Below are 115,343 nucleotides of genomic sequence, written 5' to 3'. Positions count from 1 at the left end.
TAATAGGGTTAATAATCCCAGAGGAATGATTAAAGAACTGCCAGCATTATTAATCAGTTGTTCTCCCATCAGGATAATTTCTGACGTTTGAGAATATCCAATAATTCCAGAAAGGGTGAGAAATAGAATTAACAATATTGTAAAGAATTGGCTCCAAATCCAACGAATTTTATCAATCTTTTGAGTTAACCAAAAATCAGGATTAAACAAAGGAATCCTAAAATAAAGCAACTGCATCGGATTAAATTTGCGTTTCGGAGGTGGCGGGGGTGTAGTTCCCTCTAACATTCCCGTTACAGTTAACAGTTGTAATAATTGTCTGATATAGCTTTGAGAAATACAAAATTCTGCTGCAATGATCTCAGGAGAATTATATTCTAATTGATCAATAATGGTTTTATCTTGTTGACTCACTTGAATAAATTTCACGTCTTCAGGATTTCGCAGTATCCAATAACCATCAGGATGTTCAATCCAATGAACACAGGTTTTAAGTTGTATCCCTGTTTGTTGATGCTCCGGGGATAAAATATTGAGATCAATGAGTTTTTGTAATAAATGAATAACAAAATTAGGGTCTAAGGGATTTTCAACTTCTTTTTGACAGAACTTTTGAACCTTAGAAACGGTAAATTGTCCTGTAAAATAACGTAAGGCAAACCCTTCTAAAGCAGAAAAGGTATGAACAACAGAACCATTTTTAGCCTTCAGAATAATCCGATCTGAATTAGGAGATTTGGCTAATTTCCAATAGGGGGTTAAGTCAGGACAAATCCAATCTAATAGGGGTATAGCTTCAAGGTAATTCTCAGCATTCATGGTTATAAAAAGATAGAAACTTGTTGATTGATCTTAGACTTAATTTTTAGTGATCACGATGAATAAGATCAACCCATCGATAGTTGTTTATATTACTGATGGGTCTGGGGGATTGAGGCGGGGGAGAGCTAGAAACTCGAACTAAATTGAGAATAATGACAGCCAATAGAATCGAGGTTAAAAATACAATATCTCTAAAGTAATTAGCTTCTTGAAATCGCTGTCCACAGGTGGAACAAAATTTATCTTGAGGGTGGTCAGGATGGGCGGTAATATGACATTTAGGTTGACCATGACGATTGCGAGGGCAAGACATAGATTCCTCCACCGTTCTAAAAATATTGAGATTAATCTGCATCGATAGCAACTTCAATGCAGATCTAAAACTACTATCAATTCAATTCAGTTGCAGGTTTAAAAATTAATTGACCATCGGGAGTTCGGAGAACATAACCTTGAGAATCTCGTTCAACATCACAAAACCGATAACGACCAAAATCATCGCGTTTTAAACGAATTACTCCCTCTACAAATTCATAGGCTGGTAAATGAAATTGAGGAATTCCTTGATACTCAACAACTTTCCCCAATTCATCATAAACGGGAGGACAAACCACTAAATAACCATTTTGATCAAACACCCATTGATTTGTGCCTGGATCTCTTAAGGGAGTAGGATAAATGGGAGAACCTGTTGTGGTTTTGATTATTTGTTTTTGGTCATTTGTTAGAGGCATTAAAAACACGATTTCACCCTGAGAATTACGAATTAATTCTTGGGTTTCAGGGTCGCGTAAAGGAATGGCTCCGGGTGTGGGTAATTCTACGTCTAAAAGTTCAGGAGTGGGGGGATGTAAACTCGGTAATTCTTGATCAGGAGCGAGATCATAATGGCGGGTATATTGGACAGCCGATTTAGTAAATCCTGCCCGTTGTAACAGCGCTTGCACTCCCGTTTGATCGGCGGCTATCATTAAATCTATATCCGTTACTTTCAATTCTTCTGCTTGAGCGATCGCAGCTTCTGCTAACAGTTGAATACCTTGGGCTTGACGGTGTTCCGGTTGCACATATAACCCCAAAACTGACCCCACTCGACGGGGAACAAAGGGATGATCTAAATTGTATTCTTCCTGCATCGTTTGAGGCAGGATTTGAGGCGGTTTTTCGTTATAAAAATAAGTGAATAAACAGCCAACAAGGGTTTGATCATGTTCTAATACCCAACAAAAAGATAAGGGTTTTTCTAGTAAGCGTGTGATATAATGTTCAAAGTTAAAATTCGGTTGAATTAACATTGAGGGGTCAATCGATTCTCGTTCCTCGGCAAATGCTTTCCAAAGCGGAGCGATCGCACTAGCATCTTCAACCGTCGCTAAACGGCAGGTATAGGACTGGGTTTGGGAATGGTTAGAAGTCGTCGTAATCATCGTTTTCGCCCTTTTTGGTTTGGTTCTAATTATTTAAACGGCGATCGCACTTCTTTTATTCCATTCCCCGGTAAAATTTTTTTCCAGTTATCTGTTAAGCCTACTCACTCTCTCGATCAAGCCTTGAAGTCCGGGGTGAGAGTGAGGGAAAATTAATCTGACGACAAAGTGTTAAATTAATCCTAGAAAATTTTGGGCGCTCGCGTAGATTAAGAAACCGGGTTTCTTCCTAAATATTTCGGGCGGGGGGATAAAGAAACCGAGGATTCTTAACAATCTCGGTTACTTTCGAGAAAAGTCTAAAAAATTTAGTAAAATAGAATGATCCAGGTGAGTGAATTTCATACAGCTTTAGGACAAACGCTTAACTATAGCAGTCCTAAATAGGTCGTAATATTTTATCGTAGGGGTTGGGTCTCCAAACCCTCTTTTCGCCTGGGTTTGGAGACCAAACCCCTACAAAACTTTTTCACAAATCATTTAGGATTGCTATATCGTTCAGCACTGAGAAAAAAACAACCCGATCGCCTTCTGTATTTAGCTGTTCCTTCTGAAGTTTATCGGGAATTTTTTTTGATCCAATTTATTCAGGAAGTTATTGCCGAACATCGCTTAAAGTTACTTGTTTTTGAGCCAAGCCAACAGGAGATTGTTTTATGGAAGGAATAAATTATTCAGAGTTAGTTCAGACTGTCTTAAAAAGACATACAGCCAATCATTTATCTGAAGATACAGAAAAAGAGTTAATTCTTGATAAAGAGAGCGATCACTATCTTTTAGTTCATGTAGGTTGGGAAAATCAAGAGCGAGTTTATGGTTGTGTGGTTCATGTAGATATCAAAGATGGGAAAATTTGGATTCAGCGCGATTTAACAGAATCAGGAATTGCTAACGAATTGGTAGAATTAGGTGTACCGAAAACGGATATTGTTTTGGGATTTCGAGCGCCTTATGTGCGACAGTTTACAGGGTTTGCAGTGGCTTAAATGTTGATTCTGAAAAGGCGATCGCGTGGATTAAGAAACCGGGTTTCTTCCTAAATATCTCGGTGGGGATGCCAAAGTTATCGTAGAAACCCGGTTTCTGAGAGAGGGGTGATCACGGCTTTATGCTAATAGAGGGATTCTGGTAAAAACTCCTTGTTTCAAAGATATCTGCACCCACAGTAGCCAATCTGAATGAGATATATTATAAACTCTAGGATTGTAGTAGCATTTTAAGTCGGACTCTAGGAAATTTTTTAATTTCTCTGTTTCGAGATTAAGTGAAAGTAACTGCTCGATTTCTTTGATAGTTTGTTGCACTTGGGAAATTGATTCGTCTTTGAGATAATTGCGGATAATTCCCAGAGCATCCGGTGCTTCTAAATCCCAATCTTGATGGAAGTAAGCACTGCAAAATTGAGCGAGGGCGGGAAATTGTTGTTCGGTCATGGTTCTGGGTATGCTGTTAGAATATAGTATCCTAATCGTAATGTAGAATCTCTTCTGAAAAGGATTTGTAGGTTGTGATCGGGTACGGTACTAGGGGCACCACGAGTTAGAGTAACGCCGATGGGATTAGTAGCAGTATGGTTGATTTGTAACCGTGAGGAATTACCACTAAGCCAGTTGGTAATTTGAGTTTGGTTAGCATTGATCGCGTCTGATATGGCTTGTTCGGCAATTTCTCGATTCAGGAAGGATGATGCTCTGGGGAGAGTTATTTGAGTCGCGAGTCGATTAGCGAGTTCGGTTTCTGTTAAATCAACGTGCCGTGCTAATGTATGTCCTCCGGCTGATTCATGGGCTGTTAGACCTCCACCTGGAGTTATATTAGTAAAATCGGTCACAGGTAAGTTTTTGATGAGATTTTCGGAGTTGGGGAAGCGCGATCGCTTGTTATTTTTGGCGGATAATAGTCAATATGCGATCGTCACTAAGACAAGACTCCTTTTTTACAGCTACCACAGCCCTTAGAAACCCGGTTTCTTAGAGAAAGTCTTTTTACTGAGCTACTCAGCAAACATTTCGGCTAAAATCTTTAAAACAGCTTGCTGTTCATCTAGGCTAATTTGTCCTAGCTGTTTGACTAATCTAGTTCGATCGACCGTTCTAATTTGGTCGAGAACTATTTGTCCTTCTTTCCCTTGAAACTGACAAGTAACTCTGGTTGGGTAAGGTTGACCTTTAGTGGTCATCGGTGCCACGATAACTGTAGCAATATGATGATTCATCTCATCAGGAGAAATTACTACACAAGGTCGAGTTTTCTGAATTTCACTACCAACAGTGGGATCGAGATTAACTAAAAAAACGTCGAACCGATTCACTACCATTGCCATTCTTCAATTTCCCAATTGGTAGTGCTAACATCATCAAGTAGCTGGTCATCTTTTTTTTGTGCCATGATCGCAAGTTTTTCATCCCAACCAATACGCCGAGGGACTGTTGTTATATAAGATGATTGGATTAATAATTCCACTTCTGTACCTTCAGTCAGATCGCAGGGATTATTTAAGATGAATGTGCCATTACGGTATGTGGCTCTGAAAATCTGGGGCATGAGCTATTACCCTAAATTTAGTTAGCCTTTATCCTACTACAATTGATCTAGTTTTGTCAAAGTGGGAAAGGAGCGATCGCACTCCGTTTAACTTACAGAAACAGAGGGAGCGCGTGGTTTTGGGAAAGGGCGATCGCACAGGTTTCTGTTTGTTGAATTTTTGGGTAAGGGCGATCGCACCTATTAGGCAGTTAACAGTATTGGCAATTCGCTAACTTGCTGAAACTGCTGTCGAATTTGAGCAAGGATATTTTCATCTAAGCTTTCAATATCATAAGCGCTACTATCTACTGCGGTGATAGTTAACCAAGGCTGATTTTCATTTAAACGGTTGCCTTGAAATTTGCCGTCAATTACTTGGGTAATTCCTGCTGCTAATTCTAGCAATAATGTACCGGAGATCCATTGCTGATTATCGGCAATTTGATGGAGTCGTTCGGCTGTTGTTCCAAGACATTCTAGGTGGGAAATTTGCCACTGGCTGGTTAAAACTGTGGGTGCGATCGCTTGTAAAATATCTATCAGATTTATAGCTAAGAAACCATCAGTAGTTTCGTCGGTAATAGTAATGCCTTGCATGGTTTTAACTCCGATTTTTAGGGTAAATCTAGGGGAGAACCGCCGCCACCTTGTCTCTTAAAACCCGATCGCGGGCCGATTTGAGGATCGTTGAGTTGCCACAGATGTTGATGAGGGGGTGGCGCATGATTGGGACGTGGATTGCCGTTTCTATAGGTGGGACTGGTGAAGTCAATGTCGCGGATTGGATAGCCGTTAGCATCAAATTCACGAGCCTGATAGATTCTATTGTTAATTATGTCCCATCGCAGTTGTGAATGTGGGCCAGTAGCGTTGGTATCGGGTAGGGGTTTGTTACCACTGGGTAAGCGATTTGGCTCTTGTTCCTCAAATACTGGTGTACCATCGGCATAGCGTGAGTGGATTATTCGATCAGAGGTGGACATGGCTCTATTTTATGGTTGGAGCTTGTCCTATAGTAAGGGGTTCTGAGGGCGATCGATCTTCTAATTATAGCATCGCAAAGGTTTCTGTTTGTTGAATTTTTGGGTAAGGGCGATCGCTTGAGTTTAGCATCAGGCAATTGTTGTTTTGATCGTTAATATTTTTTGCGTCTAGCTAGACCAAAAATACTAAACAGTAGTAACCCTATTCCTGCCCAAACAGAATATTTACTTTTTATTGTTTGCCTCCTGATTTATTTTTTCAGTTTGGAATGTTTGGTGTTAGCGATCGCCTAGGCTGCAAAGGCGGCTCACGACTCGCTGGTGGGAGTGGGAGTTTTTGAGTTGTTGCAGGATGTTTTGAGAAGACATAATTACCTCTGAGTTAAAGCATTTTATGGAGTAGCGGGTACAGGAATTGGCGCGGGTTGATTCCAAGGTACTAAACTATCCAAAAACTCATCGATCGTATTGCCTATAGCTTTCAAGGTATCATCACTGAAGAGCGATTTTACAGCATTTTTTAAAGCTTCAAACTTATCTTTCAAACTACTTCCAGCTTTGACATTAGTATTAAATTTGCTTAACAGTCCATCAAGGTATTGGTGTAACTCTGACTTTTGATATTCATCAGACCATGCCTTTTTCAGATAGTCAGCAGCTTCTGGCAAACTCTTGAGCAATTCTTTGAAGCCATCTTTTGCACCATCAATAACAGTAGCTAAAGCAATGCCCGTATAGCCGATGTTTGATACTGCATTGACATAAGGTGCTGCTTTTGTTTCATCAGCATAAGTTTTGGCAGAAGAGAGGACGGTATCGAGTAAAGTACCTATGCCCTTAACATACTCTTTATCTTTGATGTAATTGATACCTTGGCTGATTTTTTGCGGTGCTTCTGACAGAACTTGTAAAGTGTCACTAGCGAAATTTTTGACACCTGCTGAAAGGTTACTGTTTTGAATCAAATTTCCTAAATCAGCCTTCCAGATATTTGCTAAGTCACCAATTCCCGTAAGCCAGCCATTGACACCACCTTCACCGATGAATTTGTTGACAACAACACTTGCACTACTGTTAATATTACCCAAGGTACTAAATAGTTTGTAGGCAAATGATGCAGAGTCTTCTTCGCCATCACAATTACAGTCTGGGCCCGTTCCTTCTGTGAGGTTTTTGCCCGTTGATAAAACAGCACCTAAAATACTACTAATACCATTGAAAGTATCGCCACTTTGAATAGTACGAATTCCATTAAGAATAGCGATTGGTGTTTTTTCAAGTTCTTTAATAACTTTGAAAATCATATCGCCACCTGGCAAGCTCTTAATCGCGTCACCTAAGCCTGTAGTTGCAGCACCAGCTAAACCACCGAGAATTTGTAATGCACCTAAAATCTTATCGCCTGACATGATAGATTTTGCACCATTATAGGCTCCAGTGGCTAGGTTCTTGAGAGCATCGATACCGTTTTTAATGTTTTGGAGAGTTGATTTCGCAATGGATGTGCCAAATACACATATACAGTTACCTGCTTTATTAATGATATTTCCTAAAGCGCCACTAACAAAGCTGGCTGCTGTCATTACACCACTGAAAATAGCTCCCATCCAGTCGCCGTTGATAGCTGCCATCACTGTACTAATCACACCCTTAACTAGGTTTAAACCTAGTGCTACTATTGGTGCGAATGGGGCAACAATCAAACTGATAATACTTAGCACATTCATCCCAATATTGAGAATCATCTGCCAAAATGCTTTTTTGCGCTGTTCGCGTTCTTTCTTACGGTAGTCTAGTATTTCTTCAAGAATGTTTTTTGCTTCTTGGGCAAGCTCTTTAGAAATACTTACTGCTTGATTAGCATAAGCTACTTTAGCTATGGATTCAATCGCTAATGGGGTCAGAATTTTCTTTTCTTCATCAAGCAATTTTGATTCATCAATTTCTTCTAAAAACTGCTTACTAGCAAATTGGATGTCATCTTGAGCATCTTGTAGAAGTTGAAAATCCGCTTCCTCTTCTTGGATAATCTGATCGAGTTGAGATCTGTATAGATTACCTTGGATGATTAATGCCTCTAACGCTGATGTCAAGTTTGCTTTGCTAACTTCCTGAACTTTCCCTTGTAAGGCTAGATTAATATCACCCCGCGCTTCTGCTAATAATGCCTTCACATCATCAGGTAAATCCGGTTGCTGAGTTTCCAAATCTTTGAGCGAAGTAAGTAACCCCGCCAATTGAGTTTGTAACTGCATTGGATCTTCCGTTGGATCTAGGGTTTCTAACCCCAAATCGCCGCGAACATTATTCAAAGATTGCCGCAAATCATCCTCAGCTTGCAGTTGCTTCAGTTGCTCAATTTTAGCGGTAGTTTCTAACCATTTACGTTCCAACTCTAAGCGATCGCGCTCCAGACGATTTTGCACCGCTTGGTCGATATCTACTTGTCGATTTTGAGCAATTTCCTGTTCTAATTGTGCTTGGGCAAGGTTCAATTTTTCCAGGGTTACTAACTGGATAAAAGTTTGCTCTGTTTGTTCGCGGATGCGAGTAATCCCATCTAAACGGGCTTGGGCGATCGCTAATTCTTGAGTTTTATTCTCCCGTTCCTCCTGAGTTTCTGCAACCTTCGCATTCAAATCATTTAACAACTGTTGTGCCGTTTCTTGTTGTGTTTGCAGTGTTTTCATCTGCGCTTCTGCGGTTCTTCTCGCCGCACCAAAGGCATCTGCTTGAGCTTGGGCGCGACGTTGTAATTCTCGCTGTTGCAGCATTTGTTGATAATATTGATCGGCTAATATTTGATCGTTCGCATTACCAGCACCGCCAGCACAACCACCGCGATCGCTCGCTAAATCTTTATAATCTCGGTAATAAATCTCCGCCGCCGTCGCCATATCATTGCGCTGTGCAACATCCAATAAAGCCTTAGCTTCTTGATAGCCCGCCGCCGTTGCTGTCTGCAATCGTTGGAGAATTTGGAACTCTAAAGTATTGACTTCTTGCTGTTTTTGTGCAGCTTGTAAAGTGTAATTAGCATTCGATTGGGTAGCCTCAACCAAATCTTTCAAAATTGTTTGATGTTCTCTAGCAGCCTTCAAATGTTGATCATTTTGCGCCAACAAATCGGTTTTCAACTGTTGCAAAGAAGCCGTAAGAGCCTGACTAGCGGCTTCTGCTTGTTCCGCCAATCGTTGCGCTTCCGCCAAAGCTGCACGCGCATCATCTAATTGTTGTTGCAAATTGCTGTAATCGGCATCCGGGTCATTAATATAAGCATCTAGCAATCGTTGTTCTGCTAAAATCACCTCATTTTGTGCCGTCAACATTGTGCGTTTTTGAGTCAGAGCAGTTTGCTCTGCTGTGAGAACTGCTGCTTTATTATTCAGCAATTTCAAGGATTGATTAATTTGAACTAAATTAGTATTAAAATTATCCAATTCTTCCCCAGTTACACCTTGATTTTGCAAAGTAATAATCTGATTTTCAATCGCCTGACGTTGCTGTTCAAGGTTCGTAGTAAGCACTTTAGTGCTTTGCAATTCGTCACTTAAAGCCACAGTTTGACGTTCAACAGTAGCTTCAGCATCCGCTAATTGTTGCTGTGTTTCAATGGCTTTTGTATTCAATTCGCCACGCCGTTGCAAAATGTCTGCGATCGCAGCGCGATACTCCTCAGAATTAGTATCGTATTCTGCCCATTCTTGCTGCACTTTTGCATTTTGGGCGGTGGCTTCAGCTTCAGCTTCTTCTAACAGTTGCTGAATAGTAGGTAGTAGGTTTTCTAAAGTTGTAAGTTGAATTTGATCGCCAGGAATTGACTCTCGTGCTGCTTCTAATTCGGCAAATAAATTCCGGGCTTCATCAATAGGAGATTCGGCAGTATTCGCCGCATCATTAGCAGCAACCCACTGATTTTTTAAAGGTTCAAGACGTTCTATTTCCTGACGCCATTTGTCAGCTTCCACTAAATGTGCAGACCCCTGCGCCCGTAATTGAGGAAAGAGTTGTGAATATTGTTGCCAGAGAATCCAGTTATAGTCAACGTGGGTAACTGTTTCCCAATGACCTTTTCCAGACCGACCTTTCACCCAACGCTGCTCTGTCCAAGTAGGGCCATTTTTACGACTCACAGCCCAATGATAAGCAGCCCGTTGTTCATACCAATTAGCTTGGGCTAAAAGTGCATAACCTTGAGCTTCATGAGAGGCTTTTTCAGCTTTGGCTTTATCAAATAATGCTTGTAGAGGGTTACGACCATCTACGGAATCAGCACTGAGTAAAACAGCCGCTTGAGTTGTGTTTAATAAAGCAGTAATTGTCTCATTAGAATTTTGCCCCTCTAATGTCGCTGCTTTTAATAGGTCAATTGCTGTACCATTATCAGGATGTTCTTGAAGAAATTGCGCTCTGAGTGCTTTAATTTTTATCTCTATTTGTGAATTTGTCTGAGATGTTTCCGCGTAAATTGCCTCTACCTGTGCTTGATATTCTTTTAATTCCTCAGACTCAACCCCATAACGAATCGCAATTGGCTCAATTTCTTCCCATAATTCCGCATCTTGTTGAATCCGAAGTTTGAGTCTTTCAATCGCTTGTTCTGTGGAAATAACTGCATTATCCAGTTGATCTGAACGAATTTCAACGACACCTAGGGTGGTAATGGCATCTTCTAAATTAGCTTCCGTGCGATTATATTGTCCATAGGGTTCTGCCAAATTATCATTAATATAAGTAATCAAATCATCAACGGAATTAGACAGGGTTTGCTGTTGATTAATTAGAGATTTCGTTTGTTGATTTCCCTCTACAAATTGTTCTGTCCAATCGCTAACTCCTAAGCGCAAATCTTGGTTAATTTGTTGAGTCAGTTGCACATAATCCAATACCGTACCGGATTGAATTGCTGCATCTGCGGCTTCTTCAGAATTGAGTTGAGATTGCAAGGCTTCCAATTTTTGATCATTATTGATCAGTTTTTGCCGAATTTCTAACTCTTGTTTTTGACGTAACGGCGTTAAGGCTGCAACGGCTTGATTAAGTAATCCTTGTAATTCATCAGTATTGGTTTGATTTGCTGTTTTTAACCCTTCTAAATCTTGCAAGTTTTTCTGATAGTTCTCAATCAATTTATTCAGAGCAGCTTGACTCACTAAATCCGTTGTATTAGCTAATTTTTCTTGAGAACTAGCGATTAATTGATTGAGATTATCCGTTTGGGTTTGTAAGTCGTTTGCAACATTTTGCAACTGTTCTAAATGAGTCTTAACCTGGGGTTCAACTTGGGTAGCAAAGAAGTCAACATCCGATTCAGAAGCCAGCATTCCCAAGCCAATTAATTGACGTAAGGCTGTTGCGTGTAATTGACTGGTTTGTGTTAATTCTGTTGCTAAGGTTTGGGATGTCGTTATAGCATTTTCGATGAGGGTTGCTTGTTCATTCTCCTGGTTTACCAGAGGTTCTAACTGTTGGTTAACTGTATTAATTGCAGTCCCTAATTGAGCAATTTGTACCTGTAATTGAGGAATACTTTGCCCTAACTGAGTTAATTCAGTTTGTTTGTTAATCAGGTCTGTATTTTTTGTAGATAGCTGTTGATTTAATGTGTTAAGAGTTGTCTGGCTTTGTTGTAATTGTTGCCATGAACGATTACGCTGATCTGCAATAAATGAAGCCTGTTGTAAATTAGCTCGATATGCAGCCGCTTCCGCCGCATTATAAGCCCATTGAGCACCATTCCAATACCAAATTTTTTGTTGATGATTTGCAGCTTGATTCAGATAAGCTCGTTCTGTTGCTGCCAAAGTTCCAAGGTGGTCATTTAAGCTTTGTTGGAGTAAGGCTTGGTTGCCAATTTGCAGGTTAATAAATGCAATCGATTGCTGAATTTCTGCAATGCCTTGTTGCAGCGAATTTGCTTGATTTAGCTTCCCTTGTGCATCTGTTAATTCCGCTCCTAAACTCGCCAGTTGTTGACGATAAGGTTCCCCATTTTGACGAATTTCTAATAATTTTTCGGTCGCCGTTGCTTGGGTTTGGTTTGCTTGCTGCCATTGTTGCCAATTTTGCTGATATTTCTCTTCTAAAATACCCGCTTGATTCAGCAAATCTAAACGACTTTGCAAACGATTTGCTTCCCCATTGACTTGTTCTAAATATTGTTCTGTTAGTTCAATCTCCCGATATTTTTCAATCAGTTTTTGCTCAAAATCGGCTTTTTGTTGATACAGTTGAGCGAGTTCTAAAATTAAAGTATCGAGTTGCTGTTCTTGAGTTACTAATTGAGTATTGAAACTGTCTAACTGCGCCTGAGTTGCATTAATTTGCTCTTGCAAATCATTAATTTGATTCGTAATGGCTTGCAATTCTCCCTGTAGAGATGTAAGAGCTTGTATCTCTACATTCAATTGATTATTTAAGGTTGATTGCTGTTGAATTAGAGCTTGTTTCTCTTGTCCTAAAGTGGCAATTTGCTGTTGAGTTTCTGCAATTTTTGGTTGTAAAGTTGCAGTTAATTGTTGGGCGTTTGCTTGTGCGGTATTTCGTTGTTGTGCGTAGGAATTAGCAGCCGCTTGTGAAGCATTTCGATTAGCTTCTGCTTGAGGATTATAGATCCAACCATATTGAGGTCTACCTTTTGAATCATAGCCCGTAATTCCCCAAGTTTGGATTTGTCCATTCCAATAATTTGCTGCATTTTGATGAGCTAGACGTTGCTGTTCTAAGGAATTAACAACAGCATTCGCTTGGTTAATTTGATTTTGATATCCCTGTAAAACAGATTGTAGTTCTTGAACCTGATTATTATTAGCCGTAATCTGATTTTGAGTATCCGTAATTTGGGTTTGAATATCAGCGATCGCTTCTTCTTGTAGAGACGTTGCATGCAACGTCTCTACAAGGGATACTTGTAATGCAGGTAACTGATCTTCTAGGGTTTCTAAGGTATTTTCTGTTTGGGAAATAGTGGCTTTTGTCTCTATAATATCCTGCTCTTTTGCCCCGATTTCTTGTTCCTTAGCGGGAATTTTAACATCTTCTAAATCCGCTTTTTGTAACCCTAAATTGCGATACTCCTCTTGAAGTAATTTTAACTCTGTTTCGGTTGCAGTTTGTTCGGCTTTAGCTGAAGTTAGGCGATCGCTTAAATGATCAAATCCCGCTAAGAAATTAGCCCCCCCACTTTCATAGGATTTCAAGGTTGCAATTTTCCCTTGAGGATCAATCGAATTCGGTGCAGTTTCCAAGTCTTTAATTAACTGAGAAATCGCTAACCGTTCAGGAGAATCTGCCACTGCTAACGCTAACTGATCTTGCTGTAATTTTGCCCACTCTAACTCTTGATTAAGGGTTTCTAAATGATTTGTCCAGTATTCAATTTGCTGACTTAAATTCTGACTAGGAGTTTGGGCATTTTCCTGATTTAACTGTTGAATTCTTAAAGCAACTTCGAGTTGTTCAGCTTCCAACTGTTGCACCGTTTTACCCATAGCGGTGAGTCGTTCCCGATAGGGTAAAAGGAAACCCGAAAGTTCTAAGATTTTTTGCAAATTCTGTTGATCTTCTGCCCGTTTTGTTTGAATATTAGTAACTTCTTGTAAGGTGTCCTGAAGACGAGTTTCAGTCTGATTTGTTAACTGTTCTTGGGGAGGAATCTTCTGATTTTCTAGAGTTTGTAATTCCGTTTCGGCTTGAGAAATTAACAAATTAAGGGTTTCTAACTTCTGTTCTTGCACAGGTTCGTGCAGGGCTAATAAGTCTTGATTCGCTTGTAAGCGCAATTCATCGGCTGCAATTTCATACTCAATTCCCTGTTTCAAAACAGGCCAATCTCGGATTTGTAGGGTTAGTTTTTGTACCTGTTGGCGGAGAAGATTAACCTGTTGTTCAGATTGGGAAGCTAACTGTTGATAAATATTCCGTTCATTCGCGGCTAAATTAGCTTGATGTTGCGCTTGTTGATAGGGGGCAATATGTTGAGGATAATGTACCCAACCATATACAGGTTCAGTCTTGCGTCCACTTTTTCCAGTGCGTTTTGTTCCGACTTGTTCCCAACGGTTAATCTGACTTTGATGCCAGTTTGCAGTATTTTGATTTTGTGCCTGTCGTCCACCCGCTAAACCCGCCAAATTGTTATAATTAAGATTCAGTTTTTCCTGTTCTGCTAACTGTTGTTGCAGCAGTTCTAATACAATTTTAGCATCATTAATCTCACCTGTTTCGGCATTGATACTTTGTTGTTTTAGGAATTCTGCATATTGATTTAAAGCCGTGCTTTGTTGTTGCGCTTGTTGGGCTAACTGCAAGTAATTTTGAGCATTTTGAGCCGCAATTTGTGCTTGCCATTGATTTTGTTGTTTTTGTTTCAGTAAGTTGGGATCTGTTCCATATCCCCAAATTTCTTGTGTCCCCCCGCAACGACGTTTTTCAGTTCCAACAACTTGCCAACGAGTGGGATTAATGTGATTTGCGATCGCATTATAACGTTGTGCTTCTGTATTTTGAACAGTTGCTGCTTGATTAAACTTATCAGCAGATATTTGTTGAGTATTAGCAGCAGTTTCCCAAACTTGAGGATCAATTTGTAATTGATTATCAACATCAGCAAAGGGATTAATTAATTTCGCTTTTGCCTTCGCTAAATCTTCTTCTGCTTTCTGAATATTTTCTTGAATTGTTGCTAATAGTTGTTGAGTTTCGGCTTCTAAAGTCGTTTTTTGTTCCCCTAAACTAGCTAACTGTTCCTGCAATTGTTGTTGCTGAATTAACAAGTTTTGCAGTCGAGTGGCTTCAATTTGATAATGTTGGGTTGCTAAAGCTAAAGCTTCTGTCCATTGTTGGGCTTGGGCGGTAGAAATAGCAGCATCGGTATTAACTTGTTGATACTGTTCAAAGGCGGCGGTAATTTTGGCTTTAACTTCTGCATCTAATTCAGTTAAAGTTAGTTCGGGGTTGCCTAAATCCAATAAAGTTTGCCACTGGTTGACCAGGGTTTCTTGAAGGGTTTCTAAATCAGAAATAGCTTGTTCTGTATTATCTCCGGCGGCTCTAGCGAGGGTTTGAACTCGTCCTTCACCACTAAAAGGAATCAGCGTAATTTGGTCTTGAGTTTCGGCTGTTTTGGGTTCTGTAATTAGCGATCGGCGAATCGCTTCCTTAATATCAATAATCCCATATCCGGTTTGTTTATCCCACCCTTCGGTATTAATATCTCGGCTGGTTTCAATTAGTAATTCTTTTACTTGTTGCCAATTTAAAGCGGGATTTGCAGCCCAAATTAAAGACACAGCAGCAGTCACATAAGCGGTAGAACGGGATGTTCCCACAAAAGCAGTTTGATCATCCTGCCACTCTCCGCCAGGGGCAACAACGGTTAACCCATCTCCATAGGCAGAATAGTCTGTTTTCCCTTCAAACTGATTAATTGCTCCCACAGTAATAATATTATCAAAAGTCTGACTAGCTTGCCCTAATGCTGACATCACATCCCCGGTATTTCCTGATGCCACTATCAGTAAAACATTGTTATCGCGGGCGTATTGAATAGCCTGTTGTTCTTGAGGAGTTAATTCATAGCGAGTCGTCACACCAACATCATCTAATTGAGACAGATCTAAACTGAGGTTAACCACTCCATTTTGTTGACCCGATGCCCGCAAATTATTGACAAATTGAGTTAATTTTTCTGCCCAATTTCCATCTGTTACAGTGAAGGTATCATAGTCTGCTTCTGGGTTAATAGAAGTAAAAATAGAGGTGACATTTTTGACGTGGTTATTCGCTTTGAAATCAATAAATCCGACCTGGGGTTGTTGAGTATTTTCGGGTAGGAGATAAACCGCTTCATCGGCATTCAATAACCCTTGATCAAATAAAGTCGAATCCGGTTGACTTAAAGCCTCGCGTAAAGAAACAGATAAGCCAAATTCTTCAGCAAGTTCAGGACTATTTAATAGGCTGTTAATTGTGGAAACTTGGTTGGTATCAAAACCCATTAAAGGAAGTAAATCTGGTTGCGTTAAAAGCCGAATTAAGTCAGAATTCTCTTCTAAAGTTTGCATCAGTTGGTCTAAAATAACCGTTGCCTCATCCGTTGATAAACCCTCTAGGAAATCCGGTGTAGAATTCATCAGGGTTTCTAGCTGATTTAGGTTCTCTTTAACGCTATTAATCACAACTGGATTTGTGGCATTTGTTGTGACGTTAAACGTGAGTTCTTTAGTGATGCCTGCGTTGTTAATAGCCTGAACGGTGACGGCTGTATTCCCCGTTTGAGATAAGCTTTCTAATTTTAATTGATTACCTTCTAACTGAACCGTCAAACTGTTAGAATTACCACTCATCACTTCATATTTTATTTCTCCTTTTTTAGAAGTTGTAAATACTTGGCTAAGATCAATTGTTTGGCTGGTTTGGGCAGGTAGGGCTATATCAGCAACAGGATTAGAAATTGTCGGAACAAAATATTCCGGTGTTGTGGCTTTTGCTAAATGAACGGCTGCGTCTAAATTTAACAATCCATTTCCGGTTTGATTATCCCATCCAGGGGTTTTTAAATCCGTTGCAGTGGACTCAATAATGTTAATCACTTGACGATAACTTAAGTCAGGATTTGCAGCCCAAACTTGAGACATTGCTCCCGTGACTTTAGCTGTTGCGACACTAGAATCCGTCGTATTTCCTATCCGAGAATCTGCAACAATATTTAATCCTTCTCCTGTACCAGAATTAGGCGTATTTTCATAAGCTTTGGAAAAGGCAATAGCATTGTTAACTCGTTCTGCTGAACCGACAGTAATAATATTATCAAATTCCTGAGATAATTCACCTAAAGCCGCAACAGTTCCCGGCTGTTCTCCGGCGGAAACGACAACAATAATATTATGGGTTTGGGCATATTGAATAGCGTTAATTTCTGGGGACGTAAGTTGATAGCTACCGTCAGAATTAACGGGAGATAATTCTAAGTTTAAATTAACAACAGCATTCACTTGTTCTGAAGCTTTTGCTACATCGACAAATTCCACTAAAGAATCAGCCCAATAATTAGAACTATCAGCCCGTCCAGCCCAAATTGAGACATTATCATTAATGCCATTAATGCCGATATTATTATTCTGTTTAGCAGCAATAATTTCTAAGGTTAATGTGCCATTATCGCTGCTATTTTCAGTGGTTACGGTGGGGTCGTTATCACCCTCAATGCGATCGCTTCCCCAGGTAATTTTAGAATAGTCTAAATCAGGATTATGGCTACTAAATCCTGTATCAATTACCCCCACTAAGGGTTGATTTTCGGTTGGAAATTCAAAAGATTCAGAAGCTAGAATGGGTTGAAGGTTAAATTGAGTTTCTAACTGTTCAATCAATTGAACAGTTTGGGAAGTAACCGTTAAATCATTTTGAGTTTTTAGTTGATCTGTTAAGTGTTCTAATTGCTGAATTAATGTTGAATTGACTGAAATTTTTTCAGAGGTTGGATGTTTCAACTGTTGAGTAATATTTTCCAACCGAGAAACCCATGTTGACTCAACCGGAGTCGGAGGTTGAATCACTTGATTGTCAGAAGTTATTACCTGTTTTTCAGATTCGGTTAGATTTTGAGTGGTATTATCTACCGTTTCTGATGAACTTTCGTTAGCAGGAACTATGGGAGTTTCTGCTAAATCTTCTGATGCTGGGGTTTCTACTGAATTAGGTTGTGTTAATTCATCCGTCTGCTCACCGCCAATTTCTGAGTCGCTATTTTCGCGGTTAGAAATAGAGTCTGATTCAGAAATAGGGTTTTCTATTTCAGTATTTTCAGGTTCAGAATTAACGTCTAAATCCTCAGAATTAATCGGTGCTGGCTGTTCTATATTTTCGGGTTCGATTAAAGATTCAGCTTCTTGTTCGGGTTTTTCTACAATTGTTGAATCTAAGTTAACCTCTGTGTCTAGTTCTCTGATATCTTGATTATCCTGAATTAAATCATCTAAGTTATTAATTAAATCCCCAACAATATCCTCAAATTCATTGATGATTTCAGGTTCCTCTGTATTAATATAAGGTTCAGCATAATCAATTAATGCTTGTCCTAAATCCGAAGAACGCCAATCTTTTTGGGGATTTATAACTTCATCTAAATGTACGGCTTCCCCCTTCGCACCCCGGACTTGAAAAATAATATCGTTATAGTCTTTATCGGTGTGTTGATCAATTCTTAAATCTTCCATAGCGAAAGTATTTCCTTCGCCATTAATATCAGCAATTTGTCCTACTTGTAAGCCATCATCAGGGTTAGCTGTTGCTAAAGAAAATAGAGGTTTAGTTGCGCCATCAATATCAGGATTATTCAAGACTTGCTGTACTTTTCCATTGGGAACTAACATAATCCCAAAGGTATCTCCGGGTCGCATTTCAACAGTTTTTAATCCTACATATTCACCGCTATTCCAATTGGTTTCACCGGATAAATTACCACTAAATTTCGCCCCTTGTGTAATATCAGAAATGACAATATGTCCGAATTCAGAATCACTTAAAGCTCGACTTGCAGCTTCTTTAATAAAGTCGGATGAACCGGGTTCAAACTGTTCCATTCCCTCTAAACTAAAGATGGCTAATTCCCCTTTATATTTGCCACCATCAAATAGATAATCAATCGTTACTTCTCCCGTTTCCCCAACGGTAAATACACCGGAATCAAATTGAAAGTCGGGTTGAGAGTTGGCGATCGCATCAATCACTTGAGACTCACTATTTGTTTCTAAAAGATGATTTTCAGCCGGGGTTTCTAGTAACGCTTCAGTTACCGATTCAACGGTTTGATCAGGGTCAGATTTTAGATCTTCAGTTAAAGGATGATCCAGATTGGGTTCAGATTCAATCGGTTGATCAATGGCTAATTCTATTTGAACAGAATCAGTTTTTTCCGGTGAATCTATTAAGGGTTTAATCTCGGAATCCGATATTGTTTCCGTTGTTTCAAGGGGGTGATTTTCTGTTACCAATTCCTCGGTTTCGACAGGTTCAGCGTCAGTTAAACTATCTTGATGATCTTCTAGGGATAAATCCGTTTCAAGTCCTATAGAAGCATCAGCAATCTGATGTTCTGGTGATTCTAATTCCTGACTATCCGGTTGATTAGAATCATCAAGGGTTAATACGGGAGTTTCAATCTCTTCAATATTTTGATGATCACTCGAATTTTCGGATAAATCCAATAAGAGATCAGGGTTATTTTCTACTTTTAAATCAGTTTCAGTTGATGTTTCTGATAATCCTAAATCTACTGTGGGTTCTTCTATAGAAGGCTCTGCTAAAACTTCAGAATGATCAATATTTTCTGGATTTTGATCAAGAGTTAAATCATTATGAGTTATTTCTATTGATTCTGGAGAACTGAATTCGTGATCAATGGTAATAAAGGGAATTTCTTCTAAATCAGTATCTAAATTTAAAGGATCTTGATCAGGTAAATCTGCAATAGAATGATCAATCGAATCTAATAAATTTTCTGGCTGATCAATATCTATTTGTAAATCTATATTTTCAAAGGTAACAGGATCAGGTTGATCATCTCCAGTATCCACAAAACCACTAGGGGTTAAAATCGGTTCTAAAATGAAGGTTTCTTGAGAATTAAAGGTCTGAGATTTTTTATTTTTGCGGTTGGATTTGCGAAATAACATGATGGGATGAACTCCTGAAGAATAAAAATAAACAGTGTTGGAGGTTTAATTAAATAGTGAGAGAAATATGACTCATGGCGTGTCAATTTCATCTCTCAAAGTCGTCTAGGAAACTGAAAATATGACTGACCCCTAATTCATCCCCCTAACCAAGGGAGGAACCGGACTCCTTCAAAGTCCCCCTTTTTAAAGGGGATTTAGGGGGATCTAATCTAGGATGTTATCGGGGATTTTCGGCTTAAGTTGATCCCCTTTTGGAGTAACTTTACCCCGACGCATCTTATTGTTATTAACGTTATCGGGAAAGAAGTTATTCCATTTTTGATGAAATTTTTGGGAAGTTCTAAAGGAGTGAGGCTGAGAATACTTCGCTCCTAAGCGTCTTATTCTTATTAACGTTGTGGGGAAATAAATTATTCCATTTTCGAGAAGAAGTTAAATAATAAGCTATTACGCATTTAAACTCTATGATTAACAATTGCCCGGAGAACTCCCCCCTAACCCCTTGGTAAGGGGGAGGACAGGAGTTGAATGGTTGTTTTGAATGAGGATAACCTTCTCTTCAAAGCCCTGGCTTGAGAAGGGGGGGACAGGAGTTGAATTGTTGTTTTGAATGGGGATAACCTTCTCTTCAAAGCCCCCCTTAAAAAGGGGGGTTGGGGGGGGATCTATAGGGGTATGCGATCGCATTTCTCATACATTAATCATTGACAACTGAATTCAAAACTTTCTATTGCTGTTTACGTTTTAATAGAGAAGCGATACCGAAAGTTCCAAATGCTAATAAACCTAACATTGAAGAAGGTTCAGGAACAGAAGTTTTGGAACCTGTTGAGGGTAAGGATGCGGCTCCCGAAATTAGACCGTTAACACCTGTGACGTTTTTATCTAAAGTACCTACTCCCGTTTCAGAATTAATAATTAACTGTTTTCTATCGAGTGTGTAAGCGAAAAGAGTTTCATTATCAAAGAATAAGCCAATGACATTATTAAAGCCAATATCCCCAATTTTCTTGCCACTACCCGTTAAATCAATAGAAAACAAGCTGTTACTTCCTGAATTTACCGATGTCGATGAAGCTAAAAATTGATTATTCTTAGGATCAAATACGATATCGCCAACGCTATTAAAGCCGGGAATACTTGATACTAATGATGCGGCACCAGTCATTATGTCAACGGTGTAGAAGCCAGAACCAGAAGCACCGTAAAGGACGTTGTTGGAAGAAAATCCTAGAGAACTAAACCTTACACCAAGATTGCCAATTAGTGAGGATACACCGGAGCTTTGATCAATACTATAAAGTTGACTATTCGTCGATACGCCAAAAAGTTTGCCGTTTTCAGATAATGCTATATCATGAAACCGAGGGGTATCAGCAATTTTTGTAAAAACTCCAGTTGACAGATCAATGGTTCCAACTTGTCGATTATGGGTAGACAAAAAAGATAGTGATTTTTTTTCAGAAGGGGTTTTGATTGGTGTTGGTTGATAAGCATTCAGACTGTCCAAAAAATTCTCTGAACTGAGAATATCTCCAGGTAATACTTTGAGAAAATCTAAAGTGATTTGACCATTCCCTTTTTCCCCCATTAATGTTAAGGCAGCTTTGCGTTCTTCCTCTGTACCCGTTGGCATTAAACCATCCATAAAATCTTGTTCTTTAGAATTAAGCTCTGAGTTAGGATCGATGCTAATTGGTCTTTGTAACTGTTCTTTCAATTGTTCTACATTTTTTGTGAAAAGCGGACTAGAAAATTCTAGGGGTAAGCCAGAAGTATCTCCGGTTTTAACAAAGTTTTCAAGTGCAGTAATGGAAATGGTTCGTTCTAAATCGCCGATTTTTACAATCATTTGATTGGCAGCTAAAACGGGGCAACCGATATTAAGAGTTGCGATCGCTCCAACTACAGGTATAGCCATTAAAAACTTTTTCAGAGTTGACATATTATTGATTCCTCAAACAGGGTAGATGTTGATTGTGAAAATTGTGACAAGTGAGAGAGAGCTTTCGTTAATAGAATAGGGGAAGTCGATTTTTTTAATCTTGCTCCCTCAGTTTTTCAAAGCTGACTAATTGATATAACGTTAGGGTTGGGAAAAATATTCCAAAGACAACCCTTTAATTTTTTGAGATGGAATTAAATTGTGATCTCGATACCCCACAAGTGCCGTCAGCCAAGAGAAATCAAACTTAAATTTCTGGATTAAGTGACTCTAAAAGTTCACGGGACTCTTGGCGAATCAGACCTTGTATTCCTGCGTATTGTAAATCAGCAAAAGTATTTAATTCAGAAACCCCATACTTTGTAGTTTGTAACAGTCTTCTTAATTCTTGTTCGGCTTCTAAAGTTAAGTAACCCGTTTTTAAACTATTTTGAACAAGTTCACAAATTTTACTCATTTTCCCCAAAAATATTGTAAGTTATAGTTAATCTAACGTCAGTTCTGTTGAGAATATTCCAACTAACCCAAAATTTCTTGAGAAATTTCCTTCAATAGTTTTTGACCCTCTTGTTTTAAGATAGAAGTAGCGGGTAAATCAGCAATTGTCCCCTTAATCACCATTAAAGCTTGACTTCCTAAACGTTGTTTAAGCTCCGAGGGAGGCATGGGCACTATTTGAAATAAAGCTTGCAATTGCTCTAAAATATTCGCTTGTTCTAAAGGGGATAAATCAAAATTTTGTTCAAATAGTTCTCGTAATTTTGCTAAAGCTTCTAAATAGGTTTTACCATCCGTGATTGTGGAAGATAAACCCCGCAAATCATCCCAAATCAAAGGCATTTCTGCCGGATTTTGAAAAATAATGGGCAACCAACTGGCACAGGGATATTGATCTTCTTTGGCGTGGAGTTTTTCTCTGGCTTCGCGCACGGCTGTATATAAGGTTTTTCCCTTAGAAAATGCTAGGAGAAAATACTTTAAAAATTCCGTCGCAATAGTATCAGGAACAGGTTCTCGCATGACAATAATTTGAGGTATTTGTAAATCCGCTAAATCCCGCGCTAACCCCAAGCCATCACAGGAGTTAAAAATCGCTAATTTTAGTCCTCGATTGACCGCAAATCGTAGGGAATATTTTAAATCAGAAATGGTTAAATAATCCGTCGAATTAATATGAATAATCCCCGATTCTTCCTCGGTTAAACTATGTCCAGCGAAGAACAGAATATCCCAGCCAATTTCATCGCGGAGATGAACATCCACCTCTAACCGTTGGGGTTGATCTAAAACTGTCACATCCGCACCAATAATCTGTTGTAAAATCGCTCGATCTTTATGAACATTAATATCTTGATTATTTCCTAAAATCGCTAAAATTCTAACTCGTGTTCGGGGTAGGTTTAAATGAACAGATTCCGCTTGGTCGTATTGGGGTAAACTCAAGGCAATTTCCGCTTTTGGGTAATGTTCAAAAACCTCCCAAACTTGCCAAGGAAGTCGTAAGAGGGTGGAATGTTCTGTTTGCAAAATGAATCGAATTTCATCTGTGGAATTCAGTTTTTGTTGTAACCGATCTTTGAGGGGATAAAATTCTTCTGATTTCAGCCAGGTTTTGAGGTGTTTTTCTAACAGTTTTGCGGACTCTTTACATACATCTTCAGAGGAAAAAAGATTGACTTTTCTACCACTAATCCGCACAGGAAGTTGAAGTTTATGATAAAGGATTTTCCACTGTTGATAGGTGGCTTCTAGTTCAGGAAAGGCGGGTAAGGAACCCGTAATTTCTGTACTAGGTAACATTCCATCTTGTCCTAATTGTAACATGACTGTAAACCCGGTTTTAAAGTCTCCTTTAATAATTTTTAAAATGACTAATTTACCTGCAACTTGGGGAGATTTTTTGATAAATTTACGGTCTTGAGTAATTTCTCGACTGGCTAATAGCCGAATGACTTCACTCATATTAGAACTGCGTTCACGATAGTTAGCAATTTCTGAATCTTTGATTTTTAATTTTTCTTGATATTCGGCTTCTAAGATTTGTAAGGTTTCCTGATAGGTTTGAGTAAAGTTTTGATGAATTTTGGCTTTATCCGTTTCGGGGGGAACCTGCACCCGGACAATAAACACGCCATCGCCTTTATTTTCAATTCTTTGGATGGTTAATTCGGTTTCTGAGTTTTCAACTTGAACTTTTTTGAAGGAATAAATAAACGCCCGCCAATCAATTCCTTCTCGAAAGATTAAATCAACGGTATCGATGGCTTCTTGAAACAATTTAGTAAATTCATCCGGCCCAAATTCTCCGCTACTGGGGCGACGTTCGCGGTCATCAGTTCCCGGTTTGGGATATTCTAATAGATAAATAAACTTACAATTTACCCATAATAAATTAGTGCTGCTATCAATATTCCAAGTGCTTAAACCATAAGACCCAGTTAAACGTGCTTCTTTAAAATTAGTCCCGATGGCTTGGGTTTGGGTGAGGTTTGCCCATTCTAAATTTGCCGTTTCTAAGGTGGCTTCAGTCAGATCGGCTTCTCTTAAATTAGCATATTCTAGGTTCGCATTCATTAAGTTTGCTCCCCTTAAATTCACTCCAACAAAATTCTTTCTATACCCATCTAAACTAACAATTAATTCTCGGACTTGGGCATTTTCTAAAATCGTGTTTCCGACTTTTGCCCATTCTAATTTTTCGGCTTGATACCAGCGTGTATGTTTGAGGTTCGCATCGGTAAAATTGGTACTTTTTAATAAAGCTTGATTAAAATAAGCTTGGGTTAAGTTGGCTTTGACAAAGGAAGTCCCGCCCCAGGCAGAAATAGCGATCGCAAATTGTCGAATAATTGAATATTTTTCTTCTTCTTTTAAAACTCGTTTCCCAATATTACTACTTAATAATATTAGAATAGTTGCTAAAGTTATTGATAATATCACTAAGGCAATTAGGATGATAATTGCAGATAAGGGGGCTGGCTCTCTATTAACTACCGAAAACACTTCAAAAACTCTATCATCGGCATTTCTAGTCACAATAGCACTGGCAATAATTCCAATGGCTAATACTTCGACAATGACTAATAATTTGAAGATTTTGTTTAAAGTAATAGTTGCGATCGCAATCGCTAAAGCTAAGGTAAAAATAACGGTTAGCGTGGCTCCCATTGAAGCCGTCAGGGTGACAATCAGAGCCGGAATTGGGTTTGCGATTTGGTTTGCTCCAATTAAATAGCTGATTCTAAAAACTCGTAACTCTGATAAAATTGGAGTTTTGGCATTTCCTAATGCAGCTAAAATTCCCCCGACAGGAATCAGAATTGCAATTGTAATTCCTAGATTTTGAATTGTTTTTTCTAGTCCATTTTTGAGGCTTGATATTAATAAAATTGCATTCACACCAATTAAAATCAAGCCCATGATAAAATTGACCGTAAAAGGCAGGACTGGATTAGGTTTAGGCGTCATCAATGCAATCGGTTGACCAACGGCTAGTGTAGCAGCGGCTCCTGCTAATCCTGATAGGGCTGCTGCTATCAATAAACTGCGGTAAATCCCCTGTTGTGATAATCCCGCTTTAGCCCCTCGAAAGTTAGCTCCGGTGAGGTTGGCTTCACTAAAATCACAACCCCGAATATCGGCATTAGAAAAGTCTTCCAGGGTTAAATCTTTTCCTTTAAAAGAACGACCCTGAAAGTTTTTTTCCGCTTGAGGTTGGGAAGAATTCGAGAGCATATTATTTGAGGATTAAGGACAGAATTGTTTAGGATTTGCCACCGCCTGGACGATCACCCCTGCTGGAAAACTCAAATCAACTGAAACAGGGGAGCACTTTTGAAGTTGATTATTTTTCCAATACATAATTTGAAGATAAGACTCAACAAACTTTTGCTTAGACTTAGCAATATGAATAGCCCCATTAAAAGTGTCATTATCTACAAATACATAAAACGAATAATTTTCAGTTTCGGTTTTAATATCAGCCCCTAAATCAGGGAATGAACTTGTAAATTCGTTATGTTCAGTATGAAAAGCCTCCTGCTTTTTACTAACTGAACTAATGGTTGTCTTTCCTTCTGTGCTTTTAGCCAGATTAATTAATCGCAGAAAGGAAGGCAGGGAAATTGAAGATAAAATTCCGATAATAATAATAACAACTAATAACTCAATTAAGGTAAATCCTTGTTCAGAGAATTTAGAGTGACGCCGAAATGCACCGAGACAGAATAGGGTTTTCATAGGTTTGGTTTGGATAAGTCTGGTTGAACAATGTTTCAAGCACAATCTAACTATCCTATCTCCCAACTCTCATTTTCTGGTTTTCGCAAAAAAGAGAAGGGGAAGCGGAAGTTATAACAGAGATATCTCTCTAGGAGAAATCAGGAAAAAATTTGATTTAACTGAATTACAGCCCTTAAATAGACTTTAAATGTTAAAATCTTCAAGGATGAAATCGTCTTGGGTTATCATTTTTACACTAAATTTTTCTCCTTGCAAGCCTTGTAACGCAATTGATACAATTTTATTCTCGGCTGTATCCTCCAATACAATTTCTTTGTTTTCATCTAAAATCATCACTTTTAAATCTTTAGGGACAGGGGAATGGTCTGGGGAATTGACTTCCAATAAAATTCGCACTTCTTCCTTAACTCTGGAAATCAAGTTTAGGGTTAAAACTAAGGCTGTTTCCTGAATATTAATGGACTTAACCCGTCTCACCCCTAAAGCAGAATGGTGGGGTTGCAATTGTCGTAAAGTTGCTACAGTATTCCAAAGAATGTCATCATCTTCGGTGGTTTGAATCTGTTGAACTAAGGTTTCAATCTGGCTTATTTCTGCTTCACCTCCTGGGAAATTAGTGGTAGATGCACCCCTCCATACTTCTAACGCAGGAGTTGCAGAAAATATTCCAAAAACCTCCTCAAAAGTTTGCCATCCCGTCTGAACAATTCCCTCAAACCATTGACTTAAGGGAACAGGTTGTATCCGTATTTCTGCCTTAAGTTGTTCTAATAATAAGGTTTCATCTAAGGTTAATACCGCTTTTACATAGAGATAATAAGCCGCCACAGGAACTTCTAATACCGTTTTCCAGTCTAATTCCTGTTGATTAAATTCGGGATGATTTATCGTTCCTTGTTTCAAACCTAAAGCTAAGATTTTTTCGGGGGTAGGAGGTTTTTCAATAAATCCTTGTTCAAAGTCCCCCACATCTAATAAAAGGTCATAAATTTTCCGAGATAATCGTTTTCCCACAGGTCTTAATAAATTACAAGTTAGCATCGAAATTACAGTCGATGTTTCGGCGATTAAATCCTGTTCTAAACCGGAAATTGCTGTCGGAATTAAGAGATTAGTTGAACTCAGATAATCAGTTTTTACAGACAGTAACATCACCGAAATAACTTGCCATTCCGGTGTTTCGTCGATTTCTAGTTGCGGTTCCGTGACAATTATCACATAGCGAGGCGGTGCATTCCCGTTGAGAAAATCAAAAATAGCAGAGGAATAAAAATGCTGTTGTTCTTCTGGTGTCAATTCCAGAGGACTGAAGACTTGACGACGGACTTCCCAAATTTGTCCCGCTTTAATCGGTTCAGGATGGATAATTGGGAATTCTGGGCTGATTTCTATTAATTTCATGGTGGTTTCTCCTGTTTTAGTCATAGAGGCTATTCTAGTTGTCCCAATCTTCTTGGGAACGTTTCGGTTTTCGACCCTGACGAATTGTTTTCAACATCTCCTCTACTTGTTTAACGTTTAACCAGCCTAATTCTTTCCCAACTAAAGCGGATAATTCCCGAAAACGCTTAGAAACCTCAGCTTGCTTTAAACCTAAATCCTGAGCAATTTCCGTTTGTTTTTTACCCGATTTTAATCCTTGCCAAATTTGCAGAAACTGTTTATTCGGATTTTGCAGGTCTATAGAAATAATAGCTTTTTGAATCTGAGTATTTGTGTTTAGTGTTTCTAAATCTTCTCGGATATCAGGAACATTATCATTAATCTGTGAGCTTTGATTTTTAAAAAATTCACTTTCTATTTTAAGTTTGCGGAGGGAATCTCGAATAGCATTCAAGGCTACTGTAGAACACCACCGATTAAATTTTTCTAAATTTCCTTCCTTAAATTTACCGTTTAAAGCTTCGATTAAAATTTTTTCAAATGCGACTTGAGCCGCATCCTCCCAGTCCTTAGACTTTCCTAAAAATCTTTTCTTGGCTATAATTTTACAAATTAGATAATATTCAGGACGTTTCAAAAGTTCTCGACAAGCTTCCCGATCTCCTTGAAGATAGCGCTTGATCAATTCTTCTGGTGGTTCTGGTAATAACATAGCAAAACCTGGTTAGGTGGAAAGTTTATAATTTGAGAAGGGATGTATTTTTCTGAAGTCCGTTATAGCCGGGACTCCCTAAAAATAATGACACTTACCGAAAATTTTGACACAGATCGGCACGAAGCCCACTAAACTGTCATAATATAAAAACAGATGTAACACTTCTTAAATACAATGGCAAGAGACTTAAGGGGATTCTTAAAACTGTTAGAAGAACGGGGACAATTACGGCGGATTAAAACCTTAGTTGATCCTGACTTAGAAATTGCTGAAATTTCTAACCGAATGTTGCAATATGGGGGCCCTGGATTATTATTTGAAAATGTCAAAGGTTCACCCTATCCCGTTGCGATCAATTTATTAGGGACAGAACAACGGGTGTGTTGGTCAATGAATATGGAAACCCCCCAAGAGTTAGAGGAATTGGGGAAAAAATTGGGAATGTTACAACAACCGAAACCCCCTAAAAAAATCTCCCAAGCGATTGATTTTGGAAAAATTTTGTTTGATGTTGTTAAAGCCAAACCAGGGCGCAACTTTTTTCCACCTTGTCAACAGAATATAATTCAAGGAGATGACGTTGATTTAAACCAAATTCCCATGATTCGTCCCTATCCTAAAGATGCAGGGAAAATTATTACTTTGGGATTAGTAATTACAAAAGATTGTGAAACCGGAACCCCCAATGTGGGAGTTTATCGCTTACAATTGCAATCTAAAAATACTATGACTGTGCATTGGTTATCAGTGCGAGGAGGCGCTAGACATTTACGCAAAGCGGCAGAGAAGGGGAAAAAATTAGAAATTGCGATCGCATTAGGGGTTGATCCGTTAATTATTATGGCGGCGGCGACTCCCATTCCCGTTGATTTATCCGAATGGTTATTTGCAGGATTATATGGGGGTTCTGGGGTACAATTAGCCAAGTGTAAAACGGTAGATTTAGAAGTTCCTGCGGACTCAGAATTTGTATTAGAAGGAACCATAACTCCTGGGGAAATGCTACCCGATGGGCCCTTTGGCGATCATATAGGATATTATGGTGGCGTTGAAGATTCTCCTTTGATTAAATTTCAATGTATTACCCATCGTCAAGATCCGATTTATTTAACAACATTTAGTGGTCGTCCACCTAAAGAAGAAGCGATGATGGCGATCGCATTAAACCGGATTTATACCCCGATTTTAAGACAGCAAGTGTCGGAAATTGTAGACTTTTTCCTACCCATGGAAGCCTTAAGTTATAAAGCCGCTATTATCTCCATTGATAAAGCCTATCCCGGTCAAGCGAGACGGGCTGCTTTAGCGTTTTGGAGTGCCTTACCTCAGTTTACTTATACCAAATTTGTGATAGTTGTGGATAAGGATATTAATATTCGAGATCCGCGACAAGTGGTATGGGCAATTAGTTCAAAAGTTGACCCGTCCAGGGATGTTTTTATTCTTCCTGATACGCCCTTTGATACCTTAGATTTTGCCAGTCAAAAAATTGGATTAGGGGGAAGAATGGGGATAGATGCAACCACAAAAATCCCTCCTGAAACGAATCACGAATGGGGAGAACCTTTAGAATCAGATGTTGATATCGCCGAAATGGTAACCAAACGGTGGGCAGAATATGGATTAAATGATCTGAATTTAACCGAAGTCGATCCCAATTTGTTCGGCTACGATATCAAATAAATGTAGGGTGCGTAAGCTCCGCGCACGCACCATCTAATACTAACCCAAAATTCTAACTTTTTCGACTAGAAACCTGATGACTCAATTGTTCATAATCTGACCGAAACCACTGCGGTAAACGGGAAAGATCGTGTATTTGTAATTGTTCAGGGCGACAATATAATAACACTGATAACAGACATTTTATCCGATCTATTTCATTTGATCCTTGATTCATTTGAGAAGCTAACATTTTAATAAATTGTTGTTCTGTGGAAGTCAAAGGTTGTTGAGAAAACGCACTTTGTAATAAAGTTCGATAGCCTTGACCTACTGAACTTTGATAAACGGATTCTAATTGTGTTGGTTCCAAACCTAACCAAAAATCCGCCAATTGTTGACGAATTTGACGCAATTCCTCAATTATAGCAGTATTAGAAGGATCAATTCGATATAAATTCACACACCCTACTAAACGATTTTGGAAGAATTCTGTTTCAGCGACTACTTGATTTTCCGTGACCGCAGCCGGAGTTTTGGACTCGATTGAGGGTTCAACTTTTTCCAAAACTGACGAATTTTCAAACACCCGTTTGTAATCTTTTAGTAACCACTGAGGTAAACGAGTATCTGCATTAGCAACTAATATTTTTCCAGGGGGATAATATAACATTAAAACCATCAGAGCATTAATAGAATCTGACTGTTTGAGTCCAATAGCGTGTTGTGTAACCTGGTTAATAAACTGTTGTTCTTCTGGGGTTAAAGGTTCCTTTTGAATCCCTCGATTTAAAAGAATTTGATATCCTTTTCCTAAATCATTTTTATACATTTGTTCTAACTGTTCTGGCGAAACCTGTAACCAATTTTCCGCCATAATTTTTCGGATAGATCGCAACTCATTAATTACAGTTTGATTCGTTTTTTCTAAGTCATAACGATTGACATGAGTAACCAATCTCGATAAATAATGTTGGATTGTTTCTCGATTATTCACGGGAACAGATTTCTGGTTTTGCTGCCAATTTTTAAATAACTGTTGAAAGATTACCCCCATTTTAGCGGAGTAGGTTCGACTATCCAAAAATTCAGGATTCTGCTGCATTTTTTGTTGAATTTCTTGGCGTTTTTGTTGTCGGAATTGAGGCGTATTCGCTAGGGTAATGGCTAAATTAATATAGGCTTCTTCACTATTAGCAATTAAATCAGGAATAGAGAGCGATCGCAACAAAGATGCAGCCATCAAGGAACGAAATGAGCCGCCCTCTCCCACGACAAAAACTTCTCCCGCTTGGGATGTTGTCGGGGAAAAAGAAGGAATTCCATCCCCATCTCGCACCACAGGAACTAAACCCACTTCTAAAGGATCAACTAAAGAATTTACCCCAGAAAAGGGATAGGAATCTAAATAAACATCCGCTAACTTCAAACATTCTTTAATATCGCTGCGACTTCCTTGGGGTTTGAGAATAATTAAACGACTCGGATCAACACCATATTTAGCTAAAATTTCTTTAAAATTATTCAGCCAGGGAAATGCAGCATATTGAGAAGCCCAATTAGGATTAAACGGATATAAAACCAACACAGAATTTGGAACTTTTGCTAATATTTTTGCCCAAGTTTCTCGTAATTCAGGAATAATTTTATAGAAATTAGCTCCCGAAATAAAGACAACGGCTTGATCAGGAATTCCTAAACGGGAACGAGTGGGAATAAATTGCGGTTGTTCGGGGGGAGTAGCATAATAACTAAAACAATGGGCTGTACCTTTTAGGAGAATTAATTGTTCTCGATATTGGTCTTGAGGATTCTGTTTTGATTCTGTTAAAGTCCCCGAAATATAGTAATCAATCTGTTGCATTCCTGTTGTCACACAGGATGATGTTGAGGTAACTTGAATTCGAGCTAACCGATGTAATGCTAATAACGTTATCCCATGATTAACCGCCGTTACATTCGTTCCAATTAACAGAATATCTAAATCATCATTGCGAATTAATTGCACCTGATCTGTTATATTTTTGGGCAGTTGTACCCAGCGTTCAACTCGACTTTTACAGTATTTTTCCAGGGGATGATCATTAGATTGCATTGCATATAAAGTTACATCAAATTGGGTCTGATCTAAATACTCAAAAACAGGTAGGGTTGAGTAGGTTTCTGTTTGAGGAAGAAAATGATTGCTGAGAATTCCCAAACGAATTTTCTGGCGAGTTGTTGAACGTTCAGGAAACTGATATTCTAAGGAATGACCTAAATTTTTTAGGGCAAATTCCATAATTTCTGCCCGTTTAATATAAATTTCTTTGAGATTAGCGGTATTAAAATATAAGGGAATAAAGTTAGCGGTTTGGGTAAATTTCCAAGCTAATTCTTTCCAAATGGGGAACTCAGGATCACTCATGAACCGCCCATGAATATAGTTAATCCAACTCTCGATATAACGGTAATAGCGGTTGGCTTCTCCTACTTCCTGAAAAAACTGAGGAACAGATAACATAAACTGAAAATAATCGTCTAAAAACCATTTCGGAATCGGAGCTTGAATATACCAATTTGGTGAGATATTGTAAGGATAGCTATATAATGTAATTGCTAATAAATGTTGTAGCCCTTGAGGTTGATTTAATCCGGTTTCTAGGTAAGCATACCAATCTTGAATTTGAGCTTTTTCTTGAGAGGTTAAGGCTTGATTTTTTAAACCACTATTCAACAGAATTTTATGGGCTTGACCAATTTCTGCTAAATAAGTTTTTTCTAATTTTTCTTTGTCTAAACCTAACCAATATTGAGCCACAATCTGCCGAATTTGACGCAAGGAATTCAGAATTTCAGTGGGGTTATTTGTTTTTTTGTATTCTTCCGTCAACCGCGAAACTTCTGCTAAAATTTGAGCCGGAGTTAAGGCTTTTAGTTGAACTTTGGGTTGTTGTTGAGGACTGAATAACGCAATAATGGCTTGTTTAATCCCATCAGATTGACTACATTTTAAAGCGGCTTGAATTTGAGCAATAACCGCTTTAGCGTCTCCCTGAATTAACAGTTGTTTAGCGGTATTAATGGCATAAAAAGCATAGTGTTCTCTAGCTTTATTCGATAGCTCCATTGCTTGATCTTCAGGAAGATAAGATTGAGATAGTTCAATGGATTTTAAAGTATCTGAAATATTAATACCCATTGCAATTAATCGAGAACTTTCTGAGGTTGAATGTAAACGATAACAAGCTAAAGCTTGAGGTTCATAAGCAATAGGATAGTAAGCCGAAATGCGTTTCCACATTTCCCAGTCGGCGGCGGAACCTGCTGCTTCCGAAAACCCTCCCAATATTTCATAAACACTGCGTTTAACCACCATAGAAGCAAATTGAATTCTCTGCATCACAGCAATGCGTTCTAACCAATTAGAAATAATCCCGCTTGTTTCCTGTTCTAAAGCCGAAAGTGAGTGCTGTTTTCCCTGTTCATCGATATAATAATGGCGACAAAATGCAGCACCTGCGGTGGGTTGTTTTTCTAATAAATTTCGCATTTGACTATAAAATTCAGGGAGAACTAAATCATCCTGATGCAAAATATGAATCCATTCTCCCTTCGCTCGTTTAATACAATCATTCCAGTTAGGAATTAACCCTAAATTTTGCGGTTGTCGATAAAATTGAACCCGATTTTGACCGACTCGTTTGACTAGAGATTCAATCTCTGGATGCGTTGAACAATCATCAACAACAATAATTTCCATTTCTTCTGAACTCGGTGCTTGACTCAGAACACTATTTAATACTTGTTCTAAATATTTTTCGCCGTTATAAGTCGGAATCATCACTGACCAAAAGGGTCGAATTTGAGAGATCAAAACCGGAGAAATTGAGGGTGCATTCACGGTATTGAGTTTAGAAAGATCAATATAAAGTTGAGACGGATCAATTTTTTCCATTCCCTCTCCTTTCAGTTGAATTTGCTGATCACAAGTTTCTATAACTTCTGCTGATAAGGTTTTCATGAATTGAAATCGTGTGGCGGGGTCAGCAAATCGGTTCCAAATTCTTAATAGATTGGTTTGAACTGTTTGTTGATAGGTTCCTAGTTCAGCAACAGAGTTTAATAATTCTGTGATCAACTTGATATAAAAGGGAAGATGGAACTGAGATAAAGCTTGATTCGCCAAATCACAGCAGAAATTATTGACTAAAATTTGATAATTTTGATCCGTTAATTTAATGGAATTTAGATTTAAAAATTGAGCTAATTTTTCGCGTGAGGAGGTATATCGTTTAAAAATTAAAACTTCTTCTTCCCGACTTAAATCTTGTTGATGACTTAAAGAGTTTTCAGATAAGTTCAAAGTCCCTAATATTTCAGGAATAAAATGGAACTCTCCCGCATTAGCAATTCTAATATAAAAATCTTGATCTCCTCGAACTTTTAAGGTTTGATCAAATAATCCATAGTCATTATGTAGAGATTTTCGCCACATGGGTTGAGAACCAACCTGTGCTAAAAATAATAATTTTAAGCGGGAAAATCCTGACCAGTTCCAGTGCGGTTTACCCTTTAAATCTTCAAGATTAATTCTTTCTCCCGGTGATACAGGTTGTTGATCACCATGTACTAATATGACTTCTGGATGTTCATCTAAATAGGTTGCTAACTGTTCTAAAGCGTTTAATTTTAGTCGATCATCAGTATTTTGATTGGTAATATATTCACCCCGTGCGATCGCAATTCCTCGATTCCAAGCTTGATAAATCGGTTCTCGTTCTTCAGTTCTAATATAAATAATAGAGTCAGGATATTGCTGTTTAAACGCTAAAACAATATCACCTTCATTTTCCTCAGAACCCGAATCAACAACAATAATTTCTAATTCCCCAGTTTTAAATAGGGTTTGATTCACTAAATTTTCTAACCGTCCCCCAATAATTGCTGCTGAATTATAGGTAGAAACAATCGCAGAAACTTTGATTTTATTTTCAGTTAATCCTTGTTCTTTTAAAGCTAAAACATGAGTTTCATCTAAAGTTATCGCTGGAGGAGATAGTTGTTCGGAGGAGGATTGATCAACCAGAATTTGTTCTAATTCCTCTTGGATAATTTGTTCAACTTCTTGAAAATATTGTTGTCGATAAGTTTGGGATCGTTGACCTTCATACGTCCGAAATCCGCCTATAAATGTTTTGACTAAATGTAATTGTGCATAGCGAGAAAATCTTAACCAGAGTTCAAAATCTGCGGCTAATTGCCAATTTTTTTGTAAATAAGAACCTGCTTTTTCCCAAAGCGATCGCGTCCAAAATGTACTTTCCTGTTGAATCCAAAGATACTGTAATTCTTGATTTTGTATAACTCCCTGTTTTTCTAATAATAATTTTCTTGTCCATTTTGGAATCGGAACTTGACGAGGAATGCGTTTACCTTTTCGATCCCATTCCGTCGGAATTCCCATTAGCCATTCCACCTGTTTATGGTGTTGAAATGTCGCCGCAATTTTATAAAAAGCGTCAGGATGATATTGATCATCTGAATTTAACCATCCCATAATCTCACCTGTTGTTTTTTGAAATCCCGCATTTACCCCCGCATAATGACCGCCATCGGGTTGACTTTGCCAATAAGTTAAATACTTTTCATATTTTTTGATAATATTAACTGAATTATCGGTACTTCCCCCATCCATAATTATGTATTCTAAGTTGGGATAATTTTGATTTAAAATCGAATCAATACAAGCTTCTAAAAATTCAGCTTGGTTGAAGGAAGGGGTAATAATAGAAATTTTGGGTAAACATGAAGAAACTAAAAGTTGAGGGGATACAGATGTGATCTTAACGGGTGATTTTTGCCAGAGAATATTATAGGAAATTGGTAGACCAAATTCTTGATAGGATTTTTGGGTAATGGGTTGCCAAAATTGACGATAAGCTGTTTCTGACATTCCATATAAATCAGGATCAAATTTAATCTCTGAAAGTGGAATCATTGAATTTAAGGTTTTTTGGTGTTTAAATAAATAGGGTAAAAATTGATTTGTCCAAACTTCTGCTTCTTTCACTAAAACATCAAAACAATGCAAAGAAAAGCCATCAGGTTTTAAAAGCCGATCAATATCTTGAGTAATTTGCTCAAAGGTTGTTTCATTTTCAGCAATATGTTCTAGGGTGGAAATACTAAAAACACAATCAAAATATTGAGTAGGAAGTTCCGAGTTAAAGTTGCCAATATAGTCTAAAATAATTCGGTAATTCTCCGCATTTCTAATTTGATTCGGGCCATTACCGATGCCTTCAAATTTGTCTAAATTCCAACATTCATAATCCTGTTTTAAAGCCTGCAATACTCTGGAATTCCCCCCGCCAATTTCCAACAGTTTTGCACCCTTGGGTAAATTTTTCGTAATAAAATTATAGACTAATAAATCTTGATAAACTTTCAGGTCACAGGCATCAGGATGAATTTTGGTATAAGATCCAAAGGGTTGAAACTGATTAAAATGGCTACGTTTAGAATAGGTAAAATCTTGAAAATCAAGCTGTTGTTTTTGTGTTTTTAAGTTTTGCACGGTTTGGATTAAAGTATTTTGAACAATTGCAGCCATTTTTGACCAAGAATATTGAGAAGCTTGTGCTAAACCCGCTTGAATTAAAGGTTGACGAACTTCTGTTTTTTGAATTTGTTCTAAAGCTTGAAGCATTGCTAAAACCTGCTCGTCATCCACATAATAGGCTGCTGTTTCTGCAATTTCTGGAATTGAACCTTTGCGACAGGTAATTACCGGACAACCGCAAGCCATTGCTTCAATAATAGGCATTCCAAATCCTTCATATTTAGAAGGATACACTAAGGCTGTTGCACCCGAATAACCTTGTCTTAATTCTTGATCACTCAATTCCAATAAATGAATTTTCAACCCTTGAATATAGGGATAAAATTCTGCTTCTAAAGTTGGTTCTCCCCCCACACAAATAATTTCAAAATCTCGGTTATTTTTGAGTTCAGCTAAGGCTTTAAAGAATAATAAATTATTTTTATAACCTCCTGCACCTAAGCGTTGACCGACTAAAATAAAATAGGGTTTATTGATGCCATATTTTTCTTTAAACTGTTGAATTTCTTCTATTTTTGCGGGTGAAAATCCTGAAGGAACTCCACAATGAGCGACCGTTATTTTATCGGGTTGAATCTTCGGGAAAAACTGAACTAAATCCTGAGCCGTATTTTTAGAAATTGTGATATAAGCGGATGCGTGTTCAATTCCATAATGTTTTTCTCTCCACATGGGAGTTTTTAAATCCAGTCCTAATTGTTCGGGTATCATGTCATATCCCATAAAAACGGAAGGTGTTGTTAGGGAAGTTGTATAATAAGTAGAAATAAAGATATCTGCATTTTCTTGATCACAAATTGTTTGCAAGAGTTGACGATCTTGATCAACTTTATTATAATCATAAACAGGAGTTTTGTGATATTGAATTCCGGCAATTTTCGGGGCTGTTCCGGCTCGATCTAACACAATAATCTGTTGAGCAAAATCCCCTTTAGACCATTCTTCTAGTAAGGATTTCCAAACTCTAGCAATTCCGGTGTTTTGAATTTGGAAAAATACGCCATCAATGACAACTTTAATTAACTTTTGATTAGACATTATTTTTGTTTCTACAGGTTGGTGATCACTGTTTTTTCGAGTTGCTATTGCTCTTAAAAAATCCTGCTCAATTAATGAGGGTAGAGGATGAGGAGGAGATTCTATAGACACTACTTTTTTCCAAGCAGATTCTGATAGTTTTATTTCCGTTAATAGATGTAAATTACTGCCATCGGAATATAAATTCAACTTAAACTTTTCAGCAATTTTTACTAAAGATTGATAGGTATAGAGCGAAATATGTTGACCTTCATGGAGGGCATAATACCACCATTCATCGGGTTTCGGATGATTAGCCGGAAGCAGTTGGGTACTGAATAACAAATTTTTAGAGAACTTTAATAAGCTTTGAATTTCCTCCAGGGGATTAACAAAGTGTTCAAAAACCTCAAAAGCCGTGACTAAATCATAAGTTTCTTGTTCATTTCCTTCAAATCCCTGATAAAATATATTTTGACAATATTTATCATAGCCATAAAAATTTAGCCCCGAATCTCGCATCAGACGCACAAATAAACCATAACCACAACCATAGTCTAAAAATTTTCCTTGGGGATGAAAACCCGATAAAATTAACTGTTGAGTAATTTGAGAAAATTTAAAATTCCGGGCTACTAATCCCACATCACTGATGGCAATAGGATTAGAATAAGCTATATCTAACCAATAAGGATCTTCAGTTTGCACAAATCCACAAACCGAACATTTAAAATAATCAATAGAATAGGCATTTAAAATTGTAGCTTCAGCAAAATAGGGAGATAAGGAACTACAAATTTTACACAGGGAATTTTGCTTAACTTTCGGTTGACGTTCAACTTGCACAACAATTTGACCTTAAACAGAACGGAGTGAAAAATCTTTTACTATATTACTGTGCGCGAGTGCCGGGGCGATCATTCGTGTCAACTTCAGGCTAAAAGTAGCGTAGAAAACTGAAATCTTCTCTAAGGGTCGATCCCCCCTAACCCCCCTTAAAAAGGGGGGAACTATCCCGCCTACCTGGCTTAAAAAGGGGGATAGGCGGGATCAAAGTCCCCCTTGTTAAGGGGGATTTAGGGGGATCTAATCTAGGATACAACAGGGGTTTTCGGCGGTCGTTGACACCGATGCGGGGAGATCAATCGCTTTATCCTTAACCAATTTAGATGATCAACGACACCCTACCCAGTCTTGATGAAAAATACGTTAAGATTAGTAACAATAACAGAACGATACCAGAGTCCTGTGGACTCGCAGCAACAGTAGGAGGATAGACCTCGGTGAATAAACGCTGGAGAAATGCGGGGTTATACGCCCTGCTTGCCATTGTAGTCTTAGCATTAGCAACCGCCTTTTTTGACAAACAGCCCCAAACGCGGGAAAGCTGGAAGTATAGTACCTTTATTCAAGAAGTCAAGAATAATAAAGTTGAACGGGTCAGCCTCAGTTCCGATCGCTCCAGAGCCTTAGTTACGGCTCAAGATGGGAGTAAAGTCTTAGTCAACCTCCCCAACGATCCGGCGCTGATCGATATCCTGACTCAAAATAATGTTGATATTTCGGTTTTACCCCAAAATGATGAGGGTTTTTGGTTCAAAGCCCTCAGCAGCCTATTTTTCCCCGTTTTACTCTTAGTTGGCTTATTCTTCTTACTGCGCCGCGCTCAGAATGGCCCTGGTAGTCAAGCGATGAACTTTGGCAAGTCCAAAGCTAGAGTCCAGATGGAGCCGCAAACCCAAGTTACTTTCGGGGATGTGGCGGGTATTGAACAAGCCAAACTGGAACTCAGCGAAGTGGTAGACTTCCTGAAAAATGCCGACCGCTTCACCGCCGTCGGTGCGAAAATTCCCAAAGGGGTGTTATTAGTTGGCCCCCCAGGAACAGGGAAAACCCTATTAGCCAAAGCGGTTGCGGGTGAAGCCGGAGTTCCTTTCTTCAGTATTTCCGGTTCAGAATTTGTGGAAATGTTCGTCGGGGTCGGTGCATCCCGGGTTCGTGACCTGTTTGAACAAGCGAAAGCCAATGCACCTTGTATCGTATTTATCGATGAAATTGACGCGGTAGGACGTCAACGGGGGGCTGGTTTAGGAGGCGGTAACGATGAACGCGAACAAACCCTCAACCAGTTATTAACGGAAATGGACGGGTTTGAAGGCAATACAGGCATTATTATTATTGCTGCGACCAACCGCCCCGATGTCTTAGACTCCGCCTTAATGCGTCCGGGTCGGTTTGACCGTCAAGTGGTTGTTGACCGTCCCGACTATAACGGCCGTTCAGAAATTCTCCGAGTTCATGCACGGGGTAAAACCTTGGCTAAAGATGTGGACTTGGACAAAATTGCCCGTCGGACGCCTGGGTTTACCGGAGCGGACTTGTCCAACTTGTTGAACGAAGCCGCTATTTTAGCCGCCCGTCGCAACTTGACAGAAATTTCAATGGATGAAGTTAATGATGCCATTGACCGGGTATTAGCTGGCCCTGAGAAGAAAGATCGGGTGATGAGCGAAAAACGCAAAACCCTGGTGGCTTATCACGAAGCGGGTCACGCTTTAGTTGGGGCGTTAATGCCAGACTATGACCCCGTACAGAAAATTAGCATTATTCCTCGCGGTCGGGCTGGGGGTTTAACCTGGTTCATGCCCAGTGAAGAACGCATGGACTCCGGTTTATTCAGCCGTTCTTATTTGCAAAATCAAATGGCCGTCGCCTTGGGCGGTCGGGTGGCTGAAGAGATTATCTTCGGGGAAGAAGAAGTTACAACAGGCGCTTCTAATGATTTACAACAGGTAACTCGTGTGGCCCGTCAAATGATTACTCGTTATGGGATGAGCGATCGCCTTGGCCCAGTAGCGTTAGGTCGTCAGCAGGGGAATATTTTCCTGGGACGGGATATTATGTCAGAACGGGATTTTTCTGAAGAAACTGCTTCTACTATTGATGGAGAAGTCCGTCAACTGGTGGATGAAGCCTATAAACGGGCAAAACAAGTGTTAGTTGAAAACCGCCATGTTTTGAATCAATTAGCGGATTTGTTAATTGATAAAGAGACGGTAGATGCGGATGAACTGCAAGAATTGTTAGCCAATAATGATGTTAAAATGGCTGCGATCGCTTAATTCAAGGTTCAAAAATTGCAGGGTTTTATAACAGTTACCAGAACAGTTAGAACCTAGACTGATTCAGCCAACCTATAAGCTTAAGTCTTGTTCTTCCTATTCCCTATTCCCTATTCCCTATTCCCTGTTCCCTGTTCCCTGTTCCCTGTTCCCTCTTATAAAAAATAGGGCTATTTCAAAACATAGAAATAGCCCTATTTTTTATAGAAATTAGCAGTGGGATTTGATCAGAATTTAACCTCGTTTGAATTAACGTAGAAAGCAACTCACGATCCACAAAACAGTAAAAGTGATTAAAGAAATAAACCGTTCAACAGCAAAAGCTGTTCCAGCAATTGGACTTAGTAAACTCCCTAACAATAATCCCGTAATTAAACCCACCACCGTGAGTAAAACGGCTCGACCAAATTTATTTTCTTTCCGGTTTAGAAAATACAAGCAAGAGCCAACTCCCAAGGCGAGAGTCAGGGTTAAAATGGATTCCGGTGAACCCGGATATAGACTTAAACCCCCTAACGTCGCATAGATTCCCGATGGCCACAAAAGATCAGCACGGCTGGGAGTATCCAGCAGTTGTTGTAACCAATTGGGCTTTTGGTTGACTGGAGGTTGAACACCAGGCGGGGGGGTTGGGGTCGCTCGTTCAGGAAAACGAATCCTTTCCGGGACTTTAATTTTGCCCTCTTGCCGCAGTTTTAGCCGATCCATCAAAATGGCATCATAAGCTGCTTCAATCGATTCCAGCAGCTTACGCTCACCACTATATTGTTGTTTTAGGCGATCCCGGGCTTCCTGAATTTCATCAAAGGAAGCATCAACGGTAACCCCAAGCTGTTCATAGGGACTTTGCTCGCTCATCGGACTTTATATTTACACCGTTTTATTAACTGTAAGCTTAACTCAATCTCTATCCAAAGCGTTGCTCTGTTCAGAGACTTCCCCTCATATCTCTAATATTAACCACTGATTTGCTAGTGGACAAGGGGAGTAGGAGAGCGGGGGAGACAGGGGAAGTAGGGGCTTGTGTCCCTCCTCCAAGGAGTGTCAACTTAAGGCTAAAAGTAGGCGCTCAAACCCGAATTCACGCGCTATCTGATTCCCAGTCAATGATCCCCCCTAACCCCCCTTAACAAGCGGGGGAACAGGAGATCAAAGTCCCCCTTTTTAAGGGGGATTTAGGGGGATCTAATCTCGGCTGTAATCACGGGTTTTCGGCTTAAGTTGACACGCTTTGGGTCTCCTCGCCCGTCAACAGTCAACAGTCAACAGTTAACACCCTAATTACTAACAATTCCTGACCATTGAACTTTTTTCAAGTTGTCTCGACGGTAGGAGAAAAAGGCGTTGGGGTCTTGATAGGTACAATAGGGTGCGATCGCTACTTGGTCGGGTATAATGCCTAATTGTTCGAGTTGTAAACTATTGAAGCGACGCACATCTAAACGGACTTTGTTAGGTTCAGAATCAGGAAATAACGGGGAATTTGGCAGTTGATAAATTTGTTCTAATATCTCTGTTGATGTTTCGGTTTCAGTGTTAGAAATCAAGCTTTGGGCTAACTGTGTGGCGACATCTAAGGACACTTGATAAACTTGTCCTGAAATAGCTGGGCCTAATGCTACTCGCAGATCTTCGAGTTGACTACCGACCGCTTGGAAATGTGCGATCGCTTCAGGAACAATTTTAGCAGCCGTTCCTCGCCATCCCGCATGAACCGCCGCTACTTTCCCCGTTTGAGCATCCGCAATTAATACCGGAACACAATCAGCCGTAGCGACCCAAACCGCTTCTGAAGAATTTTCTGCAAATAAACCATCCGCTTCTATTAAAGGTATTTCTTCAGATGTTAAATGATCTATAGGATTTACAGTTCCCGTTTTTAACACTACATTTCCATGCACTTGTTTAACTCGATATACGGGAATTGCAGGTTGTAAAACATTGACTAAATCTGTTGGAGTTCGAGGACTAAAGGAACGAGTAAAAAAGCCATGTTGCCAATCTTTAAGCAAACTACAGGTTAAATACGGTAATCCATCCCAACTTTGCCAGTACCAAGTGTGCATAAAATTATAATTAGGAACTGTTGCAACTAAAAACTTTCTTGATTTTAACTGATTTCTTAGTGTCTTGATGACGAGTGTGTTTCCTGCAAAAATTCCCCCTAGCTGACAAAACCAAAAACTGCTATAGCAGTCCTAAATAGGTTGTAATATTTTATCGTAGGGGTTGGGAGACCCAACCCCTACGAATTACGAATTACGAATTACGAATTACGAATTACGAATTACGAATTACGAATTACGAATATAGCAATCCTAAATAGGTTGTAACATTTTATCGTAGGGGTTGGGAGACCCAACCCAGGCGCAAAGAGGGTTGGGAGGGACGCCACCCCTACAGAATTTTTTCATAAATCATATAGGATTGCTATAGCAATCCCAAATAGGTTGTAATAATTCACAACTGATATGAAACAGCCAGAAGTATTATCCCTGTTCCCTGTTCCCTGTTCCCTGTTCCCTGTTCCCTGTTCCCTTTTAATCAAGAATTTTCAACACAACTCAAATAGGATTGCTATATAGATTAAACAATTTGTTGTGACCCTAAATTTATCCCGTTTACAATCATCCTTACAAACCCTCATGGAGACGCGCCAGGAAACGTCTCTACTCCCAACTATTCATTATTTTGATACTTTAATTTCTACGAATCAAACTGCTTGGGAATTGTTAGAACAAGGTGAACCTTCAGGAACCGTTGTGATTGCTGGACAACAAACAGCCGGACGGGGACAATGGGGGCGACAATGGCAGTCGAATCAGGGGGGGTTATTTTTATCAAAAATTGTCGATCTCAATCTTTGCGTGAGTCAACAAGCCCAATTAAGCTTATGTTCTGCCTGGGGTATAGCGACAATATTAAGCGATCGCGGTTGTCCAGTTCAACTCAAATGGCCGAATGATTTAATCTTAAATCAGCGCAAACTGGGGGGAATTCTCACCGAAACCAAAATTTCTCAACATCATATTACTCAAGCCGTGATCGGTGTTGGTTTAAATTGGAGTAATCCCGTTCCTGAAATCGGGATTAATTTACAAACCTTTTTTGCTAATTCTGTGACACCGCCGCCGATTCAATCCCTAGAATTTTTAGCAGCATTAGTCTTGCAGGGATTAGACTTAGGCATTCAACAATTATCTAGTGCTAATATTAACAAAGTTTTAACGGACTATACCCAACTATTAACTTGTATGGGGAAACCGATCTCCATAGCCGAGCAAAAAGGTGTAATTATAGGAATTTCGGAACAGGGAAACCTGCGAGTCGGTCTGTACCCTAAGACTGAAATCGGGTTTTCTCAAGAAATTGACCTCAAGCCCGGTACAATAAGTGTCGGCTACAGTTGAACTGTTAGATCATCATTGGTTGTGTGAGGAACATGACGGAACCCAGTTACCCCCCTAAAAAATATTCATCCCCCAAAACCCGACCAGGGCATTTGCACTCCTGGTCAGGACGGTATACTCTCTTGGGTTTAGGTTGTCTGACCGGTTTGGTGCTATTGACTAGCCGTGTAATTGCTACAGACGAATTTTCGATACCTGTCGAGGGTGAACCTGTGGAAGCGGTTGATTCTTCCCTACCCAGTGACCCAGAAGAGGCTTATTCCACTCAAACCCCTACAGAATATAGTGATCCTGTTATTATTCCTGATCCTGAACCCCAGGTTGAACCTGAAACCTACTATAGCGACCCTGCACCTGTTACAGATAACTTTATAGAACCTGAGCCCAGTTATTCTGAACCCGCCTATAATCCTGAAACGGAATATTATCCTGAACCCTCGGAGTCAGAAATTCCGAATATTGTTCCACCACCTGAACAAGAAATCGTTTTACCGGACATCCCCCCCGCAGCAGATTCTCCGGCGAATGCTTATATTGATCCAACGGATTACCAAGTTGGCGCAACAGAAGGGTATGAAGCTCCCTCGACGGTGGTGTTTTCAGAACGTTCAACCGGATGTGAAGCGGCTTTACAGTTAGGACAAGCAGCCGGAGATTTATGCTCCCCTGTCTATCCTTCTGAAATCTATCAAGCCGAAGGTAATCAAGTTCCCTATATTGGCAATACTCCCTATATTGGTAATACTCCCTATATTGGTAATAGTAATAACTCGATTCCTAACCCCTTAATCAATCCAGGAACGATCGCCTCTGACTCTAATGGGTTTGTTGCCAATTCTGAACCAGCCTTTGGGGGGAGTTCAGAAGAAAGTTATACCTCTTCTTGGCAACCTGAACCCGTTGATTATGGTTATGGCGGGTCATACGCTGGAGAAGTGGCCGTTAGCGGGTTTAGTCCGATTCAAGTTGGCCCGATTGCGGTCAGCAGTATGAGCAATTCCGGTCTAGCCTATTATAATCGCACCCAACGCCCAGCATCTGTGCGCGGAAATGGCGATACTAGCGTTCTGTTCCCCTTGAGTATTCCCGCGCCGATAACTTCGTTGTTTGGTTGGCGACAGCATCCCGTTCTCGGTTATGGCCGTTTTCACACGGGGATTGATTTAGGTGCGGATGAAGGGACTCCTGTTGTGGCGTCCTATTCGGGTCAAGTGTCCATTGCGGATTGGTTAGGGGGTTATGGGATGGCCGTTGTGCTCAATCACTCGGAAAAATCCCAAGAAACTCTCTATGGTCACTTATCCGAACTGTTTGTGAAACCGGGAGAAACCGTTAAACAGGGCGATGTGATTGGACGGGTCGGGAGTACGGGGGTGTCAACGGGGCCCCATTTACACTTTGAACTACGGAAGTTAACCAGTCAAGGTTGGGTGGCGATTGACCCCGGAAATGATATTCAAGTGGGGCTGGCTCAATTATTAAATACGATGAAGGTGGCAGAAGTTCCCTCATCGGAGTTTATTGCTAAATTAGCAGAAAAAACCACAGATGCAGAAACGGGAATTCCCAAATTACCGCCTCTACCCCCTGGGATTGATGTGATGATTCCTAATTTAGAACCGCCGACTCTTAACTTTGGATTTGCAGAAAATATTAAAACTCCAGGGTAGAGAAATCATAAACCGGGTTTTTGAGTCAAATTTTGTTTTGATATTCAATCTTTATTCTGCTTAAATTTATGTTGACACTCCCACGGGTGAACCGCGTGGGATTCTCCTGTCTAGCCCCGATTGCTCGGTAATCAGGTCGTTACCCCCTACTGTTTCCAGAATCATCTCACGATGATATATGTTAAGAAGTGGTCAAATGATTGGGAATTGGGAGTTGAAAATACATCTCAAGACCCAATTGATTGTAAACGGTATCATCCATTTAGGTTAGACTATGGATTTTTCGACTCTTGTAGCTCAGTTGAATGCTGGGATAATTTGGCCAGAGGGGATCGTAATTATCACCCTCCTGGTGGTGTTAGTGGGTGATTTGATTGTCGGGAGGAGTCAATCTTCCCAATGGACGCCTTATGCTGCGATCGCAGGTTTACTCATCTCGATCGGGGTGTTGTACACTCAATGGGATACGACCAATACCATCGCCTTTTTAGGCAGTTTCAATGGCGATGATCTCAGTATCGTGTTTCGGGGAATTATTGCCCTGTCTTCGGCCGTGACAATTTTAATGTCTATTCGCTACGTTGAACAGACAGGAACGGCCTTAGCAGAATTTATCGCCATTTTATTAACCGCAACATTAGGGGCAATGTTCCTATCTGGGGCGAATGAATTAGTCACAATTTTTGTTGCTTTGGAAACCCTAAGTATCTCCTCTTATCTATTAACAGGATATACCAAACGTGACCCCCGTTCTAATGAAGCCGCGTTGAAATATCTATTAATTGGAGCCGCCAGTTCTGCCGTATTTCTCTATGGTTTATCCTTATTATATGGACTGTCGGGTGGCAAAACCAATTTAACAGAAATTGCCAACGTTTTAGCCACATCCAATGGTGAATCATTAGGCGTTATCATTGCCTTAGTTTTCGTAATTGCTGGAATTTCTTTTAAAATTTCTGCTGTTCCTTTTCACCAATGGACACCGGACGTTTACGAAGGTTCACCGACTCCCGTTGTAGCATTTTTGTCCGTTGGTTCCAAAACCGCCGGATTTGCCCTAGCCATTCGTTTACTGATTAACGCTTTTCCCTCCGTTGCTGATGAATGGCGGTTTGTGTTCATGGCTTTAGCGCTCCTAAGTATGATTTTAGGGAACGTGGTAGCTCTAGCTCAAACCAGCATGAAACGGATGTTAGCCTATTCATCCATTGCCCAAGCCGGGTTTGTGATGATTGGGTTAATTGCCGGAACAGAAGCGGGATATTCCAGCATGGTTTTTTACCTGTTGATTTATCTATTTATGAACTTGGGCGGGTTCATTTGTGTGATTCTATTCTCCCTCAGAACGGGAACGGATCAAATTAGTGAATATAGCGGATTGTATCAAAAAGATCCCCTATTAACCCTGTGTTTAAGTATTTGTCTATTATCCTTGGGCGGTATTCCTCCGTTAGCCGGATTTTTTGGCAAAATTTACCTATTTTGGGCAGGTTGGCAAGCGGGTTTATACGCCTTAGTTTTATTGGGTTTAGTCACCAGTGTGATCTCGATTTATTACTACATTCGGGTCGTGAAAATGATGGTGGTAAAAGAACCTCAAGAAATGTCTGATGTGGTAAAAAATTATCCGGCAATTCAATGGAATTTACCCGGAATGCGCCCTCTACAAGTCGGGTTAGTCTTAACATTGGTGGCGACTTCGTTATCGGGTATTTTATCGAATCCGTTATTTACCTTATCAAGTGATGCAATTACCCATACTGCGATGTTTAAAAACGTATTGGTGAAAACCAAAACCGTTGCTCATCTGACAACCTCTCCTTTAATTGCCAAACGGGATTAGTCCTCCTAAATCCCCATCCCTCCTGCCCCCCGCGCGCGGGCAGGGCTGTTTCATTTGACAAAATTGAGGTAAAAAAACCGAGTAATATCAAGTAGGAAACCGGGANGTCGATTCGGATTTGAAATATTCGAGTTTATGGCAGAACAAAACGGTGGAAGCATCGTGGTTCTCGAAAATTCTGTACACTGTCGAGAAGCCGAACTCACAGCCGTTAGTATTGCCAGAAATTAGAGACTAGACTTAATCTCTAATTTTATCCTGTTGTATTGATTAGTCTTAACTTGACTTTAAATAGAAGGAGTATAACCAATGCTAGAAAATCGTGAAGGTCAACGGGTTCCTCAAGTAACATTTAGAACTCGGAAAAATAATGAATGGGTTGATGTCACAACTAATGATTTATTTTCAGGAAAAACAGTAATTGTCTTTGAGTTACCAGGTGCATTTACCCCCACCTGTTCTAGTAGTCATGTTCCGGGTTATAACGATTTAGCGAAAGTATTTAAAGAAAATGGAGTCGATGAGATTATTTGTATTTCTGTGAATGATGCTTTTGTGATGAATGAATGGGCAAAAGATCAAGAAGCTGAAAATATCACTCTGATTCCTGATGGAAATGGAGAATTTACTGAACAGATGGGAATGTTAGTAGATAAAGCCGATTTAGGATTTGGCAAACGGTCATGGCGTTATTCGATGTTAGTCAAAGATGGCGTGATTGAAAAAATGTTTATTGAACCGGATGTTCCGGGTGATCCTTTTGAAGTTTCTGATGCAGAAACGATGCTCAAATATATTAATCCTAGTGCGGTTAAATCCTCTTTTGTCTCCCTATTTACCAAAGTAGGTTGTCCCTATTGTGCCCGTGCCAAAGCTTTATTAAAAGAGCGAGAAATTGATTTTGAGGAGATTGTTTTAGGAAAAGGAATTACAACTAAAACGTTACAAGCGGTGGCGGGAGCCACAACCGTTCCTCAAGTTTTTATTGATGGGAAATTAATCGGAGGTTCTGAAGATTTAGAGCAATATTTGGGAGCCTAATTATTCTTTTTGATCTCAAGTTCAGGCTCAAACTTCTATTTTGATCTCTCTAAATCCCCTTAAAAAAGGAGGGTTAGGGGAGATCAAACCGGATTTTTCGGTTGTTTTCGGTAAACTTTAATTAATTCTGCACCAATACTAATGGCAATTTCTTCGGGAGTTAATGCCCCAATTTCTAATCCGATGGGAGCTTGAATTTGTTCGAGTTGATACAGAGAAACACCAGATTCTTGTAAGTGTTGGTAAACCAATTTTATCCGCTTTTTACTACCAATCATCCCAATGTATTGATAAGCTAAATTCCAATTTAAAATACATTTTAACGCTTCAATATCATAAATATGTCCCCGTGTTACTAAGGCAATATATAAGTTATTATGACAGGTTAATTGTTCTAAAACAGTTGTAATACTTTGATTGAAAATGATAGAATTGGGGGGAAATCGTTCGGGCTGAGTGAGTTCAGGACGAGAATCTTGAATCACAATTTTAAAACCCATAAAATCAGCAATTTTAGCTAATTTTTCTCCGATATGACCCGCCCCAATAATTAATAGAGTGGGTGGGGGTTGTAAGGTTTCGATAAACGTTTGATCAGAGGTGGAAATGGGATGCTCATAAGCCAGTAAATAAGGAGAAGTTGTATCAAAAGAAGTCACTAAGATCATCGATTTTCCAGCTTGCAAATAATTTAAAATTTGGTCAGTAAGGGCGATCGCTTTTTCCCCAGACCATCGTTCTAATAAAACCTGCATTAAACCCCCACAAACTCCCTGAGTTTCGCGTTCAGGTGTACCCGATAAATCAATTTCAACACATTGTTTTTGTCCAGTTTCTAAAACTTCTATTGCTTGCTGAATAACTTGCGCTTCTCCTAACCCTCCTCCAATGGTATCAAAAGTTCGACCCTCGGCACAAATAATCATTTTTGCACCGATTTCTCTCGGAACTGAACCTCTAACACGGGTGACGGTTGCAACTACCGCATCCCCTTCCTTTAAAACTTGAAGAAGTTGTTGATAAAATTGAATAATCATGGAGTTAGAAAGGCGAGTGATGAACAGGATATCTGATCGAAAACCGAGAGGGATAACCTGCTAAACAGGTAAATGTTCCCAGGGGTTAACAGACTTTAATTGTACCTGTTCAATGGCGTTTAAAATTGCTTCTGGTGTGGCTGGAGAGGCTAAGAAAATAGAATCCGTTTTACCAAAGGCTGCGATCGCTTCTTTAATCGCTTCTCGCACTGATATTGCTAACATAAAAGGAGGTTCTCCTACGGCTTTACTCCCATAAATCACCCCATCCTGTGCCGCTTTTTGTAATAAATGAACATTAAAATTTTTAGGGATTTCTTTAATCGTTGGAATTTTATAGGTACTAGGTGCAAAAGTTTTCAATCTTCCTTGTTCATCCCAGACTAATTCTTCCATTGTTAACCATCCCATTCCCTGTACAAAACCTCCTTGTATTTGTCCGATATCAATTAACGGATTTAAGGATTCTCCTACATCATGAACAATATCCACTTGACGCAGTTTAAATGTTCCTGTAAATCCATCTATTTCGACTTCACTCACAGCCGCCCCGTAAGCATAATAATAAAAAGGTCTACCCTTACCTATTTTCGGATCATAATAAATATTAGGAGTCCGATAATAGCCCGTTGTGGATAAACTTACTCGTTGATTATAAGCTTGTTTAACCACTTCATTAAAAGCTATTTTATGACTTGGGTAATTTTTACAATAAATCCAATCTTCCTCAAAGACTAACTCTTCCGGTTCATACAAATTTAACAATTTTGCAGCGACTTCTGCTAATCGTTTTTTCAAGATTTCACAGGCATTTTTAACCGCTTGACCATTCAAATCTGAACCACTAGAAGCCGCCGTGGCTGAAGTATTAGGAACTTTATCGGTACTGGTAGGCATGATTCTAAATCGTTCAATATTAACTCCTAATGCTTGTGAAGCAACTTGTAATATTTTGGTTTGTAAACCTTGACCCATTTCTGTCCCGCCATGATTGAGTTGAATACTGCCATCGAGGTAGATTAAAATTAAAGCACCCGCTTGATTATATTCAGTTTTAGTAAAGGAAATGCCAAACTTAACGGGAGTGATTGCTAACCCTCGTTTTTGATAATTATGATTTTGATTAAATTGTTCAATTTCTAGTTTTCGCTGTTCAAAATTAGATTTTATTTTAACTTCTTCCCAAACTTGAAATATGCGATGATCAAAAATTTCTTGACCATAATGGGTGGTATTAGTTTCTCCTTCTCCGTGATAAAAATTCCGTTCTCGAACAACTTCAGCAGGTAAACCTAATTTTCGGGCAATTCTATCTATAATTTCTTCTATTATTACCATTCCTTGTGGCCCCCCAAACCCCCGAAAAGCCGTATTAGAAACTTTATTCGTTTTGACGACTTGACCCCGAACTTCTAAATTAGGAATATAATAACAATTATCAATATGAAACATGGCTCGTTGTAGAATGGGGAAGGATAAATCCGCACTCCAACCCCCATCGGAATATAAATCAATATCTAAGGCTAAAAGTTGACCATTTTGGTTAAATCCGACTTGATATTGACCTAAAAAAGGATGTCGTTTTCCCGTTATAATCATATCTTGATCTCGTTTGAGTCGAATTCTAGTCGGATATCCGGTTTTTTGAGCGGCTAAAGCGGCAATAGCTGCGGTGGGGTTAGCTTGGGTTTCTTTCCCTCCAAACCCGCCTCCCATTCTTAAACAAGTGACAACAATTTGATTTCTGGGAATTGCTAAAACTTCGGAAATAATTGCTTGAGTTTCGCTCGGATGTTGAGTAGAAGAATAGACTTGATAATTGCCTTCAACATTAGGAATAACCCAAGTAACTTGAGTTTCTAAATAAAAATGATCTTGACCTTGAATTTTAATATTTCCTGTTAAAATAAAGTCAGATTTTTGTAAAGCAGTTGTGGGGTTTCCCCGACGCATAATATTTTTATCGCCGTGAACACTATTATTTTTAATCGCATCTTGAATGGTTAAAATAGGCGTTAAGGGTTCGTAGTCAATTTTGATCATTTTTGCCCCATTTTCGGCAGCTATTTCTGTTTCTGCAACGACCCAAACCACAGGTTGACCCCAATAGTTAATTTCATCAATGGGTAATAAAACCTCATCATGTTTAATTGTTCCCGTGTTATTAATTCCAGGGATATCATCAGCCGTTAATAGAGTAACAACCCCTGGAATATTATTTAGATTTGAATAATCAATTTTTAATATTCTTGCCTTCCCATAGGGAGATAAAACGGGCCATAAATATAATATTCCACTTGGGAGTCTTTGGTCATCGGTATAAATCGCTTTTCCAGTGACATGACCAACGGCACTTTCATGAGGTTTAGATTTAGAATTATTGTTCATATATTTATCCTTAATTTTAACTCTTGTTCCCAGGCTCCCGCCTGGGAATACTTGATTAGAGGCTCCGCCTCTACAGGTGGCAGAGCCACCTTTTAGTATTTCTAGGTAAAACCTAGAAACGAGGGGAGACGAGGGGAAAGAGAAAATTCAATGAAGAATTTCTCAAATAAATTAGCAACTAATCGTTTGCGATAATCTGCACTTCCTCTTAAATCACTTAAGGGGTTAAAGGTTTCTTTTAATATCAATTTTGCCTGTTGAATTGTCTCTATATTCCAAGGTTTTCCGATTAACATTGTTTCAATATTAATCGCTCGAATTGGAATTGCTGCTACTCCACCATAGGCGAGTCTAGCATGAATAATGGTATTATTTGTATCTAAATCAAGGGTAAAAGCTGCGGACACAATACTAATATCATCAGTTCCCCGTTTTCCGACTTTATAAGATTGGCTAAAACGACGGATAGCATTAACAGTAATAGTTTTAGGAATAATAATAGAAACAATCAATTCCTGGGGTTGCAATTCCGTTTGACGATAGCCTTTAAAAAAATCAGCAATAGAAATAATGCGTTCTCCGGCTAAACTTACTAACCGTAGTTGAGCATCTAAAGCTAATAAAACAGGTGCTAAATCTCCAATGGGAGACGCTGTGGCAATATTACCTCCAATGGTAGCCCGGTTGCGAATTTGTCGCGCCGCAAACAGAGATAACATTTCATCTAAACTGGGGAATATTCCCTTTAATTGTTCTTCAATATAACTCAAGGAAATTGCCGCCCCAATTTCTACATCATTTGAAGTTTGTTTAAGTTCTTGAAGTTCGGTAACAGATTCTAAAGAAATTAAAATCGGAAATTCTTGACGATGATGACTCATTTCTAAGCCTAAATCCGTAGCACCTGCTACTAATTTAGCTTGAGGATACTGTTGTAAAAGTTCTAAAACCTCAGAAAGTTGAAGCGGACGATAAAACTGTTGACAAGGGGTAATATAATGAATAGAATTAAGTTGTAGATTAATTTGTTGTAAACGCTGACTAAATTGATCAGAAGCATGAGCATGATTAACAGTTTCTGCAACACGACAAAGCGGTAAATAACCCGTACATCGACATAAATTCCCTTCTATTGATTCATCATCAACTTGATTGTTGTAGTACGCAGTAAATAAACTCATAATAAAGCCGGGAGTGCAATAGCCACATTGAGAACCGCCCAAACTCACCATCGCCGCCTGTACTGGGTGCAGAGTCTCTTTCCCAACCCCTTCAACGGTGAGCATCTCCCGTCCCGCCATCGTCGCTAAGGGAATTAAACAACTGTTCATCGCCAGATATTGGGGTTTTCCGTCCGCCCCCTGACCCACAACCGCCACTGTACAAGCTCCACAGTCCCCATCCCCACAACCCTCCTTCGTCCCGACCCGTCCACTCCGTCGCAAATATTCCAATAACGTCAGGGTAGGGGAAAGGTCTTGAATCACAACCGTTTCACCATTAATTGTTAGGCTGAAAGTGTTATATTGCATAGGCTTTAAAGGTTGGGATTTGCTATTAATCCCATCTCTGCACAATTATAGAGATTTGTCAAGCTATTCTCAGAAATGACTGGAGCAAAAATTTTTTCCATCCCCCTTGACAACTATGTATTATTTATGTAGTATATTAATCAGAAATAAAAAATATTAAATTGCAGGCGGGATGGAGGTGATGTTGTTTGAAATTAGCTGAAGCCTTAATTTTACGAGCGGATTGTCAGAAAAAAATAGCCCAATTAAGACAACGTTTGTCGAGAGTTGTTAAAGTGCAGGAAGGGGAAGAACCTGCGGAAAATCCGGCAGACTTATTAGCTGAATTAGAATCAGTTACGGCTGAATTGGTAATCTTGATTAAACGAATTAATCGCACTAACTCAACAACTCCCTTTCAAGGAGAAACTTTAGCAGATGCCTTAGCAGAACGAGATGTATTAATATTGAAGCGGAACACCACTGCAAATTTAGTGGAAGAAGCAGCCATTCGACAAGATCGATATAGTCGTTCTGAGGTGCGATTTGTCAGTACCATTGATATTGCAGCAATTCAGCGACAAGTTGATAATTTATCGAGAAATTATCGAGAACTGGATGCTCAAATTCAAGCCTTGAATTGGCAAACTGATTTAATAGAAAACTGAACACTAGCAGGTAGCTAAAACAACAGAAGCGAGTATAACCCGTCCACTGGGTTAAGTTGGAAACACTTCGCCTGAACGCGAATTATGGTGACAAGGGGCAATGTCAATGGGTTCGACGCCCTAACAAGTTACGCCCAGTATTGTTACAAGAGTAACGGGTAATGTTAATGCTTATTACCATGTACTGATCTGTTGTTGAAGTGAGGGTGGGTTTGGGGTTTTTAGTGTTAAGATTTTCGATAATTGTAGGGTGGACTATGCCCACCTTATTGATTTTTTTTGTAGTTTCTCGGAGGTGCTGGTGGGGGTCAGAAACCGGGTTTCTTATCCCATCTTTCTGTTAATAGCAAAGGTTAAGGCAGAAACCCGGTTTCTCGGAGGTGTGTACAAGCTGAACGATTTACTGCTATGATTCAGTTAACATCTCATAATTCCCAGGCTAAACTATGAGTCAATGTGTTAACCCTGATTGCCTCCATCCTAACCCGAAAACCACAAATTTTTGTCAAAAATGTGGATCTAAGTTATTGTTACGGGAACGATATCGAGGGTTAAAAATATTAGGACAAGGGGGGTTTGGCAGAACGTTTCAAGCAGTTGATGAAGATAAACCCTCTCAACCCTATTGTGTGATTAAACAGTTTTTTCCCCAAGCGCAAGGGACGAATAATCAACAAAAAGCTGAGGAACTATTTAAACGAGAAGCGATACAATTAGAACAGTTAGGCAAACATCAACAAATTCCTGAATTATTCGCCTATTTTAGTCAAGATAACCGTCAATATCTCGTTCAAGAATATATTGAAGGACAAAACTTAAACCAAGAATTGTCTCAAACGGGGGCATTTTCAGAAGATAAAATTATTAAATTATTAGATAATTTATTACCTGTTTTAACGTTTATCCATCAACAACAGGTTGGGGGGTTTTGAACCCCCATTTGGCGTTTCGTGTTGGTGGTGGTGGTCATTTATCGTTACCTGTTAGGGGGGATACACTCTGGGGGGTCAGAAACCGGGTTTCTTAAGTTATTTTTCTGTTAGTAGCAAAGGTTAACGCAGAAACCCGGTTTCTCGCAGGGCTGTTTCATTTTCAAAAATTGGGGAGTCAAATTGACTCCCCAATTTTTAGGAATGAGGCGAAAAAACTGAGCAATTCTAACTGAATTGTCTGGAGTTTTGCTCAGGGGATAATTTTTCTGATTTGTGAATAACAAAAACTTCTCTAAAGCTTTCGTATAGAGAACTTACATCTATTTATTTAGGGCTTGCTGAAAAAAGTTGCTATCCACTTGATAAATTGAAACTTTTCGAGTCACTTTTCTGCCATGGCTGTGTTCATGAGTCACATCTACACTCAAAGGATTTTCACATTTTATTACCGCTTCAACTTGCTCATATAACTTTTTTTGATTTTTCTTTAAAGCCATTATATAATCATTCCCGCTCTCAATGACTAGGGCAGCAGTTTTTTGATTACAGTGCAACGCATCAAAGGTTATTACCTTTCCTTTTAACTGGCAATCCCTTACTATCTTTTGGGCTTGGCTGATTTCTGATTCTTTTTTGTTCTCCAACTTTTTCAGGTTTAATACACATCCTGTTCTTTGACTAATATGATGGTAGTTTTTCTAGCTTGATTTTTAAAACTTGACTCAGTTCTTGTTGATTGATTTTCGCAAAATTTTCCAGTTCTCTGTACCCTAATTTTTTCGACATTAGCCCCAAAATGACTATTAATAATACTAGCCATATCGGATGCCTTGTTCCCTGGGCTTTCCGGTAATCCTTGACTTTTTTCAGTTTTTCTATTAAAGTTTTTAGCATCTTTATTTTTTACAAAAATAAGCGACCGCTCTTGATTTTATCAGGTAGCGATCGCTCTTTCTTTACTCTTTTCCCCCCGACTTTGAAACAGCCCTGCTTGTTAAGGGGGGTTAGGGGGGATCATTGACTGGGAATCAGATAGCGCCTGAATTCGGGTTTGAGCGCCTACTTCTAGCGTTAAGTTGACACTAATTGGGGTTACCCCGCCCCTACCATTTGTTGTTGAGTTCAGTAGAATTGAGCCGTGAAATCAATTTGCGGCTCAAAGCATAAATCTGTTAAAACAGGTTAAATTAATAGCTAAATCCTGAGTGGAGACGCTAAATTTTCCGTCTCAGCCAGAAATTGATTTCAACACGGTTTATCAATATCTAACTTCACCCTAAACTAAAACTATGCCTGAATATCCTGAAGCCTTTAAAACTGCGTTAAAATTTACCTTAAAATGGGAAGCTGGCGTTGGCGACCCCAGAGATTTAGCGGGGACAGTGAATTATGGTATTTCTCAACCCACCTATGATACCTATTTGCTGCGGAAAAAATTAGCTTCTAAGTCGGTCTTACAAATTACCCAACCGGAAGTAGAAGAGGTTTATTATGAACAATTTTGGAAACCTTGTTTAGCAGATTCGATGGTGTTACCCTTAGCAGTAGCGCATTTTGATACGGCTGTTAATTTTAGTGTTAAAGGTAGTTTGGAATTTTTACAAGAAGCCATTGGCGGGTTAACCGTTGATGGAAATTTCGGCCCGAAATCAAAAATCGCTTTAGAAAAAGCTAATAATTTACAAACCGCCCAACGCTATTGTCAAGGTCGAATTGACTATCGTTATCAACGGGTAAAATCTAACCCCAGTCAAGATATTTTCTTAGATGGATGGTTACGACGAGATCAAGATTTATTGCGGTATGTCAATGAATTAGGAGGTGTAACTACACCCAAACCAACACCAACACCAACACCCAAACCTGTTAGCCAAGCAGAAATATTGACTAAAATAGAACAGGCTATCCGGTTATTACAAGAAGCGGTTGATTTGCTCAAAAAACAATAATTTGAGAGTTAATAGACAAAAGGTTTGTTATTTTAAACAAAAAAATGTGATCGCTTTACAGTTGTAGAGACGCGCCATGGCTCGTCTCTACAAAATTCTGAAACTCATTCCCTATTCCCTGCTATATTTCTCCTGTTTTTGCTCAAATTCATGAACAAACCTTTAAAATTATTATTAGTATCTACTCCCGTTGGGCCTTTGGGATCTGGGTTAGGAGGAGGTGTAGAATTAACAGTATTGAATATTGCAACGATTTTGCGACAAAGAGGTTATAAAATTACAATTGTTGCTCCTGAAACCTCGGAATTAGAATCTTTTTCAATAGTAGAAATTCCGGGGATATTACAAACCTTAGCCCAAACCCAAAACCGTGATGATCCAGTAATTTTATCGAATAATTCTGTCTTGACAAATCTATGGAATTATGCTATAAAAGTTGCTGATCAATATGATATTATTGTCAATTTTGCTTATGATTGGTTGCCTTTATTTTTAACCCCTTTTTTTAAAGGTAAATTAATCCATTTAGTCAGTATGAGTTCTTTAACTGATGTGATGGATCAGGCTGTTCAAAATACGATCAAACAGTGTCCGGGTTCTATTGCTTTTTATACGCAAACTCAAGCGGAAACTTTTGGTTTGAAAGGAGGTTATTTTTGTTTAAGTAGTGCCCTTAAATTATCTGAATATCATTTCTGTAAACAACCGAAAAATCAATTGGCTTGGGTGGGTAGAATTTCCCCAGAAAAAGGGTTAGAAGATGCTGTTATTGCTTCAGCTAGAACGGGAATTCCATTATTGATTATGGGTAAAATTCAAGATCAAGACTACTGGCAAAAAATTATTCAAAATAATTCCCAAGCTCCTATTGAATATTTAGGCTTTTTATCAACGGATAAACTTCAAGAACAGTTGCGTCAATGTCGGGCTTTAGTGATGACTCATCGCTGGATAGAAGCCTTTGGAAATGTGGCTATTGAAGCTTTAGCTTGTGGTGTTCCGGTGATTTCCTATCGTCGAGGAGGGCCGACAGAAATTATTCGAGATGGGGTAACAGGTTGGTTAGTGGAACCTGATAATATTAATCAGTTAGTGAATGCGATTCAAAAGATCGATCAAATTGACCGTTTAGCGTGTCGTCAACAGGCGGAAAGGGAATATTCTTTAGAGGCTTTAGGCGATCGCATTGAACAATGGTTCTTTCAAGTTATTTCGTAGTAAGCCCTTCAGGGCTATTATCTTCACAAAAAGCGAATCAATGATGATCAATTTTCAAGGATTAAAACCAGGGGATAAATTAAGAGTTATCGCACCCAGTGGAGCATTAAGAGAATGGGAGCGGTTTGAAGCTGGGGTTAAAATTTGGCGATCGCACGGTTATAATCTTGAATTCACATCGGGTTTTGATCAAGTTAATGGATATCTAGCGGGAAGCGATGAAAACCGACGACAACAATTAATAGAAGCGCTAACAGATGAAACTTGTCGCGGGATTTTATGCGCCAGAGGAGGGTTTGGATCAACTCGATTATTAGAAGGTTGGAAGTGGAAAAATATCGCTCAAATTTCTCCAGTTCCTAAATTTTTAATCGGATTTTCTGATATTACTGGATTATTATGGGCTTTTTCTAATTCCCCGCAAATTATCGGCATCCACGGCCCGGTTGTAACCACCTTAGCCAGTGAACCAGATTGGTCAATTCAACGGTTATTTGATGGAATAGAAACGGGGTTTTTTGAAGAATTACAAGGGGAAGGTTGGGGCGGAGGTTCTGTTTTGGGTCGATTATTTCCTGCTAATTTAACCGTTGCAACTCATTTATTAGGAACAGCTTATCAGCCTGATTTAACGGATTCTATAATCGCCTTAGAAGATGTTAATGAAGAACCCTATCGTTTAGATCGAATGTTAACCCACTGGCGCATGGTGGGTGCATTCAAAGGGGTTCGAGGAATTGCATTAGGACGATTTAGTCGGTGTGAAGCGGAAGGGAATTCTAACAGTTTTACCCTAGAAGAAGTGTTACGCGATCGCTTAGGAGATTTAGGAATTCCTATTGTGTCTAATTTGCCCTTTGGTCATGAGGGATCTAATGCGATTTTACCCGTTGGAAGGGTTGTTCATCTCGATGGAAAACAGGGAATTTTAAGTTTTTCTGAATAGGAATGTGACACACTTCAACATTTATGATTACAATTGCGATTCAGTCTCAGTCCTCTGTTTCGCTCAACCCTGGTTTAGGTTTTATCCCCTGTTCTTAACTGAAATCGATAGAATTGTTTAACGCTTGGGCGATCGCTCAGTTCTACGATTTCGATTTTGATTTGAACGATGATCTCCTAAAGAAATCACCTCCGCTTGATTTTCTTCTCTGGCTACTCGAATTAATAACCCAGCTAAAGCTAAACTGGCAATCATTGAACTTCCCCCATAACTAAATAAGGGTAAAGGTAAACCTGTGGTGGGTAAAGCACCCGTTGCTACCCCAATATTTAATAGAGATTGTCCTACCATGACGACCATCACCCCAATAGCAACTAATTGATGTTCAATTTGTCGTGCGTTGAGGGCGACTCGTAGAGCTAGAGTTCCATAAATCGTTAATAATAATAATAATAATATCCCTCCAATAAAGCCAAATTCTTCTGCATAAACCGAGAAAATAAAATCACTGTATTGAATAGGTAAATAATATAATTTTTGGTGAGATAATCCTAACCCCGTTCCCCAAAAACCCCCCGAACCCACTGCTAAAAGACTTTGCACTAACTGATATCCATCTCCCATCGGATCAGACCAAGGATTTAAAAAGGATAAAATTCTTCGTCTTTGATATTCTTTAATCGTAATACTTAAGGTGGCTAAAAGTATCCCTCCTAAAGCGGTTCCTCCTAAATAAGAAAAAGGCAGTCCTGCGGCTAACGCGACTAACCAAAGAGTCATGCCACAGAGAGCAGTGGTACTTAAGTTGGGTTGCAATAAAATAGATAACAATATGGTTGTAAAAATTCCCAACCAAATAAACCGAATTTGCAAATTTAAACGATACCAATTGCCAAAAAAACGTGCACTTTGTAAGACTAAAAAAGGCTTCATTAATTCTGAAGGCTGAATGGGAATTGGCCCGATAGAAATCCAGCGCGTTGCGCCATTAATCGTTGTTCCTAACCCTGGAACTAAGGTGAGAAATAATAATCCTAGAATAATTAAAACCCCCCATTGGGCAATTTTTAACCAAAATTTTAGTGAAGATTGAACAATAAAACTAAATCCGACTAATCCTACGACTGTCCAAATTAATTGACGTTTAAAATAATATAATCCATCTCCCTGTTCTGCATAAGCAATGGGATAGGAAGCCGAGAACATGACAATTAAACCCACAAATAACCAGAGAAACGTTATCCAGTGTAACCATCGAGCTTCCGTTGACCAATGAGTCACAGGGGGTGTAAAAAAGGGGAAAATTTGTCTTAAGTTCATCCAAAAAATACAACCGTAAACGGGAGCAGGAGAAAATATGATTCTCTAGTATACCAAGTTTAGTATAGGATTTAATCAAAAGAGAGGGGATATCCAAAAAGTTTAAATATTTCTAATCCTTGATGTTCAATAAAGTCAATTTCATCCGCATTGAGTACCTGCTGATATTTTTGAATTCGGGTCTGGGAAATGGGTTGACCATAGAGGTCGGAGTAAAAGGGTTGGGCAGCATCTTGGAGTTGGGAATGTTCTACTAAATTCCGCTTCCAAACTTTCTCAACATCCGATGGGGTTAGATTTAGTCCTGTGAAATTTCTTAGATCTTGTAAGGCAGAATTGGGATCACAAACCAGATATTCATATTTAATATAACAGGTTTTGCTTTGAAAATCATCAGATTTAAAATTCCAGGCTGGCGCATAAATCGATTGATAAAATTTGAGATATTCAGCCATATTTCTTTGAGTAAATAAGGAGGTTAAATGGCGTTTATTGCCTTGTTGCTTCATTCGTTCTCCCACTTGAATCAGTGAAGAAATTGTATCTCGTGGATCACGAATAACAACAATAAATTTAACATTTTCTTCTAATAATTCATAAACATCGGGGAAAAACCGACTCAGAACGGGGTGTTTAAGTACGAGATCAGTGGCATCAGTATAGTGCTTTTGAAGTTGATTTAAAAAAGATTGAACTAAGGAGGTACTGAATTGTTTTAAGTCAATGAAGTCATTGAAAAAATAGCGTCCTTGGCTTTCAAAATCAAGTTTTGCTGAATGATAAGCTTCAACTAAATGATAAAGATATCCGACTTCACCAATTAAAGGATTGGTAGCCGGATCAGAACATAAAATACTTTGGACTAGCGTTGTTCCTGAACGAGGACAACCCCCAATAAAAAAATAAGTCATTGTTGGTCAATCAAAATTTAATCTATTTTATGATTAGTTAGGCTTATTGTTATTGGACAGCACAGTTTGTGATAAAATGATATAGGGATTTTGACTGATTTTTTCAGTTCAGCGGCAGAACTCGCCGTTTTTTTTATCTCTATTCCCCTAAAAATTCCCCCCGCTTTGGTGTAATGGGGGTTGTAACCCCTTCTCCATCTTGATGTAAGTCTAATTTCCTCCCTATGACATTTCAACGCCAAACACCTATAGCATTAATCTCGATTCATGGCGATCCCGACATTGCCATCGGACAGGAGGAAGCCGGAGGACAAAATGTTTATGTCCGTCAGGTGGGGAAAGCCTTAGCCGATTTGGGATGGCCAGTGGATATGTTCACTCGCAGAAGTCATCCTGATCAACCCCTGATTGTTCACCATAGCCCTAATTGTCGCACAATTCGGTTAATTGCTGGCCCAGAAGAATTTGTTCCTAGAGATCAAGGGTTTCCCTATTTAGTGGAGTTTGTGGAAAAATTCCAACAATTTCAAGCAGAAACCGGGATACAATATGAGTTAATTCATACCAATTATTGGTTATCGGGTTGGGTGGGATTGGAATTAAAAAAACGTCAACTTTTGCGACAAGTCCATACCTATCATTCGTTAGGAATTATTAAATATCAAGCCGTTTCTGATATTCCTAAAATTGCTCAAACTCGATTAAATGTTGATAAACTCTGTTTAGAAACCGCAGAACGAGTTGTTGCTACCAGTCCTCAAGAACAACAGTTTTTAAGAGAATTAGTTTCGCCAATTGGAAAAATTGATATTATTCCCTGTGGGACTAATATTGATCAATTGGGTCGAATTTCTAAGGCAGAGGCTAGAGAAAAGTTGGGGTTAAATCCCCAGGAAAAAATTGTATTTTATATTGGTCGATTTGATCCTAGAAAAGGGATTGAAACTTTAGTTCGAGCGATCGCTGATTCTAAATTTCGTCATTCTCCTGAGTTAAAATTAATTATTGGCGGGGGCTCTCGTCCGGGTTGTAGTGATGGATTAGAACGCGATCGCATTGAGAAAATTGTCTATGAATTAGGGTTAAATCCTATTACCCAATTTACAGGCCGAATATTAGACGAAGACCTGCCTTTATATTATCGAGCGGCGGATGTTTGTGTGATTCCGAGTCATTATGAACCCTTTGGTTTAGTCGCTATTGAATCTATGGCTAGTTATACTCCCGTAATTGCTGCTAATGTAGGAGGATTAAAATTCACTGTAATTCCTGAAGTAACCGGCTTATTATGTCCGCCCAAAGATGATCTAGCTTTTACTGAAGCTATTGATCGAATTTTATCTGATCCTGACTGGGCAAAACAACTTGGAGAAGCCGGAAGAAAACAAGTAGAAACTCAATTTAGTTGGCAAGGTGTCGCCTTAAAATTAAGCGATCTTTATACTCAACTTCTGAGTCAACCTGCAAAAAATTAAGATCCTGTTGATGTTTAACAGAAATTCTCAAAAGTGAAAAAGGTGGGTCTAGCCCACCTCAGTTAATCTAATTAATATTAAGGTTTAGCCTCATAACGCTTTAGCTTTGGCTAAAACATTATCCAGGGTGAAACCAAATTTCTCCATCAACACGTTACCGGGAGCAGAAGCACCAAAGCGATCAATACTGATCATGTCGCCTTGATCGCCAATATAACGTTGCCAACCGAAACTGCTGGCAGCTTCTACCGCTAACCGTTTGGTTACAGCTTTCGGTAACACAGATTCTTTGTAAGCCGCATCTTGTTCTTCAAATAGTTCCCAACAGGGCATAGAAACCACCCGAACTTTCTTGCCTTCGGCTGTTAATTTTTCGGCGGCTTCCACACACAGAGACACTTCGCTTCCCGTTGCGATCAGAATTAAATCGGGAGTTCCTTCCGAGTCAGACAGAACATAAGCTCCTTTGCTGACCACATCAATAGAACTACCTTTTAAGTTCGGTAACGCTTGGCGAGTTAAGGCGATCAATGTGGGACGGTTACGATTTTCAACGGCGACTTTATAGGCCCCAGAGGTTTCGTTTCCATCAGCCGGACGCATCACCAACAGGTCAGGAATAGCCCGCAGGGAGGCAATGGTTTCTACAGGTTGGTGGGTAGGGCCATCTTCCCCAAGGGCGATGGAGTCGTGGGTCATCACATAGATCACCCCGATTTCTGATAAGGCGGATAAACGAATGGCCGCCCGCATATAGTCCGCAAACACTAAGAACGTCGCGCAATAGGGAATTAACCCAGAGTAATGCAGACCAATTCCATTACAAATTGCACCCATTCCGTGTTCTCGGACACCGAAACGCAGGTTACGGTTTTGATATTGTCCTTTTTGGAAATTGCCGAAGCCCTTCATTTCCGTTAAGTTGGAGTGGGTTAAGTCGGCTGAACCTCCAATTAATTCGGGGATAGCGGGAGCTAAGGCATTCAGACATCCTTCGGAATATTGACGGGTGGCTTTGCCTTTTTCTTCCGGGGTAAAGGTTGGGAGGGCTTTTTCCCAACCTTCGGGGAGTTTACCCGTGATCCGGCGTTCAAATTCTGCGGCTTCTTGGGAATATTTGGTTTTGTAGGTTTCCCAAACTTGATTCCACTCGGCTTCCAAATTCGCCCCGCGTTCAACGGCTTTACGGAAATGAGCTAAGGCATCATCGGGAACGACAAAAGGTTCAAAGCCCCAACCCAGATTTTTCCGGGTCGCTGCTACTTCATCTCCCCCTAAAGCGGCTCCGTGAACTCCAGCCGTGTTTTGTTTGTTAGGAGAACCATAGCCAATGGTCGTGGTGACTTTAATGAAAGAGGGTTTATCGGTGACTTCCTTGGCTTTGGCAATGGCAGCCGCAATTCCATCTAAATCAGTGTTGCCGTTTTCAACGTGCTGAACGTGCCAGTTGTATGCTTCAAACCGTTTGCTGACATCTTCAGTAAAGGAAATCTCGGTATTTCCATCAATGGAAATATGGTTATCGTCGTAGAGGGCAATTAATTTACCCAGTCCCAGGTGTCCGGCTAAGGAACACGCTTCACCCGAAACGCCTTCCATATTGCAACCATCCCCTAAGATCACATAGGTATAATGGTCTACCAAGTTGGCATCGGGTTTATTGAAGGTCGCCGCGTCATGGGCTTCGGCCATTGCTAACCCAACCCCATTGGCAATTCCCTGACCCAAGGGGCCAGTGGTGACTTCTACCCCGGCTGTGACAAAGTTTTCCGGGTGGCCAGGAGTCTTAGAACCCCACTGACGGAAGTTTTTGATATCGTCTAAGGAAACGCTATCGTATCCCATCAGATACAGCAGGGCATACTGCAACATGGAGCCATGACCTGCGGAGAGTACGAAGCGATCGCGGTTATACCATTTAGGATTTTTGGGATTGAACCGCATAAACCGATCCCACAGCACAAATGCCATCGGCGCAGCACCCATCGGTAATCCAGGGTGGCCGGATTTTGCCTTTTCTACGGCATCAATGGCCAGGAAGCGAATCGAATTTATGCAAAGTTCTTCAAGTGAAGCCATAATTATTGTTATCTGTAAACTTTAGTGAGTGCGTGAGCGCTTCTGGTCAGAATCTCAACAAGTGATTCTATGCCATAAGTCGCTCTGGAATTACCCTTAGACCGCATCTCAATCATCTCACCACTTGGGACACGCAAGCAACCCAATTTTTAATTTTGAGTCAAAGTCAATTTTTGGGTCTATACATAAATTATCAATTTTGTCAATACCCTGACCTGGGGCTTGACTTTTTCTTCAAAAAACTCGTGCGTCGCAGTAGCGATAAACCGATTAAATCTTCTCAATCTTCAACGATTTTTAAGGGTTTCGACTCTTATTTTTGCCTATAGTCACAATAACCCCTTGGCTGAGGTTTTTCTAGTATACCTCAAACCCCGATGGTTTCGTCAAGTAGTTGCCAACTATTTTCAATAAAAAATCCGATTTTTCTCGGATTCTTTTAAAATTCAAAACAAATAGTCCTGAATCTATTATTTATTCTTATGTTCACAAATGTTGCTCAATCAACGCGGAAATTTTTTTGGCTTCAACTTTGCTATAACGGGTTTTATCGGGTAACATCACCAGATGAGGGCCAGATTTACATCTTTTCAGACAACCTGTTGTTTGAATCGTGACTTGATCTTTAAGCCCCCGTTGAGCTAATTCTTGTTGCAATACCTCCCAAACATCATCACCTCCCCGTTTACGACAAGCGGATTTTTGACAAACTAAGATTTTTGCAGGTTTAACCGCAGGGTTTTGTGGAGGTTCGAGGGCAGTTATCGAGGATGAGTTTAGAGTTGATATCGCTTGGGAAGTCGAAAGCACCCGATCAGCCTTTAATTTAATCGCTCCGGTTTTCAAATCTTGTCTTTTCTGACCGATCACTTGTACCTGATGACCGGGAGCTAAATCAGAAATCCCTAGGGTTCTGGCTTGTTTGGAAAGTTTAATTAACAATAATCCTAAAGAAGTCAGCAGAGTCATGGCTTTAGGCTTTCCATCTTTGCTCCAAACGGTTTGGATAGTTCCCGTCAGGTTGAATTCTGTATGGTTTTTCTGGGATTTACACATGATTTTGTTGTAAATAAAGGTTAACAATCAAATGAAATCTATTTTCAATAACAACGAGGGAGAAGCTTAGGGATAATGGCTTTGATGTTATCCTGGAGCCAATGGTTGTCAGTATAACTTAACTGAAAAGGATTCTCAATAGATAGATCGAAAAAAATTATTAAGAAATCAATCAAGATCTAAAATATTAAGTTTCTCAAAATTTCTGTTACTTACGATACATTTTACTAAAATTATGTAAAAATTTTAGATAGAGAAATACTTAACAGGACTAGGAGAATCTAACCATGAGTATGCAAGACAAAGCACGGGAACTATTGGTTCAAGATCGTCAACACCAAGAACACTTACAGGAAACTATGCGAAACCGTGTCGGGGAAGAAGAAAACGCGATGGAACAAACTCAGGAACACGCACGGGAGTTATTGGTTCAAGACCGTTTGCATGATCACCATCTCCAGGAAGCTATGCTGAGTCGGGTGGAGGAAGAAAAAGTCAATCATGAAACTCACTGAACAAGTCTGGGAGTTATAAACGTCTACAGGATGAACATCTTCACTCGCGGGATTTAACATCAGGCGAGTGAAGTGTTCAATTAACTTTGTTGGTGTTATTTGATCAACAGACAAACTTTAGCAGTATTATACTGATTAGAGAAGAATTCGTCTGCGGTAATACGTGCCACGAACAGAGGGTTAAGGAAGTTGAAAAAATCCTAAAATTAGGAATATTCGATTATCTTTCTTTTGTTTGCTAAATTATGGTTTTAATAAACCCTTTTCTACAATTTCTCGAATTTCTCTAATAAATTCGGCTGGAGTTTGAATGATTAAACCACTCCCGATAGCAACTTCGGCTGTAAAATCTTTTGTATTTAAGCTCAATAGACGATCAACATTTGCCAAAACAGCCGATGCTAAAATGGGAGTATCTTTAGCTTCAATAATCGTTATCCAGCGTGCTGATTCTTCTGGTGAGGGGTCAGGTTGAATTTCTGGGTTAATAGCAGTCAAAAGTTGCGTAAAAATTGGTAAAGCCGCAGGTAATTTTTTGCGAAAATTGCGATCGCATTCCTTTAAAACCTGCTCGGATACTACTAGCTTAAACAGACCAATTTCTGCCATTGTCAGTACAGCACGACTAGCTCCTGTTCTCGATCCAGACCCCGCAATCAATACACTCGTATCCGCAAATATCCTACGCATCCAGAATGCTACTCCTGATTAATCATTTCTCGCTCTGCTTCCAAACCTGCTAATAAATCAGTCAAACTGACATTTTCATTTTCCATCAGAGTTGCGATCTGATCAATCAGTTGAGGAACTTGAGGTTGTTTAGGTGTCAGTACAATTAAATCTCCGATTTGCAGTAATATCAGATTATCTCCCTCGTTAATATTGAGGGAATCTTGTACAACCTGGGGAATGGTAATTTCTCCTTTTCGTCCTAAAACAATAGGAATTTGTTTAATATTTATATCTGTTGCTTTCATATTATATATTATAATTTAGGTTGACTTTACTATTGTAGATCTAAAATTAAATATAGCTTAAAACATTGTACTAGCTTATCATGCGCGACAGTATACAGAACTTGCTGTAGGGTAATGATTGTTTCTCAAGGTTCTACATCGCTTTGCTACATCAAAGGATAATATATAGCAAGCCTAATTGAGTTATACTAATCAAATCCAGATCAAACCCTTACCCCGTCAGCCTAGCCATGATACAAATGATTTAGGCTTGCTATAGATATATCCTTCAACCTTTATACATAAACATCTTATGGTTAACGTTATTCGAGGTGATGTAGATAAACCAGTCTCATCCAAGAGATTGGCTGAATACTTTGAAAACAAATCCGATATTGATGGGACTTTATATCTCGGATACCCAATTATAGGTACTTCTGAGGGAGGTTATCAAATTGATGCTCTCCTAGTATCTAAACAACACGGTATTGTAATTTTTAATATTATTGAAGGTAATAACATCAACATAAATATAGAAGAAGTTCAAGATGAGAGTATTACTAAAGTTCAAGCAAAGCTACTTCAACATAAGTCTCTTACTCATAAAAGGAAGCTTATGGTAGAAATTGGAGTTACTACTTTTGCACCAGCTTTAAGTAGTAAACCTGATAGTGTAAATCAAGATTATCCAATCATTTTGAATGAGTCAGAGCTTAACACATACTTAAATTCTCAAATTTGGGAAAATCAAGAATACTTTGAAAAACTCAACTCGGTTATACAAGCTATAACAACTATACGGAAAAAGAAAAATCGTACTTATATTAAAAATGAAAACTCTAAAGGTGCAAAACTTCAGAAATTGGAAGATTCTATCGCTAACTTAGATAGAAACCAAAGTGCTGCTGTTATTGAAACTGTTGAAGGTGTACAGAGAATTAGAGGTCTTGCTGGCTCAGGTAAAACGATAGTTCTTGCTCTTAAAGTTGCCTATCTTCATGCAAAACACCCTGATTGGAATATTGCAGTCACTTTTAATACTCGTTCTCTAAAAGCTCAGTTTAAGCAATTAATTAATACATTTACTATTGAACATATAAATGAAGAACCAGACTGGGATAAAGTTAAAATTATTCATGCCTGGGGTAGCCCTTCTATAGAAGGAATCTATTATGAAATTTGTAAAAAACATAATATTGAATATAGAGATTTCAGTTCGGCAAGAATGATAATAACAAATCAATCAGGTCAAGAATTTGATGCTGTTTGTTATGAAGCTCTAATAAAAATAAAAAATTTTGAGCAGTATTATGATGCAATACTAATAGATGAAGCTCAAGATTTTTCTAAATACTTTTTACAGCTTTGCTATAAAATCTTGAAAAATCCGAAACGATTAGTCTATGCTTATGATGAGCTACAAAGCCTTAATAAGAAAACAATGGAAGCACCAGAAGATATCTTTGGAAAAAATGTTCATGGTAAACCCTTTGTTCAACTTCAGAATATCCAAGGAGAACCCAAACAAGATATTATACTAGAAAAATGTTATAGAAACTCTCGCCCCATTTTAACATCTGCTCATGCTTTAGGGTTTGGTATTTACAGAACTGAAGGGCTAATCCAAATGTTTGAATATGCTGGATTATGGAGAGATATTGGTTATGAAGTTAAGGAGGGCAAGCTAGAAGATGGACAGTTTGTAAAACTTTCGAGGACTAGCAATACAAGTCCAAAATTTTTAGAATCTCATTCACCGATTGATGATTTAATAATTTTTAAAACTTTCAGAACTAACGAAGAACAAATTACGTGGTTAGTGGAGCAAATAGAAAAAAATATAACGGAAGATGAGTTAAAGTATGATGATATAATGGTTATTCATTCTAACCCACGAACGACTAAAACGGCGGTAGGGAAAATTAGAGCTTTACTTTTTGAGAAGCGTATAAACTCTAACTTAGCTGGTGTTACCACTCAACCAGATGAATTCTTTAGTGAAGAAGCTATTACTTTTACGAGTATCAACAGAGCTAAAGGCAATGAAGCTGCTATGATTTATTTCATAGATGCTCATGAATGCTATTCTGGTTCAGAACTTGCCAGAAAAAGAAACATCTTATTTACAGCAATGACCAGAAGTAAAGCGTGGTTAAGAGTTTTAGGTTATGGTTCTTTAATGGTGGGATTAGAAGATGAATTTAACAGAGTCAAGAATAAAAATTTTGCTCTTGAATTTACCTATCCTTCTGAAGAAGAACGTAGAAAAATGAATTTGATTAATAGAGATATGAGTACCAAAGGACGTGAAAAAATAGCTAAAACCAGAAATAGTTTACAAGAAATAATTGAAGATTTGCAGCGAGGTGAGATTCAAAAAGAAGATTTGCCACCAGAAATGTTAGATACTTTAAAAGATATTTTAATTAACAATGATTAGTTCTCAAGTTATTTATAAAGAAATTGAAACTTTAACGACACAATTAATAGAAACTGGTTTATCAGAGGAGCAGAATTTTCCTTCATGTGTACGATTTCCTAATAACATTTATAAAATTGCATATTCGGGTATGCAAGATATTTCCATAGCATTAAAAAATGTTGAATATGCAGAAATATATAACGAACTAAATAAAAATAAAAACTATAATATAAAAATGATTGATGGGGCTTTAATACAATTTCTTTATACTTATGAAAATTCTAGTTTAATTTCACATCGTCTTGCGTTTTTTCCATCCCCTAACTTAGAGGCATTTCAAAACGAATCTGAAATGTATGAAATGGATGAAATTTATGCCGATATAATAGCTAAAAATATTTTACCTGTACCCATTAGACTTGATTATGATCCTAAAAATTATCAAGAAATAGACCATCCTAAATGCCATTTAACTCTAGGGCAATTCAAAAACTGTAGGATACCTGTTTCTTCTCCAATTACACCTCTTACCTTCATGTCTTTGATTTTGCGTAGTTTTTATAATACAGCATTTAAAAAATTTACCGATAAATTTCCCAGTTCTCAAAATCTTTTTTCTGAAACTATAACTGATGCTGAAAAGAAGCTATTGCACATCAATATTGTAATATAGTCAGGGTTGGAATCACAAAAAATAGTAGGGGAATGACACCGCCATTTCCCCTACAGTTCGGATTAAATGATCCTAAAATTACTTGTCATTTAACGCGGCAATTCCGGGTAATACTTTACCTTCTAACAGTTCTAAACTGGCGCCACCTCCGGTGGAAATATGGCTCATTTGTTCGCCTAAATTCAACTGTTCAACCGCCGCAACGGAGTCACCCCCACCGATAATGGTAATCGTGCCTGTTTTGGTTAAATCTGCTAAAGTTAAAGCGATCGCTTTTGTCCCAGCCGCGAATTTCTCAAACTCAAAAACCCCCATAGGGCCGTTCCAAATCACCGTTTTACAGTCGGCTAACGCTTCTTGGAAGACTTTAATTGAATCCGGGCCAATATCTAACCCCATCCACCCATCAGGAATATCATTAATACTAACAGTTTCAGCATTGGCATTGGGCGCAAAATTATCCGCAACAATCACATCGGTCGGTAACAGGAAGGTCACGCCTTTCTCTTTGGCTTTTGCTTCTAAAGCACGAGCTAATTCCAGTTTATCTTCTTCCACCAAAGATTTACCCACATTTAAACCGCGAGCTTTATAGAAAGTGAAAATCATTCCACCGCCCAACAGCAATTTATCGCATTTATCTAAAAGGGCTTCAATTACACCAATTTTAGAAGACACTTTAGAACCGCCTACAATGGCAGCTAAAGGGCGTTGGGGTTCTTCAATAGCACCTTGTAAAAACTGGAGTTCTTTTTCAATTAAATAACCCGCCACAGAAGGCAAATAATGCGTTACCCCTTCAGTCGAAGCATGGGCACGGTGGGCAGTTCCAAAAGCATCATTAACATATAAATCGGCAACAGAAGCTAATTTTTTAGCAAATTCAGGATCGTTTTTTTCTTCTTCGGGATAGAAACGGACATTTTCTAATACGGTGACATCCCCATTTTGCATTTGAGAAACGGCTTGGGCGACTTCATCCCCAATACAATCGTCACATTTAATTACAGGTTTACCTAACAATTCCGATAACCGGGCTGCCACAGGGGTTAAACGCAGGGAGTCGTCTATCCCTTTAGGACGACCAAAGTGGCTGGTTAAAATAACTTTAGCACCTTTGGAGGTTAAATCTTGGATCGTCGGCAGTGCCGCACGAATCCGTGTATCATCGGTAATTGAACCCTTATCAAGAGGAACATTAAAATCAACCCGCACTAACACCCGTTTACCTTCTAAGTCGGATGCTGATAAATCTGCTACAGTTTTTTTGGACACAGGATTATCCTCCTAGGATGTGTTCTTGTCTGAATCCGATTAAATTTAGGTGGAATTGGTCAGGTTTTGGACAGTTTGATGCTGTCTGTCAACCCCATGAAGTCTACCACCCCATCGTTCACCGTAAACATTTTACCGAAGTCCGTGTCTCGGAGCAAAAGATAAAAAAATATTCACTGAGCTTAGTTGAATATTTTGCATCCCTCTTTTACCGTTAAGAATGATGGTATTACTATTGTTTCATTGGGTTCATTGTCAGACAATGTTCTCAAATGTGAGCGCGTAAATTTATCAGATCCGCGATTATGTTTAAAACCATTTTATTTGCTGTTGACCAAAGCCGTGAAGCCCACGAAGCGGCCTTAATTGTGACAAATCTTGTCAAAACCTATCACTCTAGTCTGTATGTTCTGGCGGTTGTGGAACCCGATGCAGAGGTTCCAGAGCCTCAACCCCATTCTGAACAAATGACGTCCCCGGAAGCGGTGGCGAACTTACTAGAAGAGGCTAAAGCCCTGTTTTCTAAGGATGATATTGAGGCCCAAACCCTAGAACGAGAGGGAAAACCCGCGTTTACGATTTGTGATGTTGCCGATGAAATCAATGCCGATTTAATCGTCATGGGTAGTCGAGGGGCGGGTCTTACTGAAGAAGGTGCCGCCGATAGTGTCACCAACCGCGTGATTAATTTATCTCCCTGTCCTGTTCTGATTGTTCCTTAATGGGGTGTCAGGTGTCGGGGGAGATACAGTCAGTAGAGACGCGCCATGGCACGTCTGTACACAGTCAGTAGAGACGTGCCATGGCACGTCTGTTGTACACAGTCAACAGTCAACAGACCCCCCACTCTTAACCTATGTCTATCCAATGGTATCCCGGTCATATTGCTAAAGCAGAACGCACCCTCATGGAACAACTAAAGCGGGTGGATGTGATCATGGAGGTGCGAGATGCTCGTATTCCTCTGGCGACCCATCACCCTCAAGTTCCGCAGTGGGTGGGGAGTAAAACAAAAGTGCTGGTGATTAACCGCATGGATATGATTCCCTCTTATATTCGCAAACAGTGGGAAGAGTGGTTTCAGCAACAGGGCGAAACCGCTTATTTTACAAATTCTCAGTTGGGAAATGGAGTGGAGGCGGTGGCGAAGGCTGCCCAATTGGCAGGGGTACAAATCAATGAAAAACGCGCCTCACGCGGGATGTTACCCCGTCCAGTGCGGGCGGTGGTGATTGGGTTTCCGAATGTGGGAAAATCGGCATTAATTAATCGGTTATTAAATCGGCGAATTGTGGACAGTGCTAGACGGGCGGGGGTAACTCGTCAGTTAAGATGGGTGAGAATTTCTGAGACTCTGGAATTATTGGATGCGCCGGGGGTAATTCCGACTCAAATTAAGAAACAAGAGGATGCGTTAAAATTAGCTATTTGTGAGGATATTGGGGAAGCAGCCTATGAAAATCAACAAGTGGCTGTGGCGTTAATAGAGTTCTTGCAAGATTTGAATTTACAGCATTTGTTAGCGTCTCGTTATCAATTAGAATTTAAGGCTCTTAGTGGAGATATCTATTTACAGGAGTTAGCAGAACATAGACATAAAGGGGATACCGAACGTACTGCTCGTCAAATGTTAAATGATTTTCGCAAGGGGTTATTAGGCAATATTGCTTTGGAGTTACCACCTAATCGTTAGTTTTTATTAAAGCATGAGTTGATAGCCATGACATTTGCTGATAGCACAGAAGTTGCTGATCAAAATAAGACAGCCCTATTTTAATAATATACAACAATTAGGGTTGGTGGTGCGTGCGCTGATCGCTTACGCACCCTACAGAGGTTAAGTAGGGTTTTTAAATAGAATTCACATCTATACCAGGTTTGATTTTGAGGCGGGAAATTATCAAATGTAATCGGATTTTATCTTAACAATTGATTAAACCCTATCGATAAAAAAATATACATAGATTTTAGTCAATTGTTATCCCGCGTAAAAATTCATATACAAATCGTTACAAAGTTTAGTACAATGCAATCATTCACAGATGAGTATTTTTTCTTACTATCATGATGGCGGATCAATTTCCCTGGCTGACCACGATAGTCCTATTTCCACTCCTTGCTTCAGTGCTAATTCCTGTGCTGCCCGATCAAAATGGCAAACAGTTGCGCTGGTATGCCCTAGGTGTAGGCATCGCGGACTTATTATTAATGTGCTATGTCTTCTGGAAGTATTACGACCCCAGCAGTGCAAATTTCCAACTGGTGGAAAAGTTTGCTTGGGCGCCTCAGTTGGGTTTAAACTGGGCTGTTTCCGTAGACGGGATTTCCCTTCCCTTGGTACTTCTAGCGGGATTAGTCACAACTCTATCTATATTTGCAGCTTGGCAGGTTGATCAAAAACCGCGTCTGTTCTACTTCCTGATGTTGTTGCTATATTCGGCTCAAATCGGGGTGTTCGTTGCTCAAGACTTGCTGCTTCTATTTATTGTCTGGGAACTGGAATTAATTCCAGTGTATCTATTAGTTTCTATCTGGGGCGGGCCAAAACGTCGCTACGCCGCGACTAAATTTTTACTCTATACGGCCGCTGCTTCTTTATTTATCTTGGTGGCTGCCTTAGCAATGGCTTTCTATGGTGGTGGCCCCTTAACCTTCGATATGGTGGAACTGGGTCTGAAGGATTATCCCCTCACCCTAGAACTCTTGATGTATGCCGGGTTATTAATAGCCTTTGGCTTGAAACTGGCTGTTTTCCCCCTACACACTTGGCTCCCCGATGCTCACGGTGAAGCCTCGGCTCCAGTTTCGATGATTCTGGCTGGGGTGTTATTAAAAATGGGGGGATATGGTCTGATTCGGGTGAATATGGAAATGCTATCCGATGCCCATATCTACTTTGCACCGATTCTGGCAATTTTAGGGGTTGTCAATATTGTTTATGGGGGCTTAAACTCCTTTGGCCAATCGAATATGAAGCGCCGCCTCGCCTATTCCTCGGTGTCTCACATGGGATTTGTGTTACTGGGAATTGCTTCTTTTACCGATATTGGGGTGAGTGGAGCATTGTTACAAATGATCTCTCACGGTTTAATTTCGGCGGTGCTGTTCTTCCTGGCGGGTGTTACCTACGACCGCACCCATACTCTGGCTTTGGATGAAATGGGTTATATCGGTAAGGCGATGCCTAGAGTCTTCACTCTGTTTACCGCCGGAGCGATGGCATCTATGGCATTACCGGGGATGAGTGGCTTTGCTAGTGAAGTGTTGGTGTTTATTGGGATTAGCACCAGCGATATGTATAGCTCAACCTTCCGAGTGGTGATTGTGGCGCTGGCTGCTGTGGGATTAATTCTCACCCCGATTTATTTACTCTCCATGCTGCGTCAACTCTTTTATGCAACGGGTGAAGCTCCGGCTTGTATGTTGGGTGATACAGGTTCACAAAACTCCGGTGAGGATGAGGCGGTGTGTTTTGGAACCAGTTGCGTGTTACCTACAGAAGCCACCTTTAGTGATGCTAGACCCCGTGAGGTCTTCATTGCTGCGAGTTTCCTGGTATTGATTGTGGGGATTGGGTTATATCCTAAGATGGTGACGAAGGTTTATGATGTCAAAACCGTTGCCCTCAATAGTCAGATGCGGGATTCTTATGCTCAAGTTGCCAAAGCCAATCCTGATTTGTATGCGAAAGGGTTTATGGCTCCTCGAATTGCTAAACCGGAAGTGGCTTCGGTTTCTGGAATGTTGAAATAGACAGAAACCGGGTTTCTTTTAGAATAAGTGATCGCTTTTATTGAAAAAGGCGATCGCTTATTTTATAGTTAGGGTTGGGGATGGTTTAACCACAAAGACACAAAGACACAAAGAAGTTGTAGAGACTAAGTTGCTGATTGCTATAGAATGTTTCAATATTTAGTTTAGGGAGTAGGAAAATTAATTGCGTTACCGTTTTTTACAGTTAATTGTCTTAGTATTAATATTTCTGACAGGTTGTAGTCCCAAGGGTTCAGAGAAAATTTCTGAGTCGAAGGGAGAATCAATTCAGGGACAGATTTTAGTTTGGCATTCCTTTGAGGGTCAAATCAAGGAAATGATGCAAGAGTCCTTTAAGGATTATATGCGAATCTATCCTGACGTTAGGATTGTTAGTGAATATATTCCAAGTGAGCAATTAGAGAAACAATTCCGCGTCCAGGCAAATCGAGGTTTAGGGCCCGATTTTTTATTTACTGCTTCTGGGGTGATTCCGGGTTTAATTCAGGATAATTTGATTCCGGTGATTCAAGACTTTGACTTTTCTGGGTATCTTCCTACGGCGATTAGTCATGTTCGCTATCAAGGAAAAATGTATGGTATACCCACCTCGGTGATGACTCAAACTCTTTGCTATAACAAAAAGAAAGTTAAGTCGGCGCCTAAAACCTTAACGGAACTTCTAGAACAAGCAAAGACGGGTTACTCGGTGGGGATATTATCTAACTTTATAAACACTTTTTGGGGGGTGCAGGCTTTTGGGGGGAAATCCTTTGATGCTCAAGGTAATTTTGTTTTTGATCAAAAGATTTGGACAAAATGGATAGAGTGGCTAAAAACTGCCCAAAATGAACCTAATATGATTTTTACCGAGAGTATTGAGGAGTTAGAACAAGCGTTTATTAATAACCGATTAGCCTATGTTTTTTGTGATTCTTCCCAGTTCGCAAACTATAGCCAAGCTTTAGGGAAAGATAACTTGGGTGTCGCCCTATTACCAGGGGAAGGAAACAATCCCGCAGGGCCTTTTCTCTATTCTCGTGTGATTTTGTTTAATCGAATGTCGAGTCCTGAACAACAAAAGTTATCCCTACAATTAGCTCAATTTTTTACAAACCGAGAACAGATTCGCAAGCGGTTAACAATACTACAAGGCTCTTTTATTCCGGCTCATAAAAATATCAATGTTAATAGTCGTTTGTTCCCAATAGAAGCGATATTAGTCCAGCAAGCTAAAACCGCGATCGCAATTCCTTTAGACCAAGTTAAATCGGCTCGTATGTGGGTGAAAGAGGGCAATAGTTTATATCCTCAAGTGTTAGCAGGAAGTATTACTCCTGAAGATGCCACTCAGAAAATTGTTGAAACGGTTAATCAGAAATTGAGTCAACCCTAAAATAAAATTCGATATGTCTAATCAACCCAATTTAACATTTATTGTTGATCAAATTACTAAATTATTGATTTTTTTGGATCGGTTTCCAGTCCAAATTCAACTGGGGGTGATTTTGATCTCAATTTTATTGAGTCATGGCTTATCCTATGGGGTAAGAAAAAAAATTAAACAGCAATTTAAACAATTTACAATTACTCTGAATAAAGCTCTGGAAGAAGAAACAATATTAGCTCCTTATTGGTGTGGATTATGCTTGATTCCAGAGCTAATTGGCAGGGGATTTAACTTAATTTTATTAACTTTAGTTCAGAATTTATTAACGACTCAAGGATGGATAACAGGACTCCTGAGTATCGCCATCCAGCTTTTATGGGTTTATCTATTCTATCGAGTTTTTGTAATTGGATTATGTCTATTTGTTCCGCTTCATCGGGTTAAAGAGTACAAATTCTATTTTTTTAGACCAATATTTATTTTATATGTTTTGAGAGAAATTTTAAGTTTATTTGTAGATATCAATCAACTAATGCAAGTCGAGGTGATCAATTTATTTAACAGCCCCATCACCCTAGGAGGGATTTTTATCAGTACAGTGGGGTTATATTTTTGGATAGTGGCTGTGAGTATTTTCCAATATGTGATTTTGCAAGTTATTGTTGATAAAACCGAACTAGATTCCGGTGCATTTCAAGCTTCTTTGATTTTAATTCGTTATTTTTTAATCGGTTTAGGGATAGTGATTGTGATTGGATATATTGGGTTTAATCCCACAGCTTTTGCAGCAATTACAGGAGGATTATCCGTTGGTCTTGGCTTTGGTTTAAAAGAGATTTTTAGTGATTTAATTAGTGGAATATTTCTCTTGTTTGAGGGTTCTTTAAGACCGGGAGATATTATTGAAATTGGCGGAGAATTGAGTGAAGTTAAAAAAGTAAGTATTCGAGCCACAACAGTCCAAGTGATGACAGATAATTCTGAAAAAATTATTCCGAATCAAATCTTTTTTACCCAAGAACTTAAAACGATGACAGGGAGTGATCGTCGGGTGCGTCGCTGCTTAATAGTGGGAACAAGTTATGATTGTAATCCTCAACAAGTAATCGAGATTTTATTAAAAATTATTTATGAACATCCTGAAGTTTTAAATGATCCTGCTCCTTTAGTCAATTTGATCAATTTTGGAGAATCTAGTTTAGATTTTGAGATTGCTGTTTGGTTAGCAACTCCTATCGGAGGTAAACGAATTATGAGTGAAATTTCTTGTGAAATTTGGAAAACTTTTGCGGAGAACAATATTGAAATTCCCTATCCTCAACGGGATTTACATATTCGCAGTGATATCAGAAAGGAAGTTTCTTGAAAAACCTGTTTATTTAGGTTTAAAATAAAAGAATTCAGATTAGGAAACCGCCAATAACATGACCAGTTCTAAACGTCTCATCGTTGGTATTAGTGGGGCGAGTGGTATTATTTATGCGGTGCGTTTGTTGGAACTGCTACAAGAAACGGATGTAGAAACCCATCTCGTCGTTTCCCGTGCGGGAGAAATCACCAGAGCCCATGAGTTAGAGATGGATACCAAAGAACTTCACAATCTGGCCAGCGTGAGCTATTCTATCAATGATGTGGGGGCGGCAATATCCAGTGGTTCGTTCCGCACGATGGGGATGGTGATCCTTCCTTGCTCCATGAAAACCTTAGCTGAAATTGCTACGGGTGTCACCAGTAACCTCCTAACTCGCGCGGCGGATGTGGTGCTCAAAGAACGTCGTCGGTTAGTGTTAATGGTGCGAGAAACGCCTCTCCATGCAATTCATCTCAAAAATATGTTATCCGTGACTGAATGTGGGGGAATTATTATGCCTCCGGTTCCTGCATTTTATACGATGCCAGAATCAATTGATCAGATGGTCACGAATACTGTTTGTCGCGTCCTTGACCTATTTGATATTGATGTAAACCAGATGAAACGTTGGGAGGGAATCAGTAATCAGTAATCAGTTATCAGTTATCAGTGTAAGAGTTAATTGATTGATTTATTGCCTATTCTTTCTCTCCACGCAAACACCACAACTTTTTATCATCAATGTCTATTTCCTTACCTAAATTTGAGTTAATCTGGATTAAGATTGTTCGGAAAAGTCGCCATCCAATTCCGATCCGAACTATTTTAATTGTACCCTTTTTACTGCAAATTTTTGGGGCTGTTGGCATTGTGGGATGGCTATCTTTTTATGCTGGACAGAAAGCCGTTAATCAAGTTGTGAGTCAGTTACAAAATGAAATTAGTGCTAGAGTTGAACAAAATTTAGAAGCCTATTTAGCCATTCCTGAAAAGATTAATCAAACGAACTTAAATTTAATTCGCTCAGGAATTTTAACCTTTGAAAATTTAAACCCTTGGGAAAAATATCTCTGGGGACAAGTTCAAATTTATCCTGATATTAATTTTATTAAAATTACCAATGCTGCGGGTCAGGAACGCACAGGAGAACAGTTAGGTGATGGGTCTTTAAGAATTAATGTTGTTGATACATTTACTAATTTTGATTTCTATTCTTATCAAACCAATAATCAAGGCGATCGCACAGAAGTTGCAACAATTGTTAAAGATTTTGACACTCGCAAAGGAGTTTGGTATCAAGATGCCGTTAAAGCGGGAGAAGCGACTTGGAGTTCGGTTTATTTATCCCTATTAGAACCGACGTTATTAATGAGTGCTTTGCTTCCCGTTTATAATCCTCAAACCCAACAAGTTCAAGGAGTTCTCAATACCGCTTTACGGTTAGATGGAATTGGAGATTTTTTAAATCGATTAAAGGTAGGAAAATCAGGACAAACCTTTTTAATCGATAGTGAGGGAACTTTATTAGCAACATCAACCTTAGAAAAACCTTTTCAAGAAATTAATAACGAAAGACAGTTATTTCCCGCTATTAATAGTCAAAATTCCTTAACCCAAGCCACAGCAAACTATTTAAGTCAAACTCAAGGGAATCTGAACAATATTAAACAAGGAAAAGATCTCGAATTTACTTGGAAGCGTGAACGCTATTTTGTTAAAATATTACCCTTCAATAAAGGAAAAACCGTTAATTGGTTAATTCTTGTAGTTGTTCCTGAATCGGATTTTATGGAACAAATTAATGCTAATACTCGTACCACAATTATTTTATGTAGTTTAGCCTTATTAGGAGCCACATTAATAGGATTATTAACCGCACAATGGATTGTCAAACCAATTTTACAGTTAAATGTTGCAGCGAAACAAATTGCTCAAGGAGAATGGAAACAAACCCTTAATCTCAAACGAAAAGATGAATTAGGTCAATTAGCGAAATCCTTTAATCGCATGGCAAAACAGTTAAAAGAATCCTTTACAATTTTAGAATCTAAAAATCAAGAACTGCAACATTTAGATCAATTAAAAGATGAATTTCTAGCGAATACCTCCCATGAACTCCGAACACCTTTGAATGGAATTATTGGAATTGCTGAATCTTTAATCGATGGCGCAACGGGAGAATTACCCCCCCAAACTAACAGCAATTTAGCCATGATTGCTGCGAGTGGTCGCCGTTTATCTAGTTTAGTCAATGACCTTTTAGACTTCTCTAAACTGCGTTACCAAAATATAGAACTGCAACTGCGACCTGTTGATATTCGTGTCATTGTTGATGCAGTTTTAATCCTGAGTCAATCTCTAATTACTCAAAAGAATTTACATCTCATTAATCGAATTCCCGTTGATTTTCCCCTAGCAGAAGCCGACGAAAATCGCTTACAACAAATTCTCTATAATTTAATTGGAAATGCCATAAAATTTACCCCCGAAGGAATTGTAGAAATTTCAGCCCGAATTTTGTCTGAAACAGAAAAATCTCAAATAGCAATTACTATTTCTGACACTGGAATAGGCATTGCTGCTAATAAATTAGATCGAATTTTTGAATCCTTTGAACAAGCGGAAGGTTCTACCGCTAGAGAATATGGTGGTACGGGATTAGGATTAACCATTACTAAACAATTAGTTGAATTACATGGGGGACAAGTAACCGTTGAATCGGAATTAGGTGTGGGTTCTCAATTTACCTTTACCCTTCCCCTTGCTGAAAATGCCCTTAAAATTCCTACGGAAAACTCGATTAAAAATTCTCTACAACCCATACAACTTAATACATTATTAGCCGTTAGTCCTGGTTTTTCTCAACCGTCAATTAACCATTCTCCAGAAACCATTAAAATTTTAATTGTGGATGATGAAATTGTGAATCGTCAGGTTTTATTCAATAATCTTTCCTTACATCATTATGCAGTTTTTCAAGCCAGCAATGGCGAAGAAGCCTTAGAATTAATTAAAAACGGACTGAAAGTTGATGTGATGTTATTAGATGTGATGATGCCTAAAATTACCGGGTATGAAGTCACTCAAAAACTCCGAGAACAGTTCGATGCTACTGAATTACCGATTATTTTATTAACGGCTAAAACTCAAGTGCAAGATGTCGTAACAGGGTTAAATGTGGGTGCAAATGATTATATGATGAAACCCTTTGCGAAGGATGAACTTTTAGCCAGAATTCGTACCCATGTTAATGTTAGTCGTCTCCACGCTGAAAATTTACGGTTAGCAACAGAATTAGAAGTAACTCGTCGTTTACAACAAATGATTTTACCCAAACCTGAAGAACTTGCTATGATTTCTGAATTAGAAATTGTAGGATTTATGGAACCTGCGGAGGAAGTTGGGGGAGATTATTATGATGTTTTAGAAACTGATGGTGTTGTGACGTTGGGAATCGGAGATGTCACCGGACATGGGTTAGAAAGTGGAATTTTAATGTTAATGGCTCAAATGGGAATTCGCACACTCACAGAAATTCGAGAAACTGACCCTATCCAATTTTTAAGTATTCTTAATAATACGCTTTATAAAAATGTTGAACGGATGAATGTTGATAGAAATTTAACTTTAGCGATTTTAAATTATTATCAAGGTTTATTAACCGTTAGTGGACAACATGAAGAAATTTTGATTGTTCGTTGTGATGGGGAAATTGAACGAATTGATACCATTGATTTAGGAATTCCAATTGCGTTAGATAAAAATATTACGGAGTTTATTAATTCCACAACGGTTGAGTTAAAAACCGGAGATGGAGTGGTTTTATATACCGATGGAATTACGGAAACATTTAATCTTGATAAACAACAGTATGGACTGGATAGACTTTGTGATGTGATTTCTCAAAATTGGCAAAACCCGATAGAAGAAATTAAACAAGCCGTGATTAATGATGTGATCACGTTTCGGGGTGAACAAAAACAGTTTGATGATATTACCTTATTAATTTTGAAACAAAAAGCTTAGGTTGAAGGTTCAGCTTGACGTTGAATTAACCGTTGAACACTTCTAATAGTACGATTAAATTCATACCCTTGACATTGGGGATGTTGTAAATACGCCTGTTGTTCTTGTTTAATCATTAAAACATCCTGTTTAACTAACCCATCTAAGAGTTGTTGTGCTGAACCAAAACATAAATCTTTCACAAATTTCCTAAATTTTATTGGGAGTTTATGCAGTCGCCAAAAGGCATTTAAAGAGGTAAAATGGATTAAATAAGCACGGGTTTCTGTTAAACTAATTGGGCAAAATAAACAGTAGATTTTAAAATATTCTCCTAATGTTGAAACCCAGTGAGGATAAATATAACTCACCGTTAAAGGTTCAGGATGAAGTTTTCTTAAAGCCGGAAAAAATAGCTGGGAAATTGACCAAATTTTATCAATTTTATAATAACTCTGAGCTAAATAATAGGCATCAACTCGGTTTTCATCTGCTTCTATTTTGTCTAACATAGCATCTGTCCACGCTTGCCAATCTTGGTGTAAATGTCCATGATACATATCCATTAAATTTTCGATTAAAAAGGAAAAATGCCCTTGACAATGAATCACTGAAACCGTGGCAATATAATTCAAATCATCCCATTCTGGAATTGCTAAGGGTTGAATTAAATCAGGATTATCCCCTGGAAAAACCCAAATAAAACCCTGTTTTTCTTGAACTGGATAGGCTTTGATTTTACAATTTTTCGGTAGTTTTTGATCCTTTTCTAAATAGGGAACCGTGACACATTCTCCCTGACAATTAAATTGCCAGCCGTGATAAGTACATTCTAAATTATTTTCAATAATTTTACCATGACTCAATTTAACGTGTCGATGGGGACAGCGATTTTCTAGGGCGTGAACTGTTCCTAAACTATCTCGAAATAAAACAATATTTTGATTCCATAATTGCACTCCTAGGGGTTGATTTTTTACCTCTTTACTGGTGGCAACAACATACCAATGATTGAGGTTAATTCCTAACTGTCGAATAGGATTAATATTGGATTGATTCATCTTCTTAACGATAGAGGTTTTTAGTCGGGTGAGGTACTGGGGATTTCTGAAGAAACCACAAAGGCACGAAGAAAGGCAAAATAACTATCAATGATGGCAGTTTTTAGAGCTTGAGAAAGCCTTCGGGAGTAACAGAAAAAAGCGATCGCCTTTGCAAACCTTCCTGCTGTAAAATTTCATTAGCAGCTAATAATCCACTACTCACAGCCCTTTCCATTAAACCACAGGGAAAGGGCATTTTTACCCAATCTCCGGCAAATATTAAATTAGAAACCCCAGAATTTGTCACCGGACGATTAGCATAACTTCCGGGGGGATATCCGGCAAAATTTTTCTGATTAACTAATTCTCGATGTAATAGGGTAGCCGTTTTTAATTCGGGGACAATTTCATAAAGTTCCTGTTCAAAGGTTGTTAACAACACTTCTTGAGTCGGAAATTCAGTTTCTTTATAACAATAAGCGTGTAATTCTACAACACTCCCTCCCGTTTGTTCATGCCATTTAATATATTCCTCTTGGATACGATGATAAAGGGTAATACTATCGGTTAAATCGTAACCCGATAAGGAGGTAAAATGGCTATATTCCCAAGGGAAATCTCGGTCAAACCAAAACCGACAAACCGCAAAGGGGTCAGCAACTTTTAATTGTTCAATTTGTTGCTTAACCTGCGAATTAATCTCCCCAGTCATGATTGTAAATAAGCGTTGCGTCCCTGGAATATCCGTCGCCAATACATAATAATCCGCCTGCATTATTTGAGGAGAATTTGTAGCAGGGATAACAGATGAATTTGCTGCTGTTGTATTATCATCAGAATCACTTACCCCTCGTTTAAAGTTTCCCTCCTCCCCCCATTTTTTGGGGGGTTGGGTGATTTCTTGGTCTAATTGATCAGAATAAATACCCACTAATTCCACTTGATCATCCTGTCTTTGGATAACGTTATACTGGGGTAAATCCCGTTCAGCAGGGCCAGAAATCACCTGACCATTCTGATCAAAAATTGCCCCATGACAAGGACAGTGAAAATATCCATCCTCTGCCATTTTTACGGTACAACCTTGATGAGTACAATGTAAAGAAATGGCTTGATTTTGATGGGTTGATACTGCATAGACATCATCAGCATTGCCAAAATATTCAAACTCTTTAGATGATAAAATTGGATTGGATTTGACCCAAAAGGGAACTGTATTAATCCCATTCCCTTGAAAATAAGTAATCGAGTCAATTTTTCCTTGATTCCAGTTAAAATTACTAACGGTAACTTCCGTTAAAATTTCTCCGCCTTTTTCTTGAATTGCATTAACTAAAGGTTGGACTAAACTGGTTCCCATATCTTGACGAGTTCCATTAAATGCTAACCCTTCAGGATTCCCAAAAAAATAGAAATGAAAAAACTGCATCAGTTCCCCCACACTGAGTTTATCGGGTGCATTTAAACTCGATTTAGCAAAGGGAAGAAAATATAAATCATATAATCCTTGAGGGAAATCTTCACGCACCCAATCTGCAACAGAAATCTCATCTAAGCGTTGATAACTATTAGGAATTTTAAACCCTCCAATCTCTCGAAATACTTTCCAATGATTGAGATGGGTTAAATTAATTCCCCAGTTTAAACGATTAGGAGAAGATACCCCCAAATCAACCACATTCCAAGGAAAAGCAGAATGACTGGGACGGAATACTTCGGGTTGATATTGGTTATTTCTAAAAACAACCGCATAGGATTCTAAGGAGACAAAATTATCTTGAATATTAACCTCTTGAACCAAAGAATTCAAGTTATAATATTGAGGAAAAAACCCATGAAATCCATGCTCCATCTTAAAGGTTTTATCCCCCACTTGAATATCCCAACTGGCAATTTTACCGCCCAATTGAGGAGATTTTTCTAATAAAGTGACTTTAAATCCCCGTTGGCTGAGTTGATATGCACAAGCTAATCCGGCTAATCCTCCTCCCACAATAACAACGTGTTTCGGTTGGGTTAAAAATTGTGGTAAATTAATGATATCCGGCTGAAAAATAGCGGGTTCAGGTTTATGAAATCGAGAATATCCTAACACCCCACTAACCGCACCAACGCCTAAAAATTTGAGAACAGAACGACGAGAAACACTAGAAAATAAAGAGGAGTTAAATTGTTCAGTCATGGATAGAGTAAACTTAAGGTTGTAACTGCAAATAGGTTTGAATTTGAGCTACAATTTCTAAGGGGGAATCGGAAATATCAACATATAAGGCGGTTTTAGGTTCTTCTAAACTGTCTAATTGAGTATCCAGAAGATCAGCAGACATAAAATGATTATACCGACTTTGGAGCCGTTGTTGAATTAATTTTTCTGGCCCTTTTAAATACACTAAGCGCATTTGCTGAGGATCTCGCCACAATAGTTGACGATAGGAATCTTTCAACGCAGAACAAGCTAAAACAACATTTTGATCAGTTTTTAGCCAGTTGTCAATGGCCTTTTGAAGCTGCATTAACCAAGGCATTCGATCACTATCCAACAACGGGATATTTTTCTGCATTTTAGCAATACTTTCAGAAGCATGAAAAGCATCCGCATCGCTAAATTGCCAATGCAAAGACTCCGCCAGAAGTTGACCAATTGTAGATTTCCCAGAACCGGAAACCCCCATCACTAAAATAACCATTTTTGACCCCAATAGAAAAATATGCAAGATAAAAAATTTGTGCTAAAATAAGGTATAACTGATTTTTTTAATCACTGCAAATGGGAACGGAAATTGAACGCAAATTTTTAGTCAAAGGGGATGAATGGCGATCGCTAGGGGTTGCAGAAATCTATCGTCAAGGCTATATTGCTAACTACAACGGGCGAACTGTTCGGGTGCGTGTGGTAGGAAATCAGGGCTATTTAACCATTAAAGGTTTAACAACGGGAAGTAGTCGGGCGGAATTCGAGTATAAAATCCCCGTTGAGGATGCTCAAGAATTATTAGAAACATTATGCGATCGCCCCTTAATTGAAAAAACACGATATAAAATTTTAATGGGGGATTTAATCTGGGAAGTAGATGAATTTTCGGGAGAAAATCAAGGATTAATCTTAGCAGAAGTGGAACTAGAAACAGAAGATCAAAATATTGATATTCCCCACTGGATCGCAGAAGAAGTCACCTCCGATCCCCGATATTATAACGTTAATTTAGTTAAAAACCCCTTCAAACCGTAGTAAGCCCTTCAGGGCTTTCTTCCCAACAATTTAAAGTTAACAAAATCAAGAATTAAACTCAAGTCGTACCTTTAGAGTATTGCCAACGGGGGTATTATCGGTAATTTCACTATTCTTGATAATGTCATCCTGAGCGGAACCCATCTTTAATAATGTCATCCTGAGCGGAACGCAGTGAAGCGAAGGATCTCCGAGATTCTTCGCTTCACTCAGAATGACAACTGTTATTATTAGAATTGGGGGTCAGGGTGTTGTGATGCCATGCTTGATAAAATTTGGGATAAGGTAGATTTTGGGCGCATTTCCAGAGAACATCGCAGCATTTTATATAGAGATCAAAATTATTGTTGAGAACTTTATTAGTTAGGTTATGTTTGAGGGCAAAAACCACATCTGTATATTGTTCTTCTGTTTGGATTATTTTCTCTAAACTCTCGGTAGCCGTCCTGCGAGTAGATTCCTTCTCAGTAGTTTCTAAGACCTGAATTAACGCCTTTATTGCTAACTCATTTCCAACGGCAATTTTCTCTAAACTCTTGGTAACTGTCCAGCGAGTATTTTCAGACTCAGTGGTTTCTAAGACCTGAATTAACGTCCCTATCGCTAACTTATTTCCAGGGTAAATTTCCCCTAAACTATAAGCAACAATCCAACGATTAGATTCAGACTCAGTAGTTTCCAAAATCCGAATTAATGCCCTTCTTGCTAACTTATTTCCAGGGTCAATTTCTCCTAAACTCCCGGCAAAAATCCACTGAGTCTCTTCATTTTTAGTGGTTTCTAAGATCCGAATTAATGCTCCTCTTGCTAACTCATTTCCAACGGCAATTTTTCCTAAAATCTTGGCAATTCTCCTGCAAGTCTCTTCATTTTCAGTGGTTTCTAAGATCTGAATTAACGCCTCTATTGCTAACTCATTTCTAACAGCAATTTCCCCTAAACTATAGGCAACCTTGCTGCGAGTTTCTTCATCATTAGTAATTTCTAAAACCTGAGTTAATACCCCTATTGTTAAATCATTTCCAATGGAAATTTTTTCTAAAATAGAGGCAACTATCCTGCGATTATTTTCAGATTGAGTGGTTTTTAAGATCCGAATTAACTCCCTTATTGCTAACTCATTTCCAACGGCAATTTCCCCTAAACTCCAGGCAACAATGCTGCGATTATTTTCAGATTGAGTGGTTTCTAAGATCCGAATTAACTCCCTTATTGCTAACTCATTTCCAGGGTTAATTTCGCCTAAAATAGAGGCAACTATCCTGCGATTATTTTCAGATTGAGTGGTTTGTAATACCCGAATCAACTCCTTTCTTGCTAACTCATTTCCAGGGTTAATTTTCCCTAATTTCCAGGCAAATAACTGGCGATTATTTTCAGATTGAGTGGTTTGTAATACCCGAATTAACTCCTTTTTTGCTAACTCATTTCCAACGGCAATTTCCCCTAAACTATAGGCAACTATCCTGCGAGTAGATTCAGATTCAGTGGTTTCTAATACCCGAATCAACTCCCCTATTGCTAACTCATTTCCAACGGCAATTTCGCTTAAACTCTCGGCAACCCTCCAGCAATTCTCTTCATTCTCAGTGGTTTTTAATACCCGAATTAACTCCCCTATTGCTAACTCATTTCCAACGGCAATTTCCCCTAAACTCTCGGCTAACGACCTGTAAGTAAATCCATTCTCAGTGATTTTTAAGACCCGAATTAACTCTCGTATTGCTAACTCATTTCTACCAGCAATATCCCCTAAACTATAGGCAACCCTCCTGCGAGTAGATTCATTCTCAGTAGTTTCTAAGACTTGAATTAAATTAGCGATCGCTTTTTCTCTAATTGTCTCTGGTAATACTGTTATTGAACCTTCCTCAAGTGGATCAATAAAAGTTATCCATTTTTGCTTCTCAATATCAAAATAACCAAAACCCCATTGAACAATCTGTTTTACAATTTCATCCGATAAACTGCATTGTTTAAACTCATTAATTCCCGCAGCAGCTAAAAAATAGGTACGATTCCCATAAAAATTACTATCTCCACACCCATCATCAAAACTAACTAACTTCTGAATAAACGCCTCTTTCTCTTCTATCTCCACATCATCCCGCCCCAACCATAATAAAATTACCTGTTTCCATTGGGGTTGAAAAATGCGATACTCTTTCCCCTCCATCGGACAATTGACATGATTTCGAGGTAAGAAATAATCCCAATCCTTAATCGCTAAAGCTGCAAAATATTCCTGAAACGTGGGATGGAAAAACGCATAAACCGCTTGATCAGAATCCCTTTCCTCAACGGATGCTAACCCCACCCAATTTAACCATCCTAATTTTAACGCCCAATCAAATAGAGACTTCGGCTGAGAATTTGACGGATGCCGTTTTCCTAAATACTGTTCAAGGAATTTTTCCTCTAAACGAAACCGATATTGTTCACGGTTTATCGCGGTTTTCGCTAATTTTCCTAACTGTTTATGGAGATATTCTTGCACATCTTCAGGAATTTGAAACGGTTTGTGTTCATCCTTCCATTGATAATGACTATTAACCAACCGTTGATACAGTCCGGCTTGGGTTTCGGGTAATTTTTGCCCCCGTTTCCAAGTCCGACATAATAATGCTAACCGCAGGGGATTTTTAATTAAATCATTAATGCGGGTTTTGTTGGGTTCTTTTAACTGTTTTAATAACTCCTGACTCTGGGTTTTATCCTTAAACCATTGTTCAATAAAATCCTGAATCTGTTGGGAATTAAAATCTAAATTGCGATAAACATCAAAACCCCTTAAAGCGTTTTTCTCCCCCTCCCAAACATTCAACCGACAGGTTAACACCACCCGTAACCCATGCAATTCGTTCGCTAACTGTTGATTAATATCCGCTAAAGGTGACATTATCCCCATTTCATCAATAGCATCGAGGAGTAACCAAACCTTATCCCCCCGCCTTAATTGTTCAAATGCAGAAACCCATTCCGGTGAAACTTCCCCTGTGCTTTTAGTCGCATAACGTAACCAATCTTGAGTTAAATATTCTAGTAATGGTTTATCAACATCCGCCAACCGAATTAAAATCGGATAACCTAACTCTTTATATAAAATCCATTGGGCAATTTGATATAATAACGTTGTTTTTCCCGCCCCAGGTTCGCCAATAATTGCGATTTTTTGACCTTTGCTTTTACTATTTCCTTTTTGTAATACTTCTTCAAAAAATTGATTCGGTTCGTTATAGGTTTTGGTTATTTCCGTTTCCGCTAATTGATAAAACCGTGACCCCTCCTCTGGGTTAAATTCCTGTTTTTGTCGCTTGTCCTGTTCTTGTTTGGGTTCCACTAACCCTAAAGGAACATAAACATTGAGGTGGTTTCCAGTTGTTAAAGGGTTGTTGAGAAAGCGTTCTTTGTAGGCGTTGAGGCGAGATTGACAGATTTGATGCCAGTTAATATCAGAAATTGAGGATACTGGTGTTTGGAGTTGAGATGGAATTTGTTCTTGTTTTTGATATTTAGAATACTCTTGTGTTAAAAAACTATGTAGAATCTTAATTTTACCTTTTGTTGCAGGTTTCAATTCAGGGCAAGAAGTTTCAAGAATAGTATAAACTTTACCTAGTTTTCGTTCCAGATCAGATTTACTGATGCCTAATTTATCAGCAATTGAAGTATTTGATACTCTTGTTTTTAAATATTTTTCAGCAAAACGAGTTAAAAATACTGTGCGTTCATCGGCATCCACTAAACCCTGTGCATCTGCAACATCTTGTAAAAATTCATCCCAAGATAACATATCAAAACATGAATCCTTTTAAATAATTATAGCAATTATTCGTTAAAAAAGAAAACCCTATCTTTAAAATCATTTAAAAATTCCAAGGTAGGGGCGAGGCGCGCCTCGCCCTTACAGAGGGATAACTTGATCATTAACCATCTTACTCTGATCATTCTGTATCAGGTAACTGTTCTAATTCTTCTGCAATTAATGTTTGCAAATCGTCGCCACAATGGGTTTGTAGATGAATCATAGCTGCTAATAATTCGGCCAAACTCTCCCCTTTTTCACTATCGCTTAATTGATTTCCAGCCCGAATTTTATCTAAAAGTTGGAGAATAGTTTGACATTCTTCTCCAAGTTCAGTTAACAATATTTTTAACGTAGAACTTTGAATAAAAGATGTGCGATCGCTAATTTGCATTATAACCTCCTCAGTCGTTTTAGTGCTTGTTGAACTCCTTTCTCAAAAGCGCGAATTTCTGTTTGCCAATGTTTAATCAATCCCTGATCAGGATAATCCTTTTCTAACTCATTTTTAATTTTATCCTCATGTTCAATGATTCTCCTTTGCAAACTACGAATTGCTTTTTTATGGTTTTGATTCCCCATTGTTGAATTAACTATTTTGACTATTGTAACACAGATTAATCATCTAACCGAGTACACCTAAAAAATGGCGAATTGAGAGAGCGTTTTAAAGGTTGATAGCATTTGATAGCATTTGATAGAAAGCTGTGGGTTCTTGATAAAAAATAAGCCTTTCAATGGGTTTAGTCAAGCATTGAGAGGCTAAACCTATGTCAAATCAACCTTATCCCGTTAACGTAACCTGGGAAGTCGAATATACTGATGAATTTAGTCAATGGTGGGATGTTTTGGGTGAAACCCAACAAGACGATATTATTACTGTTGTCCAATTACTAGAAGAAAAAGGGCCGAATTTACCCTTTCCATATTCTTCGGGAGTAAATGGATCAAAACATTCTCATCTGAGAGAATTACGCATCCAAAGTCAAGGAAATCCCTTAAGAATTTTTTATGCTTTCGATCCCCGACGCACAGCCATATTACTAACTGGCGGTGATAAAACAGGAGATAACCGATTTTATGATAAATATATCCCGATGGCTGATCGATTGTATGATCAATACATTGAAGAACTACAACACGAGGGTTTATTATGACAGGACATCATAAATTTAACCAACTCATTCAGAATATTTCACCCGAAAGAAAAGCTAAAATTGAGCAAAAAAAAGCCCAAATCAAGGAAAAAATAGAGTTGAATAAATTGAATCAAGCCTTTTGGGAAAAATAAATTGATTTCAATATAAAAAAATACGCTATAAAACTGAAAGATAGAATTTGAGTTAAGTTAAAGGAGCGATCGCATTTTCCATCAAATCAGTCATAACAATCCATTTGGACTTCTGCATCATGCCTGAAATGACCGTCAAAGACCTAGAACGCATCGAGTCAGTCCTGAGTGAAGCGGGCTTGGACTATCAAATTGAAATCGAACAAGGTAATATTACCATTATGGGCCCATCAGATATCGTCGCCAGTGAAGTTTCCTTAGAATTTGCCAGCCAACTTCGCAATTGGGTCAAACCCCGTCGCCTGGGTCGGGTTTTTGACTCCGCAGGGGGGTTTATTTTACCCAATAGTGACCTAAAAGCACCGGATGTGTCTTTTGTGTTGCGCGATCGCCTTCCCCGTAGTGTTCGCTATTTTGCTACTCTTGTTCCCGACTTAGTTGTTGAAGTTAAATCTCAAAGCGATCGCCTCAAAAAAATCCGAGATAAAATTCAAGTTTATATTCAACAAGGGGTTAAAGTTGCCATTCTAATTGATCCCGATACCTGTCAACTGGAAGTTTACCACCCAGATCAGCCTGTAATTGTATTAGGAAATGGGGATACTTTAACCCTTCCTAATCTTCTCCCCGAATGGGAATTAGTCGTGTCAGAAATCTGGCCTCCTGTATTTGATGAAGATGAATAATCCTAGACTTAAATTTAACCCATTATCCTCTATTAAAATTATGAATACTATTGAACTGCGAAAGCAAATCGAGCAAAATCTTTTACAAATCTCCCCTAAAAACCTAAATACAATTGCTAAATTTGTTGAATTTATTAAACAACAAGAGAATTCCCAAAATATTCATCTCCTATTGTCAGAAACAATTGCCTATAAACCTGCTTCTGGTCAATCGGTATTGCGACACGCAGGTCAGTGGGTTGGTGATGACTTATAGGAATAGAAAACTGGAGAACATAAAGAGTAGGGCGATCGCAACTTAAATTCCCCTTCGTGTCTTCGTGTCTTTGTGGTTCAAAAATCCCCCCAAAAAAGGAGGGATTTCTAACAACAAATTAAGGTAAATCCGTCTGTCCCATCAAATATAAATCACATTCACGGGCGGCACCACGACCTTCATTAAACGCCCAAACCACAAGGCTTTGGCCCCGACGACAATCACCCGCCGCAAATACCCCCGGAATACTGGTAGCATACTTGCCATGTTCAGCTTTAATATTACTGCGGGCATCCCGTTCTAAACCTAAAGTATCTAATAGCGGTTGTTCGGGCCCTAAAAATCCCATTGCTAATAACACTAATTGCGCTGGAATTACCTTTTCTGTGCCGGGAATATGCTGCGGAATAAACTGACCCTTCTCATTTTTCGCCCATTCCACTTCAACGGTATGAATAGCTGTAACATTGCCATTTTCATCCCCTTCAAACTTCGTGGCCGTTGTTAAATAAACACGAGGGTCAGCCCCAAATTTGGCTGCGGCTTCTTCCTGACCGTAATCCATTTTATAAACCTTCGGCCATTCCGGCCAGGGGTTATTGGCAGCCCGCTCTGAGGGAGGTTTCGGTAAAATTTCCAACTGCACCACACTCTTGCAACCGTGACGAATGGACGTTCCCACACAGTCCGTGCCCGTATCTCCACCCCCGATAATCACCACATCTTTCCCCTGGGCGGAGATAAAATCACTCCCTGACTGCTTATTTAAAACCGCTTGCGTATTGGCTGTGAGGAACTCCATAGCAAAATGAATCCCCTTGAGTTCCCGTCCTGCAATGGGCAAATCCCTGGGTTTAGTGGCTCCAGTACATAAAAGTACCGCATCAAACTCTTTTAACAAATTTTCAGCCGGAAAGTCCTTACCGACTTCGGTATTGCAAATAAACTTAACCCCCTCGTCTTCCAATACCTTCAGCCGTCGCAGGACAACCTGTTCTTTATCCAGTTTCATGTTGGGGATACCATACATTAATAGGCCACCCGGACGGTCAGCCCGTTCAAATACCGTTACCCCATGACCCGCTTTATTCAGTTGGGCCGCCGCACATAACCCCGCAGGGCCAGAACCAATGACCGCGACTTTTTTTCCGGTGCGTTTGGCCGGAGGTTCAGGGGTGATCCAACCTTCATCCCAGCCTTTATCAATAATCGAACATTCAATATTTTTAATCGTAACCGGAGGGTTATGAATGCCCAAAACACAGGAACCCTCGCAAGGCGCCGGACAAACCCGACCCGTAAATTCGGGGAAATTATTGGTTTTGTGGAGACGGTCTAGGGCTTCTTTCCACAGTCCCCGATAAATTAAATCATTCCATTCCGGGATCAGATTATTGATCGGACAACCACTGGCCATCCCACTAATAATTGTTCCCGTATGACAAAACGGTGTTCCGCAGTCCATACACCGGGCGGCTTGGGTGCGAAGTTTGTCATCCTCCATCGGGAGATGAAATTCATCCCAATTCCCAACCCGATCTAAAGGGGCGAGTTCCGCAGCGAGTTCGCGGGCATATTCCAGAAAGCCAGTCGGTTTTCCCATAATTTTTTCCGTTAAACTGTTGAGTATTGGTTGTTAGCAGTCTTGATTCGGTTCACGGTCAAGGTTGTTAAATATATTGAGAGGGCTGTTGTTGAAAGACTTAAACCCTTAGTTTTTCACACTTCAGCCTGTTTTTTTCTGGAAATCGTCAACAATTGATGACAAATTAGCGATTAAGAAATTTTTAGATAGGCTCCTGAAATCAGATCAATATCTGATGATAGTTTAATTTGCCTCATTGTGATTCGCTCTGTTGAATTTTAAGGCATATTTAAGGTTGATTTAAAGAATTTTCAATATTTCTTAATGATATAGAAGTTCTGCTGGGGAACGATTTTCACTCTAAAAGCCAAGCAAATAACGCCCCAACGGTTAGTTTAACATCGGTTGCAAACAGGGGAACAGGAATCTCTGACTCCAGTTGATCAAAGACTTCTATTTGTTGTTTGGAGTGATAAACAAAAATAGATTGTTCTTCAGGATCGATTAACCAAGCCATTTGAGTCTGATTATTGAGACAATAGAGAATGTTTTTAATCACTTTTGTTGGACTTTGATCGGGGGATAAAATTTCAATCATCCAGTCCGGCGCGATTAAAAAAGTATTTGCAATTGCACCATTATCATCACGGGGAATTCTATCCCAAGTAAAAACAGAAACATCAGGAACAATTGAACGTTCTCCAAAGGTACACCGCAGTTCAGGGAATGCACGGGCAATTTTTGCAGGTTTTAAAATAGCATTCAGAGCGATAACAAGTTCCCCTTGAATTGTACTATGTTTTCCTTGTGGCATAGATTTCTGGATAATTTGACCCTCAATATATTCACTGGCGGGTTTAGTTTCAGGTTGTTTCAGAAACTCTTCTAAAGAGATGGTTTTGGATGGAGTTTGTACCATTGAGGTTGCCTTCAAGATAGCTTAATTGATGATTATAATCGATTTTTTGATCAGGAAAGGGGTAGATCAATCTTAACAATTGGCAGCATTAATAGCATCTTGGCGATTAAATTCTAAAGCCTCTTCCAACGTAGTTTTAAGACTTTCCAAATAACTCATGTTGTTTTGTCAAGCTGATTTGCCATATAATCTTGAATGGTTTGATAGTCTCCCCTTTGATAAGCTTGACGCGCCTCTTCAATTTCAGTAATAATTTTGGGGTCTTCTTCAAGTTCGGCTTCATCTTCAAAAATCTGATCTTCTAAAATTTCTAAAAGCTGATGTTTTTGGGATAAATCTAAGGATTTAATTGCTGTAATTAATGAATCAAAGGAAATATCAACTTGAATTGTTGTTGTCATAATTTTTATCCTACCTATTTCTAGGGTACAAATTAAAACATAATTTCAGTATAACCGATTCGGTTTTGAGTTTGGTCAAGAGCGATCGCTATTTTTAGAAAAACTATGATCTTTGGGTTGTGAACTACAGAAACGAATTCTTGCTAAAATAGAAGGGATGCAAAATAATTTACAAGGAGATGTCAAACGATTAACAAACTTTACACCAGAATACCGTTTAAGAGTTGGAGATTATCGGGTATTATTTGCAGTTGAGGAACAAAACTTAGTTATCTATCGAGTTAAACATCGTAGTAAAGCTTATAATAATTAATCGGAGAATATTATGATTCAACTTCATCCTGAATTTATTAATAAAAATGGTCAAGAATTTGTCATTTTACCCAGTGAAGAATTTCTTAAAATTCAAGAACTGTTAGAAGATTTACAGGATTTACAAGATTTAAGAATAGCACAACAAGAAGAACAAGAAAGTCCTACTTTTTCGTTAGATGAAGTTAAGCAAATTTTGAATTTATCTTAGCTGAAATCCATTAATATATAAATCCTAATTAATTGAATCAAATTTTAACCATCCGTAGGGGCGGGTTCGAGACAATCTTTGTTAATTCACAGAAATCTTGATAAACCCGCCCTTCCTGATATTTATTCAACTAAATTTCCCCTGATTTATCCTCATTACAACAATATTGCTTTGTAGCTGCACAATTATCTATTTGATTACGAAAATGATCAATCATTGATATTATTTGTTGATGCAACTCATCATAATCTTGTTCATCTATGTCAAGATACTCACCATGAGCTATTTTATTTCTCTTTCCTAGCAACTTTTCATCGATTATTACTTCTTTTGTTTCATAAAAGGAGTAATCTAAACCCAGCATAAAAACTATCTCTTTAAAAACGGATGATGAAAGATTAGATGTGGCTATTCTATTTTCATATTTAATTCTGCTCCGTTCAGTCAGCTTTGTTATAAAAAAATCAGCTACTTCACAGTATATAGTTGCCTTGTTTGTGTCTTTTGCTTGATCTAACTGATCTTTCATTGCTAAAGCTATAAAATTATTGGAAAGCTGATTATAGGGAAGTCCTTGCATAGCAACAAATTCTAAATAACTATTAGCTGCTACTTTAATAAAGCCTTCCCAATGAGCATAAAGGATCGTTATTCCGCTACGAAGTAATGCTCTGCGTTTATCAGGAGAAGGTGATTTCAAATCAATCATGGCTTTCAAAGATGAAAGCTCTTTTTTTCTCCATACAAGTTCCTCTGAAAGCTTATCATTAAGATCCTCTGGGTTCCGTATTTTCTTCATGGTTGAAACATTTGGCGACCAAAGGGAACTAATTTCGGGAGTCTTCGCTGGGCGTTAGTACCTCCACCTGACCATTCTTTATACTCAGGACGTGACCAAATTTCTTTTACTTTATCTCTTATGTTGAAATTAGAGCTAGATAACTGTTCACAATGATAACCTACTCCTAAAGCAATCACTTCATAGGCAGAGACTAAGAATCCTCCCATAAACTTATCTTTAGTAGCTGAATATCTACGAAAACTATCACTTCCCATCTGTTCATATAAAATTGAAAATGTTTGCTTAAATGCTTTTTCTTCTTCTTCATAATTAAACTCTGAATTCTCTGCCATTTCTACCATCTTTTCTGTCAAGAATTGTCCCAAATCATTTTTTATACCTTTCATTACATTTTGTTCAATATTACGGAATACTAAAAACCTGAGCAGTAACTCTAAATCATATTGTTCATGAATAAGACGATCACCAAGAGCTATACATTCTTGAAAAGATTGATTTTGACTTAAACCTTTCATCCAATGAAACATTTCACGATTATACATTACAAGAATACAGTTTCTTACCTCCTGTGGAGTAGCTAGAGATCCCCCATTATTTAATCGTTGAAATAATTCATATTTCGCAACCTTATCGCTTTCTTTTAATAGAATATTGACATCAATTTTGGCTCTTTTTATCAAAAGACGTTGAGCTTGAGTCAGACAGTTTTCGTTTTCCGAATCATCTGGATCTTCCCATATTTTATTATTGAGATTAGGTAAATATTTAGTTCCTTCAAGCACTAAAGGAGGGATAAGTTGGTTATTTTCATCTTTTAATTTTCCAATAAACTGATATATAGTAGACAAACGTTGTAAACCGTCTACAACATCCCAAACTCCATCTTCTCGTTGAGACACAAAAATAGGTGGAATTGGTATTCCCAGTAAAATAGATTCTATAAAATTAGTTTTTTGAGTATCCGTCCACCGGAAAAATCTTTGAAATTCAGGGTGTATATCAATTTCTTCACTTTCATAAAGACTGATCCATTCCCCAATAGACATCGAGTATCTATCGGCTCTAATTTCTTGCCTCATGCTGTCAATTTCTTCCTGAAGTCCCATATTTTCCTTACTATTAAAATCATTTATATAGCTATTCATCAGTCCAACAAGGGGCCGAAGCCCCCTGTTATTCTAACATTCTAACTTCCGCCAACCCGCGCCACATCACGGGAATTAGCTTCAAACGCCGCCGTTAACGCTTCATCCCCAGTTAAACCGGATTTTTCAGCTTCTTTTAATGCTTCTAAAACCCGCTTATAATCGCGCGGAATCACTTTAACAAACGTCGGAATCATTTCCGTCCAATGGGCTAAAATTTTCAACGCTTTTTGACTCTTGGTATACTCCGCGTGTTTAGCAATTAATTGGTAAACCTGATTAATTTCTTCCGGGTCTTCCAACTTTTCTAAATCGACCATTGACGGATTACAACGAGTGGCAAAATCCCCCGTTTCATCCAAGATATAAGCAATACCGCCACTCATTCCCGCCGCAAAGTTCCGTCCGGTGGTGCCCAGGACAACGACCTTACCTCCGGTCATATATTCACAACCGTGATCTCCCACGCCTTCCACAACGGCATTCACGCCGGAGTTCCGCACCCCGAAACGTTCACCCGCTAACCCTCGAATATAGACTTCCCCAAGAGTTGCGCCATATAACGCCACATTGCCGATAATGATATTTTCTTCGGGGATAAATGTAGATTTAGCTGGGGGATAAATAATAATTTTCCCTCCACTTAATCCCTTACCTACATAGTCGTTAGCATCCCCTTCCAATTCTAACGTTACCCCCTTGGGAACAAAAGCCCCCAAGCTTTGACCCGCACTGCCTTGGAAATGCAGATGCACCGTATCTTCCGGTAAACCTTGCCAATGGTTTTTGGTGATTTCATTGCCTAAAATCGTTCCCACCGCCCGGTTAATATTTTTAATCGGTAACTTGGCGGCAACCTTCTCACCCTTCTCAATAGCGGGTTTACACAGATCCAGTAACACGGTGATATCCAAGGATTTATCTAAACCGTGATCTTGGGGAATTTGACAATAACGGCCGATGTCTTCCCCAACTTCCGGTTGATAGAGGATTTTCGAGAGGTCAATGCCTTTGGCTTTCCAATGGTCAACGGCTTTTTTAGCTTCCAATACATCCGTGCGTCCCACCATTTCAGTTAAGCTGCGGAAACCCAACTCAGCCATGATTTCTCGGACTTCCTGGGCGATGAACTTCATGAAGTTAACGGTATACTCAGGATCACCCGAAAAGCTTTCCCGCAGTTGGGGGTTTTGGGTAGCAATCCCCACCGGACAGGTATTCAGGTGGCACACCCGCATCATAATACAACCCAAGGTGACTAACGGTGCAGTTGAAAAGCCGAATTCCTCTGCTCCTAACAACGCCGCAATTACCACATCTCGTCCGGTCTTCATCTGACCATCGGTTTCGACAGCAATACGCGATCGCAAATTATTCAACACCAGAGTTTGATGGGTTTCCGCTAACCCCAACTCCCAAGGCAGTCCGGCGTGTTTAATAGAGGTTTGGGGAGATGCACCCGTGCCCCCATCAAACCCGGAGATTAATACCACATCAGCATGGGCTTTCGCAACCCCGGCGGCAATGGTTCCAACTCCGACTTCTGAGACTAATTTCACACTGATCCGAGCCTGACGGTTGGAGTTTTTCAAATCATGGATTAATTCGGCTAAGTCCTCAATGGAATAAATATCGTGGTGAGGAGGAGGCGAAATCAAACCCACCCCCGGCGTTGAGTGACGAACCTTCGCAATAGACGGATAAACCTTACGTCCGGGGAGTTGTCCCCCTTCTCCGGGTTTAGCCCCCTGTGCCATTTTAATTTGAATTTCCTTGGCTTGGGACAGGTACAAACTCGTAACCCCAAACCGACCGGAGGCGACTTGCTTAATGGCGCTATTTTTCGAGTCCCCTTGTTCGTTTGTCCAGGTATAACGTTCTGGGTCTTCGCCGCCTTCTCCTGTGTTAGACTTACCACCAATACGGTTCATGGCGATCGCTAACGTTTCATGAGCTTCTTTAGAAATTGAACCATAACTCATCGCCCCAGTTTTAAACCGTTTCATAATGGCTTCAATGGGTTCAACTTCCTCCAGTGGAACAGGCATCCTGCCTGTTAAATCCTTCTCTTTAAATTGCAATAACCCCCGCAAAGTAAAATATTTCTGATTCTGTTCATTCACCAACTGAGCGTATTTTTTGAACAATTCATAATCCCCCACCTTAACGGCTTTTTGCAGAGAATGAATCGCTTCAGGACTGAGTAAATGGGCTTCTCCGTCTTTACGCCATTGATATTCTCCCCCCACATCAAGGGTCGGAGTTTGATCACCCGGACGGTCAGGAAAGGCATTGGTATGACGTAAAATAGCCTCTTTTGCAATGACTTCTAAATCAGCGCCTTGAATGCGAGAAGCCGTCCAACTAAAGTATCGATCAATCACCGATTGATTTAACCCAATGGCTTCAAAAATTTGAGCCCCGCGATAACTTTGTAAGGTGGAAATTCCAATTTTAGAAGCAACTTTAATTACCCCCTTTGTTGCGGATTTAACGTAATTCTTACAGGCGGTTTTGTAGTCCACACCCACCAATAATCCTTGAGAGATCATATCGTGGATACTTTCAAAAGCGATATAGGGATTAATCGCACAGCAACCATACCCGATTAAAACTGCAAAATGATGGACTTCTCGCGGTTCACCGGATTCTAAAATAATCCCAACCCGTGTCCGAGTTCCGTGACGAATCAGATGGTGATGTAAACCGGATACGGCTAATAAAGCCGGGATAGGGGCGTTATTCGGATCAACACCGCGATCGCTCAAAATCAAGAGGTTCACCCCGTCCTCAATTGCTTTATCAGCTTGCTCAAAAATCCCCGTCATCACCGCTTCTAAGCCGTTTACCCCATCTTTGGGGTTAAACAGAATTGGCAGGGTAATAGCGTGAAAACCCTCTTCGTTAACCGCTTTCAGTTTTGCTAATTCGGCATTACTGAGAATAGGGGTTTTGAGTTTGATCAGGTGACAGCTTTCGGGTTCGGGTTTTAATAAGTTGCGTTCCGCCCCGATGGTGGTATCGGCTGAAGTGATAATTTCTTCCCGAATGGAGTCAATAGGGGGGTTTGTAACCTGAGCAAACAGTTGTTGGAAATACTCATACAACAGTTTCGGGCGATCGGATAACACCGCCAACGGGGTATCAGTTCCCATCGAACCCACCGCCTCAACCCCATCCCGCGCCATTGGCGTTAATAACAGTCGCAAGTCTTCAAAGGTATAACCAAAGGCTGTTTGTTGCTGCACTAACCCATCCGTCCGATGATGTAGAGACGTTGTATGCAACGTCTCTACAGGGTCTTTGAGGTTCTCCAGGGCGACTAAATGTTCATTCAACCATTCCCGATAAGGCTGTTCTGTAGCGATTTTCGCCTTAATTTCCTCATCCGCAATGATCCGCCCTTGTTCCATATCCACGAGGAACATCCGCCCCGGTTGCAAACGGCCTTTATAAGCGACTCGTTCCGGTTCAATGGGGAGCACTCCGGCTTCCGACGCCATAATTACCAGATCATCCTTCGTTACATAATAGCGGGAAGGCCGTAACCCGTTGCGGTCAAGAACAGCCCCCATCATCGTCCCATCGGTAAACGCAATAGAAGCGGGGCCATCCCAAGGTTCCATTAAGCAGGAATGGTATTCATAAAACGCCTTTTTCTCCTCACTCATGGACTCGTGGGCTGTCCAAGGTTCGGGGATCATCATCATCACCGCATGGGGAAGCGATCGCCCTGCTAAGACTAACAATTCTAAGGCATTATCAAAAATAGTCGAGTCACTTCCGTTAACGTTAATGACGGGTTGAATTTTCTTGAGATCGTCCCCAAACAGTTCGGACTCAAACATCGACTGGCGGGCGGTCATCCAGTTAATATTGCCTCGGAGGGTATTAATTTCGCCGTTGTGAGCAATATAACGATAGGGGTGAGAGCGTTCCCAACTGGGGAAGGTATTGGTACTGAAGCGAGAGTGAACCAACGCCAACGCACTCTCCATATCAGGATCATGGAGTTCCGGGTAATATTGTCCCACCTGCACAGGCATCAACATCCCTTTATACACCATTGTCCGACAGGACAGACTGGAAATATACCAATAAGGATCAGCACCCGGAACGCGGATTTCAGTATGGGATAATTTACGAATCACATAGAGTTTGCGTTCAAACACCAGATCATCGCTAATATTAGGGTTACGACCAATGAACACCTGCTGCATAAAGGGTTCACTGGACTGGGCGGTATTTCCTAAACTAGAATGATCCGTAGGAACATCCCGCCAACCCAGAACGGTTTGACCTTCTTCGGTGACAATTTTTTCTAAAATCTCCCGACCTTTTTGGCGCTGTTGGGGGTCAGGGGAACTATAAATCATCCCCACGCCATATTGTCCGGGTTCGGGTAAACTAATATTCTCCGCCGCCGCGACTTTTTTAAGGAATTTATGGGGAACCTGCATTAAAATTCCCGCCCCATCTCCGGTATTGACTTCGCACCCACAGGCGCCGCGATGGTCGAGGTTGAGTAAAATCGTTAAGGCATTTTCAACAATATCATGGGATTTTTGCCCCTTCTGATGGACGATGAACCCGACCCCACAGGCGTCGTGTTCAAATTGAGGATCGTAGAGACCTTGTTTTTCGGGGAATGCTTGAGTATTCATTGCAGTTAATTTAACGTTATCTATGACCAGAGGGATAGGAATGAACCGTTTGTCAGGGTGACGAATGCGTTGTTCAAGGAGGGAATAACCTAAATTATGCTCTATTCTCCAATTAGACAGAGTTCTAATGTTATATCTTAAGGAAAACTTTAAGGAAGTGGATCGGGGATTTTTGTAAAATTTATTAAGGGCGATCGCTTCTATTCCTTTTATTGTCGGGGTTGGAGTCAATTATTAATAATCCCTAACAAAACTAAAAATAATTGCGATCGCTTAAACTTTCGTTACTTCTGTTTCTGAGTCATTGCTCAAGCTGTGAGTCTTTTCTTCCCTTGAGGTAAATCCAATTCCGAAACCTGGGATCTACAGGAGGGAACTGTAAGTTATTATGAAATAATGCTGAGGTAAAAGTCGGTAGATTACTAACAAGTTCAAAACTTATGGATAACAATAATAAACAAGTTTACAATTATACAGTGATTCTGCAAAAAGAACCCGATGGAGGTTATCATGCTTTTTGCCCTATTCTAAAAGGTTGTCATTCTCAAGGAGATTCCTTTGAAGAAGCGATCGATAATATTACAGAAGCGATTGAATTATATATTGAAAGTTTAAGGGCTGATCATCAGTCAATTCCCAGAAAAGATTTAATGGTTAAGCCATTAATGTTTTAGGTTCATCTGTTCTAAAATTCTCCATTTTGATCTAATTTTAGATACTTACTCACAAAACCAGATGGCGTTAAACATTCAAACTCCCCTGTTTGTTGAGCTAAAACCTTAATTAACTTATGATTAGCCGATATAAAACATTGACATTGACCCATTTTCGCTGTTAAATAAACCCCCACATCTTCACGGGGTATAACTCCCAAATCTTCAATTTTGGCTAACTCAACATCATCAATCTGGACATAAAAAACTTTTAAATTTTGCCAAATTCGTCCAATGAGTTCTCCGCCCCAATCTTTGTTTTTCAACCGTTTAGCAACTCTGGAAATTTGGTCAATCAATTCTTCAGAAATGATCACCGCAACAGGATTATCATTTTGAGCTTCCCAGCCTAGCCATTTAATAATTAAACCTTCAGGACTGTCTAGTTCAACTGCACCGATTAAATAAACATTAGTATCTAAAAAAATTAATTGCGGAATCTTCGTCATTTTATTAACTATTGTTTTTGTTGACGTTCTTGAGATATTTCCCGTTTAATATCTTGTACAAGGTCAATGATTTTCTCCCTAGAATCATAACCCGCTTCGGTCAAAGATTGCTTTAATTCCTGTTGTAGTTGTTCTGCTGACCTTAAAGGATGTTGTTGATATTCACTAATTTGTTGCCAAAATTCATTAACTTCCGTTTCTGTTTCTTCCCAAACAATAATGACTCTTACCGAACTGGGTAGAGTCCCTTTTATTGGGTAGTCTAAAGATAATTGACCGACCGTATTGATTTTTCCAGTAGCCTTAACTGCTTTCATTGATTCCTTGTTGCAAGCGAGGAAGCGGAATAATTACCGCCATCCTAGCACTCTCCTCAAACAATGTCAAAAGTCTTTTCCTATCCCTCCCCATCTAACATTTTCTGAATGATTTCTAAACTCCATTCCTCCGATAATTCCTCAGTACGCTGTTCTTCTAAAACCTTGCTTAAAAATATTCGATAATTTTCCCAAACAGTCTGCGTATTCGGATGATTTTCCCCCAATTTCTGCATCACAATTCTCAACGCTTGGATATACAAGGGTTCGGCTTCTGAGTACCGTCCTTGGGATTCGTAGAGTCCAGCTAAGTTGTTGATGTGGTTTGCTAATTGGGGATGGTCGGGGGGGAGGGATTTTTCATCAATAGCCAGCACTCTTTGGTACAAAGGTTCGGCTTCTGAGTACCGTCCTTGGGATTCGTAGAGTCCAGCTAAGTTGTTGATGTGGTTTGCTAATTGGGGATGGTCGGGGGGGAGGGCTGTTTCTACAATAGCCAGTGATCTTTGGTACAAAGGTTCGGCTTCTGAGTACCGTCCTTGGGAATAGTAGAGTTGAGCTAAGTTATTGAGGGAGGTGGCTAAGTCGGGATGGTTGGGGGGTAAAGCTTGGCGGATGATGGCTACCGCTTCTAAATAAAGGGGTTCGGCTTCTGAGTACCGTCCTTGGGAATAGTAGAGTTGAGCTAAGTTATTGAGGGAGGTGGCTAAGTCGGGATGGTTGGGGGGTAAAGCTTGGCGGATGATGGCTACCGCTTCTAAATAAAGAGGTTCGGCTTCTGAGTATCGCCCTTGGGAATAGTAGAGTCCCGCTAAGTTATTGAGGGAACTCGCCAATTGGGGATGGTCGGGGGGGAGGGATTTTTCATCAATAGCCAGTGCTCTCTGGTATAAGGGTTCGGCTTGATTATAATCTCCTTGAGAATAGTATAATCCTGCTATTTGATTTAAGCTATTTGCTACCATCCTGATATCCCCTATCTCCTGAGCAATTTGTAATTGCTGCCCAAAAAAGCTCATGGCATTTTTGTACTTGCCTAAAATTTGATAACTTATTCCTAAGTTGCCGAGTGCATTACCCTGAGAACTTATATCACCAATTTCCTGAGAAATTATTAAACTTTGTTGATAATAATCAATGGCTTTACTATAGTCACCTAATACTTGATAGACATTCCCTAAATTGCCTAGAATATTACCCTGACATCTTATATCACCAATTTCCTGAGAAATTATTAAACTGTGTTCGTAATAATCAATAGCTTTGCTAGAGTCACCTAATGCTTGATAGACATTCCCTAAATTGCCTAGAATATTACCCTGACATCTTATATCACCAATTTCCTGAGAAATTATTAAACTGTGTTGGTAATAATCAATAGCTTTGCTATAGTCACCTAATAATTGTTCAATATTACCTAAGTTACATAAAACTCTAATTTCAGTAGCTTTATTACTATTCTTTTTTGAATTTCGCAGAATTTTTAAATAAATTTTTTTTGCTTTTTTATACAATCCTAAAAATTCATAAGATTCAGCTTTTTCAAAAAATAAATTTAGATTGCTTTCATTAACTAGGTTGCTCATGATTTTTATTAACCTCTATATTATCAATTTGTTCTTCAAGATTATTTACTAATTCTATAATTTGATGAATTTCTTGAGTTGTTAGAGAGCAAACTCCCTCATCTATGCTTTCAGATTTTTTACCATATAGTTCTGATTTTAACAAATAAATTAATTTTTGGCAAGCACGGATATCAGCAGGATAAGAATCGTTTAATTGATTAATGTTTAAATTATGATTATTGATAATAGTAGGGGTAAAATTAGTAATAGATCTATCACCTAACTTTCTATTTTGTTTATGCTCAGTTAAATTCAAACCATAAGAAGGAACTTTATTATCGCTGAGTATACTCACTGGACTATCTTGATCTAAATTTTTTTCATTTTCAGGAAACCATTCTCGATATTTAGCTTCCCATTTTTGATCAAAACACTCTAAATTTCCGTTTAAATCTTCACACCATAACGTTAACTTAAATTCCCAAATATCCGCACCTCGACCTTTTTTTACCTTACGTTTATCTTCTAATATTTCTAAAAATTCTGAAAAATAATGATTCAGTGCTTCCTTGACCTGTTCTGGGGTAATTGATTGTTTATCTTGACGTTTGACTCGACCTTTAACTTTGTTCTCGCAAAAAATATCAATCTTCAAATTTTCAATAATAACTGTATTCGTTGATAGCCAATTCTCAGATTCTTCCGCTAACTCCAGCAAGACTTTAAATAATCCCTTCACCCAATATTTAACACCGACTCCATAGGAACGATTTTTTTTGCCCTTTGGTGTTTTGTTCATTGGTGCTTTCCCCGTTTCCCTAAAAAAATTTTTCCATTTCCCCAGGGTTTCTGGCTTTCCCCGATTTCTAACCCCGATTATAGCAGCATTTCAGCGATCACGGGGGAAACTTTCGGGGGATTAAACCCCTTTATAGGGTGGTGTCGTCCTGATAAAAGAAGTACGACAAATGGCTACAAACCTTCAAAAAAGCCCCCCTATTGTGGCTAATATTTCCATTAACTTTGGCTTAATTTCTGCCATTGCTTCCCCTACGCTTTGGGCGTTTTATACGATTTTAATTAAACAGGTTTCCTTTTCCCCCTGCTATTTAACGATTTGTGTCCGTATCCTCGCGGTATTAACCTTATTATTAATCATTTTTGCCCTACGCGGAAAATTTGCAGAACTGATTAACTTGGGTCGTAAACCCGAAATTTGCCGCAGTTTAATCGCTTCTGGCGGTGCATATTTACTGCATTTAGCCGTATTCTATCCAGCGATTCTTTTAAACTATCAAAAAGTCGCCTCTGCGGGAATGTTTTTCTGCACCATTGCAACGGCTTTTCTCTCCTATTTTATCTTAAAAGAACCCTTAAACCGCCAGAAAAAACAAGCGTTAGGGTTAGGAATGATTGCGATCGCACTTTTCGCCAGTCAAGTGATTACCGATCCGTTATCCCTGTTTTTCCTCGTCAGTATTGGCTTAACTTTCGCTTTAGTTATTATTGCCCGAAAATCCGCCGCTAAACAGATCAACAATAGCATCACCTTAGTCACCTTAGAAACCCTGTTATTACCAGCACCGTTAGCCGTGTTCAGCTTAAATATTATGCCCGCCTTTAGTTCAACTGTATTTGAACTAAACCTCGGACAATGGCTTTTATTATTGCTGGTGAGTTTAGTTTCTTTAATCCCGATTTTATTACAAGCCGAAGCTGTTAACCCCCGTTGGAATGTTCCCACTACAACCATCGGTATTTTTAACTTACTTTCCCCCACAGGTCAATTCTTAATTGCCACCTTAATGTTCCAACAAACCGCAACATTCGGGCAATGGTTCGCCATTTTCTTATTAATTTTCGCCCTAATTCGTTACAACTTATCCCCCAACCAAAAATAGATGACCCCCCCAACCTCCCTTACCAAGCAAGGGGGGCAAGAAACACAAAATTCTACCGCCACAAAAACACAATTAATCAGGAGGTTCAAAGATTATGAAAAAATGTAATGGTTTACGTTGTAAATGGATTCAAAACAGCCATAATAGTAATCACTGGGTCTGTTTAGCTTGCGGAAAAGAGCGACATATTGAACATTCTGATCCCGTCTGGACATTTATTATTATTATTGCGATCGCTCTAATCGTAACATTCACTTTAGGTTCTAATTCATCCCCCCAAAATCATCAACAAGACCCCGAAAATTATCCAGAATCTATTGAATCTAAGCCCCAGTTTCTTGAACTTTAAACCGTAGTAAGCCCTTCAGGGCTTTCTAAGAGTCCTGAAGGACTCACTACAAACTTAGAGTCCTGAAGGACTCACTACAAATAAAAAGCTGTAGAAACGTTGTGTAATTACGTCTCTACAGTTTAATGTTTTTTGACTGAAAACAAACAGAAAATTTCGCAGTCAATTATTCCCCATCTTCACTATCAACTTTATTTTTAATTTCATGCCAAACTGATAAAACTCCTGCCATCCAACTTTTAACAAATGTTAATTTATTTTGATCATCATCGGGTAATAAATGACTCAATTCACCCGATTCTAAACGATTTTGATTTTGATAGTGGTGATTATCTAAAAAATCCCACAATTCGGCAAATGCTTCTGAGTCAATATCAATCCCGGCAACATTCAGATTTTCAATCCGGTGAAATTCTTGATAAGATAAACTACTCGCCGATTTAATCCCAAAATTAAAACCTTGTTCTTGGACTTGTTCTGCTATGGTTTTTTTGTCTTCGCGTAAGCGTTGAACTAAGGATTGAGAATCAAAGGTGGCAGTGATTTGTTCTTGTAGAGAAATAGCCATAATTAAAGCCTCCTGGCATTTGCCAGATTAGTAAATAAGTTAAAAAGGGGAAAACTATAGCAATCTGATCGAACTTGTAAACTCTCTCTATTTCGTATTTAAAAAATCGATTACTTTTGTATCTAATAATTCACAAGTGATCTAAAAATGCTATAGTTACTGCTAACCGCATTTGGGTTGTTTGACAAAATTCAGAGTTTTTAACAATAGGAATAGTCGAATCATGATTAGCCCTTTGAAATGAATTCATTAGGTTAAATCCCTGGATTTTATTCGGCTTCCACATTATTAAGTTCGTCTTTAATTTGATTCCAAACCGTTAATACGCCTTCCATCCAACCTTCGACAAAAATTGCTTTGTTCTCCTCATTCAAAGATGCCATTTCGCGTAATTCTTCACCTTCAAATTCCATGTTTTTCTCAGGTTGACGACTGGCTAATAATTTCCACATCCCCGCAAAGGAACTGGCTTCGATTCTGACATGACCTTGACTGAGGCGTTCGATGCGTTGGAATTCTTTATAGGAAAGGGTCATGGCGGATTTAATGCCTAATTTCCGACCTTGTTCTTTGATTTGCGCCACTAACAGTTTCTTTTCCAGTTTCAGGCGGTCAATCAGTTGTTGGTGGTTGAAGGTTAATGCTTGGGTTTGGGTTTCTTTGAGTGTAATCGCCATGTTTAAAGCCTCCTGGCACACGCCAGATATGTTGATTTCTTGTTTAACAGTCTGCAATCGCTCATACAACCCATTGGGGATGGCAATAGTCAGTCGTTTGGCACACATCGTTTTAACTTTTCTGTGTATAGGTATACAATAACTCGACTATTTGCATAATGGTAGCCCTTGTTACATTTTTTTACATACTTTCTGGTAGTCCTCCCATTTGTTATGTATTCATGGGGGTTTGGGGTGAGGGGTTTCCTGTTGTTATGCAATTAAGAGGGCTGTCAGACAAAGTTATGTAATAACCAGATGGACATATAGCAGTCGCGCCTGGGGTGTTAGGACATAGACTGATGCTAAAACCGTGCGCCGTACACCCCTATGAACCTGCGGTGTTCCGAGTTAAGCTGTTCCCTGCTATAGCGCTACGCATTACGGTTAGGACATTTTTAAACCCTGAAACCCTTTCACTTCTTACTGTTCCCTGTTCCCTGTTCCCTGTTCCCTGTTCCCTGTTCCCTGTTCCCTGCTATATATATAGTGAGGGATCTAAATCTAAAGATGACTAAATTCTGATCTGCATGAACCCGTTTTAACGGGTTTTCGCTTTTAGCCTGTTCGCGCAGCGTTGGGAAACAATCATTGATTTCCAGGTTTTAGCTTCTTCCGCATGCGTGCCCCACGACTGACCCGATGAGGTCGTGGGATACTTCGACCCTTCGGCAAGCTCAGGGCATCGCAGGCTCAGTAACAGAATTGCGGTCAGGGACTAGAATGTTCAATAATTGGTGATCATTAAAAAAAGGAGGTGATTTAAAGTGCTGAAGGCTACAAAGGTCAGGCTCTATCCAACAGCCGAACAGGAATTGGCATTAGCCAAATCATTTGGCTGTGCGAGGTGGTATTGGAATTTTGCCTTAAACGCCTGTATTCAGCACTATCAAGAAACTGGCAAAAGCCTAAAATTAGCATCTTATAAGGGAATGCTCCCTCAACTCAAAAAAGAATATCCTTGGCTCAAAGAGGATTGCTACTCATCGGTTCTTCAGTGCGTAGCAATTAACTTAGATAGAGCCTACAAAAACTTTTTTGAGGGACGAGCTAAATTTCCCAATTTCAAATCTAAACATCACAAGCAATCAATTCAGTATCCTCAAAGTGTTACCGTTAACGGTGAATATCTAAAAGTCCCTAAGATTGGTGAAATTAAAGCGATATTTCACCGAGAAATTACGGGGAAAATTAAAACGGTAACAATCTCCAAAACTTCGACTGATAAATACTTTGCTTCAATTTTATGTGAAGTGGAAGGAACTGACGTTAAACAGTCGGGAGATAATATTATTGGGATTGATCTGGGGTTAAAAGATTTTGCAATTGTTCATGACGGAGATAGCGCAACTAAATATGCCAATCCCCAAGATTTCTTGCATAAATTAGCAAGAGAATTGGTAAACGAAAGCCAAGTGATTGTCGTTGAAAACCTCAACGTCAAGGGGATGGTTAAAAACCGGAAGCTATCCAAAGCAATATCTGATGTAGGTTGGGGAAAATTCGTCAACTTTATTGATTACAAGTTGAAGCAAAAAAACGGCGAACTTGTAGAAATTGATCGCTTTTTCCCTAGCTCCAAAACTTGTTCGAGTTGTGGTCATGTCCTAGATGAGTTGTCTCTGGATATCAGAGAATGGGCTTGTCCAAATTGCCATACTCACCATGACCGTGATATTAACGCTGCACTTAACATCAGGAATGAAGGAATCAGAATATTAACTGAAGGCGGAGGGAACCCCGTCTTTGCCGATGGAGGCTGTGTAAGTCCACCTGCTTGTAAAAGTAAGGGGCATCGGTCTGTGAATTCGGAAGCCTACACCGACCCGATTAGGGCGGTGTAGGTAGTTCACACTTTAAACTCTAAACCCTAAACTCTGAAAACTGCTATTGAAGTTATTTAAACAAGATTAAAAAGTTGGAAAAACTTGAAAAAATAGGGCAAAAATTGTTTTAATCTAACTCTCACTACCCTTCTAATACCTGTGTTCAGGTAATTTTATCGGCATATTCTAAGTCGCTCCCATTGGTAAACCAAAAGCAATTCTTGTTACTTAGATAAAAGTTTTAAATAATTTGTCTAAGTATAAAAACAATAGGGTGTTAAAAAAAATCTAGGGGAATTTTAGATAATTTACCCAGATGTTAGATAAAAAATAGGGTGGGAAAAGCCAAAAGTCTTTTTAACTTTAGCTCTAATAAAATTGTAAATAAATTTTAAAAATTTGATGGTAAAATTTGTTATCATTTTTAATAAAGTCAGAGAATATTGACTTGATGATGAGTTTCAAGAGGTTATATTCTTTTTTTTTCAATATTTTTGACTGTTGAACTTGGTAATACAGAAGAGGCAATAAGCTATTTTTATTGACATTAATTGAAGGGAGTTTAATCATTTATTGAAAGCCGTGAGTTAGAATACTCATTAATAAAAACAAACTTTAAAAACTGACCCAAGGAGTAATTTATGATTGGTGCAACTCCAGAAGGCTACTATGCTTTAACATTCGGTTCAGATAACTTTACAATTCTACCGGATTTGCTGATTAATTCACCTCAAGGATTAGCAGCTTTAGACGGAAATGATACGGTTTTCGGTTCAACCATTACCGATATTATCATTGGTAATCAAGGAGACGATAGTTTATTGGGTAATGATGGCAATGATTGGATTAGCGGTGATCAAGATAATGATTATATCGATGGCGGTGCAGCAGATGATATTCTAGGGGGAGGAACCGGACAAGATACTATCTTTGGTAATTGGGGGGGAGATTCCCTGTATGGTGGAGAGGATTCTGATCTATTTGTTGTACAACTTGATATAGCGACTACAAATGTCTATTCTGGGGATCTCATCTGGGATTTTAATCCGGCGGAAGACATGATTGGTTTAAAAGGAGGATTCACAGAAGCTAGTATTCAATTAGAACTGGTTGAGGGGGGAACATTGGTTAAAGACCCCTTGACAAAATCAGTTCTAGCATGGGTTTATGCCGTAACACCTGAACAACTTCAAGGTCATTTGATTAACGTCGAAAATAGCAATTTAGATATTGCCAATAATCTGCCGAATGGAGCAACAGATTTAGGTGTATTAAATAATATTTTACCGATTAATAACTTTGTTGGAGATTCAGATGTTTACGACTTCTATCGGTTTACCCTGAATACCCCAAGCGAAGTCACAATTGATTTAACGGGATTAAGCGCAGATGCCGATTTAGTTCTATATCAAGATATCAATGGTGATGGATCACTATCAGATACAGATCAAGAAGTTTTGAGATCCGAAGATGGTGATCTCAATCCAGAAACTAAGATTTTGCCATTACAATTAGGGAATTACTTTCTTTGGGTGAAGCAATATCAGGGAGATACGAACTACAACCTTAACCTGAGTGCCACACCATACCCGTTCTTGCAACCAGATGATGCCGAAAATACTCTAGCAACAGCAAGAGATGTGGGAACACTCAATTCCTTGGTAGCATTTAATGATGTTGTTGAACCTTTTGATCGCTATGATGTTTATCGGATTCAATTACCAACCCAAAGCGACCTGACTCTAAACCTTAACTTTTTGAATCCAAGTGTTAATGCGGATGCTGATATTTGGATTGGTCAAGACCGTAATGGGAGTGGTTATATTGAGAACAATGAGTATGTTTTTGAGCAATATCAACCCGGAACCACTCCAGAAACAATTGCTCTTGATGGCTTAAATTCAGGTGAATATTTTGTCGTGGTACAGCAAGCCCAAGGCAATACGGGTTATACCCTGGATATGTCAGCAACTCCTAATTTAACCCGACCCCAATTTTTAGACCCTTCTGGTGTTCCGAACTATAGTTCCTATTATGGTTGGGGACTTGTTGATGTGGCGAAGGCTGTTGCTCTGGCGACAGGTCAAACGATACCTTATCCTGATATTAACGATCTCACCTCTACGCCGTCGGGGAATATTCCCACCTATGATAATTTTGCAGATCTCAACGTGATGAATGTACCTGAAGTGTGGAATCAAGGCTATACCGGAGAGGGTGTAATCGTGGCGGTGCTAGATACCGGGGTGGATTTGAAACATTTTGATTTGGCGGATAATATTTGGATGAATTCACCAGAAGCCAATGGTCAGCCGGGAATTGATGATGAGAATAATGGTTATATTGATGATATCAATGGGTATGATTTTGTTGGTAAGGATGCCTATCCCTATCCAGGTTTTCAACAAAATGGCTATGATTCCCATGGAACTCATGTCGCTGGGACGATAGCCGCCGCAGCTAATGGTGATAGCGCTTATTCAAATGGTCGATGGAATGTTAATGGAGTTGCTTTCAATGCTCAAATCATGCCTGTGAGAGTGAGTAGCACTTCTAAAGGGTATAACGAAACCCTTGCTGAAGGAATTCGATATGCGGTTGATAATGGAGCTAAGGTGATTAACATTAGTTCTGGAGAACATAGTCCTGATTCACAGCAACAGGTCGTCTCACAACCTGAAATCAAAGCAGCATTGGAACACGCTAAACAAAAGGACGTTACTGTAGTCATTTCCGCAGGTAACGAACGCTCCAATTTTGCAGAAGGTTTAGTCACTTTCCCTACTTATCCATCTCGTTTTTCTGAAGACGACCTCGCCATCTCGGTCGGTGCAATTGATGGTAGTAACAGTAATAACTTGCAATTTGCGGACTTTTCCAACCCCGCAGGCGTTAAACCGTCTAATTTTGTGGTTGCACCAGGAGTTGGGGTATTGTCTACCGTACCAGGGAATAGCTATGAGATTATGGGTGGAACTTCAATGTCTGCACCCTACGTTTCTGGGGTAATTGCCCTGATGTTAGAAGCTAATCCTAATCTTACGGTTGATCAGATTCAAGATATTTTAATTCAAACCGCTAATCCCCAGGCTATTAACGGAATTAAAATTTCAACGGTGATTCCGCCGGATGTAGCGATCGCATAATTAACAATAAAATGTCAGGGAATCGATCTACAATTGATTAGAATTCCCTGCATTTTATCAGTCTAATCTAACTCTCGCCGCCCTTCTAATGCCCGTGCTAAGGTAATTTCATCGGCATATTCTAACTCGCCCCCCATCGGTAAACCAAAGGCAATTCGGGTTACTCTTGTAAAAGGTTTTAACAGTTGACCGATATATAAGGTCGTGGTTTCGCCCTCAATACTGGGACTAATAGCAATAATCAATTCTTTAATCTTTTGTTGACTCACCCGACGCACTAAGGGTTGAATCGTTAATTGTTCGGGGCCCACTCCATCCATCGGAGAAATCACACCCCCCAAAACATGATATTTTCCCTTATATTCCCGTGTTTTTTCTAAGGCGATGACATCGCGGGAGTCGGACACCACACAAATTGTATCGGGGTCACGTTGGGGGTTTCGACAAATCTCACAAACGGGTTCAGCCGAGAGATGAAAACAAACCTGACAAAAACCCACTTGCTGTTTAGCATCCAATAACGCCTGTGCTAAAGCTTGGACATCCTCATCAGGACGCTTAATAATATGAAGCGCCAGGCGTTGGGCGGTTTTTGGCCCCACACCGGGTAAATGTTGCAATTGCTCAATTAATCGAGCTAAAGGACGAGTATAAACCGTTGAACTGCCTCCAATTCCATCAAAACCGTAGTAAGCCCTTCAGGGCTGACCGAGATAGAGTCCTAAAGGACTCACTACAATTTTACCGTAATTTAGATATCAGCGAGTCAGAGTAGGCGTAGCAAGACTTGCCATATTGTCGGTTAACAGTCAACCGTTAACGGTTAACTGACAACCCACCATCTATTCGGTTTCCGCATAGAAACTATTCTGAATAGGTTTTGATTGTTTGAACAATTGTGACTAAACTAAATAGAACCAGCGAAAAACTAATATTTTAAATAAAGCGCGTATGTTTGAATTAATCCCGTTTCATAAATTTCGTGATACTCCCAGTGTGCGTTTTTTTGATATTACCATTGCCAATTCTAACGCCCGTGATTTAGTCTTTCATGAAGGGCCAGCAATTAGCCCCAATAATACCGAAGCCGGATATTGGCAATTTTATCTTCATCCCCATCAAGAAGATAATTTGTTAGCAGTGAGTGGGGGACGTACCTTTTATTTAGTTAATTTTGCTTGGAAACATCCCTATCATATTGTTAGATTAGATGCTAATCGTCACATTCTCAGACTTCCCCCCGGAACCTTCCATCGTTCTGTTTCTGACCCCGATGGTTCTTTGGTCTTAAATCAAGCTGTTAGAACCGCAGAAGCGACTATTCAAAGCGAGTTTCGCGTTTATAATAGTTTTGAAATTCCTCGTCTACTCAGAGTTACTTCTAAATTCGGCCCTGCACCCATTTTACATGGTTTTGATCAGGAAGAACGACAAGCGGCTTAAATTAGCAACTCAGTCATTCCGCTATAAAATTAAAGGAATGGCTGGGAATACAAATAATTGAGATTCTTCAGCCATAA

86 protein-coding genes and 1 pseudogene (1 of these 87 only partly in view) are annotated in these 115,343 nt (G+C 39.2%); 37 read left to right on the top strand and 50 right to left on the bottom strand.

Annotated features, from left to right (window positions below; genetic code table 11):
• The 3 genes from PL8927_RS23260 to PL8927_RS23250 form a co-directional block, all read right to left on the bottom strand.
• A protein-coding gene (locus PL8927_RS23260) for a hypothetical protein (RefSeq protein WP_083625837.1) crosses the window boundary here: on the bottom strand, positions 1–819 show its 5' portion. Its footprint begins 618 nt before the window's first position; the window shows 819 of its 1,437 coding nt (coding positions 1–819); its start codon is at positions 817–819; its stop codon lies beyond the left edge, outside the window.
• A gap of 46 nt (positions 820–865) precedes the next feature.
• Positions 866–1,135 (bottom strand): hypothetical protein, encoded by a 270-nt coding sequence (locus PL8927_RS23255; RefSeq protein ID WP_156093299.1) that lies wholly within the window; start codon positions 1,133–1,135, stop codon positions 866–868.
• Positions 1,136–1,211: 76 nt separating this feature from the next.
• On the bottom strand, positions 1,212–2,249 hold the full coding sequence (locus PL8927_RS23250; RefSeq protein WP_083625836.1) for a GNAT family N-acetyltransferase: 1,038 nt from the start codon (positions 2,247–2,249) through the stop codon (positions 1,212–1,214).
• Positions 2,250–2,735: 486 nt separating this feature from the next.
• Here PL8927_RS23250 and PL8927_RS23245 point away from each other — a divergent pair, with 486 nt between their 5' ends.
• Together PL8927_RS23245 and PL8927_RS23240 are read left to right on the top strand one after the other, a co-directional pair.
• Positions 2,736–2,918: an element excision factor XisH family protein gene (locus tag PL8927_RS23245; RefSeq protein WP_231506123.1), complete on the top strand. Its 183-nt coding sequence runs from the start codon at positions 2,736–2,738 to the stop codon at positions 2,916–2,918.
• On the top strand, positions 2,906–3,235 hold the full coding sequence (locus tag PL8927_RS23240; protein ID WP_083625834.1) for a XisI protein: 330 nt from the start codon (positions 2,906–2,908) through the stop codon (positions 3,233–3,235). The genes PL8927_RS23245 and PL8927_RS23240 overlap by 13 nt, the downstream gene beginning before the upstream one ends.
• Before the next feature lie 120 nt (positions 3,236–3,355).
• Here PL8927_RS23240 and PL8927_RS23235 read toward each other — a convergent pair whose 3' ends face one another.
• The 13 genes from PL8927_RS23235 to PL8927_RS23170 all read right to left on the bottom strand — a co-directional run bounded on the left by PL8927_RS23235 (position 3,356) and on the right by PL8927_RS23170 (position 27,719).
• The gene (locus tag PL8927_RS23235; RefSeq protein ID WP_083625833.1) at positions 3,356–3,682 is read right to left on the bottom strand and encodes a contact-dependent growth inhibition system immunity protein; all 327 of its coding nucleotides are present in this window, start codon (positions 3,680–3,682) and stop codon (positions 3,356–3,358) included.
• A complete protein-coding gene (locus tag PL8927_RS23230) occupies positions 3,679–4,080 on the bottom strand; it encodes an RNase A-like domain-containing protein (RefSeq protein WP_083625832.1) in 402 nt (133 codons plus the stop codon). Before PL8927_RS23230 ends, PL8927_RS23235 begins: the two co-directional genes overlap by 4 nt.
• A 162-nt stretch (positions 4,081–4,242) precedes the next feature.
• The gene (locus tag PL8927_RS23225; protein WP_197047532.1) at positions 4,243–4,566 is read right to left on the bottom strand and encodes a type II toxin-antitoxin system PemK/MazF family toxin; all 324 of its coding nucleotides are present in this window, start codon (positions 4,564–4,566) and stop codon (positions 4,243–4,245) included.
• Positions 4,560–4,793 carry an antitoxin family protein gene (locus tag PL8927_RS23220; protein ID WP_083625830.1) on the bottom strand — a complete coding sequence of 78 codons (234 nt, stop codon included), beginning with the start codon at positions 4,791–4,793 and terminating at the stop codon, positions 4,560–4,562. Before PL8927_RS23220 ends, PL8927_RS23225 begins: the two co-directional genes overlap by 7 nt.
• 183 nt (positions 4,794–4,976) lie before the next feature.
• The gene (locus PL8927_RS23215; RefSeq protein WP_083625829.1) at positions 4,977–5,372 is read right to left on the bottom strand and encodes a hypothetical protein; all 396 of its coding nucleotides are present in this window, start codon (positions 5,370–5,372) and stop codon (positions 4,977–4,979) included.
• Between the two features lie 17 nt (positions 5,373–5,389).
• Positions 5,390–5,758 (bottom strand): hypothetical protein, encoded by a 369-nt coding sequence (locus PL8927_RS23210; RefSeq protein WP_197047525.1) that lies wholly within the window; start codon positions 5,756–5,758, stop codon positions 5,390–5,392.
• Positions 5,759–6,150: 392 nt separating this feature from the next.
• The gene (locus PL8927_RS23200; protein WP_083625828.1) at positions 6,151–19,434 is read right to left on the bottom strand and encodes a S8 family serine peptidase; all 13,284 of its coding nucleotides are present in this window, start codon (positions 19,432–19,434) and stop codon (positions 6,151–6,153) included.
• A 730-nt stretch (positions 19,435–20,164) separates the two neighbouring features.
• Entirely contained in the window at positions 20,165–21,382 is a 1,218-nt protein-coding gene (locus PL8927_RS23195; protein ID WP_083625826.1) for an alpha/beta hydrolase, read from the bottom strand.
• A 247-nt stretch (positions 21,383–21,629) separates the two neighbouring features.
• Entirely contained in the window at positions 21,630–21,839 is a 210-nt protein-coding gene (locus PL8927_RS23190) for a hypothetical protein (RefSeq protein ID WP_083625825.1), read from the bottom strand.
• A 62-nt stretch (positions 21,840–21,901) separates the two neighbouring features.
• Entirely contained in the window at positions 21,902–25,117 is a 3,216-nt protein-coding gene (locus PL8927_RS23185) for a pentapeptide repeat-containing protein (RefSeq protein ID WP_083625824.1), read from the bottom strand.
• A gap of 12 nt (positions 25,118–25,129) precedes the next feature.
• Positions 25,130–25,621 (bottom strand): type IV pilin-like G/H family protein, encoded by a 492-nt coding sequence (locus PL8927_RS23180; protein ID WP_083625823.1) that lies wholly within the window; start codon positions 25,619–25,621, stop codon positions 25,130–25,132.
• A gap of 186 nt (positions 25,622–25,807) precedes the next feature.
• Positions 25,808–27,025: a DUF1822 family protein gene (locus PL8927_RS23175; protein ID WP_197047524.1), complete on the bottom strand. Its 1,218-nt coding sequence runs from the start codon at positions 27,023–27,025 to the stop codon at positions 25,808–25,810.
• 34 nt (positions 27,026–27,059) lie between these two features.
• Entirely contained in the window at positions 27,060–27,719 is a 660-nt protein-coding gene (locus PL8927_RS23170; protein WP_083625821.1) for an RNA polymerase sigma factor, read from the bottom strand.
• Positions 27,720–27,896: 177 nt separating this feature from the next.
• On the opposite strand from PL8927_RS23170, the gene PL8927_RS23165 reads away from it, so the two are divergent.
• Entirely contained in the window at positions 27,897–29,405 is a 1,509-nt protein-coding gene (locus PL8927_RS23165; protein ID WP_083625820.1) for a UbiD family decarboxylase, read from the top strand.
• A gap of 52 nt (positions 29,406–29,457) precedes the next feature.
• Here the strand turns inward: PL8927_RS23165 and PL8927_RS23160 are convergent, their stop codons facing one another.
• Positions 29,458–37,851 (bottom strand): glycosyltransferase, encoded by an 8,394-nt coding sequence (locus PL8927_RS23160; protein WP_083625819.1) that lies wholly within the window; start codon positions 37,849–37,851, stop codon positions 29,458–29,460.
• A 437-nt stretch (positions 37,852–38,288) separates the two neighbouring features.
• On the opposite strand from PL8927_RS23160, the gene ftsH3 reads away from it, so the two are divergent.
• Positions 38,289–40,127 (top strand): ATP-dependent zinc metalloprotease FtsH3, encoded by a 1,839-nt coding sequence (ftsH3, locus tag PL8927_RS23155; RefSeq protein ID WP_083625818.1) that lies wholly within the window; start codon positions 38,289–38,291, stop codon positions 40,125–40,127.
• A gap of 249 nt (positions 40,128–40,376) precedes the next feature.
• Here the strand turns inward: ftsH3 and PL8927_RS23150 are convergent, their stop codons facing one another.
• Together PL8927_RS23150 and pgeF are read right to left on the bottom strand one after the other, a co-directional pair.
• Positions 40,377–40,985: a CPP1-like family protein gene (locus tag PL8927_RS23150; protein WP_083625817.1), complete on the bottom strand. Its 609-nt coding sequence runs from the start codon at positions 40,983–40,985 to the stop codon at positions 40,377–40,379.
• Between the two features lie 419 nt (positions 40,986–41,404).
• Positions 41,405–42,193 (bottom strand): peptidoglycan editing factor PgeF, encoded by a 789-nt coding sequence (gene pgeF / locus PL8927_RS23145; RefSeq protein ID WP_083625816.1) that lies wholly within the window; start codon positions 42,191–42,193, stop codon positions 41,405–41,407.
• 579 nt (positions 42,194–42,772) lie between these two features.
• Between pgeF and PL8927_RS23140 the strand changes: the two genes are divergently transcribed.
• The 4 genes from PL8927_RS23140 (at position 42,773) to PL8927_RS23120 (ending at position 48,091) form a co-directional block, all read left to right on the top strand.
• Positions 42,773–43,537, top strand: coding sequence for a biotin--[acetyl-CoA-carboxylase] ligase (locus PL8927_RS23140; RefSeq protein ID WP_083625865.1), 765 nt, complete (start codon positions 42,773–42,775; stop codon positions 43,535–43,537).
• Positions 43,538–43,569: 32 nt separating this feature from the next.
• On the top strand, positions 43,570–45,207 hold the full coding sequence (locus PL8927_RS28655; protein WP_083625815.1) for a peptidoglycan DD-metalloendopeptidase family protein: 1,638 nt from the start codon (positions 43,570–43,572) through the stop codon (positions 45,205–45,207).
• A gap of 274 nt (positions 45,208–45,481) precedes the next feature.
• Entirely contained in the window at positions 45,482–47,050 is a 1,569-nt protein-coding gene (locus PL8927_RS23130) for an NAD(P)H-quinone oxidoreductase subunit N (RefSeq protein ID WP_083625814.1), read from the top strand.
• A gap of 309 nt (positions 47,051–47,359) precedes the next feature.
• Complete coding sequence (locus PL8927_RS23120; RefSeq protein WP_083625813.1) at positions 47,360–48,091, top strand: glutathione peroxidase; 732 nt, start codon at positions 47,360–47,362, stop codon at positions 48,089–48,091.
• Positions 48,092–48,174: 83 nt separating this feature from the next.
• Here PL8927_RS23120 and PL8927_RS23115 read toward each other — a convergent pair whose 3' ends face one another.
• The 3 genes from PL8927_RS23115 to xdhA all read right to left on the bottom strand — a co-directional run bounded on the left by PL8927_RS23115 (position 48,175) and on the right by xdhA (position 53,048).
• Complete coding sequence (locus PL8927_RS23115) at positions 48,175–49,128, bottom strand: XdhC family protein (protein ID WP_083625812.1); 954 nt, start codon at positions 49,126–49,128, stop codon at positions 48,175–48,177.
• A 60-nt stretch (positions 49,129–49,188) separates the two neighbouring features.
• Complete coding sequence (gene xdhB / locus PL8927_RS23110) at positions 49,189–51,516, bottom strand: xanthine dehydrogenase molybdopterin binding subunit (protein ID WP_083625811.1); 2,328 nt, start codon at positions 51,514–51,516, stop codon at positions 49,189–49,191.
• A gap of 101 nt (positions 51,517–51,617) precedes the next feature.
• The gene (gene xdhA / locus PL8927_RS23105; protein WP_083625810.1) at positions 51,618–53,048 is read right to left on the bottom strand and encodes a xanthine dehydrogenase small subunit; all 1,431 of its coding nucleotides are present in this window, start codon (positions 53,046–53,048) and stop codon (positions 51,618–51,620) included.
• A gap of 188 nt (positions 53,049–53,236) precedes the next feature.
• On the opposite strand from xdhA, the gene PL8927_RS23100 reads away from it, so the two are divergent.
• Positions 53,237–53,695 (top strand): DIP1984 family protein, encoded by a 459-nt coding sequence (locus PL8927_RS23100; protein WP_083625809.1) that lies wholly within the window; start codon positions 53,237–53,239, stop codon positions 53,693–53,695.
• Between the two features lie 446 nt (positions 53,696–54,141).
• Positions 54,142–54,615 (top strand): annotated as a pseudogene (locus tag PL8927_RS23095) (protein kinase domain-containing protein); the annotation flags it as partial.
• A 332-nt stretch (positions 54,616–54,947) separates the two neighbouring features.
• Here PL8927_RS23095 and PL8927_RS23090 read toward each other — a convergent pair.
• Positions 54,948–55,310 carry an ISAs1 family transposase gene (locus PL8927_RS23090; RefSeq protein ID WP_156093298.1) on the bottom strand — a complete coding sequence of 121 codons (363 nt, stop codon included), beginning with the start codon at positions 55,308–55,310 and terminating at the stop codon, positions 54,948–54,950.
• Complete coding sequence (locus tag PL8927_RS23085; protein ID WP_083625806.1) at positions 55,306–55,521, bottom strand: transposase family protein; 216 nt, start codon at positions 55,519–55,521, stop codon at positions 55,306–55,308. Before PL8927_RS23085 ends, PL8927_RS23090 begins: the two co-directional genes overlap by 5 nt.
• A 395-nt stretch (positions 55,522–55,916) precedes the next feature.
• Between PL8927_RS23085 and PL8927_RS23080 the strand changes: the two genes are divergently transcribed.
• The 3 genes from PL8927_RS23080 (at position 55,917) to PL8927_RS23070 (ending at position 58,740) form a co-directional block, all read left to right on the top strand.
• On the top strand, positions 55,917–56,576 hold the full coding sequence (locus PL8927_RS23080; protein ID WP_083625805.1) for a glycoside hydrolase family 108 protein: 660 nt from the start codon (positions 55,917–55,919) through the stop codon (positions 56,574–56,576).
• 150 nt (positions 56,577–56,726) lie between these two features.
• Positions 56,727–57,794 carry a glycosyltransferase family 4 protein gene (locus PL8927_RS23075; protein WP_083625804.1) on the top strand — a complete coding sequence of 356 codons (1,068 nt, stop codon included), beginning with the start codon at positions 56,727–56,729 and terminating at the stop codon, positions 57,792–57,794.
• Positions 57,795–57,837: 43 nt separating this feature from the next.
• Entirely contained in the window at positions 57,838–58,740 is a 903-nt protein-coding gene (locus PL8927_RS23070; protein ID WP_083625864.1) for a S66 peptidase family protein, read from the top strand.
• A gap of 117 nt (positions 58,741–58,857) precedes the next feature.
• Here the strand turns inward: PL8927_RS23070 and PL8927_RS23065 are convergent, their stop codons facing one another.
• Together PL8927_RS23065 and PL8927_RS23060 are read right to left on the bottom strand one after the other, a co-directional pair.
• Positions 58,858–60,060, bottom strand: a complete 1,203-nt coding sequence (locus PL8927_RS23065; RefSeq protein ID WP_083625803.1) for an FtsW/RodA/SpoVE family cell cycle protein — start codon at positions 60,058–60,060, stop codon at positions 58,858–58,860.
• 71 nt (positions 60,061–60,131) lie between these two features.
• Positions 60,132–60,971: a sulfotransferase family protein gene (locus PL8927_RS23060; protein WP_083625802.1), complete on the bottom strand. Its 840-nt coding sequence runs from the start codon at positions 60,969–60,971 to the stop codon at positions 60,132–60,134.
• 224 nt (positions 60,972–61,195) lie between these two features.
• Between PL8927_RS23060 and PL8927_RS23055 the strand changes: the two genes are divergently transcribed.
• Positions 61,196–62,446: a glycosyltransferase gene (locus PL8927_RS23055; protein ID WP_083625801.1), complete on the top strand. Its 1,251-nt coding sequence runs from the start codon at positions 61,196–61,198 to the stop codon at positions 62,444–62,446.
• 90 nt (positions 62,447–62,536) lie between these two features.
• Here PL8927_RS23055 and tkt read toward each other — a convergent pair whose 3' ends face one another.
• The gene (gene tkt / locus PL8927_RS23050) at positions 62,537–64,525 is read right to left on the bottom strand and encodes a transketolase (RefSeq protein ID WP_083625800.1); all 1,989 of its coding nucleotides are present in this window, start codon (positions 64,523–64,525) and stop codon (positions 62,537–62,539) included.
• A 486-nt stretch (positions 64,526–65,011) separates the two neighbouring features.
• The gene (locus PL8927_RS23045) at positions 65,012–65,581 is read right to left on the bottom strand and encodes a (2Fe-2S) ferredoxin domain-containing protein (protein WP_083625799.1); all 570 of its coding nucleotides are present in this window, start codon (positions 65,579–65,581) and stop codon (positions 65,012–65,014) included.
• Between the two features lie 287 nt (positions 65,582–65,868).
• Here PL8927_RS23045 and PL8927_RS23040 point away from each other — a divergent pair, with 287 nt between their 5' ends.
• A complete protein-coding gene (locus PL8927_RS23040) occupies positions 65,869–66,096 on the top strand; it encodes a hypothetical protein (protein WP_083625798.1) in 228 nt (75 codons plus the stop codon).
• 243 nt (positions 66,097–66,339) lie between these two features.
• Here the strand turns inward: PL8927_RS23040 and PL8927_RS23035 are convergent, their stop codons facing one another.
• Both PL8927_RS23035 and PL8927_RS23030 read right to left on the bottom strand, forming a co-directional pair.
• The gene (locus PL8927_RS23035; protein WP_083625797.1) at positions 66,340–66,786 is read right to left on the bottom strand and encodes a PIN domain-containing protein; all 447 of its coding nucleotides are present in this window, start codon (positions 66,784–66,786) and stop codon (positions 66,340–66,342) included.
• Positions 66,787–66,794: 8 nt separating this feature from the next.
• A complete protein-coding gene (locus tag PL8927_RS23030) occupies positions 66,795–67,073 on the bottom strand; it encodes an AbrB/MazE/SpoVT family DNA-binding domain-containing protein (protein ID WP_197047522.1) in 279 nt (92 codons plus the stop codon).
• A 292-nt stretch (positions 67,074–67,365) separates the two neighbouring features.
• On the opposite strand from PL8927_RS23030, the gene PL8927_RS23025 reads away from it, so the two are divergent.
• Together PL8927_RS23025 and PL8927_RS23020 are read left to right on the top strand one after the other, a co-directional pair.
• Entirely contained in the window at positions 67,366–69,492 is a 2,127-nt protein-coding gene (locus tag PL8927_RS23025; protein WP_083625796.1) for a DEAD/DEAH box helicase, read from the top strand.
• A complete protein-coding gene (locus PL8927_RS23020; RefSeq protein WP_083625795.1) occupies positions 69,485–70,147 on the top strand; it encodes a DUF2290 domain-containing protein in 663 nt (220 codons plus the stop codon). The genes PL8927_RS23025 and PL8927_RS23020 overlap by 8 nt, the downstream gene beginning before the upstream one ends.
• A gap of 78 nt (positions 70,148–70,225) precedes the next feature.
• Here PL8927_RS23020 and PL8927_RS23015 read toward each other — a convergent pair whose 3' ends face one another.
• The gene (locus PL8927_RS23015) at positions 70,226–71,422 is read right to left on the bottom strand and encodes a phosphoglycerate kinase (protein WP_083625794.1); all 1,197 of its coding nucleotides are present in this window, start codon (positions 71,420–71,422) and stop codon (positions 70,226–70,228) included.
• 305 nt (positions 71,423–71,727) lie between these two features.
• Between PL8927_RS23015 and PL8927_RS23010 the strand changes: the two genes are divergently transcribed.
• The 7 genes from PL8927_RS23010 to PL8927_RS22980 all read left to right on the top strand — a co-directional run bounded on the left by PL8927_RS23010 (position 71,728) and on the right by PL8927_RS22980 (position 81,942).
• Positions 71,728–72,144: a universal stress protein gene (locus PL8927_RS23010; RefSeq protein ID WP_083625793.1), complete on the top strand. Its 417-nt coding sequence runs from the start codon at positions 71,728–71,730 to the stop codon at positions 72,142–72,144.
• 134 nt (positions 72,145–72,278) lie between these two features.
• Positions 72,279–73,115, top strand: coding sequence for a ribosome biogenesis GTPase YlqF (gene ylqF, locus PL8927_RS23005; protein WP_083625792.1), 837 nt, complete (start codon positions 72,279–72,281; stop codon positions 73,113–73,115).
• Positions 73,116–73,486: 371 nt separating this feature from the next.
• A complete protein-coding gene (locus tag PL8927_RS23000) occupies positions 73,487–75,175 on the top strand; it encodes an NAD(P)H-quinone oxidoreductase subunit 4 (RefSeq protein ID WP_083625791.1) in 1,689 nt (562 codons plus the stop codon).
• 184 nt (positions 75,176–75,359) lie between these two features.
• Positions 75,360–76,571: a sugar ABC transporter substrate-binding protein gene (locus PL8927_RS22995; protein ID WP_083625790.1), complete on the top strand. Its 1,212-nt coding sequence runs from the start codon at positions 75,360–75,362 to the stop codon at positions 76,569–76,571.
• 13 nt (positions 76,572–76,584) lie between these two features.
• Positions 76,585–77,931 carry a mechanosensitive ion channel family protein gene (locus PL8927_RS22990; protein WP_083625789.1) on the top strand — a complete coding sequence of 449 codons (1,347 nt, stop codon included), beginning with the start codon at positions 76,585–76,587 and terminating at the stop codon, positions 77,929–77,931.
• Positions 77,932–77,989: 58 nt separating this feature from the next.
• On the top strand, positions 77,990–78,568 hold the full coding sequence (locus PL8927_RS22985; RefSeq protein WP_083625788.1) for a UbiX family flavin prenyltransferase: 579 nt from the start codon (positions 77,990–77,992) through the stop codon (positions 78,566–78,568).
• 89 nt (positions 78,569–78,657) lie between these two features.
• Entirely contained in the window at positions 78,658–81,942 is a 3,285-nt protein-coding gene (locus PL8927_RS22980) for a SpoIIE family protein phosphatase (RefSeq protein ID WP_083625787.1), read from the top strand.
• On the opposite strand, the gene PL8927_RS22975 is transcribed toward PL8927_RS22980, so the two are convergent.
• The 3 genes from PL8927_RS22975 to PL8927_RS22965 form a co-directional block, all read right to left on the bottom strand.
• The gene (locus tag PL8927_RS22975; protein WP_083625786.1) at positions 81,939–82,982 is read right to left on the bottom strand and encodes an aromatic ring-hydroxylating dioxygenase subunit alpha; all 1,044 of its coding nucleotides are present in this window, start codon (positions 82,980–82,982) and stop codon (positions 81,939–81,941) included. The genes PL8927_RS22980 and PL8927_RS22975 overlap by 4 nt on opposite strands.
• Before the next feature lie 103 nt (positions 82,983–83,085).
• Positions 83,086–85,146, bottom strand: a complete 2,061-nt coding sequence (locus PL8927_RS22970) for an FAD-dependent oxidoreductase (RefSeq protein WP_083625785.1) — start codon at positions 85,144–85,146, stop codon at positions 83,086–83,088.
• A 13-nt stretch (positions 85,147–85,159) separates the two neighbouring features.
• Positions 85,160–85,651 carry a gluconokinase gene (locus PL8927_RS22965; protein WP_083625784.1) on the bottom strand — a complete coding sequence of 164 codons (492 nt, stop codon included), beginning with the start codon at positions 85,649–85,651 and terminating at the stop codon, positions 85,160–85,162.
• A gap of 80 nt (positions 85,652–85,731) precedes the next feature.
• On the opposite strand from PL8927_RS22965, the gene PL8927_RS22960 reads away from it, so the two are divergent.
• Positions 85,732–86,193, top strand: a complete 462-nt coding sequence (locus PL8927_RS22960) for a CYTH domain-containing protein (protein WP_083625783.1) — start codon at positions 85,732–85,734, stop codon at positions 86,191–86,193.
• A gap of 205 nt (positions 86,194–86,398) precedes the next feature.
• On the opposite strand, the gene PL8927_RS22955 is transcribed toward PL8927_RS22960, so the two are convergent.
• The 3 genes from PL8927_RS22955 to PL8927_RS22945 all read right to left on the bottom strand — a co-directional run bounded on the left by PL8927_RS22955 (position 86,399) and on the right by PL8927_RS22945 (position 90,580).
• The gene (locus PL8927_RS22955; RefSeq protein ID WP_083625782.1) at positions 86,399–89,986 is read right to left on the bottom strand and encodes a HEAT repeat domain-containing protein; all 3,588 of its coding nucleotides are present in this window, start codon (positions 89,984–89,986) and stop codon (positions 86,399–86,401) included.
• Between the two features lie 151 nt (positions 89,987–90,137).
• Positions 90,138–90,392 carry a hypothetical protein gene (locus PL8927_RS22950; protein ID WP_083625781.1) on the bottom strand — a complete coding sequence of 85 codons (255 nt, stop codon included), beginning with the start codon at positions 90,390–90,392 and terminating at the stop codon, positions 90,138–90,140.
• The gene (locus PL8927_RS22945) at positions 90,392–90,580 is read right to left on the bottom strand and encodes a hypothetical protein (RefSeq protein WP_083625780.1); all 189 of its coding nucleotides are present in this window, start codon (positions 90,578–90,580) and stop codon (positions 90,392–90,394) included. The genes PL8927_RS22950 and PL8927_RS22945 overlap by 1 nt, the downstream gene beginning before the upstream one ends.
• A 188-nt stretch (positions 90,581–90,768) precedes the next feature.
• Between PL8927_RS22945 and PL8927_RS22940 the strand changes: the two genes are divergently transcribed.
• The 4 genes from PL8927_RS22940 (at position 90,769) to PL8927_RS22925 (ending at position 92,231) form a co-directional block, all read left to right on the top strand.
• Complete coding sequence (locus tag PL8927_RS22940) at positions 90,769–91,155, top strand: type II toxin-antitoxin system RelE/ParE family toxin (protein WP_083625779.1); 387 nt, start codon at positions 90,769–90,771, stop codon at positions 91,153–91,155.
• Complete coding sequence (locus PL8927_RS22935; RefSeq protein WP_156093297.1) at positions 91,152–91,289, top strand: hypothetical protein; 138 nt, start codon at positions 91,152–91,154, stop codon at positions 91,287–91,289. Before PL8927_RS22940 ends, PL8927_RS22935 begins: the two co-directional genes overlap by 4 nt.
• 119 nt (positions 91,290–91,408) lie before the next feature.
• On the top strand, positions 91,409–91,975 hold the full coding sequence (locus tag PL8927_RS22930) for a Uma2 family endonuclease (protein WP_083625778.1): 567 nt from the start codon (positions 91,409–91,411) through the stop codon (positions 91,973–91,975).
• Between the two features lie 40 nt (positions 91,976–92,015).
• On the top strand, positions 92,016–92,231 hold the full coding sequence (locus tag PL8927_RS22925; protein ID WP_083625862.1) for a hypothetical protein: 216 nt from the start codon (positions 92,016–92,018) through the stop codon (positions 92,229–92,231).
• A 118-nt stretch (positions 92,232–92,349) separates the two neighbouring features.
• Here PL8927_RS22925 and gltD read toward each other — a convergent pair whose 3' ends face one another.
• The 3 genes from gltD to PL8927_RS22910 all read right to left on the bottom strand — a co-directional run bounded on the left by gltD (position 92,350) and on the right by PL8927_RS22910 (position 95,136).
• The gene (gene gltD, locus PL8927_RS22920; protein ID WP_083625777.1) at positions 92,350–93,834 is read right to left on the bottom strand and encodes a glutamate synthase small subunit; all 1,485 of its coding nucleotides are present in this window, start codon (positions 93,832–93,834) and stop codon (positions 92,350–92,352) included.
• A gap of 337 nt (positions 93,835–94,171) precedes the next feature.
• Complete coding sequence (locus tag PL8927_RS22915; RefSeq protein WP_083625776.1) at positions 94,172–94,735, bottom strand: Uma2 family endonuclease; 564 nt, start codon at positions 94,733–94,735, stop codon at positions 94,172–94,174.
• A gap of 155 nt (positions 94,736–94,890) precedes the next feature.
• The gene (locus tag PL8927_RS22910) at positions 94,891–95,136 is read right to left on the bottom strand and encodes a hypothetical protein (RefSeq protein WP_083625775.1); all 246 of its coding nucleotides are present in this window, start codon (positions 95,134–95,136) and stop codon (positions 94,891–94,893) included.
• A 112-nt stretch (positions 95,137–95,248) separates the two neighbouring features.
• Between PL8927_RS22910 and PL8927_RS22905 the strand changes: the two genes are divergently transcribed.
• Positions 95,249–95,449, top strand: coding sequence for a type II toxin-antitoxin system RelE family toxin (locus PL8927_RS22905; RefSeq protein ID WP_231506122.1), 201 nt, complete (start codon positions 95,249–95,251; stop codon positions 95,447–95,449).
• 12 nt (positions 95,450–95,461) lie between these two features.
• Positions 95,462–95,659 carry a prevent-host-death family protein gene (locus PL8927_RS22900; RefSeq protein ID WP_083625773.1) on the top strand — a complete coding sequence of 66 codons (198 nt, stop codon included), beginning with the start codon at positions 95,462–95,464 and terminating at the stop codon, positions 95,657–95,659.
• A gap of 130 nt (positions 95,660–95,789) precedes the next feature.
• Here PL8927_RS22900 and PL8927_RS22895 read toward each other — a convergent pair whose 3' ends face one another.
• The 3 genes from PL8927_RS22895 to gltB are packed head-to-tail and all read right to left on the bottom strand — an operon-like array spanning position 95,790 to position 102,270.
• Entirely contained in the window at positions 95,790–96,458 is a 669-nt protein-coding gene (locus PL8927_RS22895) for an MAE_28990/MAE_18760 family HEPN-like nuclease (protein ID WP_083625772.1), read from the bottom strand.
• Complete coding sequence (locus PL8927_RS22890) at positions 96,455–97,606, bottom strand: DUF262 domain-containing protein (protein WP_231506121.1); 1,152 nt, start codon at positions 97,604–97,606, stop codon at positions 96,455–96,457. Before PL8927_RS22890 ends, PL8927_RS22895 begins: the two co-directional genes overlap by 4 nt.
• A gap of 41 nt (positions 97,607–97,647) precedes the next feature.
• A complete protein-coding gene (gltB, locus tag PL8927_RS22885; protein ID WP_083625861.1) occupies positions 97,648–102,270 on the bottom strand; it encodes a glutamate synthase large subunit in 4,623 nt (1,540 codons plus the stop codon).
• 440 nt (positions 102,271–102,710) lie between these two features.
• Between gltB and PL8927_RS22880 the strand changes: the two genes are divergently transcribed.
• Entirely contained in the window at positions 102,711–102,944 is a 234-nt protein-coding gene (locus PL8927_RS22880) for a type II toxin-antitoxin system HicB family antitoxin (protein ID WP_083625770.1), read from the top strand.
• Positions 102,945–102,955: 11 nt separating this feature from the next.
• Here PL8927_RS22880 and PL8927_RS22875 read toward each other — a convergent pair whose 3' ends face one another.
• The 4 genes from PL8927_RS22875 to PL8927_RS22860 all read right to left on the bottom strand — a co-directional run bounded on the left by PL8927_RS22875 (position 102,956) and on the right by PL8927_RS22860 (position 106,116).
• On the bottom strand, positions 102,956–103,432 hold the full coding sequence (locus PL8927_RS22875; RefSeq protein ID WP_083625769.1) for a PIN domain-containing protein: 477 nt from the start codon (positions 103,430–103,432) through the stop codon (positions 102,956–102,958).
• Between the two features lie 8 nt (positions 103,433–103,440).
• Positions 103,441–103,749, bottom strand: a complete 309-nt coding sequence (locus PL8927_RS22870) for a hypothetical protein (RefSeq protein ID WP_083625768.1) — start codon at positions 103,747–103,749, stop codon at positions 103,441–103,443.
• An 80-nt stretch (positions 103,750–103,829) separates the two neighbouring features.
• Entirely contained in the window at positions 103,830–105,335 is a 1,506-nt protein-coding gene (locus tag PL8927_RS22865; RefSeq protein WP_083625767.1) for a tetratricopeptide repeat protein, read from the bottom strand.
• Positions 105,319–106,116, bottom strand: a complete 798-nt coding sequence (locus PL8927_RS22860; protein ID WP_083625766.1) for a hypothetical protein — start codon at positions 106,114–106,116, stop codon at positions 105,319–105,321. The genes PL8927_RS22865 and PL8927_RS22860 overlap by 17 nt, the downstream gene beginning before the upstream one ends.
• A 169-nt stretch (positions 106,117–106,285) precedes the next feature.
• On the opposite strand from PL8927_RS22860, the gene PL8927_RS22855 reads away from it, so the two are divergent.
• The gene (locus PL8927_RS22855) at positions 106,286–107,218 is read left to right on the top strand and encodes an EamA family transporter (RefSeq protein ID WP_083625765.1); all 933 of its coding nucleotides are present in this window, start codon (positions 106,286–106,288) and stop codon (positions 107,216–107,218) included.
• 94 nt (positions 107,219–107,312) lie between these two features.
• Positions 107,313–107,567 carry a hypothetical protein gene (locus PL8927_RS22850; RefSeq protein ID WP_083625764.1) on the top strand — a complete coding sequence of 85 codons (255 nt, stop codon included), beginning with the start codon at positions 107,313–107,315 and terminating at the stop codon, positions 107,565–107,567.
• 166 nt (positions 107,568–107,733) lie between these two features.
• Here PL8927_RS22850 and PL8927_RS22845 read toward each other — a convergent pair whose 3' ends face one another.
• Positions 107,734–108,135 (bottom strand): RsbRD N-terminal domain-containing protein, encoded by a 402-nt coding sequence (locus PL8927_RS22845; protein ID WP_083625763.1) that lies wholly within the window; start codon positions 108,133–108,135, stop codon positions 107,734–107,736.
• A gap of 269 nt (positions 108,136–108,404) precedes the next feature.
• Complete coding sequence (locus PL8927_RS22840; RefSeq protein ID WP_083625762.1) at positions 108,405–108,812, bottom strand: hypothetical protein; 408 nt, start codon at positions 108,810–108,812, stop codon at positions 108,405–108,407.
• A gap of 806 nt (positions 108,813–109,618) precedes the next feature.
• Here PL8927_RS22840 and PL8927_RS22835 point away from each other — a divergent pair.
• The gene (locus PL8927_RS22835) at positions 109,619–110,695 is read left to right on the top strand and encodes an RNA-guided endonuclease InsQ/TnpB family protein (RefSeq protein WP_083625761.1); all 1,077 of its coding nucleotides are present in this window, start codon (positions 109,619–109,621) and stop codon (positions 110,693–110,695) included.
• A gap of 623 nt (positions 110,696–111,318) precedes the next feature.
• Positions 111,319–113,823, top strand: a complete 2,505-nt coding sequence (locus PL8927_RS22830) for a S8 family serine peptidase (protein ID WP_083625759.1) — start codon at positions 111,319–111,321, stop codon at positions 113,821–113,823.
• Between the two features lie 62 nt (positions 113,824–113,885).
• Here the strand turns inward: PL8927_RS22830 and recR are convergent, their stop codons facing one another.
• Positions 113,886–114,497: a recombination mediator RecR gene (gene recR / locus PL8927_RS22825; protein ID WP_083625758.1), complete on the bottom strand. Its 612-nt coding sequence runs from the start codon at positions 114,495–114,497 to the stop codon at positions 113,886–113,888.
• A 277-nt stretch (positions 114,498–114,774) separates the two neighbouring features.
• Between recR and PL8927_RS22820 the strand changes: the two genes are divergently transcribed.
• Complete coding sequence (locus tag PL8927_RS22820) at positions 114,775–115,266, top strand: redox protein (RefSeq protein ID WP_083625757.1); 492 nt, start codon at positions 114,775–114,777, stop codon at positions 115,264–115,266.
• Positions 115,267–115,343: the final 77 nt, after the last annotated feature.

Source organism: Planktothrix serta PCC 8927 (assembly GCF_900010725.2).
In the GTDB taxonomy this organism is placed as follows: Bacteria; Cyanobacteriota; Cyanobacteriia; order Cyanobacteriales; family Microcoleaceae; genus Planktothrix; species Planktothrix serta.
This window is presented reverse-complemented; position numbering and strand designations above follow the sequence as displayed.

What these genes read in the sequence shown, in the direction of transcription:
- PL8927_RS23255 (WP_156093299.1), bottom strand. Translation starts at nt 1,135, where the DNA reads ATGTCTTGCCCTCGCAATCGTCATGGTCAACCTAAATGTCATATTACC.
- PL8927_RS23250 (WP_083625836.1), bottom strand. Translation starts at nt 2,249, where the DNA reads ATGATTACGACGACTTCTAACCATTCCCAAACCCAGTCCTATACCTGC.
- PL8927_RS23240 (WP_083625834.1), top strand. Translation starts at nt 2,906, where the DNA reads ATGGAAGGAATAAATTATTCAGAGTTAGTTCAGACTGTCTTAAAAAGA.
- PL8927_RS23235 (WP_083625833.1), bottom strand. Translation starts at nt 3,682, where the DNA reads ATGACCGAACAACAATTTCCCGCCCTCGCTCAATTTTGCAGTGCTTAC.
- PL8927_RS23225 (WP_197047532.1), bottom strand. Translation starts at nt 4,566, where the DNA reads ATGGTAGTGAATCGGTTCGACGTTTTTTTAGTTAATCTCGATCCCACT.
- PL8927_RS23220 (WP_083625830.1), bottom strand. Translation starts at nt 4,793, where the DNA reads ATGCCCCAGATTTTCAGAGCCACATACCGTAATGGCACATTCATCTTA.
- PL8927_RS23215 (WP_083625829.1), bottom strand. Translation starts at nt 5,372, where the DNA reads ATGCAAGGCATTACTATTACCGACGAAACTACTGATGGTTTCTTAGCT.
- PL8927_RS23210 (WP_197047525.1), bottom strand. Translation starts at nt 5,758, where the DNA reads ATGTCCACCTCTGATCGAATAATCCACTCACGCTATGCCGATGGTACA.
- PL8927_RS23200 (WP_083625828.1), bottom strand. Translation starts at nt 19,434, where the DNA reads ATGTTATTTCGCAAATCCAACCGCAAAAATAAAAAATCTCAGACCTTT.
- PL8927_RS23195 (WP_083625826.1), bottom strand. Translation starts at nt 21,382, where the DNA reads ATGTCAACTCTGAAAAAGTTTTTAATGGCTATACCTGTAGTTGGAGCG.
- PL8927_RS23190 (WP_083625825.1), bottom strand. Translation starts at nt 21,839, where the DNA reads ATGAGTAAAATTTGTGAACTTGTTCAAAATAGTTTAAAAACGGGTTAC.
- PL8927_RS23185 (WP_083625824.1), bottom strand. Translation starts at nt 25,117, where the DNA reads ATGCTCTCGAATTCTTCCCAACCTCAAGCGGAAAAAAACTTTCAGGGT.
- PL8927_RS23180 (WP_083625823.1), bottom strand. Translation starts at nt 25,621, where the DNA reads ATGAAAACCCTATTCTGTCTCGGTGCATTTCGGCGTCACTCTAAATTC.
- PL8927_RS23175 (WP_197047524.1), bottom strand. Translation starts at nt 27,025, where the DNA reads ATGAAATTAATAGAAATCAGCCCAGAATTCCCAATTATCCATCCTGAA.
- PL8927_RS23170 (WP_083625821.1), bottom strand. Translation starts at nt 27,719, where the DNA reads ATGTTATTACCAGAACCACCAGAAGAATTGATCAAGCGCTATCTTCAA.
- PL8927_RS23165 (WP_083625820.1), top strand. Translation starts at nt 27,897, where the DNA reads ATGGCAAGAGACTTAAGGGGATTCTTAAAACTGTTAGAAGAACGGGGA.
- PL8927_RS23150 (WP_083625817.1), bottom strand. Translation starts at nt 40,985, where the DNA reads ATGAGCGAGCAAAGTCCCTATGAACAGCTTGGGGTTACCGTTGATGCT.
- pgeF (WP_083625816.1), bottom strand. Translation starts at nt 42,193, where the DNA reads ATGCACACTTGGTACTGGCAAAGTTGGGATGGATTACCGTATTTAACC.
- PL8927_RS23140 (WP_083625865.1), top strand. Translation starts at nt 42,773, where the DNA reads ATGGAGACGCGCCAGGAAACGTCTCTACTCCCAACTATTCATTATTTT.
- PL8927_RS28655 (WP_083625815.1), top strand. Translation starts at nt 43,570, where the DNA reads ATGACGGAACCCAGTTACCCCCCTAAAAAATATTCATCCCCCAAAACC.
- PL8927_RS23130 (WP_083625814.1), top strand. Translation starts at nt 45,482, where the DNA reads ATGGATTTTTCGACTCTTGTAGCTCAGTTGAATGCTGGGATAATTTGG.
- PL8927_RS23120 (WP_083625813.1), top strand. Translation starts at nt 47,360, where the DNA reads ATGCTAGAAAATCGTGAAGGTCAACGGGTTCCTCAAGTAACATTTAGA.
- PL8927_RS23115 (WP_083625812.1), bottom strand. Translation starts at nt 49,128, where the DNA reads ATGATTATTCAATTTTATCAACAACTTCTTCAAGTTTTAAAGGAAGGG.
- xdhB (WP_083625811.1), bottom strand. Translation starts at nt 51,516, where the DNA reads ATGAACAATAATTCTAAATCTAAACCTCATGAAAGTGCCGTTGGTCAT.
- xdhA (WP_083625810.1), bottom strand. Translation starts at nt 53,048, where the DNA reads ATGCAATATAACACTTTCAGCCTAACAATTAATGGTGAAACGGTTGTG.
- PL8927_RS23085 (WP_083625806.1), bottom strand. Translation starts at nt 55,521, where the DNA reads ATGCTAAAAACTTTAATAGAAAAACTGAAAAAAGTCAAGGATTACCGG.
- PL8927_RS23080 (WP_083625805.1), top strand. Translation starts at nt 55,917, where the DNA reads ATGCCTGAATATCCTGAAGCCTTTAAAACTGCGTTAAAATTTACCTTA.
- PL8927_RS23075 (WP_083625804.1), top strand. Translation starts at nt 56,727, where the DNA reads ATGAACAAACCTTTAAAATTATTATTAGTATCTACTCCCGTTGGGCCT.
- PL8927_RS23070 (WP_083625864.1), top strand. Translation starts at nt 57,838, where the DNA reads ATGATCAATTTTCAAGGATTAAAACCAGGGGATAAATTAAGAGTTATC.
- PL8927_RS23065 (WP_083625803.1), bottom strand. Translation starts at nt 60,060, where the DNA reads ATGAACTTAAGACAAATTTTCCCCTTTTTTACACCCCCTGTGACTCAT.
- PL8927_RS23060 (WP_083625802.1), bottom strand. Translation starts at nt 60,971, where the DNA reads ATGACTTATTTTTTTATTGGGGGTTGTCCTCGTTCAGGAACAACGCTA.
- PL8927_RS23055 (WP_083625801.1), top strand. Translation starts at nt 61,196, where the DNA reads ATGACATTTCAACGCCAAACACCTATAGCATTAATCTCGATTCATGGC.
- tkt (WP_083625800.1), bottom strand. Translation starts at nt 64,525, where the DNA reads ATGGCTTCACTTGAAGAACTTTGCATAAATTCGATTCGCTTCCTGGCC.
- PL8927_RS23045 (WP_083625799.1), bottom strand. Translation starts at nt 65,581, where the DNA reads ATGTGTAAATCCCAGAAAAACCATACAGAATTCAACCTGACGGGAACT.
- PL8927_RS23040 (WP_083625798.1), top strand. Translation starts at nt 65,869, where the DNA reads ATGAGTATGCAAGACAAAGCACGGGAACTATTGGTTCAAGATCGTCAA.
- PL8927_RS23035 (WP_083625797.1), bottom strand. Translation starts at nt 66,786, where the DNA reads ATGCGTAGGATATTTGCGGATACGAGTGTATTGATTGCGGGGTCTGGA.
- PL8927_RS23030 (WP_197047522.1), bottom strand. Translation starts at nt 67,073, where the DNA reads ATGAAAGCAACAGATATAAATATTAAACAAATTCCTATTGTTTTAGGA.
- PL8927_RS23025 (WP_083625796.1), top strand. Translation starts at nt 67,366, where the DNA reads ATGGTTAACGTTATTCGAGGTGATGTAGATAAACCAGTCTCATCCAAG.
- PL8927_RS23020 (WP_083625795.1), top strand. Translation starts at nt 69,485, where the DNA reads ATGATTAGTTCTCAAGTTATTTATAAAGAAATTGAAACTTTAACGACA.
- PL8927_RS23010 (WP_083625793.1), top strand. Translation starts at nt 71,728, where the DNA reads ATGTTTAAAACCATTTTATTTGCTGTTGACCAAAGCCGTGAAGCCCAC.
- ylqF (WP_083625792.1), top strand. Translation starts at nt 72,279, where the DNA reads ATGTCTATCCAATGGTATCCCGGTCATATTGCTAAAGCAGAACGCACC.
- PL8927_RS23000 (WP_083625791.1), top strand. Translation starts at nt 73,487, where the DNA reads ATGATGGCGGATCAATTTCCCTGGCTGACCACGATAGTCCTATTTCCA.
- PL8927_RS22990 (WP_083625789.1), top strand. Translation starts at nt 76,585, where the DNA reads ATGTCTAATCAACCCAATTTAACATTTATTGTTGATCAAATTACTAAA.
- PL8927_RS22985 (WP_083625788.1), top strand. Translation starts at nt 77,990, where the DNA reads ATGACCAGTTCTAAACGTCTCATCGTTGGTATTAGTGGGGCGAGTGGT.
- PL8927_RS22980 (WP_083625787.1), top strand. Translation starts at nt 78,658, where the DNA reads ATGTCTATTTCCTTACCTAAATTTGAGTTAATCTGGATTAAGATTGTT.
- PL8927_RS22975 (WP_083625786.1), bottom strand. Translation starts at nt 82,982, where the DNA reads ATGAATCAATCCAATATTAATCCTATTCGACAGTTAGGAATTAACCTC.
- PL8927_RS22970 (WP_083625785.1), bottom strand. Translation starts at nt 85,146, where the DNA reads ATGACTGAACAATTTAACTCCTCTTTATTTTCTAGTGTTTCTCGTCGT.
- PL8927_RS22965 (WP_083625784.1), bottom strand. Translation starts at nt 85,651, where the DNA reads ATGGTTATTTTAGTGATGGGGGTTTCCGGTTCTGGGAAATCTACAATT.
- PL8927_RS22960 (WP_083625783.1), top strand. Translation starts at nt 85,732, where the DNA reads ATGGGAACGGAAATTGAACGCAAATTTTTAGTCAAAGGGGATGAATGG.
- PL8927_RS22955 (WP_083625782.1), bottom strand. Translation starts at nt 89,986, where the DNA reads ATGTTATCTTGGGATGAATTTTTACAAGATGTTGCAGATGCACAGGGT.
- PL8927_RS22950 (WP_083625781.1), bottom strand. Translation starts at nt 90,392, where the DNA reads ATGCAAATTAGCGATCGCACATCTTTTATTCAAAGTTCTACGTTAAAA.
- PL8927_RS22945 (WP_083625780.1), bottom strand. Translation starts at nt 90,580, where the DNA reads ATGGGGAATCAAAACCATAAAAAAGCAATTCGTAGTTTGCAAAGGAGA.
- PL8927_RS22940 (WP_083625779.1), top strand. Translation starts at nt 90,769, where the DNA reads ATGTCAAATCAACCTTATCCCGTTAACGTAACCTGGGAAGTCGAATAT.
- PL8927_RS22935 (WP_156093297.1), top strand. Translation starts at nt 91,152, where the DNA reads ATGACAGGACATCATAAATTTAACCAACTCATTCAGAATATTTCACCC.
- PL8927_RS22930 (WP_083625778.1), top strand. Translation starts at nt 91,409, where the DNA reads ATGCCTGAAATGACCGTCAAAGACCTAGAACGCATCGAGTCAGTCCTG.
- PL8927_RS22925 (WP_083625862.1), top strand. Translation starts at nt 92,016, where the DNA reads ATGAATACTATTGAACTGCGAAAGCAAATCGAGCAAAATCTTTTACAA.
- gltD (WP_083625777.1), bottom strand. Translation starts at nt 93,834, where the DNA reads ATGGGAAAACCGACTGGCTTTCTGGAATATGCCCGCGAACTCGCTGCG.
- PL8927_RS22915 (WP_083625776.1), bottom strand. Translation starts at nt 94,735, where the DNA reads ATGGTACAAACTCCATCCAAAACCATCTCTTTAGAAGAGTTTCTGAAA.
- PL8927_RS22910 (WP_083625775.1), bottom strand. Translation starts at nt 95,136, where the DNA reads ATGACAACAACAATTCAAGTTGATATTTCCTTTGATTCATTAATTACA.
- PL8927_RS22900 (WP_083625773.1), top strand. Translation starts at nt 95,462, where the DNA reads ATGATTCAACTTCATCCTGAATTTATTAATAAAAATGGTCAAGAATTT.
- PL8927_RS22895 (WP_083625772.1), bottom strand. Translation starts at nt 96,458, where the DNA reads ATGAAGAAAATACGGAACCCAGAGGATCTTAATGATAAGCTTTCAGAG.
- PL8927_RS22890 (WP_231506121.1), bottom strand. Translation starts at nt 97,606, where the DNA reads ATGAATAGCTATATAAATGATTTTAATAGTAAGGAAAATATGGGACTT.
- gltB (WP_083625861.1), bottom strand. Translation starts at nt 102,270, where the DNA reads ATGAATACTCAAGCATTCCCCGAAAAACAAGGTCTCTACGATCCTCAA.
- PL8927_RS22880 (WP_083625770.1), top strand. Translation starts at nt 102,711, where the DNA reads ATGGATAACAATAATAAACAAGTTTACAATTATACAGTGATTCTGCAA.
- PL8927_RS22875 (WP_083625769.1), bottom strand. Translation starts at nt 103,432, where the DNA reads ATGACGAAGATTCCGCAATTAATTTTTTTAGATACTAATGTTTATTTA.
- PL8927_RS22870 (WP_083625768.1), bottom strand. Translation starts at nt 103,749, where the DNA reads ATGAAAGCAGTTAAGGCTACTGGAAAAATCAATACGGTCGGTCAATTA.
- PL8927_RS22865 (WP_083625767.1), bottom strand. Translation starts at nt 105,335, where the DNA reads ATGAGCAACCTAGTTAATGAAAGCAATCTAAATTTATTTTTTGAAAAA.
- PL8927_RS22860 (WP_083625766.1), bottom strand. Translation starts at nt 106,116, where the DNA reads ATGAACAAAACACCAAAGGGCAAAAAAAATCGTTCCTATGGAGTCGGT.
- PL8927_RS22855 (WP_083625765.1), top strand. Translation starts at nt 106,286, where the DNA reads ATGGCTACAAACCTTCAAAAAAGCCCCCCTATTGTGGCTAATATTTCC.
- PL8927_RS22850 (WP_083625764.1), top strand. Translation starts at nt 107,313, where the DNA reads ATGAAAAAATGTAATGGTTTACGTTGTAAATGGATTCAAAACAGCCAT.
- PL8927_RS22845 (WP_083625763.1), bottom strand. Translation starts at nt 108,135, where the DNA reads ATGGCTATTTCTCTACAAGAACAAATCACTGCCACCTTTGATTCTCAA.
- PL8927_RS22840 (WP_083625762.1), bottom strand. Translation starts at nt 108,812, where the DNA reads ATGGCGATTACACTCAAAGAAACCCAAACCCAAGCATTAACCTTCAAC.
- PL8927_RS22830 (WP_083625759.1), top strand. Translation starts at nt 111,319, where the DNA reads ATGATTGGTGCAACTCCAGAAGGCTACTATGCTTTAACATTCGGTTCA.
- PL8927_RS22820 (WP_083625757.1), top strand. Translation starts at nt 114,775, where the DNA reads ATGTTTGAATTAATCCCGTTTCATAAATTTCGTGATACTCCCAGTGTG.